Raw genomic sequence first — 115,343 nt, 5'->3', positions numbered from 1 at the left:
CGCAGAACGTTTATTCGGAATGCTGCCAAGCGAGCAAGGCAAAGAGCTATTGGCATTGTGGCATGAATTTGAAGCGGCACAAACTGACGATGCAAAGTACGCAAAAGCCCTCGACCGTTTAATACCAATGCTTCTAAATTATCATAATGACGGTCAAAGTTGGCAAGAACATGGCGTAACGCGTGAACAAGCGCTTACTATTAACAAAAGAATTGAACTTGGCTCTGTCACATTGTGGGACAAAGCGAAAGAAATAATTGAAGATGCCACCGATAAAGGTTGGCTGAAGTCGTAATAAAGGAGACTGAATGTCTTATTTGCCTTTGGACGAATACCAAAGAAAATGGATTTTTACTCACCAGTCGATGCCGGTACCAGAAGAAGACTTAGCGCAGATAAAGCCGATGAGTCAGGCTCGCTCCGCTCAGTTCTGGAAAGAGAACATCAGTGCGCAAAGCCCTGATATGGACCGTTTGAGCTCTCAAGATTGGCCGATGAAAGAGTCCAACTGGTCAGAAACTGTCGACTGGATGGCCGCTTGGGAATCAGACGAGCCAAACATGCCAACCGAAGTGGAAACACATATTGATTGGCAAGACGATGTGACCGTTTATTTCTGTTACGAGAAATACAACGTCATCGAAACCAAGTGGTCTATCTTCAAAAAGCATTGGAAGAACTTCCTGTTCTATGATGATGGCCCAATGTTGCTTGGCCGCCGTCGCGCTCAAGCTCTTTGGTTTGACTCAAAAGGCAATGTTAAACTGGGCGAACGCCATTAGTAATCTGTTGAAATTATTATATTAAGCCACCAATTTGGTGGCTTTTTCTTTTTAAAGGTTTGATAGAGGGCTTAGGACACCACTTGCTCCTCTTTCGATAACGTGAGTGTAGATTTGTGTGGTTTTTACATCTGAGTGCCCTAACTGCTCCTGAACTGTTCTGATATCGGCACCTGATTCGAGTAGATGCGTGGCAAAGCTATGTCTTAGCGTATGGCACGTTACCGATTTTTCGATTCCCGCGTCTTTCGCAGAGCGTTTGACGGCTCTTTGTAGAGCACTCTCGTTGATATGATGTCTTCTTAACTCTCCCATTTCCGGATCAACACTTAGTTTTGCTGATGGAAATAGAAAGTGCCAGTTAAAGTCCAACTGTGCGTTTGGGTATTTACGTTGTAGACCCTCTGAAATATAAACACCTGCGTAGCCAGGCATGTGACAATCTTTTTGATAATAACTTCGAGCGAGATCCACTTGTGCTTTTAGGGAAGAATGTAGCTCTTTTGCTAATGTCACCGTACGGTTCTTTCCGCCTTTACCTTGCCAGACACGGATTGCACCATAATCGTAATCAATGTCCTGAATTCTTAATCTCAGGCATTCCATTAAGCGAAGCCCGGAACCATAGAGTAGAAGTGTTTGAAGCTTGTATTTGGGATCGATATGTTGAATAAATCGACGAATCTCGTCTCGTGTTAATACGACAGGAAGTTTTCTCTCAGTTAGTGACTTTTGAAATCGCATTTCGAGTGAGAGCGGTGTCTGAAAGAAATCTCGGTAGAGAAATGCAATTGAACAAAGCGCTAACGCTTGAGTTTTTACTGCTACTTTATCTTTGACAGCAATGTGACTAAGGAACTGAACTACATGCTCTTCTGACAACTTAGATGGATGTGCAAACTGATGAAAAACGATATAACGCTTGATCCAAAATAGGTAACTTTCAATCGTTTTATTTGAGTAATGACGCATTAGCATATGCTCTTTTACACTAAGTAAAAATTGGGATTTCATAACGATATGTAACCTGTTTATTTATACAGGTTTGTTAATTTAGCATCACTCAGTTGACTAACCAGCTTTTTGCCGTCTAATTGCGCGTACCAGCACTCATATTCATACCTCGTTTCTATATTTTTCATAAAGATAAGTGCTAATATTCATAAATATGCTTAAGAGAAATAAGGCGTTGTTACGTCTGAAAGGCTGCAAAAAGCCGTATAGAAAGCGTTAGTACTGGATTGGCATCAACGGTAAATTTTTCGGGGTTTATCGGGTTCTTTTCCTAGCTTTACACCTGGTCAAATGTGCCTTTAACGTTCTTTCCGGTGGCACTATATAAGTTGTGTTTGTTTTGACTTCACCGTTTACGGTTTCTAACTTTTGGGCTATTTCTTTGGCGTGGTTTCTTTGATGCTGGGAAATGTTTGTCAAACACCGAGTTTCTTTGGCGCTGTCGTTTAGTTCTGAAGCCCGTATCCTTTGTTAATTTGAAAACGGTGAAAATAGGTCAGTTAAGCAAGTTTTTCTTCTAGCCAACTTGCGTTTTGAGGTTGAGTTCTAGTTTGGCAGTTGTCCCTTTAGCTTCAGCGTTTCAAGCCAGAAGTTTAGTGCTATATTTCAATATCTTGGCATGTGCCAAAGGTTAACGGGCAGCGTACTAACAAACAATTCAAGAGGGATTCGTAACGCGTGGCATTTTTACTATGCGTTAATTTTAGTGATTAAGGTGGTTTGCGGTGGCATCGGTGTTGCGTTACTCACCCCTTAATTGGGCGTTAGGTGCTTGAAGGAAAAGGTAAGTATGGAAATTGCTTTTCGGCAGATAAACATTGATGATTTCGAATTATGCGTTGCTGCGAGAAAAGATGCATACTTTTGTAGTTTTGGGCATTACGATGGTTTCGCCGACTTCATCAGCGGTTATCGTGAACGAGTCTTAGACCGGTTAGCAACATCAGAATGGTTTTATATCCATGTATTTGTGGATGGTCAGTTTGCAGGGCAGTTAGAGTTTCGCAGTTTTTCACCTGAGCCGGAAACTGGCTATGTGCATCTCATTTACTTAAAGCCGAATTTTCGTGGTTCAGGACTCGCTCCAAAAGTGCAGGATTATATTGTAAGCACTTTGAGTAAAGCGGGTTGTTTGCGTGCTGTACTTTCAGTAAGCCGAACTAACCATCGAGCTCTCACATTCTATAAGCGCCATGGTTGGGAGTTTGTGCGCAAGAATCCCAAGCACAATGAAACAGACTTTTACCAACTTTGGCTACGCACCTAACAAACTGTTCAAGAGGGATTCGCAACGCGTGGCATTTTTACTATGCGTTGATATTAGTGATTAAGGGGGTGTGCGGTGGCTTCGGTATTGCGTTGCTCACCCCTTAACAGGGCGTTATGTACTTTAAGGTAAAACGAAGATTATGGATGATCAGAAACATAGAGAAAATTGGCGGAAGTTTTACGAAAAGGCATTAAATCGACCACATTCCACAAGAACTGAACGAGCTGTAAATTTAGATGCTTCTTCAATTAAAGTAGCAATAGATTGTGGTTGCGGTACGGGTAGCGATATAAAGTATTTAATCTCGCACGGCTATAAAGTCTTCGGCTTTGACATCAATCCTGACTCAGTAGCAATATGCCGAGATAGGTTTGGTGGTGAGTCGAGTGTAAATGTAGCTCAATCATCATTTTGTGAGTTTGATTATGCTGATGCCAGCTTAATCGTCGCTAACGCGAGTTTATTTTTTGTGAACCCTGAGCAGTTTCAAGCAGTATGGACAAGCATAGATGCTAGTCTCGTAAAGGGTGGTGTTTTTGCTGGTGATTTCATGGGTAAAAACGACTCTTGGGCTAGTGACTTCCACACCCCCTTAACTGCACTCTCTAAAGATGAGTTGTTAAACTTATTCTCTAACTTTGAAATCATCGAGTTCAATGAAAGGGATGAAGATGGCACAACAATGGTAGGTAAATCAAAGCATTGGCACATTTATTCGGTGGTTGCCTTCAAACGTACATAACAATGCGTTTAAGGCAGATTCACCACGCTTGGCATTTTTGGTTTGTGTTTAGTCCAGTGTTTACGGCGTCCAAATTGAGTGTTGTGGTAGCGTGGTTCACACCTTAATTGGGCGTTAGTACTGGATTGGCATCAACGGTAAATTTTTCGGTGTTTATTGGTTTCTTTTCCTGGCTTTACACCTGGTCAAATGTGCCTTTCACGTTCTTTCCGGTGGCACTATATGAGTTGTGTTTGCTGTGACTTCACCGTTTACGGCGTCTAACTTTCGGGCTATTTCTCTGGCGCTGCTGTTTAGTTTTGCAACCTGTATCCTTTGCTAATTTGAAAACGGCGGCAATAGGGCAGTTAAGCATATTTTTCTTTTCGCCAACTTACGTTTTGAGAGTGAGTTCTAGTTTGGCTGTTGTCCCTTTAGCTTCAGCATTTCAAGCCAGAAGTTTCGTGCTATATTTCAATATCTTGGCGTATGCAAAAGGTTTACGGGCAGCGTACTAACAAGTTGCTTAAGAGTGATTCGTAACGCGTGGCATTTTTGGTATGCGGTGTCTTCAGTGATTAAGGCGTCGTGCGGTAGCTTTTGTATTGCGTTACTCACACCTTAGCAAAGCGTTATAGCGCAGCGGTATTTATCAGAAGAGGGACTATGCGCATTGATTTAACAATGATAGAGAATGAAAATCAACTTCATGAATTGATGGCTAATTGCTTTGGTTTTCCAGATTATTATGGAAAAAACTGGGATGCTTTTTGGGATTGCCTTTGTGATTCGGATTTGCCTAAAGTCAAAGTTGCCTCATTAAAAATCGCATTTGGTCGCAGAAAGTTTCTCGGGTGCAAAGTGTGGAAAGGGCAAGTTTACGAAAAGCCGGTGCTTGCTGAAGTCCTGGCTCGTTAAGTTTCTCGCAAGCAAAAGCTTATTCTTCGCTTTAATGTCGCGCTCCGCGCTTGTGGCGACCTTTTTACGAAATGTTGAACTCGTTGGTTCTTGAATCACAAAAAGTCATATGTGCGTTTGTAGTTTTTCGTGTTTAAGGTAATGTTTTCGTTAGCCAATTTAGCTTTGCCGAAAAATCGCATAACAAACAATTTAAGCAGATTCGCAACGCGTGGCAGTTTTGGTTTGCAGTGAATTTTGCGTTTATGGCGCAATGCGGTGGCTTTTGTATTGCGTTGCTCACTACTTAATTGGGCGTTAGGGCTTAGGAGGTTATATGTCAGATGAGACACTCGAAAAAAGATATTTAGCTATAAATGAAGCGCTTGAACAATGGGATTATAAACCTTGTGATTGTGCCGCTTTAGAGTTGAAAATAAGGGCGTTTGGCGGTGGAGAGCATTACGTTAAGCAATGCAATAATTGTGGGCGTCAAAAAGGAGGCTCAATTAAAAAAGCAGATGCTTTAATAGCTTTAAATGGAAAAACTCCACGTGTATTCGACCCCACCATAGAAGAAGTCTACGACAATCACTACAAAGTACGTGCAGAAACGAGGTCAAAGCTGTGGAAAGAAAAGATGGAGCTAGAATTAGAAATGTCTGGTCGGTCACCATCTTTATTTCCTAACTTTCATGAGATACAAGAAAAAAAGAATAAAGCGAAGGAAAAGCTGGAAACTGTGATTTCTGCTATTGCTGACGAATTTGGGGAAACATCAGCAAGGCAGATACTGATGCGCTCATTAGTCGAGATCAACAAGCAAAAATACCTAGAAAAAGTTAAAAACACAGAACGTTTTTCAGATGAAGGTGAACTGAAACGTTGGCTAGTTAATAATCTTAGCGTTGATTTTGATTTTTACGCGGAAGTTTGGGGGCGGCATTTAGCAGAAAATATAAATGTTAGGGTCGATTTTATAGCTGTACCTAAAGCTCATTTAGTTGCAAATGGCTTTGAACCTTCTCCCTTTGCGGTAGAGGTCAAGTATATAAGGCAAGAAGAGGGTTTTACCCGCAAGTCTAGTCGTGCTTTTTGGCAAACGATTTCATATAACGACAGCGAATTTAACCTCAATGGGCATATCTTTAAGCCTAAATTTAGTATCTTATTTACTAATCTAGCATTTCAACAAGAGATGGAACTTGTTAGAAATTATGGTTGGGATACAGAAAATGATGTTATGGAATGGCAAGGAATGCTCCACTTAGCCAATCATGCCAATGTAGGGCTGTTCCACATAACTGGTGATAAACACGAATTTCGTTCTTGGCGAATTAAGTTTGCTGGAGGAACGTATTTTTCTTATGGCATAGATAATAATGGCGAGCGAAGTGGGCAGATTTCAAATAGTGATGTCATAAATAAAGTAAGAGTGGGAAACTTTTGAACAGCCCTAACAAACAATTCAAGAGTGATTCGGCACGCTTGGCATTTTTAGTTTGCTTTGGCTTTAGTGGTTAAGGTGGTATGCGGCGGCATCGGTATTGCGTGCCTCACACCTTAATTGGGCGTTATGGCCTATCGTACATTTTTGGAGTTCAGCTATGAATAATTATTTTGTTTATCACAACGAAGATAAGATTCGTAAGTCCGTAAAAGAAATTGGTTTACTAGCAGCGTATACAAATAATGATGTAGAAGGATCTGAAGGTGGTGTCGCTTGGGTGATTAGCGCTGTTGGAAAAAGGAATAAGAAATATAAGGTTTCAATGTGCTTTGAAATAAGAAAAGCACATACGGGATACAGCCCTGTCGAAGCATTCAAAAACTCAGTTGCTGGCGAAGTTGGGGTTATTCTAGAGGAACCAATTGATGTCACTGACGAGGCATGGTTAAAAGAACTTCGAGCCTCCACGGCAAACTTTGTGAGAGGTTTCAGCCAATTAACCAATAAAACTATTGTTGAAAGTTTTGAACGTATCTTTGCCGACTTTGGATTTCGGTCATAACAAAGCGTTTAAGGCAGATTCGCAACGCGTGGCATTCTCAGTTCAAATTGAGTTTTGTGTTTAAGGCGTAATGCGGTGGCTTTCATATTGCGTTGCTCACTACTTATTTGGGCGTTAGAAATTACATGGAGAATTTATTATGGATGCAAGGTATGTGGATTATTTCCAAGCCTATGCAAGTACACTGTCTGAATTTCAACTTGCTGAGATTGGAGAGTTAGAAACTACTTACTTTTGTGACGATGAATACAATACAAATGAGTGCGCTCGTCTTGTCTCTATTGGTCAAAAACGTGCAACTTGCAGCGTCAAAGAAGCGTACCGTATTGAAGGTGAGGAGTTTCCTAAAGTAGGGCAGTACCAAATCGTGCTTGACTGGGAAAAGAACCCGGTTTGTATAGTAAAAATAACCAATGTGGACTTTTGTCCCTTTGGACAGGTTAGTCGAGAATTCGCTGAATCTGAGGGGGAAGGAGATGGCACCTATGAGTGGTGGTATAAAGCACATAACGACTTCTTCACTAGAGACTGTAAATCAGCTTATGGTTTAGAATTCAACGACTCAACAGAGTTGGTTCTTGTAACGTTTGAGTTAGTGCACAAGTAATTTCTAACAAAGCGTTTAAGACAGATTCGCAACGCTCGGCGGTTTTGGTTTGATTTGGCTTTTGTGTTTACGGTGTAATAATTTAGTTTTGTGGAAGCGTTGTTCACCACTTAAGCGGGCGTTAAGTGCAATCAACGAGAGTTACATCAAAAAGTAGGGAAGTATGAGTATTAATATAAAGTGGGATGGTGATTGTCGTTTTAAAGTGTCAACTGAAGTCGGCTTTACGTTTAATGTTGACGCTACAAGTGAGAAAGCCCCTTGTCCAACAGAAGTTCTATTGTCGGCTTTAGGTTCATGTAGTGCTACGGATGTCGTCTTGTTACTACAAGATCAAGGTTTTGAAGTTAAAGGCCTAGAAAATACGGTTACTTTTGCCCTAACGGAATCAGAACCTCGTTTATACAAATCGGCAAACTTACACTTTACAGTAAATGGCAGTGGTTTTAAGGAATCTGACATTTTGCGAGCAGCTCAAGATGCGGTGGAAAAGCATTGTCATGTTTGTCTTATGCTGAGCCCCACGATCGATATCACTTTTTCAGCGGAAGTGGGCAAAAATTGCACTTAACAAGCGTTTAAGAGGGATTCTCAACGCTTGGCATTTTCAGTTTGATTAAGCTTTAGTGTTTACGGCACAATGATTTAGGCTAGGTGGTGGCGTTGTTCCCTCCCTTTATGCGGCGTTATATTTAAGGAGTAAGTTTTGCCTCATTGTATTATTGAGCATTCATCATCTATCGAACCGGTAGACTTGAATCAGAAAGTGTTTCTGGGGGCTTTAGAGTCGAATTTGTTTGAGCCAGATGGTAGCGATATAAAGGTTAGAAGTATTGCATATGAAAACTATCAAACAGGCTCCGCTAAAGAAGACTTTATTCACGTAACTTTGCGTATTCTTTCTGGTCGTAATGAACAAGACAAGTTACTTTTGTCTAATAGTGTCATGTCCAGGCTGAAATCAATCCAGTTGGTTAGTGCTTCATTAACAGTAGAGGTTGTAGATATAGACCGAAACAGTTATGCCAAGCAGATAGTTTAAATATAACAAACTGTTTAAGAGGGATTCGCAACGCGTGGCATTTTTACTATGCGTTGCGTTTGGTGTTTTAGGTGGAATGCGGCGGCTTTGGTATTGCGTCGTTCACCCCTAAATAGAACGTTATATTTCACAAGTTATCCTAAAAGCCTCGAATCTGATCAGTCCCTTGCTTTTGTCCATTACTTTTGGGAGGGGTGAGTTTGTGCAAATCGGAGGCAATGCAACTTACCACAGAATATATTGGTGATCAGAAATGTATGATGCCCATTTTATCCGTAAATGGCACATTTCAAAAAAGAGGTTGTTACTCAACACGGCACCTTTTGTGATTAAAATCACTGCAGATGGCCAGGATGATTTGATCTGCTTCGCGTTATCTTCATCAGAACTAATACAAGTTAATAAAACATTTATTGTTTCACCACAAGAGAAACGTTGTTTCAGGTTTCCTTTGTTCTTTTGTCAGAATAAATGTGGAGTTGAAGTTGAAGAAGTTCAAATTATCGGTAATTACCGCATCGGTGCTAGCCATTACTGGATGTAATGGAATAATCAAAGAAGTCGAAAGTCAACATGCTTCCGAAGTTCAATCTCAGGCAGCCAATGAGTTCGAGCTGGTGCGCCAGAATATGCTGAGTGGTTTTGTTGAGCGCCAAACCGACATAGCCGCTAAACAACAGAAATCAGTGTCGGTACTAGCGAAAGAGTATGCTGACAGCATGGCCGCGAATGGCAGTTGGGAAGATATTGAATATGCCGACGAAGATCCAACTGGTTGGCAAGCCGGAGATCACCTAAGACGCCTGCGGATGATTGGCGCCGCTTTCGTGCAATCAAATAATGCCGATTTGGCGGATGCCGCTATCCGTGGATTGACCTATTGGCATCAACAAGATTTCAAAACCGGTTGGTGGTGGGCAGACATTGGTCAGCCTCAATTCCTGGGTGAAGTTGCTCTGATGTTGGGTGATCTGCTGCCGATGGAGCAGCGCTTTCAAACCGCGATGATCATGTCAGATACTCCTGGGGTCCGTAAGAGTGATAATGCTGAGACAACCGGTGGTAACCGCAGTGACATCAACCTGGTCGTAATCTACCGCGGCCTGCTGATTCATAGCAAATCTCTGGTTGGCGCCGCAGTAAAAGACATGGAAAATACCGTCAAACTCACCAATGGCGAAGGCATTCAGGCGGATTACTCTTTCCATCAGCACGGCGCTCAACTGTACAGCGCTGGCTATGGCGAAGTCTGGTTTGGCGCAACCTTGCGAGTCGCCTATATGGTCCGCGATACCGAATGGCGGTTTAGCCAAGAGAAGGCGGATATTCTCACCAACTTCTTCCTGGATGGCTGGCGCTGGATGAAGCGCGGCAGCCGTCTGGACTACAACACCTGGGGACGCGGTATCAGCCGTAGCAAACCAGAACTGACTCCTCTGGCTGAGTTACCGCCGTTAAAACCAAGCAATAATATCACCCAGATGGATATGGTGGCTGCATTAACTCCTGAACGTGCGGCTGAAGCGATGGCCTTTAAAGCGCACGTTACAGGTGCCAGACATGGCGTACCTTCCGGTTTGAATGGCTTTAAACACTTCTGGCGCAGTGACTATTCCACCAAAATGGCCGATGGTCACTTCTTCGGCATTCGCATGAACTCCCAGCGAACCTACCCTAATGAAAGTGGTAACGGTGAAAACCTGTTGGGCTATTGGCTGGGCTTCGGCAGCACATTTCTGGAACAGCGCGGCGACGAATACCACAACATTTTCCCGGTATGGAACTGGAAGTTGGTGCCGGGCGTAACCGCGCCTGAATATGAAGGCTTGCCGGATGACTGGGGTAAGGTTGAACAGCCAGAAGTTGCTTTCGTGGGTGGCGTGTCTAACGGCAATTATGGCGTAACAACCATGGATATGAACCTGGATACCAGTCCAGCCAAAGGCGATGCATTCAACACTAAAGCGAAGAAATCATGGTTCAGCTTTAAAAACGAGATAGTTGCGTTGGGCGCTGGCATCTCTTCAACATCGGCTGAAAATGTGAACACTACTCTCAACCAGACCCTACTCAATGGTAAGGTGACGGTTGATGGTGTGGAAGTTGAAAACGGTGTACGCGAGATCAGCTCTGCCAACTGGGTGCACCATGATGGCGTTGGCTATATATTCCCGCAAAACGGCGAACGCCACCTGTCCAACCAGACGCAGAAAGGTAACTGGAAACGGATCCGCAGTGGATCTTCCGCCAATGAAGTCTCTAAGGATGTCTTCACCCTGCATATCAGCCACGGTGTGAAGCCAAGTGACGCCGACTACCAGTACATTATTGTGCCTGAGCTGACCGCAGAGCAGACGGCGTCCTATCAGCAGATGATGCCAGTGACCGTACTGCAGAACAGCACCAGCGTGCAGGCCGTGCGTAATTCCGATCTTAAAATCGCTGGTGTCGTTTTCCATCAGGCCGGCAGCGTAGTGATCAGCGACGATCTTACGGTTTCTGTAGATAAACCGAGCGTATTGCTGGTAGATGAAAGTGGTGCTGAACCGATTATAACCTTATCCACTCCAGGTTTGTCTTACGCTGAAGTTAAGCTGACGCTGGACTCTAAAGCCAAGGGCGAAGCGGTAACTCGCATGGTGATGACACACGGCAAAACTGCGGAACAAGGTAACAGCGTAACCTTCCCGTTCTACCAAGGTGCGGAGAAGATAAACCAAGCTTTCAGGGATGAAATCAAGCAAGCAGAAGAAGAAGCAAGAGTCGCAGCTGAAGCCCAGGCCGCAGTTGTTGCCAAAGCGGAAGCTGCAGCCAAAGAGGCATCTGAAGCCCAAGCAAAAGCTGATGCAGAAGCCAGAGCTAAGGCTAAGCAAGATCTGGCAGCTGGCGGACTAGAGCTGAAAGTGACTCAAGACGCTTATGTGCGCGGTGGTAATCAGGCTGACAAATTCGACGGTATTGCTTGGGGGTTCATGGGGGTAGAAAATCACTACAATAACCCGGCACTGGATCATATAAGTATTCTTCGCTTTGATACAAACGGCCTGACGGGCTTAAAAGCGACTTCCGCCAAATTAAAGTTGCATATCCGAGGTGTTGACACCCGTCCAGACAAAACTGGCGGTAATATAGATACCCGCTTGCAGGCCTTTGCTGCAGACGCCGGCGACTGGGTTGAAAAAGAAAGCATCACTTGGAATACTCTACCTTCCACCGATGGCGCCACAGCATCTGGCATTGCCACAGCCAGCCATGGTCAAAGCCAAAAATGGATTGAGCTGGATGTAACTGATATCGTCAACAAATTGGACAGTAAGCGTTCACTGGATCTGCTGCTGGTTAATATCGACGAGAAAGGTCAAGGCGGTTATGTCGGTTTATCTACCAAAGAGCACAGTGGCGGTAAATATACCCCTCAGCTGCTAATCCAAGGTGAGTTGGAAGAGCCGGTGAAATAAGTTCTTAAGGAGGAACTGCCGAGGAGTGTAGTGAACAGAGCATCAGTCTGACAATTGATGCTCTGTCTTATGCAGCTGATGCGCTAGGGTCTTCGTATGATGGCCTGCGGTCAAAAACCTCAGCTGATATTACAAGCAGCTAAGTCGTAACAGAGCTGATGGCAGAGTCTACTGGAATGGACACAGCTGTGATGTTGATGTTTCAGGGTTACTCATTTGTGGGTTAAGTTTTGATAATGTAGCTATGCGGGGCTTTAACACAGTGGTAGCTTTTAAAGGTCAAATATGGATGTTTACCCGGAAATAGAATTATCGAGAGAGCAGCATTCTGCGATTCAGTCTTTGCGAAACCAGTCGTTTCCTGAAGATCAAGTGGCACGCTCATATTACAAGCAACTTCCTCACATGAGAGCCTTGAAATATAAAGGTAATCAACTTGTTGGTTACATGGGTTTAGACTATCGAGTGATAGCCGTGGGAGAAGAAACCTACAAAGTCTTAGGTGTGATCGATTTTTGTATCGACAGCGCTCATCAAGGTAAAGGTATTGGCTCTTCAATGTTATCTCAGCTTGCAGATTATGCTTCTACTAAAGATGTCGATTTCATAGTCTTAATATCTGATCTACATAGCTTTTATACACAAAATGGTTATCAGCGTGTTGATACGCTCAGTTCATGGTTGCGACTATCTGAACACAGAAATTATGGTGTCGCAGTAGAGCGGGTGAATGATTTGTATATAAAGTCAATGAGCGGCAAAACTTGGGCACTTGGACACATGGACTGGTTAGGTTATATGTACTAGTTGTATTTAAGGTGGCTGCAGCGGCTTCAGTATTGTTTTGGAATTTAGAAACTGCGTATCTTACAGGGAGTTTTATGTTTAGAGTTGTGTATGAGTGGCGTGTACCAATCGAGAAAATGGACGAGTTTCAAGATGCCTGGCGTTCGGCGACCGAATCCATCCACCATTCGGTAGAAGGTGCGCTCGGTAGCTTTATGCTTCGTTCCTATGATAAGCCTGAAAAGGTTCTCACTATTGCCAAATGGCAAACGCGCGAAAATTGGGAACGGTTCTGGGAAAATCGCAATCCAGAAAAAATGCAGAAGATGCGTGAAATTGCTGAACGTATCTCCGTTGAAGCATTCGACGAAATTGAAGATAGAACTAAATAGTGTCAGCGACACATCGCGCAGGGGCGTCTCTGGAGTCAATGGATGGATAAATCGTATGTATTAAGTGTGCTAAAGAAACTCTAGCTAATCATGGCAGGGCGTTTCAATAAGTTGTCTCAAGCACAGTAGAGGCGCAAAGGGGTTAACCTTTGAGCCTCTGCGTAATTAACCAATGCCCTATAACTCGATATTCGCTGTGTGTCACAATGATTAAATCCTGTGTCTATCTATACTATTGCCCCCGACCATCAAACATCACCACAATGGTTTTGGTAATGATGCTCATATCCATACTGAGCCAAGACTTCATCGAGCATAGAGAAAGCGCGTAACTGTGGTCATAGCCGACTTTTCTTCGCACGTCATCAATGCAGGTATCGTAACCCTGATTGACTTGCGCTAATCCGGTAATACCCGGCATCACACCATAGGTTCTATCAGCGAAATAAGGGATCGCACTCTCCAGTTTGCTATAGAAACTAGGGCGTTCAGGTCGTGGACCTATCAGTGACATGTCACCTTTAACTACGTTAAAAAGTTGTGGGATTTCATCCAAACGAGTCTTACGTAAAAATCGTCCAACTGGCGTGATTCTTGGGTCATTTTCCGTCGCCCAGACTGCCCCTGTATGTTGTTCTGCGTCTTGGTACATGGTGCGAAATTTAATGATTTCGAAAAACATCATTTTCTCTGGTGTAGATTTACCGACTCGAAGCTGTTTATAAAACACAGGGCCCGAAGAGGAGAGTTTGATTGCTATCGCGATAAAAGGCATTACTGGTGACAGAAGCAGTAAACCAAATAGCGCGCCGAACAAATCAAAGAGACGTTTTGCAAACCAAATTGAAATATGTGCGGATACGTTACTCATAGTGCATCTCCTTTTTGGCCCACACGAGACCACTTTCCTGATTCAAGACCAAATAGGTATCGCATACCACCGATGAAATTTGCGCAATGACCAGCAACGATGTAAAGCAGTAGCTTGCAGGCTTTGTGACAAAATATATGTGGTAGGTGATAAATTACAATCGCCAGTGAATAGATCGTGATTTGAGTGACCAGTGCAGCCATGAAAAGTGGGTTGTCCATCATGGCGATAGAACTAACAAAACAAAATAGAAGTAGGTAAGGGGTCATGAGCCGTAGCCCTTTGCCGGAAAAGAATGCAAATGCGACACCTCTGTACTTCGGTAAGAACATCTCACAAAGCTGGATTGCCTGCTGCATGTTGCCAGCAGAGATACGCAGTCTTCGGCTAAAGTCATCTTTCTCGTTGGTGGCTTCCATCTCCAGAGCAACCATATCAGGCTCATATTCAGCAATATAACCCTGACGTACGATCGACATAGGAATTATAAAGTCATCATTGATTGTATTGGCACTCATAGATTCAAACAGGTGCGTGCGGAATAGATAAAATGCGCCATGCGCCCCAAGCGTTGAGCCAAGTGAGGCTTCACGCATCTTAAGCTGACTTTGGTATTTCCAGTAACTGGCTTCCCCTGCATTACCCGGCTTAAACAATTGATAGTGACCATTGACGACGCCGACTTTACTGTCTTGAAAATGTGTATTTGCAATCCATAGCGCATCAATGGAAATAAGGGCGGACACGTCGCTCAATGCCGTAATATCACTGGTGATGGTTTTCATCTGTTCATTTATCAGGGCAACTTTGCCACGATTGGTTTTAAATGCCCGGATTTCAAAATGTGTATCGGAACAAATTGCTTCTTGAATGGTTTGTTCTGCAATACTCACTGTCTTATCGGTACAGCCATCACATGCGATGATGACTTTGTACTTATTTTTTGGGTAATCAAGCGCAGATAGGTTGCGAATTTTGTCCGCTATCCACTGCTCTTCGTTGTAGGCAGGTACCAAGATAGTGATGGTTGAACATCCCCGATCGCTTTTGATACTTCTGTATCCACGCGTTCTATGGCTGCGGGCTTTGTAAGGGTGATTTTTAGAATACCAAGACAGTAAAACAGGGTAGCCAACGTGGTGATAGATAACCAACACGCAACTGATAATAAACAGTGTGGTAAGTAGTAAATCAATCATGCGCTTTTCTCCTCAGCTAATATTTCGTATGCACGCATCATGTCCCTGATGTCGTTATGCTTTAAGACAAACTGTCTTGGGGATGCTTTTACTGGTTTGTTTAAGGCGGTTTTTACACTGGCGGCCAACTGCTGTGAGTTTTCACTTTCAAACAACACTCCGGTGCTTGGGCAAAGGGTTTCTTTTGTTGCACCTACGTCGCTTGCTAAAGTGACAATGTCACATGCTTGGGCCTCTAAAGTAGAGAGCGGGAAACCTTCACGACGTGAGGGCAAACAGAATAAGTCCAGCGTTTGATAAAATCGCGTCATGTCATCAACAAGACCAAGAAAGGTTACTCGACTTCTTAACCCAAGTTGCTGCACTTGCTGTTCTAATTTGATACGTTGGCTACCATCCCCAGCGATAACTAGCTGTATATGGTTCGGCAGTAATGCCATCGCGTTGATCAAAATGTCGTGACCTTTGACTTGTTCTAATCGACCTGCCGTACCAATAATGGTGCTTTGCACAGGCAGTCCAAAAAGCTGACGGGCAAGGTGCTTGGAGCCAGTGGTGAATTTCTCGCAGTCGATACCGTTTTTGATCACCCTGACATCCTGATAATCAAAATGTTGATGAATTCGTTGTTTTACCAGAAGTGCATCGGCAACAACGCAGGGTTTAGCGATTTTTAGTGCCAGGTTTTGTAAAGCGCGGTGCTTTTGGTCTGATAGATGCCATGCATCATGTTCGGTATGAATTCGAGCTTTTACCCCGGCCAAGCGAGCAGCAACGGAGCCGTATAGAATCGGACCAATATGATGGGTATGAACAACGCTTGGCTTTAACGTGAGAAACAGTTTAACAAGTTGTATCAGCGTCTTAACGCTATAGCCTGACGGCTTGTTAAGAAAGATTAATTGGTTTTCAACCGACTTCAGTTTTGACCATTTCAATACTGCTTCTTGTTTTTTACCTTCCAAACTAACAATGAGTACTTTCTGGTGTGGGGACGAAAACGCCAGCATGTTGAGTGCGAGCGCCTCTAATCCACCAGGGGAAAGGTGCTGAACCACGTGAATAATCGTTTTGGACTTTATGCTCATACTCGCTCCTAACGGATGTTTAGCTCTGAACTAGTATTAGCATTATGTGTGCCAGATTTATTATTTAATCAATACAATGGTTTACGAGCTTTTTGTCGTATTTCTCAACCTGAAAGTCAATTTGAAAATCGTTATGATTAATACGGCTTTATTCTTGGAATGTGCGTGAGTACAGGCGCATGTGTAATGGCTTCGATCTCTTCTTTGCGTCTTATCGATGAATCAAACAGCTCGATCAATAACGCAACACCAGCACCTAAACCAATTCCCGCCACCAATCCCGCAATGACAAATACAATCGCCGGAAGATTCGCCGGGCGACTAGGGGTATAGGGAAGGTCAATAATTTTGACGCGTTTGTTTTGCTCGAAAACCCCTAAAGAACCAGTGAGCTGAGCCATTTCGTAACGTTGAATTAATTCATCATAGAGTTGACGCTTAATTTCAGCATTGCGAACTAAACGATGCATGGTTTTCGCGTTGTCACCGAATCGATTGGCTTCTTGCTCCAGGCTGGAAATCATTTCTTTTAAACTCTTTGTTTCTTCTGTGAGGGATTCATAACGACCTCGCACGAGTTGCAAGCTTTGTAGCTGGGTGACGAGTAAAGGTTGAATCTCTCCAAGATCTTTTAATTTATTACTGCTGGCTATATCCCAAAGCTGATCGCTACTGATATTAGGTTGCTCCATTTTCAATAATAAGGCGCGTTCATTTTCTAAACGGCGTAACTCGCGTTCTTTGCCTTGAACAGCACTATGACTCTCTGTGTACTTCGCTTTGAGAAGAGTCAGTTCGCTACGAATCTCGATGATCTGATCTTCAATTTTTCCGACCACGGGGTTGGTTGTTGATAGTTGTTGATCGAGAGAACCCAGGCTCTTTTCAACCCCAGCGAGTTCGGCTTTTTTCTCTGCGTAGCTTTGTTTCAGAGAGGCAAGGCGACCTAGCGACTGACTTTGCATTTCCGGCGTTACCGATGCAAAGCGATTTTTAAAATCAGCCAGTTCGTTTTCCGCAATGTCGAGTTCCTGTCTGCGTTTCTCAATATGAATAGCGAGAAATTCTGACGAGTCCTGAATCGATGAACGCTCTGGTGCGAGAAGCTGTTCAATAAAATGCTCACTGATAGACTCTAATAACTCTTTCATACCGTCCGGACGGGGAGCGGTCAGTGAGATTTTAAGAAAGTCTTTGCCCGGTTGAGTGATCGTTAAACTGTTTGAAAGCTGATTGATGATGTAATCACGCTTGGCTGGTGGCATTGAGTCGTTAATCAGCTGATGCTCATTCGCCACCGCAGTGAGTACATGGCGACTTTTCAGTAGCGTACTCAAGGCATTTAGACGTTCTTTTAGCATGGTTGAGACCGCGATATCTTCCAGAAACGGATTCATCTTCGCGGTTTCCTGAATCAGCATTGACGTATGCGACACGTAGTTAGTCGGTGCAATTTTACCAATAAAGTATCCAACGAATGGAAGGATAAGAATCGGTACGACAATCACATACCGTTGTCGCCATGCTGAATTGAGTATGACGATAAATCTCCGTTTTAACTCGTTCATAGTGACTCCAACATACAGTTCAATTTAAGCGTACGTGCATCCCAACTTTCGTCGATAACTGACTTTTGTCGCTCATCGGTTGATTGACGATCTAACTGATTTAATGCCTCTGTGAATTGCTCGCAATCAGTGACGGTTGAAACCAAGGCTTTGTAAGGCGATAACGCGGGAAAAGGCGTAGTGATGACGGGACAGCCTGCCGCAAAGTATTCCAGTAATTTTAAAGGGCTGCATGAAGCAATTTGTCCATTGGATTTAAACGGAAGTAAACTCACATCCCAATGTTGACTGTAACCGGGTAAGTCGCGATGTGGCTTAGGGCCAAGGTAGTGCACATTTGCCAGTTTCGGTAGCGGATAGTTTGGGAGTTCAATTGGGCCGATAAACACAAATTGCCAGCTAGGGTTCGCGAGGCAAACTTGCTCGATGAGTTCGTAATCTAGCCAGTTAGACAGGCTGCCATAAAACCCAGCAATCTTGTGATTTGGAGAGGGTAAATCCGTGGCACGCTGGCTTGGCCGACTAAAAAGTGAGGTATCTACGCCATGAGGCAAGTAGTGAGTTTTGGACTGCGGAAATTTTGCTAGCAAGGGTGCACTGGCTGCGAGTATCAGGTCCGCGTGCTCCACGAGTTTGTCTTCGTGCTGTTTGACCACCTTATGATCGACACCGGCAAGCGATGAGAAATCGTCTCCGCAATAGTAAACCACCGATGACTCACCGAGAGTTCCACATAAATCGGCTGCAGTCGGAAGTGAAGTCCATAAAATTGGTTTGTGCAGCTGAAGCCTCTCGATAACGGGTTTCAGCTGCAGACGCATCAAGGTTTTGGCGATATAACGCGCGAATGCTGACTTAGGAGCAGGAAGTGTTTTAAGGTTGATCACCGTAATATTTACGTGATGCTCTCGCTGGTCGGTGTAACCACCTTTACTTTTACCCACAAGCTTACCGCAAGCACGTTTAACATCGTGCATATTTAACTTGGGTTGACGGAGTCCTATCGAGTTAACCCAAAGTACCTTGCGTTGTTTTGCTAACCGGGTAACCAGATGTTGTGTACTCGATGGTAAGCCACCAAAATCTTCACCAAAAACAATAAGATCTCGCATAGTGAACTCCTTAGTGATTAAGTGAACGTATCACTCTGGCAGGATTACCTGCAGCAACAACAAAAGCAGGCAGGTCTTTAGTGACCACACTACCAGCACCCACGATGGTCCCTTCGCCAATCGTGACATTGGGGCAAACCGTGACGTTTGTTCCTAGCCATACGTCCTTTGCAAGTACGATATCTCCAACATCGCAATCGAGATCGCCAAAGCCTTTCGCTCTTAAATCAGCGTCAAGTGAGTGACCAGAATACCCAAACAGAAAGGCGCGACCGGCAATTCGAACATTGTCACCAATTTCAATTCGGCTCCCAATCGCAAAAGTACTCTGCCAACCGATATCGACGTTACTGCCAACAATCAGTTGTGGATCACTGGATTGGGGTCTGGCGCTAAACGTTGTTTGACCAGAGATGCGGCAATCGTCTCCAAGAGTGATGGAAAGTGGCCCGGAAACAAAAGGCACACCACCAAAGAGATAAAGCCCTCGACCATACTGAGAAAGTCGACCTTTAAAGGCGGGGGTATGGATAAATACCCGAACCAAGTTGTTCCAAATGGAGGTACTCGCTGAATAAACAGTGCGAACCGTCTTGTTCATCCACATCGGTGTAGGAAGATCACATGCACGAATCGATTTCAAAATGAGAAACAATTTGCGATATGAAGGGTTTTCGTGGTGTTGTAACCACACTTTGAAGTCATTTAACTGCTGAGCCAACATGATACTGTCCCTTATATTGAGGTGATAAAGAGACTATTTCACGTTGCGTGCCAAAAAATTAATTGTTTAAAAACAGTAATATAAGAATTATTTGTTGAGTGTTTCTTTGGTTTTCTCAATTTGAGAACGGATTTGAGTAATGCGGGAGATAGCGATACAAAGCGCTGCGAGGATATAAATCGGCCACGTGAAGCCTTGGGTTAGGAAAGTACCGGAAACCACAGTGCCTATTACACCTGCATACACCGCAAGCGCTGTTGCTGTGAGATAAGGGGAAACCAAGCCTTTTCGCTGATTTAAGATAGAAAGCGTTTGTCGGCTCGTTTTGATAAGCGAAATGATCATACCAATAAACACAGCCAGGCCAAGAAACCCGGTCTCAGCCAACACGCCGAACCAAGTACTGTGAACCGCGTGGTTGAGCCCGTCCCAATGTGGGCTGTAATAGTAGTAATTCGAATAGAAATTGTTTAAACCCACGCCACTAAACGGGTTCACCACCGCCATCTTAAACGCCGCTTCCCATGCATATAAGCGTCCCATGGCTGATGCGTCGATGCCGTCTTCTGCTGCGCCGCCCGACTGACGGTCGGAAATTCCGGCTACGGCAAACAGTCCCAGCAACCCAATTACAGCGATGAAGATCAATAGTGATTTTGAGCGAATCAAGCGCAGACCAAAAATACCAAATACAGCAACTGATCCCAAAAGCCCACCACGGCTTTGTGTCGCGATAACGGCTGCCATTGCCAGTACTAGCCCGGTAATACCAAGAATACGTGAGAAGCCTATACCTTTTGTGGTGGCAAAGCTGATCGCAAACGCCAGAGGGAACATTAATACCAGCGACAAATCATTCGGATCACCAAGCACAGAGCCCAACTGACGACCGATGGTGACTCTCGTCCCCTCAACTAAACCAATCCCTGAAGCCGAGTTATACAAAGCAACTACGGCGATTAATCCACCCGCTAAGATAATCAAGGTTGCGATTTTTCGCACTGCATCTTCCGTATTCACCAACCAAGCGATGGCTAGAGTCATGATGATGATTTTCCAATAGATATTTTTAAAATAGGTTATCGCAACGCCCGGGTTAGAGGACAAGACAATGCCTATGACAACAAGCCCCCAAAATAGGACGAGCCACGTCATACTCGGGTGCCAGAAAGTTTGTAGCTGGCGACTGATCAAGGTGTGCCAAATCAAAGCGCCAAGTGCTCCTAAAGAGAGGAGTAAAGGGATTTTTAATGAATAAAGTGCGGGTAAGGCTTCGTGAATTCGAAAGAAGGAAAACAGTACAAATAGACTCACCAACCAGAATGTCTGATGGAGCACAAACAATGCCGCAAGCGGTAAAAAGCAGAGCACAACGACAATGGCTGGATGAGGTATAACATACCAAACCATGGCTAGCGTAAACGTAACCAGCGTCATTATCATTATTGGCCTGGCGTGTTTGACACTATTCATAGTGAGCGACCCACGTAACGAGTTAACGTAATTGAAAGACGTTTGAGTGAAGCACCTGAAATCAACTGGAACCGAATGGCAAAAGCGATAATGCCTAACGGTTGAAGCAGCAGCATTAACGCGGACACCTCGATACTTTGATGATACCGACTGGTTAATAGAAACAGCACCGTTAACGCTGTCAGCGCACAAATAGGGCTGGTTTGATAATCCAGATAATGCGCACGTTGGCTAAACCAGATTGTGAATATGAATCGACTTAATTGCCCCGCGATCAACCCGTAAAGCATTGCTTCAATGCCGAGGTCAGCAGAAAGGATACAAATCACCATCGCCAATGCGGTGGAGGCGAGGTTAATGTACAAAAGCTGAGAGGTGTGCTTTTGGTAGAGAATGCCGAAGTTGGTCAACTCGACCAGCTCTTTGAATAGCATCATTGTTATGGTCATTCCAACCAAATTGATAGCAGGCTGGTAAGAGTCCGGTAAAGAGAACGAAATAAAAAGTTGACTAAGCCATGCCACAGCGACAGAAATAACGCACAACAGCAGTATCCCTTGAGTCGTCACGCTAGCGACATGTTCTCCTCCATTTTTGTCCATGGTTTCGAAACGTTTTGGCATCCACCACATATGAAAAGGTTGGATAAGAATACCGACGCCAAGCGCGAATTTAGCCGCAATCGCATACATGCCTAAGGTTTCTAAATCGGTTGCTCCAGCGATCAGCCACCTTTCTGCACCACTTAAACCAAAAGCCACAACACCGGATAGCATAAGCGGCGCAGAGTAGCGGATATAACGAATAAAGCGTTGTTTGTTAGGTAGGGAAAATGGAAAGTTGATGAAAACGTGCAAAAACAAAAACTGTATGAAGGTACACACGATATTGAGGGCAAAAACGAGTGTCACGTCCGGTTTGTATGTCAGGACGACAACAAGTAAAGAAACCTGAGCTAATACGGTCACGACACATATCTTAAAGAACAAGCTTGCTTGATTATGCAATCTTAACCAGGCAAGGCTGATAGCAAGGGGCGCTTCGTAACACCAAACCAAAGCCATAAATAGGATTTGCTCACTGGTGAACGTCGAAAGCTTAAAAGGGACCAGGTAATAAATGAACAAGATAAACAAACTCAGACTGAAAGAAGCAACGAGCGATGCACTGTACAGTTGAGAAGCTTTTCTTTTTCGCACCGTGAAGCGACTGATTGTGCCTATAAATCGATAAAGATTTTCGTGCATTGCAATGCCCACAATCAGACTAAAGAATACCGTTGTGATACCGAGCAACTCGAGATGGCCGATTTCTTGCGGTGACAAGTATTGGGCCATAAGAGGTAAAGTGAATAGGGACACACCTTTAATGAGAAACAGGCTGACTGCATATAAACTGATGTTTTTCAGATGGCTAACATTCATTGCAATATTTCCTATTCAAACTGAATTAGTTGCATGCGTGAAGGGCGGATGTAACCACGTCACCATTAATGTGTTGTGCAAACTTTTGGTAGCAATGTTCAGCTTTATAGCGGGCCGCTATTTCTAACGCACGCTGGCTGCAACGATGAAATGCTTGCTGGTCGTTACTGGCGTAGAGCAGAGCATCACACAAAGAATCAGGGTTTCCCGGTTGATACTTAATGCAGTTTTCATTGTGGGTCAGTGTCTTGTCCCAATATGCGCCATCTCGAGGAATGACAACGCACATACCCGCAGCCAGAGCCTCTAGAATTGATAAACCGAATGGCTCATTACCGCTGGTTGAAACAAAGATGTTGGATTGACTCCGGATATCATCCAAGTTTTCAGGGTCTTCATACCATATGGTGTGGGAGAGCAAAACCGGAGCGTTGGAGATTGGTAAACACGTATCGACGGGGCGAATGTAGCAAACATTGAGTACGACAGACTGACTAATAGCGGCACGTTTGGATGCTTTTATTAACGTTTCCAGACCTTTCCATTTCAGCAGCGATGCAGCCCAAAAGTAAACTGGCGTGTTTTTTTGACATTCCTGTGGCCAACGAGATGCCGGAATGCCATTCACAAATGACTGATATTGAGATGAGTTTAAGTAACTTTCAGCCATTGCCGAGGCGTCTTTTATTTTGGTCACGGCTTTAAGGTAAGTTTCTAGTGCCGCTTTGAGGCTACAACGGGTAGAGGGTAAGTAAAACACGGCGTTCGCTCGGGTAAGACAGAAGCCAATAGAGCGTGACAGCCCGACGTTGCCGTGGATAAACTGAACGACTTCAATATTAAGAACCATCTGTAACAAATAGACTGGCATATCCATACCTGGCCCTGAAGCGCCGATGAACGTAGTAATGCCGCGATGCCCAATCAAAGTCTTTAGCAATACCAATAGAAGATACAGTTGGTTTAGCCAGTAGAGAATCCCATTGTGCTGACTCATTAACCAAGGAACTGGGGAAATGGAAATCAAAGTAACATTGTGTTTGGCGTAGAACTCTGTTTGCTTCCAGAATTCCGTGTCTACTGTTGCGACAATGAAATCATTGGACTCAACACGGCATACATTGAGCGCATCACTGGTGGCAATCTTAGAGCCGCCTTTAAATGCGATAGGGTCAAAAATAAGCGTTTTCTTGTTTTGACTAGTCATGCTGGCCTCCAAACGACAAACGATTTACCACATAGGTTTTGAGGGGGGATAAAGTGCTTATTAGAGACCGATTGGCTACAAATGGCTGTTCCAATAAGTCTCTATAAAGAAGTTCTATTTTTCGGCAACTGACAGATAGATCATGATTTTGGGTAATGTGAACAAAACCGCTCATTCCATACTGTTCACATAGTTCAGGATTATTGATTAGCACGCGCATCGCTTTTGCTATTGGGCCAATGCCCTGATTCGGATACAGAACTCCAGTTTCGCCATGGGTAATGAATTCAGGAATGCCACCTTCAAGCGGCGCGATAACCGGGATCTTAGCAAGAGCAGCTTCTGCAACAGCCAGCCCAAAGGCTTCACTGCGAGCACAACTGATAAAGGCATCACATCCCTTGAGCCATCCAACGACATTGGATTGTTCGCCAACAAAGTGAATATGATTGCTTAGGTGCAGACGACTGGCTTGCTGAACAAGCTTGCCCATTAAATCGCCATCGCCAATGACAACGAGACTGACGTTAGGATACTCAAAAGCCACGTGACGCATTGCGGTTATGATCCGGTCTACACCTTTACGGTGAATCAGAGAGCCAACCGTCGCAAAAACAAAATCCTGCTCCGGAATGGATAACGCTTGCCTAACATCGACTTTTTGCTGCGCGGAGAGGGAGACGGTATCAATACCATTGTGAATAACCGATATTTTTTCGTTAGGGTAACCATCTTTAGTCATGAATTCAGCGACGTACTGACTGACTGAAATAATGTGCGGAGAAAGGTGCAGGCCAAGCGTTAGGCGGTCGCGTGCTGGGTAAGGGCAGTGGAGCTGGGTAACGACGGGCACTTTCTTCATTTGTGCAGCGGCCAACATCCACTGGCAGGGCGCACCACTATTAATGTGTACAAGGTCTATTTTTTCGCGTTCGATGATCTCGCAACCATGCTTAATCAGACCAAGCCAACCTGATACGTTGTATTTAGGTGGTTTCCAGCCAAGCAGCAGTGGAAAATGATTAAGCTGAGTTGGAACATTCATCAGTTCTAACTGTTTTGAGAGTTCGCAATTATTGGTCCAAACGTAACAAGCGTAGTGATGATGTTCCATGTACTTAATGAGATCGAGCAAACATTTCTCACTTCCTCGGATCCAGTCATCGCCGTAATGTACAAATAGAATCTTTCTCTTCATGCCAACCCCTCACATCGCATTTGCATAAAACCGTTAATTGCACTTTTCGATAGGACTAACGCAAATGTGATGCCAAGAAGGCGGTGGTTCTATGTGATTGTTTTTAAGGTTCTTTATAGGAGGCTTGAGGTGGGGCTTTATTGTTTCTCAATTTGACAATCAGATTGAGAGCTATTGGGGAAGTAGAGTTTCATCATTTTTGGGATGACGGCAGATTGAGAATAGTGCTGTTCAACGCTATCAATCGCCTGCTTTTTTATCGCTAATTGCTGGTGGGGGGCGAGGGACAGATAGGTGTTTAAAGCCTCATTCAATTGATTGACGTTGTCGACTAAGTACCCGTTGGTTTCGTGTTGAATAAGCTTCGACATATTGCCAACATTAAGTGAGACAACAGGGATACCTCTCGCCATCGCTTCGAGCGCTGTCATGGGTAAGCCTTCATAACGAGAGCAAATGATTAAAATGCCAATATGTTGCCAAATGGAGTCCATGTTGTTTTGGTGACCATGAAACCTGACGTTTGCCGGAGCGCCTTGTGTTAGCTCCGATTGCATGGCCCCTGAGCCATAAAGATCAAACCGCTGTGTTTGATTTAGGCGCGCCAAGTCAATAAATCGGTCGGGACCTTTCTCATGGCTTAGCCTGCCAACAAACGCGATTTGGTTTCCTGTTGAGGTAGACAGCGTCTTGGTATCAATAAAATTATTGAAACTTTCTGATTTGGTTATCAGCTTTTGGGTGATTCTTTCACTCACGGCGATTGAGTGATTTGACACAAACGTGGTGAACCGGTCGGCACAGTCATATAACCACACCTTACCCGTTGGAGTTTCTCCTGCGTGATACGTAGATATTTGGCGAACTCCGGTCATTATTCTTGCTAGCTTGCAAACTAAGCTTGCTTTATAGCCATGAGCGTGGAGAAGAGCGGGTTTTTGCTTTCGTACCTGGCTAATTAAGTCGCTAAAGTAATTCGTGCCTGTAGAGCTCAAAAACTGGAAAGCAATGCCGCTTGATTCCAGCTTGTCTTTGAGCAATTGCGGTTTGGAATAAGAGCGCAGAAACATGACTTTGACAGGAATTTCAAAATGCTTGAGCCCATTTGCGAGCTCAAGCACATGTGTTTCAATGCCACCGAAAGTCAGGCTGTCGATGACTAGCCAGACTTCGTTACACGAGTTGTTGCTCATCTTCAGCTTCCCAGGCTTGCTTCTTACGGTATACCGTAGAAGGGCTAAGCTCTAAAAGTACCGCCGCGTTCAGCACGTTTCCGTCGCAGTAATCAATGGCTTGCTGTATTGCCTCACGTTCAATTTGCCACATTGGCCTTATCGCTACAGGTCTTTCAATTTGCGGCTCAGTAACCGCGTCGTGACTATTTTCAGGAGCCTCATTGATCACGACGGGTTGTGGAGTGATGACTGGTTCAGGTTTAGCTACGCTGTTTTGCTTTGGCGCACGGCTTGATGTGACCTGAGATGGCAAATGCTCAAGGCGCAAATGACTATCGTCATTAAGGACCACGATATTGCGAATAATGTTTTGAAGCTGACGGACGTTACCCGGCCACGCATAGCGTTTTAGCGTTGGCTCTGCATCTCGGTGGATTGCGTTAAACTTTTTGCCATCTTCTTTAGCGTACAGCTTAAGAAAGTGAGTCGCTAATGTCGTAATATCATTGCCGCGCTCGCGTAATGGTGGCATATCAATAGGCACTACATGCACGCGGTAGTAGAGATCTTCTCTGAAACGGCCTTCTTCTACTTCAACAAGAGGATCTCGGTTCGTCGCGCAGATGATACGAATATCGACTTTCATTTCTTTATTTGCGCCTAGTGGGGTAAAGGTACCTGTCTGCAAAAATCTGAGTAATTTCTTTTGCATCTCAAGTTCCATCTCACACAGCTCATCAAGAAAAAGCGTACCACCGTTGGCCATTGAGGCCGCACCTTTGCGATCGGCAGTAGCGCCTGTAAATGCGCCCCTGACGTGACCAAAGATTTCACTCTCCATGAGATCTTTTGGAATCGCACCACAGTTAATGGCGATAAACGGTTTATCTTTACGCTTACTCTCACGGTGGATGGCTTCGGCGCACACTTCCTTACCTGTGCCACTTTCACCGACAATAAAAACACTTGCTGTCGTTGGTGCCACTGAATCGATGATCTTGTACACACCTTGCATTGGAAGGCTAGATCCGATGAAGCCGTGGAATCGGTTTCGATCGAATTTGTTTTCTATGTCTTCGACAAGGTTCTCCAGTTTAACTTGTTGCAAGTGCAGAGCGATGGAGGTTTTAAGACGATCAGCATTAATTGGTTTTTCCAGAAAGTCTTTCGCTCCTTTTTGCACAAGGCTAACCGCCAAATCTACTGAGCCATGCGCCGTGGCAATGACGACGGATGTCGGGACTTGGTTCTCGTTAATCCAATCCAGAATTTGCTCACCATCCATGTCGGGCAGTCTAAAGTCCAGAATAACTAATTGGGGAACATTTCTTTCAATAAAGGCGATGGCTTCTTTACCTGTCTCTACATGAAACAGGTCATAGGGCTCGTGCTGTACATACTGTTTGTACAAAATAGCAAGAGAAGTTGAGTCTTCGATAAGTAGTACTTTTGGTTTCATTGGAGCTTTCCTCTCTTAAGCCTTTATAGTTGTGTTGGTTCAATAAACCCTTGCTGTTTCCTTTCCTCTAATGCTTTTAGTGACTCTGAGGCAACAACTTCAAGTTTTTGTTTGTAGCTGAAAGCCTGCTCTTGTTTGCCGTCTAAGCAAAGATGCTCGATTTTTCGCGCGAAATTGGACAAAGTTCTATTACCGAGTGCCAGAGCTGAACTACCTAGGGTATGCGCTTCAAACTCTAATGTTTCTTTGTCTTGAGACTCCATAGCCAGATATATTTTTGCTAAACGCTGCTGAGATTCTTCAAGATAATGCTCTATGAGCAATGGAATGACATCGGCACTCGTGTCTGCGATCATTTGCTGCAAAATCTGTTCGTCGACTAAATCCAAATTTACTGCTTCCTCACGTTGGTTCGATTGACCTACGCTTGTATTTGTATATGAATTCTGATGCTTAATCAAATGACAGGGGCCTGATTTTAGATCTTGGTTTTCCTCTTGGTCATCATTTAAGAATAGGTTAATTTTTTCAATTAGTTGTGACAGCCTTAGGGGTTTTGACAAGTAGTCGTTCATGCCCGATGCAAGAAACTTTTCTTTATCACCAGCCAGTGAGTGTGCAGTTAGGGCGATAATTGGGATATCACACGCCTTACTGTCATCAAGGCTCCGAATCGCTTTGCAGGCTTGCATGCCATCCATTTCAGGCATGGAGATATCCATAAAAATCAGGTCATATTGATATTCCTGAACCATGGAAACCGCTTGTTTGCCATTTTCGGCAATATCGATAGATAGACCAACCCGCTTGAACATTTCTCGTATGACGAGCTGATTTGCTTTGTTATCTTCTGCAACAAGAATACGAGCGTTCGAACGAATCAATTCCTGACGGAGTGAATCAATATTTGGAGAGGTCAATAACTCATCGGCTACCGAGAGCGTGATGTCAAATGTGAATGTACTGCCTACGCCGGGTGTGCTCTCGACCGTGACGTCACCATCCATAAGGGTACAGAGTCGGCGACAGATAGCGAGGCCAAGCCCCGAACCTTCTTTGCTGCGTGAATAGGTTTGGTCCGCCATCGTAAACTCATCAAACAAGTAATCAATCGAGCTATTTTTGATGCCAATTCCTGTGTCTTGAATTTGGCAGGTGATTTTTACTCGCCCTTGTTCCAATGCCTCCGACCCAACTTTAACCGTGACGCTGCCTTCATGAGTAAACTTGATGGCATTGCCTATCAGGTTGAGCAGTATCTGTTTGACGCGGTTTTTGTCTCCGCTGACTTTGCTTGGAACAGTGCCCTCAATGTAGCAATGTAAAATCAGGTTTTGACTCTTGGCTGCGGGCAAAAATGAATTCACCACGCTTTCGACACACTGTCTGAAGTCGAAAGGTTTATCTTCCAGAATGAGCGTATTGGACTCCATACGAGTGAAATCAAGAATGTCATTAATGACGGAAAGTAGGAAGTTGCCCGATTCAGTAGCGGTTGCGACCAGCTTTCTTTGCTCGTTGGTGAGTTTGGTCTCTTCGAGGATATTTAATATGCCCAATACGCCATTCATTGGAGTGCGTATCTCATGAGACATGGAGGCGAGAAAGCGGCTTTTAGAGTCGTTTGCCAGTTCGGCACCTTCCCGTGCCGCAGTGAGGTTTTGATAGTCTTGTTCTAACTTAGCCGACATCTCATCGAATGCTTTGGTGACTTCACCAAGCTCATCTTTGGAATAGTGGTTAAGTTGGAACCCCGGGCCTTTTTCCCGAAGTGTTTGGGCGGCAGAGGCTAAACGGGTGAGATTCTTAGTCAGATAGGTTCCAAGGATAAAGGAGAAAAACGCCACCAATACGACTTCGATGGTTGCGATACTGATGATAGCTTGCTGCGCGTCAATGAGCATATTGCTGATAGGGTGCGTTTCGAACCCCATATCTACATACCCATAGATATTACCGTTACTTTCAATGGGTGTACGCAGATCAAAGATACCGTCTTTCACGTCTTTTAAAGTTTCGTCACTGACCATTGAGCGTGCGAGTAGCGCTGGGTCTCCTGCAGTGGCCATTTGGTTGCCACCGCGTAACACACGAACGTAAGCGACATCTTCTAACTTGATGAACTCTTGAGCTAAGTCGTCCAACGTCGCTAAATCAGTAGAAAGTAGCGCGTCTTTCGCAGCATGAGTAAACATAACTGCACTTGAATGAGCTCTTTGGAGTAACTGCTTCTCGTTGGAATCTGAGAGAAAACTCATCGCATTAGCCACGAGAATGATGAGTGCCGTAATTTCGATGAGAGCTATGCCAAGAATTGTTTTAGAACGCAACGTCATTAAAGCCTCCGGTTAGTCCAGTACTTTGATATTGAGTGCTCTTACATCGTCCCAATCGGTGTCGATAGCTGATTCAAATCCGTTGATATTTAATAATTTTAGGGACGTTCTCCCTTCGAGTGTTTGATCTATAGACTTGAGCGCTTGTTGGATCGATTTGACTTGTTCGTGAGTCATTCTCGGGTGATGGGCTATGGCATGCGGTGTGTACGGTTTTGTTGTCCAAATCGGTTCTAGCTGAGATTTAACCTCGTCAGGTAATGAGTTAAAGGTTCTCATCACACCGCCGCCTGCTGGGTAAAAACCTCTCGCCACAGACAAATACACCGAGTCATGTGATGTAACGTAGTCAGACTCAAACTCGACGTTAGCCTCTCTCAAGTCACTTTGCGTTAATACCGTTGCAGCAAAGGCAGCAGGAGAAGGGAAGGCGAGCCGTTGTCCTTGTAGCGCTTGTAAAGACTCAATATTGTTGGTTTTCCTTGCTACCAGAATTCCGCTTATTTTTTTATCCTTGGCTTTGGCGAAGGCCCGATAGCCCGGCTGTTTGCTGTAGACGGTGTAATGATATGGGTTCATGTAAGCGATATCGTATTCGCCCGCCGACAAACGCTTTTCATACTCCGGAATGTTAGGAGCCGTGCTAAAGGCAATGTCGTAACCGGTTTCTCTGCTTATTTCAGCAACGAGAGGCTCCCACTGCTCGGCAAGTCGGCTGGCAGATTGCTGAGGGACAACGCCAAATGTAAGAGTTTCAGCAACGGTTACTGCCGAAAGTAACAGAGTCGAAAGCGCGATAAAGGTTTTTCTCATGGCAACTCCTAAGCAGACTGAGCAAGGAACTCGTTGGTAAGAATATTCTGCGACCACTTTTCTCGCCAACTTTTGGGGATAAAGCGAAGCCGATTCAGCTCGCGCACCATCTCCTGAGCCAGTGATGCCTGGTCTTTTAAATTGAGTATCGAGCCTAACAAGGTGATTGAAGGCGAATCAATCAATTGCATGGCTTTTTCAAGTTGGCTGGAAGACGTTTTACCACCCATCACCACGAGTGCTGTCTGGTCACAAGCGCTCGCAACGACTTGTGCAGGAATATTTCCTCTATTGACTTGAAGCAGCGGTGACGTGTCGCAAATAACGCGGTCGTATTGGCAAAGCCATTGTTTGACCGCGGCTCTCAGATGTGTGGGATCTTTGTACGCCAGAACTGCTGATTGGTTGTTCGGCACGGTTAACCCGGTAAACATTTGTCGCGTTGAAGCGTGCGCGACCAAAGAACCAATCTGATTGTCGATATCTGGTGTGATATCAATGCATTCGAAAGCTGGGTGGAAGGTATTAAGATCCACCACCAAGGTTCGGTGACCCGCGAGCAGATAACGCTCAGCCAGTGCAGCGACAACGGAAGTCACGCCATCGCCAGATTGACATGCGGTAATGCATAGTGAGCGACTGTCACGCATTTCTGCTGCAAGATAGATTTGCTCTATTTCTGTATGAGTTGCAGGAATAATCATTACAGAGCTCCTATTAACACGATGGTTGTCGTTAGGCGCAGAATGTCTTCAAGACCCACGCGTGCTTTTTCGATGATACTTTCGTTTCGATCGGGCACATAGATGGTATCGCCAGCTCGTAGTACCGGAAGTTTGTAAATGTTGGCAGTTTTACTAAAGTCTACCAGGTCAAAGGTTCTTGCTTGTCCTTGGCAACAAGACATATTGACGATCGAGATCTTCTCTAAGTAGGCTCGATCAGACGGACCGCCCGCTTCGGCAAGTAAGTCCAGCAAGGTCATGTTGTCGTCAAATACATATCGACCTGGATTATTGACTGCTCCTAGTACGCGTACTGTTGACTCCTTAGAACGATCCAACCAAATCTTATCTTTTTCAGGGATGTAAATGGTGTCGCCCATGGTGACATTTGGAAGTAAGCTTTCATCCCCAGTCTCAAAGTATAACGATAGGTTAAGCTTACTTACTTTGGAATAGCTTTTGTCGCGATGTGTGATACGAATGTTGTGGATATCCGCGTCTTTTGTTGGGCCATCAGCCGCAGACAAAATATCGAGGAAATGCATATCCTTAGTGAAACGGTAGCGGCCAGGGGCATTGACTTGTCCAAAGACATAAATGGATGCATCTGAGCTTTGGCGAACCCATTGCGATTTGTTGTCGGAAGGATCTTGCGGTAGATCGTGTACACGTACAATCGCACCAGCACTGATGTTAGGTAATTCGCTGTTCGGCGCGCCTTTTAGAATGAAATCATCGAGATCGAATATGTGTAGCTGATTATCAGCGGCGACCACTTCAATTTTCGAGGTGTCCGCGCGAAGGGTTGGGCCGCCAACATGAGATAGCAAGTCCATAAGATCCATTTCATCTGACCACTCAACACGTCCGGGGCGAACTACTTCTCCAATCACACTGACGGCGCGATTGGGCGCAATTTTCAGCCAAGACTTTTCATTCATGTCTGTCTTCTCAGGAACGAAGATCGCATCTCCCGGGCCAATCTTAGGCGGGCTTTTACGGGTCAGGCCTTCAGTGAACGCGGTTAAATCAAATTTGATCACCTGACCGTTGGATTTAATGACTCGAATCTGGCGTGATTCTGCGTAACGAGTAGGACCGCCTGCATTAGCCAGAATATCCATAAACGACGCATTCTTCTTACCTTCATAGGCACCTGGGCTTGCCACTTCACCCATAATGTAAACCACGTTCGCGCCTGCCTTGATCTCTTCTTCTTGTTTAGGAACGAAGATGGTGGTTCCCGGTGTTAGTGGCGGTAGCAATGAGATATCACCGCTATCGAGATAGGTTTTAAGGTTAAACAGCTTAGGGGTATTGTCTGAAATGACACGTATTTGTTCGACAGAGGCATAGCGAGTAACGCCGCCAGCTCGCATAATGATGTCAACCAGATCGCTATTGGCTTTAAAGCTGAATGAACCCGGCGCGTTTACTTCTCCAAACACTTTAATTGCTGTTCGGCCGTCGGCGCTGTCACCTGCGTTAGCGAGTTTGTTCGCATCGAACTCTTGCTCGATGTTACCGACCAGTGGAGAAGCAGGAACAAATATCGTATCAAGTGAAACCAGCTCAGGTAGCAGTGATTCATCACCTGTATCGAGAAACGTTTTGTAGTTAAAGGTGATCTTATCTTTGCCACGTTTGATAAACAGACTGTTGAGCTGCGCGCCGGAGCGTAATCCGCCCGCTGCGTGAATGGCCATTTGGACATCAGAAGACTTAGATAAAGTGTATTCGCCCGGAGAGGTCACATACCCTTGTACCGAGACTAAAATTTGTTGCTCAGCGATATAGACAGATGCAGAGGATAGGTCTCGATACACTTTCTCCAGAGATTCTTTAACGACTTGTTCAAGCTGAGCTTCACTGTAACCCGCGACGTATAGCGCGCCAACTTCAGGCAGAGTGATGCGGCCACGCTTGTCGACTTGAAAGCCTTTATTTAACGATGACTCACCGGGTAAGTTGACCTGAATGAGATCGCCAATTTGTACTCGTTCTTCATTCGCGTGCGCCACAGAGAAAATTGAAGTAAGAAGAAATAGGGCAATTAGGTTAATCCATTTCATTGTAAGCCTCCCTGCAAACGCTGCTTGGTTTGTTCTTGAGTATCCACCACTTCGATGCTTACGCGGCGGTTGGTAAGACGAACACCTTCCGATTCACCCTCATAGAGAGGAAGCGTGTCGCCGACCGATTGTGTTTCTATACGTTTTGGATTGAGACCAAAAATGGTCAGGTAGCGCTTGACTTGATTCGCACGTCCCATGGCAAGTTCCTGGTTGTACTGACCATCACCTACAGAATCAGCGTGACCAGTAACTTTGAGGTTTAAACTTTGGTGCTCATTTAAGATGTTCGCGGATTGGGCTAGATGGCCCATGTACTTTGGATTTACTTCTGTGGAATTAAATGCAAACTGATTATCGACGTTAAGCAAGCTATAAAGTTGATCAATCATAGCTAAGCGCTTCTGAAATGCGTTTTCATCCATAGGAGGTACACACTTGGTCTGTGAGGTCGCATAGTCCAGTTGAAGTTCTAGCTCATTAAGACGCTTGCGCTGAATAACAATGTCGTTGGCAGCATCAAGCAGTAAACCACCTTCAAGCTCTCTAGCGATTCGGTTTTGTTTCTCCAACGCTTGTACAACTGCAGCTGGGAAACACCAACGCGCGCCTTCTCTGATCAAAGAGTCTAATTGCAGCTTAGTCAGTTGCCAGTCAAAACGAAGTCCGTGCTCAGGGCCGAGGGGCTCATCTGGCATTACGGGTGTAAAGTTTGATTGGATGTAGTTTTCCCCAAGACCACCACGGCCTTCCTCTGGGTAACTACTGCATCCAACCACGGCAGTCATAGATACAGCTAGGGCTATGTGTTTGAAAGAAAAGTTCATGCCAACGTCCTTTGTCAGTGATCGTTATTTAGTAAGTTCGAGAGTTAACTGGTATCGCTTGGTTAATGCGCAGTAGATTCATTATTTCGAGAGGTTGGCCTGACGCGTTTTCAATACGCATGCTTCTCTGGTTCTCGATAAGCCGTTTATACAGGTACACGATCGCACCTACGCCTGATGAATCAAGAAACTGGACTCGGCTGAAGTCAATTTCTATTTCTCGAGTTGAGGGCTCAGCCAAAATTTCATCAATGTGTGGCTGTGCCTGGCGGCTACCGTCTGCGTCAAGGTTCCCGTTGATCACCCATGTCACGATAGTGTCGTTTGTTTCAATTTTACGAAGTTCCATAATCGTATCTCCTGCTAGTGTTTACAGCAGGATTGCAGGGAGTGTGCCAAAGTTTATATATCTAAATATCAATGGTTTAGGTTGTGGCTGGAAGGGGTTCTCAAAATGAGAAAATGGAAGTTTCAAAATGACAATCAGAAAACGACGCTTATTTATGGCATCAATCTTTGTGTAATAACGTAAGTATCAACTAACCATCTATTGACCAAGTGCGAAGTTCCAAGCTCGCAGATCTGTTCATGTTTGGTTCTTTCTCGCTTTCATCGCAGAAAATCATTTATATTGACTGATATTTCATTTTTAATTTAAAATGGAATAAAATTTCCATGAGAACTATGAATTGATATAGCCTGATCATCTTTTGTGTAAATCCCGAACTTCTCGACAACACGTTTTTATGGCTGGGATGGTATTTGTTGTGATGGTTGATGATTGCCTTGTCCATAAAGTACAGCTTATTCCAAGGAGGGAATATGATTGCAGCAACAAGCGTGAAAGAACTGCAAAGGGACATATACGCAAAGTATGAAGATTTGAGTCAACGCTTACAACAAGTTGCTAAGTATGTCGTTGAAAAACCAGAAAGTATCGCGTTCGATTCGGTGTCCGAAATAGCACGTAATGCGGAGGTTCCGCCATCGACGCTGACTCGGTTTGCGCACGCTTTTCACTATCGTGGATTCAATGACATCAAGAAAGTGTTTCGTATTAATTTAGCTGAACAGACGGAGAGTTACACCGGCTATGCCCGGATTGGTGCGGGCTTAGATGATGATCAGAATATCGAGACTCCAGCGAATATTCTTGCTCAGTTAGCTAAGGCGAACATCAACTCCCTTGAAGATTTAAACGTGCAAATTGAGCAAGACACACTCCAAGTAGCGGTTACGTTGCTTAATGAGGCGAATAATATATATGTGGTTGGCTTCGGGCAGAGCTTTGGCATGGCATCATACCTTGTTTACGCACTGAGACGTATTGACCGCCGCGTGTTTCTTGTTGATGGTTTGGGGGCAATTTATCTGCAGCAAATGCAGACGATACACAGAGGTGATGTGGTCGTCATCATCAGCAGTGAACCTTACTCTGACGAATCGGTAATGGTTAGTGAAGTCGTTGAAGAAAAAGGCGTAAAGAAGATAGCGATTACTGACAGCCAGGTAAGCCCTATCGCCACCAATAGCGATGCCTGTTTTGTGATTAAAGAGTCGCAGTTAGAAAAGTATCGGACTTTATCCGCAACCCAATGTTTGATTCAGTCGCTTGTGGTTGCACTGATTTACAACACAAATGAAGAGACGCAGGTCGACGCTCTGGATATTTAATAGGGTGTAGCTGGTTTTCCATAAACGTAGAGGCGGTAATGACTTCAAATAAAAAAGCGGAACTGTATCTGTTTTCTGCCACCATATTAGCGGGTCTGGGGTGGTTGTTTTCTAAGCAGGCTGTTGCGGAGCTACCACCACTCGCGTTTATTGGATTTCGGTTTGTTTGCGCCGCTGTGATTATCGCGCCATTCGGCATGAAGCAGCTGGTTCGTGGAGATCGCCAGCAGTTTGTCACAGCGGGATGGATAGGGCTACTGCAAGGTTTGTCTTTATCTTTGTGGATTTATGCCGTCTCAGTCAGTGATGAACTGGGTGTGGGCGCATTTATCATGAGCCTTTCTATGCTGTTTGTACCTATCTGGGGGTGGATGCTGTTTAAACAGCGGCCAACATGCCCTTTTTGGGCTTCTCTTCCATTCGTCAGCGCGGGACTCTATTTTCTATCCCTCTCGGGTAGTTTCTCAATGTCGACGGGTGAGTTGTTCTTTTTTATTTCGGCGGCTTTTGTGGCGTTACATTTCATTTGTAATAGTCATCACTCTCAAACTATTCCCGTGCTATACCTCACTTGTGTTCAGTTCTTTACTGGCGGCCTATTGGCAATTCTTTTTTCTGCCTGTATAGAGTCTTGGCCAACTTCAATCAGTATGAGTACGTTGGGTTGGTTTGCCGCTAGTGTCATTCCGGCGACATGTCTGCGCTTTTTCATTCAAATCAAAGGTCAGAGCGGGACAAATGCAACCAATGCTGCTTTATTGATGACATTAGAGCCTCTATGGACCGTATTGATCAGCGTCGTTTGGTTAAATGAAGTGATGTCGACCAATAAAATTCTGGGTATCGTACTTATTTTAACCGCGTTGATGGTTTATCGATGCTGGGACTTAGTACGAGTGAAGGTGAAGAGGCTGCGTGCTTTTTAAAACAATGTGCTTTTTAAAAACAATCAGCGCCCGTGTGATTGGGCGCTAAGTTAGTTATACCGCTACGTGGTCATAAAGCGGAATGTTGGTTAACGCCGTCACTTCATCAATATAGAGACGAACGTTTGGTGGGAACTCCACGCCTTTGATTACGGTAAGGTTTCTCAGAGTAGGGTAGAAATTAATGTCATCGTAACTGAGAACATTATCGCGACTTGAAGGTAGCGTCAGCCATTCCAGATTACGCAGAGCGTGGTTCAGTTGAATGAGAAACTCATTACTTTGCGCCATCGCCTGCTCAAATGACATTCCGATCATTTTCGATTTATTGGTGGTAAACCAAGCTTTGGCCTCTGCACTACCAAACTCGGGCAAAGTGATTTCCATCCAGCGTGGATGTACAAGTGGACCTTCAACACCTTTGACTGCCTGATTAAAACGATCAATATCAGCTTGATGTACAGCCTCTGATAATACAGGCTTGCCATCCCATTCATCTAAATATTTCACAATATCAAGGCTTTCTGCCATGTAGGTACCATCTTCATTTTCAAGTATGGGAACCATATTCGCGCCCACTTTTTCGATCCGTGCATCCACATCGTGGTTTTGTAAATACACAAACTCGACAGGCATGTTCTTTAAGTTCGCGAGCATCATTGCCTTGATGCAAAATGGACAATGTTCAAAAACAAATAACTTCATCTTTCTCCTACCTATTGAAAATATTTAAGGGGAATTAATATTCAATTATAGATTAAAATGAAATTATTTTTTCATTTGTTTTATGTGTTTGTGTTGGAGCTCAACAACAAATAGCGAAACAAAGCGGGAGTAAAAAGGGGAGAGGTGAATGCAGGGCGTAGCTCAATACGCCCTGCATTTGCGAGTGGACTATGCTGCCGAATTGTTTTCGCTTTCCTGAAAGGCCAGTGAAACCGCTAACGTTTGGGCCAGGCATAGTGACGCCACCTGAGAACGGAATGCATCTACTTTGCCTTCTTTGACGACAAAGCAGACATCACTAAAGGCTGCAAGTGGGCTGATCTGGCTGTCGGTAAGAATGATCTGCTTTGTGCCTGTGTTTGCTAACGCATCACTCACATCAGTCGTATCTTGTGCATATGGATAGAAACTGATCGCTACGACTACGTCGTTCTCGCGAATCATGTTGATTTGCTCTTTGAACATGCCACCAAGCCCATCAATAAGAAACGCACGTTTGTTCAGGTGACGGAATGCGTACGTTAAGTATGAAGAGATACTGAATGAGCGTCCAAGACCGATGACGTAGATATTGTCTGCTTCAGAGAGCAGTTTTACCGCTTTGTTGAGGCTGTCTTCGTCGATTTGAGTCGACAGTTGTTGTATTGCACTGGTATTGGCGCGTGCAAAAGCTTGCAGAATATCAATAGGGCGCTCTGGTGGCTCTTCGTCGGCATCCATGCTTTTTGAAAGTTTCACTCGATCAGTGTAGCTAGACGTCTCTTCAAGTAAGTTTGTACGAAATAGTTGTTTCATTTCGTTAAAGCCACTGTAGCCGAAAGCGCTGGCAAAACGAATCAATGTCGATGGCGGAACATCAGCTTGTTCAGCAATAACAGAAACAGTTTCAAACGCGACACTGCTTTTATTATCAAGTACATAAGCTGCAACTTGTTGAAGACGTTTACTTAAATCACCGTAGCGATTCCTGATTTGGTCTTGCAATTCACTTAGTGTGGTTGGTGCTGACATTATGTTCTCCATAGATTCATTCTGTGACTTGCTTTAAGTGTTTCATTTTAGCTTAAAAATGAAATCGTTCATATAGCTGTCATATCTGACAAATTCGATCTATTTCTCATTTACTTCTAATGAATCAATTCAAATCATCTTCGGTGCTCGTTGATAGTTTTTAGATAAGTTTCTTGATGACACAAACCTTGTTGGCATCCATTTACTTTCAGATGATTTATCGAGGTTTTTCGATAGTGGGCGTGAGTTAATCGTCTTGATTTCTCGCCGATACGATAAAAGGGAACCACAAGGCTCCCATTGTCATTTCGTTTTGTAATAAGAATTTTCGGGTGAAAGAAAGGTTTTAGCTTATCCCTTCAAGGAGCAATTTGGTTCCGGATAAGAGTAAGAAGCCGTAACACAGTTGGTAGATAGTTTGCTGAGGGACTTTATCCAGTAACCACACCCCCATTTTTACGCCTATTGGTGCCAATGGCATGAGAACCAAAGAAGTCAGTAAGTTGGTGCTGTCGAAGGTGCCAAGTAAAGTAAATGGTACCAGTTTAAAAAGATTGATAATGGCAAACAGGACGGCCATCGTTGCAATTAATGTGGTTTTTTCGAGCCGTAGCGGGAGCAGGTAAAGACTGGCAGGGCCACCTCCGGCATGAATGGCGGTACTGGAAAAGCCACATAACGTACTCCAGAACCAGGCTGAAAACGTTCCTCCGGGTTTTGGTTGTTTGCGCTGAAACAGGTGCATAAAGAAGAATAGTACTGATAACAGCCCAACAATCAGCTTTACGCTAGACTCAGTCATACTTCCTAAATACAACGCTGCCAGAGCTACTCCGAGGGCCGATGCTGGCAACATGCGTGTTATCACCCGCATATCTGCAAAATGGCGGTGGTGTTTAACGGCAAAGAAATCCATAACACATAAGATCGGCAGCAGTATCGCAGCGGCTTGGGTTGGTGAGATAGTCCAAGCCATCAGTGGTACTGAAATGACACCTAAAGCGCCGCCGAGTCCCCCTTTACCGATTCCGTAAATGAGGACTGCGGGTATGGATACGATATAAAACCATGGGTCTGTGATGATCATTTCTTCGCTCCATGTAAAAAGCGCCCAGACGGGCGCTTTGGGGTTGCTAAGAGCAGGTACTTAAGCCCAACAGAAAAAGCTCTCATACCTATCTAGCGTTTTTATTGGGAATTAACCACGCTGACGCCAAAGTGCAATCAGGTTGTGGTAGTTTTGCTTGATATTTTCGATCAGCGTTTCATCGTTAATGCTATTCGCCAGCCATTGACGTGATGGCTCACCAAATAGCGTACGACCAACCGCGAACCCTTTAACGATCTCTTTACCCGCAGTTGCATCAAAGCCTTTTTGTAGCTCTTCTTGAGGTGCATCTAGGCCCAGGATGACTACGCCACGGCAGAATGCATCGCGCTCTGTTACTACTGCGCTGACCGTGTCCCAGCTATCGGCTTCAAGAGCAGGCAGTTTCCACCAGTCTGGCTTGATACCCAGGTCGTAGAAACGCTCCAGAGCCTGAATGTAAAGTCTGTCTTCTTTCTTCACGCCAGCAGGCAGGATGACTTCCAGTAGCAACTCATGACCAGATTTACAACATGCCTGGTAGACTTCTTGTACCAGTTCTTCTTGCTCTGTACGGATATCTAGCTCGTCTTCTGGGCTGTAGAACACTAGGCACTTCACCACGTGCTCAAGAGGCCAGTCGATTAATTGTGAACCGATGTTACCGTGCTCTAAGCGCAGTGGACGTGAACCCGGTAACTCGATAGGGCGGCCAATCCACCAACCTTGTCCTGTCACTTCATTCAGTACATCTTGGCCGAATGTGCTATCACACAGTAAGCCTGCTTTACCCGCTAAGTTCGCTTCTTGTGCGACTTGTTGGCTTGCTTTAAAGATAAGTTTTTTCAGCGTCTTGATACGTGCCGTGTCTGTACCTGCTTCACGAGCCATGTCTTCAAGTTGGCTTCGGTGGTCAAATGCCATTACACATAACTCATCCCACTGAGGAGCTTTACGTGTCGTAACGCGGTGTAGGTGGTTGAGCTCTACATCCAGGTCAGGACGTTTCACATCAGCAGCGCGAGTGATGTAATTATCAAGTTCTAACTTAGTTGGCATTGCCGGAGCACAGCCGTGACGAGAAACCACCAACGCACCACAGGCGTTAGCGTATGCACATGCTTTTTCCCAACCTTCATCGTTTAGGTAGCCGCGTAGCAAACCAGACATGAATGCATCGCCAGCGCCAAGAACGTTAAGCACGTCAACGCGAACGCCGTGAATTGTCAGACCGTCATCAAGATCGTTTGGCACTTCTTCGCTGTATACAGAGCAGCCCAGTGCACCGCGTTTGCACACTAGTTCAGCATCAGAAACTTTACGTACGGCTTTTAGTGCATCGATAGTGTTATCTGTACCACCACAAATATGGAACTCTTCTTCTGTGCCGACAATAACATCGAACAGGCCAAGTACTTCTTGCAGTTCTTGAGTCACTTTGTCTGAAGCGATGTAACGAGTTTCGCCATCACCCAGTGAAGTTAGACCCCAAAGTACTGGGCGGTAGTCGATGTCTAGCGCCGTTTTTACACCATTGCGACGAGCGTATTTCAATGCGGTAAGTACGGCTTCGCGCGTTTTTGGATTGGATAGGTGAGTACCAGTGATTGTCAGGCAGCGAGCAGACGCGATGTACTCTTCAGTAAAGTCATCTTTGCTGATTGCCATGTCAGCACAGTTTTCGCGGCAGAAGATCAGAGGGAAAGTATCTTCGTCTTTGATGCCCAGAATAACCAGACCTGTCAAACGCTCTTTGTCAGTGATCAAGTGACTAGTATCACAGCCAACACGCTCGAGTTCTTCACGTAGGAAACGGCCCATGTGCTCGTCACCAACGCGCGCAAGCATTGATGATTTCAATCCTTGTACTGCTGTGCCGTAAGCCACATTACCTGATGAGCCACCAAGGTACTTATTAAAAGATCCCATGTCTTCTAAACGAGCGCCGATCTGTTGACCGTAAAGATCAACCGCAATGCGGCCCATACAAATGACATCTAGCTTTTTCTCAATACTCACATTCTTCTCCTCAGAGCTTAAACTCTTACCGTCATCACTAGGATGGTTCCAATGCTAAAGTTTTTGTGTCTGCGTTAAGGCAATGCCCATATGCGTTTCACGTTTCAATAAAACCTTTATACGGAATATTTGTTTCATTTTCAATTTAAAGTGGGATATTTGATTCGTTTTGTGATCAAGTCGGAAAATAAATTTCAAATGTTATTGGAAGTTGAAAAAATGGATTCGTGCAGATGAAAGATAGGGTTTAAGTGCTGGTGGCTCGTTCTAGCCAAGGCGATATTTCGAACTACGACAAATAAAAAAGCCCGTCTCAGGAGTCACGCTGGACGGGCAAACCGCTCGATTAAACTTATTGTTAGTATTTATCCTGAGCTCAGGGTGAGGAAGTGAGTGAGACTTTATTTACCCCGAGCTCTGGATCGTTTAGTACTGACGCGCTTTTTTCAATTTCTCTACGTTTTCCTGAGCTTTAGCTTCAATCTCTGGTTTCGCAGCGACTTGAGCCGTACCACAGCGCCACCATGACTCGTAGTCGTTTGTCATGGTTTTCGGTAGCACTTTTATATCAATCAGGGTTGATACCGTTTGCTGTTTAGCATCAGCCAATGCGGCGATGAGCTCTTCTTCTGTATGCACTCGGTAGGCTTTACAGCCGTAACTCTCAGCGTTTTTTGCAAAATCAACAGGCACTAATCCACCGCTCATCTTGCCTGTTTTCGGGTCTTTGAAACGGTTTTCGGTGCCGAAGCTGCCCATTTTATGGTTCATCTGCAAGTTATTGATACAGCCAAATGCCGCGTTATCAAACAAGAGTACGTTGATTTTCACGCCTTCCTGAATCGATGTTTGTAGCTCTGAATGCAGCATCATGTAGGAACCGTCACCGACCATGGTGTAAACCGGTTGCTCTGGATTCGCAATTTTTGCACCAATCGAGGCGGCCACTTCGTAGCCCATGCATGAATAGCCATACTCCATGTGGTAAGTGTCCGGACGTTTTGGTCGCCAAACACGCTGCAGATCGCCAGGAAGAGAGCCCGCTGCACCGACAATAATGGCATCAGGTTCAAGATGTTCATCTAGCAAGCCTAGTACGCAAGTTTGGGCTAAGTCGGTATTAAGTGCTTCACGGTACTCCGCCAACTCATCATCGAAGTGACCACCGATTTCCGGAACGAAACCTTCGCCTATTTGAACATTGAATAAGCGGGTTAGTTCTTTGTCCCAAGCTTGCTTAGCAGCTTTAATTTCGTCGCTGTAGCCACTCACATAGCCAAGTTGAGCTAACTTTTCACCGATTGCTTCGAGAGCGATATGGGCGTCAGCGACAACCGACGTTGCATCTAATTTGCTTGCATCAAACTCAGAGACGTTGATGGTTAAGAAATCCACATCTGGGTTCTGGAATAGTGATTTAGAGCATGTGGTGAAATCGGTAAAGCGAGTACCCACACCAATGACTAAGTCTGTGTCACGCGCAATTCGGTTAGCAGCAAGACAACCAGTGGTACCTACGCCACCTAAGTTGAGTTCGTGGTCGTGGACAATCGCACTCTTACCCGCTTGAGTTTCACCGAAAGGAATATTGTGTCGCTCAGCAAACTGACGGAATGCATCGTGTGCTTCTGAATAACGTACGCCACCACCACAAATAAGCATCGGCTTCTTCTTGCTCTTAATTAGGGCTACCGAGTCATCAATCATTGGGTTTGTTGCCGGACGACGTTCAATGCGGTGTACGCGTTTTTTGAAGAAGTACTCTGGGAAGTCGTAGGCCTCGCCCTGTACATCTTGTGGTAAACAAATCGTGACTGCGCCAGTGTCGGCAGGATCCGTCAATACACGCATCGCGTTAACCATTGCAGACATCAATTGCTCTGGGCGAGTAATGCGATCCCAGTAACGTGAAACGGGTTTGAAGCAGTCGTTGGTGCTGATTGATGCATCGTGATATTGCTCAACCTGTTGTAGAACTGGATCTGGCTGACGAGTCGCGTATGTATCTCCCGGTAGGAAAAGCACTGGGATGCGGTTCGCTGTTGCTGTCGCTGCTGCTGTTACCATGTTTGCTGCGCCAGGGCCGACAGAAGAGGTGACGGCATAGATCTTTTTGCGCTTGTTTTGTTTCGCGTAACCCATCGCGATATGAGCCATACCTTGTTCGTTACAGCCCTGGTATACCTCAAGTGAGCCTGCGTCTTCTTCTAGTGCTTGTCCCAGACCGACAACATTGCCATGACCAAAGATGGTAAAGATGCCATGAATAAACTTGTGTTCTATTCCATCGAACTCAACATACTGTTGATTCATAAACTTAACCAGCGCTTGTGCGGTTGTCATTTTAATCGTGTTCATAACCACTTTACTCCAGATAATTTAGTCGACAGCAGGTGAGACGAAACTTGTGACCTGATGCCTTGCTAGCATATTAAATCTAATGATTTAGATATTATGGAACATTTATTTCATTGCAATGTTTTTCTGAAATGTTGTTAGCTTTTGTGATCCTGATTAGATTGTGGCGTGTTGATTCACTAAAAACAAAATAATGGTGTGATGGATGATACTTTTTGCAAAATTGCGAAATTTTCATTTCATGAGATAAAAGAGGGTGAAAATTTACATTTGCCAACTTCTTGACGTTAGAGCGTGTGAAAAATCGATTTCCTAAGGCATTAATAAAGTCGATTGAAGCCGTTAAAAAGTTACATTAAAAGCGACGACAATAGTGTCATGTATCAAGGCATCGATTTTTAATGAGATAGGTAACGTATAGGCGTGGTGGACATTGAGAAGCAAGCGATGATGTACATTGATAAGAATGTTTGGTGGAGCTGTGACTTATCAGAGAGACCGCTTTGATGGAAAGTATGTAGCGTAAGATTAACGCCCCCTCAGACGTAGAGGAGGCGTGTTTTAGTGGTTATGCCAACGCAGCTTTGCTGGTTGCTTTTACGTTACGCTTTGCGGGTTTCTTTTCGGCCTCTTTATCGGTCACGCCGTTTTCTGTCTCTGACTCGGTATAAGCGCGTCCGTAGAAAGAGTCTTTGAGAATGTCTCTTAACTCACCAATGAGTGGGTAGCGAGGGTTGGCACCAGTACATTGGTCATCAAACGCCTCTATCGCTAGCTGTTCGACCTTATTCAGGAAGTCGGCTTCATTAATCCCAGCCGCCTGAATAGACATTGGGATGTCTAGGTTAGCTTTTAGCTCATCCATCCATGCTAGTAGACGTTCAATCTTCTGAGCAGTGCGGTCACCTGCTTGGCTTAGGCCTAGGTGGTCTGCAACTTCAGCGTAACGACGACGTGCTTGTGGACGGTCGTATTGAGAGAACGCAGTTTGCTTAGTTGGGTTATCGTTCGCGTTGTAACGTACAACGTTAGAGATAAGCAGTGCGTTAGCCAAACCGTGTGGTACGTGGAACTCAGCACCTAATTTGTGCGCCATTGAGTGACAAACACCTAGGAATGCGTTCGCAAACGCCACACCAGCGATAGTTGCTGCGTTGTGTACTTTCTCACGAGCGATTGGGTCGTTTGCACCGTTCGCGTAGCTAGATGGTAGGTACTCTTTTAGCATCTTAAGTGCTTGAAGAGCTTGGCCATCTGAGTATTCGTTCGCTAGAACAGATACGTAAGCTTCCAGAGCGTGAGTTACTGCATCGTAACCACCGAATGCGGTTAGCGACTTAGGCATGTTCATAACAAGGTTCGCATCAACGATAGCCATGTTAGGAGTTAGCTCGTAGTCCGCTAGTGGGTATTTAGCGCCAGTCTTGTCGTCAGTAACAACCGCAAATGGAGTAACTTCTGAACCCGTACCTGAAGTAGTTGTGATACAAACAAGCTCAGCTTTTTGACCCATTTTAGGGAACTTGTAGATACGTTTACGGATGTCCATAAAGCGCATTGCAAGCTCTTCGAAGTGCGTTTCTGGGTGCTCGTACATTACCCACATGATTTTCGCAGCATCCATTGGTGAACCACCGCCTAGAGCTAGGATCACGTCTGGTTGGTAGCTCGCCATTTGAGCGGCACCTTTTTCTACTACAGATAGCGTTGGGTCAGCTTCAACGTCGAAGAACGTTTGAACTTCCATGCCTTGTGCTTTCAGTAGTTTCACTACGTCATCTGCGTAACCGTTGTTGAATAGGAAACGGTCAGTTACCAGGAATGCGCGTTTCTTACCTTCTAGGTCGCCAAGTGCGATTGGAAGGCTACCGCGACGGAAGTAGATTGACTTAGGTAGTTTATGCCACAACATGTTTTCAGCTCGCTTCGCAACAGTTTTCTTGTTGATTAGGTGTTTAGGACCTACGTTCTCAGAGATAGAGTTACCACCCCATGAACCACAACCTAGCGTTAGAGAAGGAGCAACGTTGAAGTTGTACAAGTCACCGATACCACCGTGAGTAGTCGGGATGTTGATTAGGATACGAGCCGTCTTCATCTTGTCACCGAAGTAACGGATACGGTCTGCGTTAACGTCTTGGTTAGTGTACAGACCAGAAGTGTGGCCGATACCGCCGATTTCAACCATTGTTACCGCTTGAGCCACGGCGTCTTCGAAGTTGTCAGCACGGAACAGACCTAGTGTCGGAGACAGTTTTTCGTGAGCGAATGCGTCGTCGTAAGATACTTTACCTAGACCTTCACCAACAAGCACTTTAGTGTCCGCAGGCACTTTAACGCCAGCCATTTCAGCGATTGCTGCCGCTGGTTGACCAACGATTTTCGCGTTTAGTGCGCCGTCGATAAGCAGAACTTTACGAACTTTCTCTGCTTCTGCTTTGCTTAGTACGTAAGCTTTGTGCGTTGCGAAACGCTCTTTCACTTCGTCGTATACTTCGTCAACCACGATTGCAGCCTGCTCAGAAGCACACACTACGCCGTTATCGAATGTTTTAGACATTAGGATAGAAGCCACTGCACGTTTGATGTCAGCAGTTTCATCGATAACAACTGGAACGTTACCTGCACCTACACCGATTGCTGGCTTACCAGAAGAGTATGCTGCTTTAACCATGCCTGGACCACCAGTTGCAAGGATAAGTGCGATGTCATCGTGTTTCATTAGAGCGTTTGAAAGCTCAACTGAAGGTTGGTCAATCCAACCGATGATGTCTTTTGGTGCACCCGCTGCTACTGCTGCATCCAGAACAAGTTTCGCTGCATCGTTAGTAGAGTTTTTCGCACGTGGGTGTGGTGAGAAGATGATACCGTTACGAGTCTTCAGAGAGATAAGAGATTTGAAGATCGCAGTCGAAGTTGGGTTAGTGGTTGGTACGATACCGCAGATGATGCCTACAGGCTCAGCGATAGTCATCGTACCCAGGTTGTCATCCTCTTCCAGGATGCCACAAGTCTGTTCGTCTTTGTATTTGTTGTAGATAAACTCAGAAGCGAAGTGGTTCTTGATTACTTTATCTTCAACAATACCCATACCAGATTCTTCAACCGCTTGCTGCGCTAGAGGGATACGAGCTTGGTTAGCTGCAAGAGAAGCGGCACGGAAGATTTTGTCTACTTGCTCTTGAGAGTAAGTAGAGAACTCTTCTTGCGCTTTCTTAACGCGAGTGACGAGGGCATCTAGTTCTTTAATATTAGTGACTGGCATAGATTACTCCAATAATTTAAGGTTTCATTTCTAAAAATCATGTTACTGGCCCGAACTTAAACATTCAGACCTCGTTAATTCATTGTTTAATTCAGAAAATTAAATAATTAAAATAAGAAAGTTTCTGTTTGTTTAATTATTTTACCCATACGGAATTTGCCTTGTTTTCACAGAGGTTATGGGGTGATCAATATTCACGGTTTATAGGAAAACGAATGTCCAATTTTACTAAGCTTATGACGCCTTATCCTTTAAATGTGCTGAAGGGTAGGGTTTGCAGATTAAATATCATAATAACAATGGCTTAAGCTTGTAAAAGTTCAGGCGCGCCTCGTTCTGAGTAGTCTGAGTTTCACACCTGTTTTCCCATTTACTTGTTCAATTCTTTTTCGCTCTAGCTGTTTGGATAAGATGATGTGCAATATTAGGGCACATCATCTTCAGGAATATTATCCTCTATTCTTCCAAAGGTGGATTATTTCTAGGTAATTTGATTTTATTTTGTTTATAAACGCTTGGTCATTAATATTCCCAGACAACCATTCTTTAGATGGCTCGCCAAATATAGTTCGGCCAACCATAAAACCTTTAACTAAGTCGTGGCCAGTTGTTTGGTCAAAGCCTTTTTTAAGCTCTTCTACAGGCGCATCCAGACCGAGAATCACAACACCACGACAATATGGATCTTGTTCGATGATTAAGCTGTTCATCGTGTTCCATGAATCGCTTTCAAGCGCTGGTAATTTCCACCAATCTGGCTTAATGCCCAAAGAGTAGAAGCGGCTTACAGCTTCAATGTATAAGCGATCTTCTTTCACTACACCCTCAGGCAGGATGACTTCGAGTAGCAGTTCATGCCCAGACTTAAGACAGGCGTGGTACGCTTCCGCTATTTTATTCTCTTGCAGAGTGCGCATGCTTTCATCGTCTTCCGGGCTGTAGAACACCAGGCATTTCACCACATGCTCTAAAGGCCAGTCGATCAGTTGCGATCCAATGTTGCCGTGTTCGAACTCTATAGGGCGAGAGCCAGGCATTTCGATTGGACGACCGATCCACCAATTGTCACCCGTTACGTCATTAAGCACATCCTGACCGAAGGTGCTATCACAAAGGAGTCCTGATTGACCTTTTAAACCGGCTTCTCTACTTACCTGACGACTCGCTTCGAGAATGAGCTTTTTCAGCGCTGGAATTTTTCCAACATCTGCACCGACTTCTTTCGCCATATCGACCAATTGGCTGCGATGATCGAACGCTAATATACATAATTCGTCCCATGCCCCTGTTTTACGTGTCGTTACTCGGTGCAAGTGGTTAAGCTGAGGATCTAAATCAGGGCGCTTAACATCGTTAGCGCGAGTTAAATAGTTGTCTAACTCGACTTTGGTTGGCATTGCGGGAGCACAGCCATGACGAGATACCACCAGTGCGCCACAAGCGTTGGCATAAGTGCACGCTTTTTCCCATCCTTCACCGTTGAGGTAGCCGCGAAGAAGACCAGACATGAATGCGTCACCAGCGCCAAGCACGTTCAACACATCCACACGCACACCGTGTACAGTAATGCCTTCATCCAGAGTTTCTGGGATTGAATCCGTGTAGACAGAACAACCAAGAGCACCGCGTTTACAAACCAATTCTGCGCCAGAAACCTTACGTACGGCTTTGAGTGCTTCAACGGTATCTGTGGAGCCGCCACAAATATGGAACTCTTCTTCTGTTCCGACAATTACATCGAATAACCCCAAAACGTCTTGCAGTTCTTCGGTCACTTTATCTGATGCGATAAAACGGGTTTCGCCGTCGCCCAGTGAAGTTAGGCCCCACAGCACAGGACGATAATCAATATCAAGCGCGGTTTTAACTCCGTTACGGCGGGCATATTCAAGGGCAGTTAAAACAGCGTCGCGCGTTTTTGGGTTTGATAAGTGCGTACCAGTGATAGCGAGACAGCGCGCTGATGCGATGTACTCTTCTGTAAAGTCCTCTTTGCTGATTGCCATGTCAGCGCAGTTTTCACGGTAAAAGATCAGTGGAAATGTGTCTTCGTCTTTGATGCCTAAAATGACTAGGCCAGTAAGACGTTCTTTATCGGTAATAAGGTGGCTGGTGTCGCAACCCACTTTTTCCAGTTCTTCACGTAAGAAACGTCCCATATGTTCATCGCCAACGCGGGCAAGCATTGAAGATTTAAGGCCTTGAACGGCAGTTCCATAAGCAACGTTACCGGAAGACCCACCGAGATACTTGGCGAACGTGCCCATATCTTCTAAGCGAGAGCCGACTTGTTGGCCGTAAAGGTCAACAGCGATTCGTCCCATACAAATCAGGTCTAATTTCTTTTCAGTTTTCACTTTGAGCCTCTCACGGTATCGCGTTAACAAGCGAACTGCTTTAAATTTGTGGAATTTTTATTTCATTACTAATTTTAAGTGAAATTAAACTCCTATTGTGTGATGGGTGTTGAATTCACAAATTATATGATGAAATTTTTATTCCATATCGTACAAATTAGGTTGGAGTAGAGATTGGTTCACTACTTTCTGCCAGCTAGGGAAGGGGACCAAATGAGTGCTCGAAACCCTCTTACGCAAAAATGGAGCAACTCGTATGAGCTACTCCATTCGATGTAATTTCATTCAGCTTGTTTCTTGGGCTTCAAAGATAGATTAGCACCTAAACAAGAATAGCGATTACTGGCTGATTGTTGCTTTCAAAGCGTCGATAGAGGTTTCAACACCTGCATCCACTGTCATGGTCAGGTCTTCCATCTCTAGTGACACATCACCGTTGTAGCCCATCATATGACATACAGAGAAAAACTCTTTCCACCACTGAAGATCTTGACCACAACCTACTGCAACGTAGTTCCAGGTACGGTCTGCACTGTCTTCAACTGGACGTGGCTCTAGCAGGCCATCAATGTCAGCTAGACCACGTTCGATACGAGCATCTTTGCCGTGTACGTGGTAGATACAGCCTTTTAATGAGCGAGCAGCGGCAATCGGGTCCGCACCAAGAATGATCATGTGAGATGGGTCAAGGTTGATACCGATCATTGGATCAACGGCGTTACGCAGTTTAAGCAGCGTTGACGCACTCCAAACCATAGTGCCAGGAAACTCTTCGATCGCGATTTGTTCTACGCCGCACTGCTTGCAGTGATCGACATATTCAGACCAAAACTTGATGGTAACTTCCCATTGGTACTCGTAAGCTGGTGCCATGAAATCAGGCCAAGATACTGTCGATGTGATCCAGTTTGGTGTTCTGTCTTCAGGAGAACCAGCAGGCAAACCAGCCATAGCAACAATTTTCTTCACGCCAAGTTTACCAGCTAATGTTGCACACTCGTACATGCTCTTCGCGTATTGCTCGCCCGTTTCTGATGGCCAGAGCGGGTTACAAGATGTATTCAAAGCAGAAATACGCATACCACGTTTTTCTAGCTCAGCTTGGAACTCCTGAAGTTTGGTTTCATCGCCCAGAAGCTCTTGAGTGTTCACATGCTTACGCGCACCCCAGCCACCGGCTGTCATTTCTACAGCGTCAATACCCATTGACTTTACTTTATCTAACATGTCTGTAAATGAAAGATCTGCGTATACATCAGTACAAATTGCTAGTTGCATAGTATTAACCTCGATATTCTAAATTGTTCACTTTTGATTCAAAAACTGGATAAATCTCTTAGCACCTTTTTGCAACCGGGTGCAAAGTTGGTTAGTTTCGCATTTGTTGACCAAAAAGATTGATCAACGGTGCGATTAATGACACTTTGTATTATTTCGTGATTTTATATAGTCACAGAGTCATGATTATTTTAAAATCAATTTAAATCCTATAAAAATAAACTGTCAATATAATTGTTGAGCCAATGAAAGAAAATAAAGACAAAGTCACAAAAAATATCACTGCTCGTGATGTGGCAAAACTTGCAGGTGTATCAAAATGGACTGTTTCCCGAGCATTTACTCAGGGTTCTTCAATTTCTGAGTCTAGTTTAAATAAAGTGCTAAAAGCCGCTGAAGAACTTGGCTATAAGCCTAACTTACTTGCAAGAAGCCTAGCAAAAAATAAAACTAACATGGTCGCTATACTTATTTCAGAGTTAGGATCTCCAGTTGTATTGACTGTTTTTGATGAACTTACATCAAAACTACAAAATAAAGGGTTAATTCCAATAGTTCTCAATATTCATTCTAAAAAAGACTATAAGAATGCCCTTACGTTAGCAGGTCAGTTGCAAGTCGACGGCATCATATTTCTTGGTACTGACTTACCTCAAGAAATCGTTGAAAAAAACATTGAGCATATTCCTCTCATTTCTCTGTATCGTCATTGTGATACGCCAAACGTTCACTCTGTCAGTACTGATGGCATAACGGCGGGTCAGCAAGTTGCCAATCTTTTCATCCAATTAGGTTATAAAAGAATGGCTTACATGTCAGGCCCGGAACAAAAGTCAACAGGGCTGCTACGCTTTCAAGGTTTTAACAGTCGACTTTCTGAGTGTGATATACCACTCGAGCACAGATTTAATATCAAACACTATGCCAGAGACCTCGCATTTAATTGCCTTTCTGACTACATAAAAACAACCGATGTTAATCAGAGAGTTGACGCTATTTTTTGTGAGAATGATATTTTAGCCATAGGTGCTTTGGATGCATTACATCACCACAAAATTGATAACACTATTGCTATTGTAGGATTTGACGATATAGATCTAGCGTCATCCCCTAAATATAGCCTCACGACATTCAGGCAGGAACTTATACCTTTGGTTAGTAAATCTGTTGAACTACTTAATTCTGATATTAATAGTAACAACAAAATACTTATGCCTGGAACGCTAATAACACGTCAATCACATTTAATAAATCGACAATAATAATGTTTTAATGGTACGGGACAGATAATATTGCCCCGTACCTGGATAATAGTTATAACTATTATATTATCGAAGTAAGAATTCTCTTTCTAAACGCTCTCTTGCCGCTGGTGCTTGCACGTCCATCTTTTCTGGGAATCCAAAATAAGAGACACAAGCAATTGAATCACCACCGACTGCGAATTTCTTATTCGCAAAATCCATATCTCTTAGTGTTGAGAACATAGTATCGAAATCTACATCGCCTTCACCCATCGCTAAGTGCTGGTGGATTGCCACATCACTGCGACCTTGATTGTTCAACCAAGGTGGGTTGGCGATATAACGACAATCCAATGTTTGGTTGAAGGTATCAGCGAACAATACATGAGAAAGATCGTCACCTGCATACTCTAGCATTGAGCGAACGTCACCTTTGCCTTGATCATAGAAGAAACCGTGAGGCGCAGAGTATACGTACTTTAGATTGTCTGAACGGTAGGACTTAACCAGGTCACACGTTTCATTATTCAGTTCACAGAAATCCCATGGATGCGATTGCACTTCGACACGAATGCCTTCTCTTTCAAATAGAGGTAGTAATTCATCCATAGAGCGGAACCACATTCCGTTACAGATTTCTTGTTGGTTTGGATCGCCCGAAAGTTCTGTGTTGATTACTTCTACACCCATGTTAACGGCGATTTCTACGATTTTTTTCCAGTTTGCTACTGCATGTTTACGTTGTTCTTCAGTTGGGCCTGACCAACGATAAACAACGATAAAAGAAGAGAGTTCAACGCCAGCCTGACGTAGGGCAGTTTTGTATTCTCTTTCACACTCACGAGAAAATAGTGGGTGCTTGTAGAACGGGTTGATACGTGGATGAGGCGATTGCTCGATATACTTGTAACCCCAATCTGCAACTTTGTGCACCATATCCGGGATACTCATTTGTTTTGCTAGTACATCAACGTCGAATGCGATTTTCATAAAAACCTCCAAATAAAGTGTATATCAATCAACCTATTATTGATTTCACGTGTAATTATTAAGTCGTTATTAGTTAGACTGGCAATTTGTCTCTCATCGATACATTCCTAAGTATGAGCGACAAATTGCCAGTGGGTTTATTGGACCTATTAAGCAGGTACGTCTACTTTTTTGGTCTGTTGGCCGTTCCAGTTAGTCATAACATGCTCTTCCATTCTTTCTAGTGCTACACCATTGGTTTCTGGTAGGTAGCGATTTACGAAGAAATAAGAAACAATCATGAAGAACGCAAATACCCACATAGGGAATGCGCCACGGAACATCTCATTGAGAAGCGGGCTGTCATTCATTACCGGGAATATTAGACCGATCAGGAAGTTAGTTACCCAAAGGCCACCGATAGCAAATGACATACCTAAACCACGGTAGCGGTTAGGGAAGATTTCAGATACGACAATCCATGCACCTAAGCTCCATGAGAACGCAAAGCAAATCATGAATACCATCATGCCAAACAGTGTCCAGTAACCCATTTGGATAGCGGCTTCACCTTGCAAACCTGCAGATTGGTAAATGAAGTAAGACGTCAACAGAAGGCCGAACGTGGCACCCAATGAACCAATTTTTAGCAGTGGTTTGCGACCAACTTTGTCCATGAGCAGAGAACCGATTAAGGTACCCACTAGCTGAATCACACCGACCCAAATAGTCAAGAAGAGCGCGACCTGGCTGTTACCTGTTACTTTTTCAAGTACAACTGGTGCGAAGTACATCATTACGTTTACACCACTTGCCTGTTGGAAGATAACAATCATGGTTGCGATGAAAACGAAAACCCAAAAGCGGCGTTGTTTGTGAACTTGAAGCTTTTCAACTTGCGCTTTGTTTTCTGCTTCTTCGTGGATAGAGTTATGAATCGCGTTAATAACCGTAGGCGCATAAGCAGGGTTGAAGATTTTACCAGTGACTTCAAGCGCTTCTTTTTCGCGTCCTACCAGCACTAACCAACGAGGCGACTCAGGGATGAAGAATGATGCAAGAACAAACAACGCACATGGGATAGCTTCAGAACCAATCATGATACGCCAGCCTACATCAACCAGCCATTCGTGAGTCATACCTTGAGCAATTAAGAAGTTAACAACGAAGATAACCACTTGACCGAATACGATGGCAAAGTTTTGCGAACTTAACGCACGACCACGGATTTTCTTCGGTGAGACTTCTGACATGTACATCGGTGATACCGAAGACGCAATACCAACCGCTAATCCGCCAATCATGCGATAAACGATAAACCAGAAGAACGTGTCAACAAGGGCTGCACCAATCGCTGAAATAGTAAATAAAATGGCGGATAAAATGAGGGCCTTTTTACGGCCGTATTTATCAGCGACCTTACCGGATAAGAACGCACCGATAATACAACCAATGGCAACGTTTGATACAGCCCAACCGACGCCGATAGAACTTAGTTCAAAGTAGGTCGCAATTGGGGTAATTGCTCCTGAGATTACTGCGGTGTCATAACCTAGTAGCAGGCCACCAAGCGCTGCAACAGCACAGATGACGAGGATATAACGTAAATTATAACTTGTATCTACAGTTTGATTATTAGTGGACATGAATCCTCCTAAATGAATTTTATTTTTCTGTGTAGGGCAACAGAACTGCTTTGTTGCAACCGGGTGCAAATCCCTGCACCCGTATACACTGTAGGTATTACTCGATATAAATTGTTTAGATTTTGAATTTGTAACCTAATGATTTATAAATCATTGATTAGTTGTAGAATTCAGGTTTTTCTGGAAGTTCGATTTTCTCAATGCCACCAGAGTATTTTGCTTTCACACAAGCATCGATCGTTACTGATACGCAGTAGCCGTCCCATGACGTTGGGCCTGTTAATTGGCCAGCACGAGCGCCATCAATCCATTCTTGGAATTCAACGTCGAAGGCGTCAAAGAAGCGGTCTTTCCAATCTACAAAAATTTCTTGTTGTAGTGACGCGTTGGTACGAATCACAGTTGTCGCAGGATCAGGAAGGGCAGCAACACCTTTCTCACCGGTAATCTGACATTGAATATCGTAGCCATACTGACAGAATACGAAGCTCTGAACCGAGATATGAACACCAGATTTAGTACTTAGAATCATGATGTGTGGATCTTGTAACTCTGGCTCAGAAGAGATTTGAGTTTTACGAGGAAGAATAACCTGTGCTGTCGCGTAGTCTTCATCCAATAGCCAGCGAAGAACGTCTGCTTCATGAACGAATGAGTCAGTAATCGCCATGTCACCGCTAAACCCTGGTGCTTCTGGTGCATGGTGCCAGGCATTTAGCGTTAATGGCTCACCAATGATCTTTTGATCAAGTACGGATTTGAGCTGGCGGTATGATTTGTCGTAACGACGCATGAAGCCAACCTGAACAAGGCGCTTACCGCAAGCCATTTCAGCATCAATGATACGGCGACAGCCTTCTTCCGTTACTGCTAATGGCTTTTCACACATTACGTATTTACCAGCTTCGATTGCTGCTAGTACGAACTCTTCGTGCGTTGGGCCCCAAGATGCGACAACGATTGCATCGACCATATCGGAATTGATTAGGTCAACACCATTATCAAAAACTTCCGCTTCAATATTTTCTTGAGTCAGCCATGAGCGTACTTGGTCATTATTCACGTCAAATACCGCGGTCACATGAGCACCCGTGAGATAGTTCACACGTTTGATGTGCTCTTTACCGATAGCACCAACACCAATTACACCTACTTTTAGATCAGTAATGTTTAAAGACATGATATTCATCCTTAATTATGTTTTTGTGCGGATAGTGATTTTTTTGTTTCACCATTCAGACTTTGATTATTGAATTAGTAAGTAACTTACTCATTTACCGATAATCTGGAGGCTAATATAGCATTCGCGTTGCCAAGCAAATGTGAAGTAGAACTTAAAATGGAATATTTGTTTTGTTTTTTATTTAAAGTGAATGTTCTATTTCATTAAATCGCTGACTTAAAAGTAGAGCGTATAGCTAGATATAACGGTGTCTTCCGCACCTAAACAGAGTAATGGGGTAAGGGTATTCTCTTCAATAAACCGCTTGTTCAAAATGTGATCTTAAGCTGAAAGGAGAGTAAGAAAATTCTGATTGTGTGGCCTCGCAAATAGTCACTCAGTTGCGCAATAAGGCTTGTTTTCTGGACATGACGGGTTTTCACAGTGAATTGATAGCAGCGAGAATATTGCTATTGATTCTAAATACAGCGTATATGGGACGCTATTTATCTATACCTACCCATGGTTGGCCTACATTATACAGGTACGATGGTTCAGACGACGACCAGAAGCTAAGTGTTATCAGTCACCTGGTTGCCTTCAAGTTATCTTTCGATGTGAAAATTTCATTTCATAAAATGTGTTAATAGAGGCTGGGCATCATTTTGTGATCTATGTTCAGTTGTGAAGGGAAAAATCTTAAAGAAGACTCTACATAAGGGTATTAGCCGATCTTTATCATTGTTTTTGAAATCTTCATTTCATATTATGGGTAAAATTGAAATGTAAAGCCCATTTGGGAAGTGCACATTAATACGCATAAGGAACAGTTGAATGTCTAATCTACTATCGAAATATCAAGCGTCTCCATCTGACGGTTGTACTCAAAACATTACCCCAGAAAATGCTGATTGGGGATATGTTGGATTTAAAGCTTATGAGTTAAAAGCAGGTGAAAGCCTTTCTCTGCCAGCTTCAGAAGTAGAGACTTGCCTGGTATTGGTTGCTGGTAAGGCAACTGTGGTGACGGATTCGGCAACATACGAGAATATTGGTGATCGCATGTGTCCATTCGAGCGCAAAAAACCTTATGCAGTTTATGTGACACCAAGTGATAACTGTGAAGTGAAGGCATTGACAGATATTGAGCTGGCAGTATGTACCTCGCCAAGTAAAGGCACTTATCCTACTCGATTGATTGCACCAGAAAATATCGATGCTGAAGCGAGAGGCGTTGGTAACAACAAACGCTATGTTCACAACATTCTTCCTGACTATGCCGAAGCAGACACATTGCTGGTTGTGGAGGTTTACACTGATGAAGGCTGCACAAGTTCCTTCCCGAGCCACAAACACGACACGGCAAACGAGCCAAATGAGACTTATCTTGAAGAGACGTATTATCACCGACTAAACCCAGAGCAAGGGTTTGTTCTACAACGTGTTTATACCGATGACCGCTCATTAGACGAGTGTATGGCTGCTTATAACAAAGATGTAGTGAAGGCACCGAAAGGGTATCACCCTGTTGCGACGATTGCGGGATACGATAGCTATTACCTCAATGTTATGGCCGGCCCTTCACGTAAGTGGTTATTTACTTGGGAAGAAGACCATAACTGGGTTAATGGCCCAGAGTATGCGGCAAAACATGATTAATCTGCGATAGAGCAGGGCGATTTTGTCTCGGCTCCAACTGAATCACGCAGAATAAGTTCGCTCCAGAAGCCATGATTTTCATGGCTTCTTTGCTCTTATCAATAATGAAAATACCCACCAACGATGGCTGAGTGAACACCTGCTCAGTACTCCCTTTTACTTTTAGAAGAAGACTGTTATGAATACGACAACTCGAATCATACCTGCGAGTAAACATATCGCGTTAGTTGCGCATGATAACTGTAAGGCTCAACTCCTGAAGTGGGTTGGCGCAAAACAAGAGCAACTGAAACCTCACACACTTTATGCCACTGGTACTACGGGGCATATGATCCAGAAGAATACCGACTTAACCGTTATTAGCATGATTAGCGGTCCAATGGGTGGCGATCAGCAAATTGGAAGCCTCATATCTCAAGGGAGTCTGGATATGCTGATCTTCTTTTGGGACCCGCTAAACTCGGTGCCACATGACCCTGATGTTAAGGCGTTACTTCGTATTGCCAGTGTGTGGAATATTCCTGTTGCCACAAATCAAGCGACGGCGGATTTTTTGTTTGCATCTGAGTGTATGTCGGGAGAGGTGGAAATCGAAATTCCTGATTATGAAAAATATTTGAGTAACCGGACCTAGCCTTTTCCTCAGATTCTGAATAAGAACATCGTTTATAGGAAATGAATGAAATGGAAACAAAAAAGCAGAGTAAGAATACTCTGCTTTTAGGTATATGAAGGACTCAAGAATTCTATCGATACTGATAGTTAGAGTCGATTTACACCACGCCCATGGACGCGAAAATTAAAACAACACCAGTCGCAACGACAGGAATCGCCAGCGTACAGACAAAAATATCTTTGTACGAATCGCGGTGAGTCATGCCACAAATCCCAAGCAGTGTAATCACCGCGCCATTATGAGGGAGTGAATCTAATCCGCCGCAAGCTATCGCTGCAATACGGTGTAAAGACTCAAGACTAATCCCTAACTCCAGAGCTTTTTGAATATAAACCTGGCCAAGTGCATCCAACGCTATACTCAGGCCTCCTGAGGCTGACCCTGTAATACCTGCAAGTAAACTGGTCGACATCGCAAAGGATAAAAGTGGGGTTCCTGGTATCGAAAGTATCCCTTCTTTGACTAATTCAAAGGAGGAGAGCGATTTGATCACGTTACCAAACCCGACAGCGGCGGCGGTATTCATGATCGGCATGATGGAGCTTTCACCGCCTTCGTTAAGAGAAAAGCGTATGTCCTTCATGTATTTCTTAAACAATAAGAGTGCGACGATAATGGCGGTGGTTAGCGCGATGATAAGGCTCCACATGCCATTGACTTTTTGCAGCGTAGTATCGTAGTTGGCTAGGTAACTGGTATCGACACTTGGGAAATAGAAAGTCACGATCAGAAAGTTTAAAACCAGCACGATAACGATCGGGATAAAGGCAATGGTCGCTGAAGGAATGTTGTTATTCTCTTCGCTATCGTCACTTTCCGACTCATCGTGAATGCCATAACCTTCTCCGTTTGTTCGAGCAATAGCTTCACGGCGTTTAAGCCAAAGCATGCCCAAGCCAAACATGGCACCGGCACCAACTAATCCAAGCGCTGGCGCTGCGTATGCCGTGGTACCGAAAAAAGGCATCGCGATGGTATTTTGGATTTGTGGTGACCCTGGTAAAGCGGTCATGGTAAATGTGAAGGAGCCTAGCGCAATCGTCCCTGGAATCAGACGTTTAGGCACATTGCTGTCTTTAAATATTTGAGCGGCAATAGGGTAGACTGCAAATACCACCACAAACATCGATACACCGCCGTAGGTCAACACCGATACGGCGAGCACCACGGCTAAGATCGCATTATTGCTCCCAACCTTATTCACAATGACTTTAGCGATTGACTTTGCTGCGCCAGAATCATCCATCACTTTGCCAAAAATCGCACCAAGCAAGAAGGCGGGAAAATAGAGTTTTACATAGTTTGCCGCGCTTAACATGAAGACTTCTGTATAACTGGCCATCATGTACGTTCCGGCAGAAAACAGAGCAGCAACTAATGCTAAAATAGGTGCTAACCAAATGACTGACATGCCTCGGTACGCGAGGTACATCAACAAAACTAACGACAGCAATATGCCCAATATTCCAACGTCCACGGTAATCTCCAATATGTAATCAAATGTTATTTCCAAAATATGTATAAATTGAAACATTCATTTTATTTTAAATAAAGTGAAAGATTGAGTTCATGTAGGTAAATCATCCGATATATTGATCAAAGACAGTAAAACACTAGATAAGGCGTATTTGGACTGTTCATTCTTCACATAAAATGAAAAATTCATTTCAATAAGTTTGTTTCGAATGGTACGTTTAAGAGCAAGTATTTCATCTACTCTTAGAATTCACGACCAATGTAATGATTAAGGAAATAGAATGAGCGCAAGAATCGTATTACCAAGGATTATGCATGTAGGCAAAGGGGCATCACTTCAGGCTGCGGATGTAATGGCAAGCGTAGGTGCATCTCGACCGTTAATTGTCACCGATAAGATGATGGTTCAACTAGGTTATGTAGCAAAAGTTCAAGAGGCGCTAATTGCCCAGGGCATCGAGGCTTCCGTATTTTCTGATACGATTCCAGAGCCGACAGTAAGCTCAATCGAGGCAGGTGTACAAATGGTGCGTGAAGGAGGATTTGACTCCATTATTGCTATTGGTGGAGGAAGTCCAATCGACAGTGCCAAAGCCATCTCAATTGTTGGTAAATTTGGTGGGCAAGTAAGAGATTACAAATTCCCTCGCGATGTTAGCGAAGCAGGGCTTCCGATCATTGCTATTCCTACTACTGCCGGAACCGGCTCTGAGGTCACGCGCTTCACGGTGATTACAGACGATCTACATGACGAAAAAATGTTGTGCTCTGGCCTTGGATTTATGCCTATTGCTGCGCTGGTGGACTACGAACTAACTATGTCACTTCCTCCACGCGTCACTGCTGACTGTGGCCTGGATGCGCTGACTCATGCTATTGAAGCGTATGTTAGTCAAAAAGCGAACCAATTCTCAGATACTCAAGCTCTGATCGCGATGGAAAAAATTGGTAAGAGTATTCGTCAGGCTTATCACAATCCAAAAGATGAGGCCGCTCGCTCTGATATGATGTTTGGTGCGACGTTGGCTGGAGTGGCATTCTCTAATGCATCAGTGGCATTAGTGCATGGCATGAGCCGACCGATTGGAGCGTTTTTCCATGTTCCTCATGGCTTATCAAACGCAATGTTGCTACCTGCTATCACCGAGTTTTCCATTCCAAGCGCTGAACAACGTTACGCAGAGTGCGCTCGCGCTATTGGTGTTGCTTCTATGTCTGACACCAATGCAATTGCATGTAAGAAGTTAGTCAATGAACTGCGTGCACTAAATACAGAGCTATCCGTTCCTACGCCGTCTCAATATGGTATTGATAAAGAGCGTTTCTTTGAGCTTCTATCAACCATGGCGCAACAAGCACTGGATTCTGGGTCACCAGGTAATAACCCTCGCGTTCCTTCTTTAGAAGAAACCATCGAGCTTTACAAAACGGTTTGGAATGAAGGCGAATAGAATAGTCCGAAGTCGACAATCGATTACCGACTAAGCCATACTATTTCAAATCATGTAGCGCGCTCTTCCAAATTGCTTTCCAGCAGCTGAAGAGCGCGTCTATCACCCTAAGCCTGCTTACTCTTGCCTAACTTACACTCACTGCTTTGCCACTCAGTATTACTTCTCTTTACTCGTTGATAGATGGTGCTTTCCTGCAATTTTGCCCACTGATAAACAAACTTTTCATTTCAAGCTCGCCCAATTACGTAATGTATTTTTCTTACAAGAAGGCATTCCGGCTTAATTTTTGGCTGTGCGCTTACACGGCCTGGCATTCTTTAGCTGAAAAAGTGCTTTGTTTTCGTTGTCCTGAACGCCATGAAACATAGCTTCGGCAGGCTTTAAATTGAATTGTGCAATAAATTCAATTGATTATGCTCTGGCATGGAAATGTTTATTTTATTTGCCTGTAAATTTAAAATATCTATTGCATTTTGTGTGAGCTGGATCTATATTTACTCCCGTTGATGTAGGAAACTTACAAACATTTGGAGAATAAATTATGTACGCAGCTATCGCATATAACACTTACCACATGGTTAAAGACGCTCGCGAGAATCAAGTCGCTTCAGAAGTCGAAGCCGTGAAGAAAGAGAAAAAGCGTTTTTCATTTAAAGCACTTTTCAGCAAAGCAGTACTAGAACCACAAACAACTCAAACTGTATAAGGAATAACGATATGTACGGAGCAATCGCATACAACACTTACTACATGGTTAAAGACGCGCGCGAAAATCAAGCTGTCTCAGAAGTCGAAGCGGTGAAGACAGAGAAAAAGCGTTTTTCATTTATGGCTTTTTTCAAAAAAGCAGTACCTGAACCACAAGCAACCCAAATTTTATGAGGAGAATGATATGTACGGAGCAGTCGCTTACAACGCGTACTACATGGTAAAAGACGCGGAAGAAAACCCAGAAACCAATAACATTAAGATGAAAGCGGACCAAAAGTCTTTAGCGTTTCTTTTTAATGAATTTGTACAAAACAACATGCCGATGTTGACCAAGAGTAACGGTAGTGAGTTGTATTTTCTGCTAATTTTGGTGACATCATTTACAGTGTTACATGGATAAAAGTTAATAAAAACAGCTGATTAAATGATTTTTTAATTTAGAGGTATATAAAAAGCTTACCTCGTATGCTGTCAGTAGTTTAATAGATAAATAGGCAGTAATACTTCGCGGGAATAGTGGAAAGTTGAGTAGTCTACCCGACTAGGGTGTTAAGGCGAGTCTCAAAGCTGGTGGCACTATGACCAAAGGACAGCACAACAGTCAGGTGAACTAAAACGCCAATGTTAGTGTTGATGATGAACTTAAATTACCACCAGATAGAAGCAGCAGGGCAGAATAGTGGCACAGTCCACTATGAAATACTGGATGTACTTCGAGAAGAATCATAACGTATCTCTCCCAAAACACGACTCGCCAGAGTCTGTTCATTTCCAATTTAATCAAGGACGTTCCTGCTGTCAGTCATTGTAGCGAACACCAACCACTCACATTTAATTAAACGCTCTGACTTCAGTGTACAGATTCGACGAGTACAGCGTTTCAGTCGTTTGCGAACCCACACTTAAAAAGTGTCCCTATTTCAAAATACTTTCCGTGATCCCTAAATATTACCCTTCACTCCCTTAGAGAAACCAACCTAGTTGTAAAGGACTTACTCTGTTTCTAGCTGACGTATGTTTCTTTTTGTGATCTGGCGTTTCAAAAGTGTAAATTAAATTTTTCATATATATTGAAAATGAAAAATTAATTTCATAGAATGGTTTCGTTCGATAAGGAAAAGCAAACCTGACATCAATAAACGAAGCTCAATTTGACGTTAGAAACCGCTTTTTAAAACAGAAATAGCCATAAGTACAACGCGAAACAAGTCGCTCAGTCAGTCTAAAATAGGAGTTGGTCATGGAGACTATTCATAACTATATCGGTGGAAGCATTCAGGAAAGCCAAAGCGGCAAATTTGCTCCAGTTTTTAACCCAGCTACTGGTGAACAAATTCGCCAAGTCGTTCTTAGCTCAAAGAGTGAAACGGAACTGGCAATTGAATCTGCTGCTAAGGCATTTCCTGCATGGTCGAAAATGTCGCCATTAAAACGTGCTCGAATCCTATTTAAGTTCAAAGAGTTAATGGAAGCTAATATGGACAAGCTTGCCAAAACGATTTCTACTGAGCACGGAAAGGTTTACTCAGATGCAATGGGCGAGCTAACTCGAGGCCTGGAAGTGGTTGAGTTTGCTTGCGGCATTCCTCATCTTCAAAAAGGTGAGCATTCAGCTAACGTGGGTACTGGTGTTGATAGCCATTCACTGATGCAACCACTAGGCGTTTGTGCGGGCATTACTCCGTTTAACTTTCCTGCGATGGTTTCAATGTGGATGTTCCCTATTGCACTTGCGACTGGTAACACATTCGTTCTAAAACCGTCAGAAAAGGATCCAACAACTTCTTTGATTTTGGCTGAGCTACTTTCTGAAGCGGGTCTTCCTGACGGCGTGTTTAATGTAGTGAATGGCGATAAAGAGTCGGTAGATGTACTACTAACGGATCCACGTGTTCAAGCGGTTAGCTTTGTTGGCTCAACACCAATTGCTGAGTACATCTACTCAACGGCATCAGCACATGGTAAACGTTGTCAGGCTTTGGGTGGCGCTAAAAACCACTGTATCTTAATGCCAGATGCAGATTTGGATATGGCAACGAACGCGATTATCGGTGCAGCATTTGGTGCGGCTGGCGAGCGTTGTATGGCTCTTTCTGTGGCAGTAGTCGTTGGTGACGAAACAGCGGATCACCTTATCGATAAACTGCGTACCGGCGTTGATGAAATGACCATTGGCCCTGGCATTGTCGAAGGTAAAGAAAATGATATGGGGCCGGTGATTTCTCAAATTCACAAAGAGAAAATCATTGGTTACATCGACTCAGGTGTAGAGCAGGGGGCTGATCTGCTTATCGATGGTCGCTCTTTGAGTGTTGATGGTTTTGAAAATGGATACTTTGTGGGTCCAACATTGTTCGACAATGTGTCACCAGAGATGACTATCTATAAAGAAGAGATCTTTGGCCCTGTGCTTGCGATTGTTCGTGTTCCGGACTTTGAAACGGCTATCCAACTGGTTAACCGTCATGAATATGGCAATGGTACGGCTATCTTCACTCGTGATGGTGAAACGGCTCGTCAGTTTAGTGAAAATGTCCAAGCTGGCATGGTAGGTATCAATATCCCAATCCCAGTACCAATGGCATTCCACAGCTTTGGTGGTTGGAAACGTTCTGTTTTTGGTCCATTAAATGTGCACGGTAATGACGGTGTTCGTTTCTACACAAGAATGAAAACAGTATCTAGCCGCTGGCCTGCAAGTGATGTTCGCCTAGAGCAACACTCAAGCTCATTTAATATGCCAACATTAGGCTAATCAAACCTTTTATCCGTTTTGGTAGGGCATGGTAGGGGCCCGGATGGGTTAGCGCGTGGCAGAGCGCGCTACCTTTTTTTCTTTTTGCTGGCGAATAGCCAGCTTTTTTATGCCATTAAGAATATTTCCAGGGTTTATAGATTCACTATAAAGGCTGGTTAATCTCCCGTTGCCCAAACCCAAACCTATGCCTGTTGTTGAACTAAGCAATTTTGCATCTCATCCCGCTATGACCGCATACTCTATTGTCCAACCTTGGAATGAGCAAGGTATCGACGCAGCTTGATTTTATTTGCTTATATGGCCGCTTGGGCTTCCCAATACATGATAAGTTCTGCTATTAATGTTAAAAGTAACAATACTTTGACATAGGATGGGTTCACACAGGGTGTCAGTTGTCTATTCTATCCGATGTGCCAGATTCAATTGATTATAATAACGTGATTTGCGGATATTTTGCTGCTGCAAATCCTTTCTTAATGTGGGGTTAAGCTTTGGCTGGGGATATGAAAGTGGCAAGAATTGTTATTGTAATCACCTTGCTGATGCATGGTGTGTTTTTCATTGCGCTAAAGAATGTATGGCTCCAAGGTAGCGATCGTCACATCATAATGTTCACTGCAGTATGGTTTTGTGGTTCCGTGATATCTTTAATCAGGCTGCGTAAGGCGATTAAAGTTCAGAGTCTTACTTCACATTTTGATAAAATCGGAAGTGCTGTTTTGTGCGTAATTACGCTTATTCCACTCGGTGTGGGAGCTTATTTATTCTCCTCGCTATGAATAGCGTAGATTTGAGGTGGTTTCTGGCAGCGTTCATTTTTAGATACATCAGAGGCATTTTCTCAAGAGTAGATAATGGAACTTCAGCAGATAAATAAAAAACAACTTCATCAATTGATCGCGGATGCATCGGGTATAGACATTGAGTTTTGTAACGGTTCTATCCCGCCAAAGCATGTTCTCAATCGTTCAGTTCAACACGCTCAAAACGCGATGGCTGATATATGGTCATTACCTTACATGATGTTATCCCAAGATCATGTCGTTGGTTTTTGCGGCTTTAAAGATGCTCCCAACGCTGGTGAGGTGGAAATTGGATACAATGTTGCGCCACAACAACAAGGTCGTGGGTTGGCAAAGTCTGCCGTTAACCAACTTTGCAATTTAGCGTTCGGCTCTGGTGCCGTTGAAAACGTAGTTGCTTTGATTTCGTCCACGAATCTGGCTTCACGGAATGTTGTCAATGCTAATAATTTCGTGTTTACAGGTATGGTGGTTGATGATGATAACGAAGAACTCGAAAAATGGGTGCTAAACAAATCGCTTTGGATATAACACGCGTGTGAAAGTGGCGCCCAAGGCATGGGTTTAAAATAGCATTCCTATCTACGGTTTAATGGGTTAGGTGACATGTCTACTTCACCACTATCAAAAATAGATGAGCCAGCTAAACCTATTGTTGTGACACCGATAGAAAGCCAACCAATCGGCTTTTTCGCATATGGCATTGATAATATCGATGCCGTGGCCATAGCCAGAGTGGCAGTCGGGGTCGATGTCATTCGAAACTACCAGTCGATCGTACTTTAATTCTATTGCCACACTATTGGCGCTATAACTAAAGGCATTTCTTAACACATTTTGTATCACGACATGGGCCAGTATTTTATTCACCGATTTTGAATTGAGACTGTATTGAACCGACAGTATGTCAGCCTTGTCTGTTCTTAACGGTTGTAAGCAGTAGTCCAGACTTTCTTGTAACGACAATAATTCTACCTGCTCGGTTTTGGACTCTCGGCTAATAGAAAGAAAAGTGTGAATTAAGGCCTGCATATCTTTATTTGCACTTTCAATTCTACTCAACGCTGGCTGCGCTTTAGCAAGATCCGGTGAGTAGGCGATGACTTCCAATGCCCCCTGTATAATAGTGACTGGCGTTCTGAGCTCATGGCTGGCAAACCGGGTAAAGTTGTGTTCTCGCTCGACGAATGCTCGTATTCGCTGAAATGCGTTAGTAAAACTCCGACTCAACTGACCTAGCTCATCTTGTCTGTCCAATACAGCAGGAGGTGAGTCAGGGCTGGCACATTCAATATTTTTCTGCAGAGTGGTGATGGGCTTAACAATAATCCGGGTGATGTAAAGACTGGCAATGAGTCCTATGCCCATTAACGCCATTACACCGATAACAACATAGTATTTGAGCCTATTCTGATAAAGGCTTCTCTCTAGATCTTTCTCAGGGAAATAGAGCAGATAAAGCAAGCCATCGGAAAATGGAGAACTGACTACTTGCACGTGCACTTTCGGGTGTTCAATTTCGAATACCCCTTGTTCTGTTAAGCCTGACAAATAAAGTGGTAAGCCTTTATCCGACCCCACAAAGCTGGAAAACATCGGCGAATTGACTTTGACCAGGCGACCTTTTTTGATGGAATCATCTAGTAAGAAGCGCATTTGCTGATTCAACTTTTGATTGACCAGGCTGTCTGTGTGCAGTTGCGCGTTTATCCAAGCCATTAGTAAAAGGCTAAGGGTTAATAATAAGACCAGCCCCATAATCAAAGCGAAAACTCGGTTATAAAGCCGCTTTTGAAAATATTGACTAGTTAATCTCATTGAGGCGATAACCCTTTCCTCGTACGGTTTCTAGTAATCCTTCAGGCAGTACCTTTCTCAGCCGATAAATATGTGTTCTCAGAACACTACTATCGATGGTCTCTCCATGCCAAAGTTCGTATTCAAGATCTTGTTTATGTACGATACGGGGAGCGGACAGCAGTAAGGTTTTTAATAGCTTGAACAACAATGGGTCCAGCTTTAATCGGTTGTTTTGAAAGAAAGCTTGTTCTGTTTCGGTGGAAAGGGTTAAACCGGAAAAAGTGATCTCGTGACTTCTGCCACCTTTGGATCTTAATGTGAGCGCCTCGAGCCTTGCCAGTAACTCCTGCATAGCAAATGGTTTGACTAAGTAATCATCGCCACCTGCGGCGAAACCAGCCAGTTTATCTTCCAACGTATCGCAAGCGGTGAGAAACAAAATAGGCAGGTGTTCACGACCTTGTTCCCGTATTTTCCTGCACGTAGATAACCCATCTAAGCCAGGCATCATAACATCCAAGATCATTACATCGAATTGGTTCTCGGATAATAACTCGAGAGCTGCTTGTCCTGTGTAAGAAAAATCTACCGAGTGACCCATTATTTCAAGGTATTCACCAATATTCGCCGCGATTTGAATACTGTCTTCGACGATCAATACACGCATCCATCTCCTCCGAAAATCAAATGATGTGCATGGAAAAAGGCTACCTGAGGGGTTACCATCAGGTAGCCTACTAAAGGTTAGTTAACGACAATCTCCCGACCTGCACGACCTGTGCTGGCTATCGAGCGTATCTTCACGCCAGCTTTCACTGATGGTTTGTTTGAATGATCGTAGTTTTGCCAGTTTGTGCCATTGACTGAGTATTGAACGGTAACACCAGGGAATGCACTATTAATTGACAGCTTTCCGCTTTTGTCGATTTTCGCCCCGGGAACTGGAAGGCGGTAGGCCACACCTGCGGCATCCAACTTCGCAAACTCTTTATAACCCAGAGTATTGGCAAATTCGGTCCAGTCGTTATCACGGTTTACTATTCGTTTACCCATATGGTCAGTGCCTTTATATCCTGAGGTATTGGTTCGATACGCTTTTTCAGCATCGTACTCTAGTTCCCAGTCCGCTTTTGACCATGCTCGCTCTGCAATGCCTAAAATGCGAGGGAAAACACGGTGATCCAACTGTTCATCAGTACGAACCATTTCTGTCCATACGTGGCCTTGCATACCTTTAAAGCGCTTACCATCCTGAAGGGCTACTGTGCTGGCAGGGATTTCGAATGGGTTATTGTCTCTATCCGTCATGGTCTCAGCATTGGCTGGTAAGTTCTCCGGCATAAAATTAAAGACTTTTTGCGTATCGGTATAGCGTCCTGCCCAATAGTTCCCCGGTTCTCTTGGATCGGCTTCGTATGGGTGGTCAAAGTAGGTGACCTCAGGCAATGACAAAATAACGTTATAACCTGCATTGGCTAGGGAGTGGGCTTCATTCGCACCACCCCAGAATAGGGCTGACCAGGTATAGGCTGAAGCGTCACCAGCAAGCTTGGTTGGGTCCATATAACTGCCATGTTTTAATCCGTCATTCCATGCGGCGAGGTTTAGTTGTTTGGCTTCCAGGATATGGCTGATTCGTTCAATGAAATATCCACCAAGGTCGGCCACGTTATCGATATTATTGGTCGGATCGACAAACAGTGCTCGACACACCGGGGAATCAACCCAAGCTCCGTGGGTTTCATCAGCGCCGATATGATAGTCCACCAGAGGTTGCCCCGCGTTTTTATGTTGTTTAGCAATCTCTGAAATGACTTTGTCCATGAAGACAAAGCTCGATTCCATACAAGGGTTAATCGTGTTGTCAGTGTAGTTTTGAACCGAGAAATATTCCGAGCCGTCATGCCTGTCAGTAAGTAGGTACATTTCAGCCGCAGCCATATCTCCAAGTTCCGCATATTTGTGATAGCGCGCTTCCATTGATTTTACGGCTGCTCGCGCATGGCCGGGCATATCCATAGACGGGATAACCTGAATATTACGTGCTGAAGCGAAGGCTAAGATCTCCGCATAATCGTCAACACTGTAGTAGCCAGAGCCAGATGTGGTGTCATCCGGACCTGAGCCAACTTGTGGTAACAGGCACTGACGTTCGCTCAAATCATGACAACGTTGTGCGCCAACCTCGGTGAGCTCTGGCAAGCCGGGAATCTCCAAACGCCAACCTTCATCGTCTGCGAGATGGAAGTGAAACTTATTCATTTTGTATGCGGCCATTTGATCAAGTACTTTCTTGATCTCAGCCTTTGATTTGAAATTGCGAGCTACGTCCAAATGCATACCTCGATGTTCAAATCGTGGTGCATCGTAATCAATAGTGATTTCAGGAATAGTCGGGCTGCCGACTGTGACGAGCGCCGCTAATGACTGTACACCATAAAATGCACCTGATGAGTCAGCCCCAACGACTCGGACTTCTTTTGGTGTCACCTTCAGGGTATAGGCTTCCTGCTTAGTCTTTCCTTTAAATGCCTTGTGTTTAGGGTCGACAGAAATTACAACGGGGATCCCTTTATTCGGGGTGACGCCAAGCTGGTTGAAGCGGTGTTCGAGCGCATCTAGCTGGTCTGCCGTCAGGCTATCTTCTTCTATTTTCAAATTTAGCCCGGAGCTGATGTTAACACTGCTGTTATGCACCTTTATATCGATAGGGGAAGGGATGATTTTGGCAGAGACAGATGATAAGCCGAGATCTTTTACCGCAAGATTTCTTTCATATCGTGTTCCAGCGGTTGCCATGATGCTGCTGTCTTCTGGGTAACGTTGCCACATATTGGCGTCTTCCGGTGCGTTACTGATCAAATCCAGGTAACCGGACAAGTCGGCTAAGCCATCTCCTTCCTGTGGAATGGTGTTTGGAATAACTCGAGCTTTAGCTCCTTGTGCTGCCACGTAGTAGCGAGGCATGTAGTCAGAATCGACGATTTTCCAGTGCTCGGCGTCAAACTGAATTGCGACGGAATCACCTGGTTTCAGGCCTTTAAATTTGCTGGTTGGTACGATTCGATGAAGATCGCCATTCACGTGCGTAATTTCGAATAAATCTGATTTTGTATCCAAAATACGGCGAAGGTTGGAGAAGTAGATTTCCCAGTCTCCACCAATCTCTTTTTTGCCTTTATTTGTCAGGGTGATCTCAGCGCGATAGCAATATCCTCCGGGACATTTCGCCTTGGTATCAGCTGGCTGATGTTCAATTGATGCGATGTGAACTTCAAGCGAAGAGGCGACAGTATCGACTACCGATTGTATTACTTCTGTCTTTTGTTGATTTTGTTCTGAAGAATAAGCATTACCTGCCAAAAGAGACAGTGAAATTGCAGTCGCAACGGCACTAATATTTACATTCATGTGGAATACCTTAAACGTCGTATAACCTTATTATTTAAAAACCACCAAATCGGAGTCACTATTCGCGCGTTCAAAAACCATCCGCTTGCTCAATACCATTCTTTAGATATTGATAAACAATATGCCTGTATGGTCATATAAAAAGTAAGGGCAAACAAGAGCATAGTTTCTTAGCAACCCATAACCTGATCGCATCCTTTTAAATTCCATCGCCTGATCAAACAAATGTTCAGTCGATGCTGTCAGCGCATACGTGCTCACCGGCAAATAAGACTAAGGTGATCAAGGTGGTGGGAATGTCAAAAAGTCCGTCCTTTATGGATGATTTATCACAGGCTGTGGGGAATGCGACGGACTTCAAATGTTTTCAATTACTGAATGATTATGTAATTAAAAATAAACATTTGGTTTTATGATTTAAATCATCTGTTGTTATTCGGAGCTATCACTTTTTTAATCCGGTCGAAAATTTGGAATTTTGTAGTAGTGATTTTCTAACAACTTACTAGCATGTCTTTGATTTCAGGTTGCTAAAGATGGTTAGAAATGAATAAATCACAGTTTGAGCATTGGTCAAAAACGCGGACCAAAGGTTTTCTCCAATATGTATTATTTAATAGCATCTCTATCTTATTCGTCGTCTTCGCTATTCGTTTTATCGTGCATTCAATAAATAGCGATGAAGTGTCAATGATAGACTTTATTTTCGAACAATTACTCGAGATGGTAGTCATTCTTTTAGTTTTACCCTTTTCATTTTGGTGCTCATGGGTCATTCAAGAAGCTCGATATGAAAAAGAAAAAGACAAAAAGTGAGTCGTAGTTGATGTTAACTCAAGTCGAGGTTTTTAATGGGTTTATTAAATTATTTCCTGGAGAGTTATGAAGTACTTTCTGTTTTATGATGAGAAGTTGATGAAAATTTACGACTTCTCCAATGCTAAGTTTATCTTTATTGTTTACGCGCTAATGTGTACTTGGTCTAGTTTGACGCATAATACGCTGCTATCTGTTTCTACTGCAATCGACCATTATTTTGATATCGATTTAAGTTCTATTTATTCATACGCTGAAGTGTGGGCTGGCAATGATTATTTTTCATTGGTTGTATTAGCTCCTGTTATTGAGACAATTATTTTCCAAGTCATTATTCAAAATATTTCTCGTAAAATTACAAGTAGTCTGTTTTTATCTATACTCATTGCGAGCTTTTTATTTTCTCTAACTCACCTGACTAATAATATTGCAAACGCGGTAAATGCGTTAGGTCTGGGAGTGGCGTTTGCAGTGACTTACGAATACTTCCGAGTTAAATATGGGCATTGTTGGGCCACATTTGTCACTATTTTACTTCATGCTTTTTGGAACGCATCTTTGTCTTATTCATTTTATCCAGAAAAACTGATGGGTTCAGGCATGTAAGTTTTGAATATGTATTAATACGCTATCTTTACATGGTCAGACGAAGTGTAAATTTAAGATACCGACATAGTGTGTGATTGCTTATGGGGCGTATTTACCCAATGGAAAATACGGTATCCTTAACAAAGCATCAATAGACATAAGAAAGTTGATATAGCAGAGTAGGTTAGTTCAACAACACTCTAAAAAGGACAAATAAATGTTTAGTCACGTTATGGTTGGCTCGAATGATATCGATAAATCCAAGCAATTTTATGACGCCATCTTAGCCGTTCTGGGCTACCAAGAAGGTGTCTTAGACCCACATGGACGCTGTTTCTATTTTCATCCTGAGGGGACTTTTGCTATCACCGCGCCGATAAATGGTGAAGCTGCAACTTCAGGAAATGGTATGACTATTGGCTTTAAAGTGGAAAGCCCGGAATTAGTCGAGTTGTGGCATAAAGCCGGCTTGGAAAGTGGTGGTGTTGACTGTGAAGATCCACCAGGTGTAAGAGCGGTTGGTCCTCGCGAAATGTACCTTGCCTATTTACGTGATCCTGCGGGTAATAAGCTTTGCGCTACCCATATCATGGCTTAGGTAATATCACGTAAAAGTTAGTACTTAAATTGATTTCGCAACGTGTAGCTTTTAGGTGTGCGTTGCGTTTTTATTTTGTCTGGCGAAGATATCAGACAGGGAACAAGGTTAAAACTGGTGAAGTTAAGCAAAGGAACCTGTATAACGCGTGGTTAACCAGGCTCCGAAGGCTGCTTAGTTTTGAGCGAATTTAACTCGGATTTTGCTCTTGGCTACGCTAGTGTGATGAAGGTTTTCAAGTGCATTTTTCGCTTCATCTTTATCTGGCATCTCAACGAATGCGAAGCCTTTAGATTGCCCAGTTTCTTGGTCTAATACTAGGTTGCACTCAGTGACGGTGCCGTAGGCTGAAAAAAGAACACGAATTTCATGTTCGGTCGTGGTTCGCGCAAGATTGCGGACTAAAAGTTTCATATTGTTTCGCCTGTAGTAAGTTGTGACCATTGTCTCAGGTAAGTTCTGACAAACCAAGTAAAGAATTGTTGTCACTAAGGTAGAGCGAGCCTAAAAGCGTGTTTGCTGTGCAGTTTATTTATAAATTAGCCATCCTTAATCAATGCTAGCGTAAATATTTCTTATAAAGTTCCGAAAGTCATATTAGATTTAAGGTATCATGCACAATTGACGAAATTGTAGTTACCCATGAATATACCGATTAAAAATACCTCTCCAGAAGCACCGTCTTGCTCAAACTGCAAAGCGTGTTGCTGCCGCCTCGAAGTCATGATCATTTCAGATACAGGTGTTCCAGAACAATTCATTTCCCGCGACCAGTATGGTGGTGAAACCATGATGAGACTGGATGATGGTTGGTGTGCGGCTTTAGACAGAGAAACGTACATGTGCTCCATATATGAAAACCGGCCCTGGATATGTCGCGAGTTCGAAATGGGGTCTTATGAGTGTATTGATGAGAGAGTAAAGTTTCTATAGGTTAGTTACTCCTTGATGATGCCGTGTTTTTGCGATGGGGCATCGTTCGAATCGTCATAACTCAATAAGCTCGCGAACTTTATTTACTCTCTCCAACTGCTGTTAATCGTCAATCATTTTGTTCAGAATTTGAATACATTGATGGGTAACATCTTGGCTATTTCCACTTACATGCGCAGTGACAATCGCGCCTTCTTTTAAAATGCAAATGGCATTTAGCAACGTACTCTCCGTACTTTTTAGATGGCTGGCGATGATTTGTCGGACTTCTTCTTTGTGATGTCCACAGAAACGTGCGATCTCACTATTCAAATCACTGAATTCTGCCGAAGTGTTGATAAAAAAGCAGCCTCTGAAATTCCCTAAATCTTGTTCCTGATTGTTGAACCAGCTTACTAATGCTGAAAATAGTCTATTTATCAACTCCTTATCTGACTTCGAGCCTGCTAGTTTTTGATCTAGCCAGTTAGAAAACGTGTCGTGCCTTTGCTGCAAAGCGGCCAGCACCAGCGCTTCTTTACTTGAGAAGTGAGTGTAAAGTGTGCGCTTAGCCACGCCAGAGACACTCAAAATTTCATTGATGCCAATAGTGTTAATTCCGTTGGCATAAAAAAGCGATAACGCGGTATCAACTAATAACTGACGTTTTTTACTCATAAGGCTCCTCCTGTAAAAGTAGTTTGACAAAAGTAGACCGATTTGTCTATTTTAGTTTGGTAGACAAATCGGTCTACTTTCATTCGGAGAATAGTATGAAGAATTTTGGTTTATCTGTTATCGCAGGCATTGGGGCATTTCTGGCAATAGGGTTGCTTTCATTTTTTGATTCCACAATGAGCGATGTCGCGCTGCTCATGGCGCCTTTTGGAGCGACGGCTGTACTGGTTTTTGGCGTACCCGAGAGTCCGTTGGCGCAGCCTAAAAATGTCATCTTTGGGCATTTAATTACTGCATTTGTAGGGGTGTTTTTTACTCAATATATTGGTGTTTCACCTCTGACTCTGGCACTGGCTACTGGGATTGCAGTGAGTCTGATGTTAGTGACGAAAACCACGCATCCGCCAGCAGGGGCAAATCCGTTGTTGATTATGCTGTCAGGGCAGGGATGGGCTTTCCTTATTACTCCTGTTTTACTTGGAGCCGTTCTTATTGTGTTAGTCGGAAAGAGTATGCAAGGGTTGCTCAGGCAATGGGTAAAAAGCTAAAGTGCTAACAATAGCTTATGTGCATGGAGGCACTATGAATATAGGAATATACATCTATGACGGGGCAGAGGTGCTGGATTTCTCCGGGCCTTTCGAAGTGTTTAGTACCGCAAAGCGATTAGAGACAAGTGATTGGAATGTGTTTCTCGTCGCAGAAACTAAAAACACCGTTGTCGCAAGAGGTGGCTTCAACGTCTTACCTGACTATTCTATTCATGATCATCCCGATATTGATTTGTTGGTTGTTGTGGGCGGTGTACACACTGAGGAAATGACGAAGTTACCGGTATTGAACTGGATCAAATCGGTTGATCAAGGTGCAAGTCGGGTGGTATCGGTTTGTACCGGTGCATTTTTATTAGCCAGTGCCGGACTTCTCTCGGGCTTAACGGTCACAACCCACTGGGAAGACATACCTGATTTATCGCGTCGCTTTCCTGACCTAATGGTGATTGACGATCAACGCTGGGTCACATCAGGAAAATACACCACTTCTGGAGGCATCTCTGCTGGTATCGATATGAGCTTATATCTGGTTTCACAGCTACATAGTCGTGAGCTGGCCGATTTGGTCGCGCGTCAAATGGAGTATACGTGGCAGGAACGATCATAATTGAGCGATTGATGGTTCAAGTAAGGGAAGAAAAATGAAGACAGTAGGCATGGTAGGTGGAATGAGCTGGGAATCCACCGCCAGTTATTACAAAGCACTGAATGAAGGCGTGAAGTCAAGGTTAGGTGGCTTGCACTCAGCAAAAATCTGCTTATACAGTGTCGACTTTGACGAAATTGAAAAACTCCAGCATCCAGGGAAATGGTCAGAAACCGCTTTGATCCTTGCCGAAGCAGCCAAGTCAGTAGAACGTGGTGGCGCAGATTTTTAAATGATATGCACGAACACAATGCATAAAGTTGTACCAGAAATTGAGTCGCAGATATCTATTCCAATTTTACATATTGCTGATGCGACCGCAGAGAGCTTGGTTCAAGACGGTGTCACCAAAGTTGGTCTGTTAGGAACGCGTTTTACAATGGAGCAAGATTTCTACAAGGGCAGAATCTCAGAGAAATTTGGCATAGACGTGGTTGTTCCTACTGCCGATGAGCAAACCGTCGTTCACGATATTATTTATCAAGAGCTTTGCCTGGGGGAAATAAAAAGCGAGTCCCGAGACCGTTACTTGAAAATCATTGCCAATTTACACGCTCAGGGCGCCCAAGCGGTGATTCTGGGATGTACTGAAATTGCATTATTAGTGAAGCAAAGTGACACGACGGTCCCTTTGTATGACACCACGGAAATTCATGCAGCGCATGGCGTTGAATGGGCATTAGGTAATTAAAAAATAAGGATAATTTATGGCTCTACCAAGTAATGAAGATATCTCACGTTTACACCGATACTTTGCTATTGAGAGTAACAATGAATTTTGGTCTCTGTCTGAGAGTTCAGCAAATGCAGAAGAGAAACAGAGACTATTAACCGTTGCGTTTTCATCACTATATCATTGGTCAGAAGTAGGCACCGATGAGAATAAACACCTCGCTCATTTAGCCGTTGCGCGAGCACTGTGCGTGAATGAATCGAAGTTAAGCCTTCAGTTCGCAAAAATTGCTTTTGACTATTTTGATGGAACAGGTGCTGATTGGATTCAGGCGTTTACCAATGCCGTCTTAAGTCATGCATTTCAGATTGCGGGTGAACAAACCAATGCGCTGGAATGCTATGAACGAGCGCTTGCATTTCAAGGGCTGCTATCTGAAGAGGATAAAGCAATCTTTGATGCTACATTCAATTTGATACCTGTCCCTGAAGCGTAAAAAGTAAACATCCAGAAGCGGGCTAAGAATCCGTTAGCGTGTTAGCCTGTTTCTCTAAATACCTCGTTATATGCTTAAAGGAAGTTGGCATGGAAATCATTACTGGGAACAGCTCAGAGATCATTCAAAAAGCACAAGCTATTCGTTATCAGGTGTTTACTGTTGAGCAGCAGATACCGAGAGAGTTAGACCTAGATGGATTAGATGAAGGTTCCATTCACGCTTTGGTAGAGGACAAGGACGCTCTAGTTGCAACGGCACGATTAACGATAAAAGAGGGCGGCTCTTCCGTTATGGCCAGAGTTGCGGTTACAGAGCCTTATCGAGGAATGGGAATCGCGTCTAAAGTTGTCCAAGCGCTAATGGATTACGCTCGAAATGATGGAGTAAGCTCTATCGAAATTCACGCTCATGGTTATTTACGCAATTACTATGAGAAATTTGGTTTTGAGTTTATTCGAGAAGTTGAAATTGTTGGTGAACATCAGCTCATCGAAATGCAGTATCACATCAAAACGAAAGCATAACGATTGAAGATTGAATCGCTACGTGCGGCGCCGTTTTGTGTCTGAGCTTCTGTTTAAGGAGCTCTCATTTAAAAGGATTTTTTCATGGAGTTAGTTGTACCATCAGTAGAATTTGAGTCTTCCTTTGCGCATTTTTACGATGACTTTTCTCAACATGATGTTGAAAACTCGGAGTACTACCAAGAGGGTAAATTCAATTTCGTTCATTACGTTCAACGACTGACTGATGAAGCGAATGGGGTTAACCTGAGAGAAGGATATGTACCCTGTAGTCATTTTTGGCTCGTCAATTCAGACAAAGCCATTATTGGTGCGATTCGTGTCCGTCATAATATCAACAACGATTTTCTGACATTAGAAGCAGGCCATATTGGCTACGACATTGCGCCTTCCTATCGGTCTCAAGGTCATGGAAAGTACATGTTAAGGCTGGCTTTGCGTAAAGCCAAAGAGCTAGGCATTGAGCAAGCGTTAATCACTGCAGATGACGACAATTTCGCGTCACGAAAAGTTATCGAAGCCAACGGTGGTCAACTTGAGAATGTAGTAATGGGTAAGGTGTTTCCCAATCTTTTGGCCAGATATTGGGTGGCTTGTAAGTGACGGTGTCACTAGCTTTGGTGCATCGAAGCGTAAAGTCCATTAAGAGAAAAATAAATGAAGATGGAAACCAGCAGATTGATTCTGCGTCAGTGGAAAAGTGAAGATTTCCAGCCTTATGCTGAACTATGTTCAGACCCCCATGTGATGAGGTATTTTCTCTCAACACTTTCCCAGCAGGAAAGCTTTGAACAAGCGGAAAAAATTCAAAACCTTATTGCTGACAATGGCTGGGGATTTTGGGCGGTTGAACTCAAATCAACAGGCCAGTTTATAGGCTTTGTTGGGCTGCATCAGCAAGATGAGAACAGTGGTTTTCCCAATGCGCCGTTTATTGAAATCGGTTGGCGGTTGTCATCTGAGTTTTGGGGACAAGGCTACGCGCCTGAAGCCGCGAATAAAGCTTTAGAATTTGCTTTTAAAGAACTGGATGCGCCATCTGTTTATGCGTTTGCGGCTTTACAAAATGAGCCTTCGCAGCGCGTTATGCTGAAGATTGGTATGGTCGATACAAAGCAAAACTTCAATCATCCTAAGGTTGAAAAAGGGCATCCACTGGAAAGACATTGCTTATACAAAATCTCGAAAGATACCTGATGTGGAATCGAACAGTGAGTGATGTGTCGTTAAATACTTTTAATGGAACGGTTATTAGTCGTGAGCTCAATGTCACTTAAAAACGGATTTAACGCTAGGAGAAAGGGTTGCTTGATTTAATTAAAAAGGTACTGCTCATTAACATGGTTGCCGCATTAACTGTGTTTGTTCTGTCAAAGTTTGTGCCATTCTTTGCAGCAACACAGCTCGTCGATTTTTTATTTTTTGTGGTCATCGTGATTTGGATCTTGGCGAAGCTTATGTGGGAGCCGGGTGTAGACAGTAAAGCATCCAGACTCGCCAATCCCAGAACTGATAAAGTCTACAAAATGGTCAAAGGCCATGATTTTGACAAAGAACTGCAGGAACAACGTCGACTTAATTATCAAACAGGGCTAGTGTTGTTTATCGCGGGCTTACCAGCATTTGTGACTTGTTTGGTGCTGCAGTTTTTTTGAGTAAGAGTTGTACGTCTCGCATTGCTCTAATTATTAGATGCTCACATGAAGAATACATTTTTGTTCATTCGGTCTGCGGCAGCTAGACGGTAAGCATTCAATAAACTATCACTTGGTGTGGTAACGAATCAGACCATTAGGAATCGAAATGAAGCAAAATATTGTCCATATAGCGTTAGTAGTGAAAGACTACGACGAAGCCATCGATTTTTACGTAAACAAGCTTCAATTCGAGCTTCTCGAAGACACATACCAGCCGGAAGAAGATAAACGCTGGGTCGTCGTAGCTCCACCTAATTCTCATGGCGTGGCATTGCTACTGGCAAGAGCTTCAAAACCAGAACAGCTCGATTTTATTGGCAATCAAGCGGGTGGGCGAGTGTTCCTTTTCTTAAATACTGACGACTTTTGGCGTGACTACGAACGAATGAAATCCATAGGAATCAACTTTGTCCGTGAACCTAAAGAACAAGATTATGGCACCGTTGCCGTATTTGAAGATTTGTACGGAAACCTCTGGGATCTTCTTCAGTTGAACCCTGACCATCCAATGGCCAAGAGATAAATTTTGCCAGATTATTGATGGAGATTCGTCACTCGTGGCACTTCCGTTTTTATAGTGGTGCTTATTTCGTTTTGAAGAGCGTTACATCGTGTATCCTCTTCTGAAATAGACAGTAAGAGAGGAGTACAAAATGGAATCGAACACTATTAAAAATGTCGTTTTTGACATCGGAAATGTGGTTGTTCGCTGGGCGCCGCTAGAAATCGTTAGGTTAACGTTTGGAAGCATCGACTCCGCAGAAGAAAAGGTGAAAAGTATCTTTCAGTCAGACACTTGGTTAGATCTGAACAAAGGCATTATTTCTGAAAGTGAAGCAAAACTTCAATATCAACAACTTCTTGGTTTCTCCGAACTTGATTGCGAGCGATTGTTTTATTACGTGAAGCAAACCCAGATTCTAATTTATGGCTCGGTCGAGCTGATCAGGCGAGTTAAAGCGGCTGGCTATTGCGTGTTTGCACTCACGGATAATGTGCATGAAATTGTCTCGTACTTGAAAGAGACTTATGCGTTTTGGAATCTCTTTGAAGGGGCCGCAGTCTCGGCTGAGCTAGGGTTATTAAAACCGCAACCAGAAATTTATCAGTCTTTGCTAACTCAGTACGCATTGAAGGCGTCAGAAACCGTGTTTATTGATGATATGCCATATAATGTCGAAGGCGCTGAAACGGTTGGCATGGCGGCGATTCAGTTTGAAAACGCCGGGCAGTGTGAGGCAGACTTGAAATCACTTGGGTTAAAGTTTTAATTTACAGAGAGTTAATGCCTAATAGAATTCACAAGGAAACGTAAAAACCACATCACAAGGAATTAAAGTGATCGATCATTTTGAAATTAAAGTCGTTGATTTTGAAAATTGCCGCGACTTCTACCAACATGTACTGTCTCCACTTGGTATTGAGTTAAAGTGGGCAGATGACTTTGCTGCAGGCTTTGGCTTAACCACAGAACCAAACGTCAGGTTTCTAATTGAAAAGGGTGATAACAACGCGAAAAGCCACATCGCTTTTTCTGCTCTTAATAAAGAACAAGTCATCGAGTTTCATCAAGCAGGCTTAACTCATGGAGCAAGTTGTAATGGGAAACCAGGGTTGAGAAAAAAGTACGCGCCTAACTATTACGCCGCCTTTTTGTTAGATCCTGATGGCAACAATGTCGAAGCTGTGGTTTACCTTTAGTGTTTCGCTGGAGAAAGGAGAATTATGAACATTTCATTTCGGCCAACGGCTGATTTTTCTGAGTCAGCTGAGATCACTTTTAATAATATGCGTTCTTATTATGAGCATTATTCGGTTGACTGGGGTCAACAGCAGATATTGGAACACATCGTCAAACTGGAAAGTTGGGATATCTTGTTTGATGGTGAGGTTGTTGGCGCAATCCGTCTGGAATATGATGATGGGCACTGCTACTTACGTGACCTTCAAGTCCGATCTTCATTTCAAAATAAGGGAATTGGCGCGGCAGCATTGGCTGAAACAGCAAGATTGGCGAACGAAGCAAAACTAGCTCTTGTTAGGCTCAAAGTTTTCAAAATTAGTCCGGCTTACCACTTGTACCAGAGGAGCGGTTTTAAAGTGGAAAAAGAAGATGACAGGTTCTACTACATGTCCCGGGCAAACTCTTGATACTCTATAGTTAATGCGTTTAATGATGATTTTGGTGACGAAATTGTCTTTAAACCACTAATCGGAGTAGTAAACGGGTAGTGCTCAAAATGGCGGTGTTTAATAAGGCGTTATTCAAATCGGTCAGAATATAAGGAGATATCATGGCTGGAGAAATTATCAAATCAGCGGCTGCTACGATACAGGTTGGTGTAGCAAGAGCAGATGGAAAGTTGTCTTTGACAGACACAGAGGTCATTTTTAAACCCTATAGTCAGAAACTTGCATTTGGCCCCTACATTTTAAAGCGTGATGAAATTGTTTCGGTAGAAAAGTGCATTGGAAAAGGGGCAGGTATCATGCCCGTTACCAGTGAAGCAATTCGCATTACGTTATCTGATCAACGTGCCTTTGAGTTTATCATTGCAGAACCTAATCAGTGGTTGGCGGCATTGGGTGAACTAAACGTTGATTCTTAAAAAGAAGTGAGCGCTAACACGAAGGAAACATTGTGCCTGTAGAGTTTATTTTAGGGTTCATTGCGATGGTAACCTCGGCGATTGCCGGGTTTATTGGGTTTGGTGGAGGGATGCTATTGATTGCCGTTCTTCCCAGTTTTCTCAGCCCGAGCTTAATCATACCAATCCATGGTGTGACACAGCTAGCCAGCAATTCATCGCGCATGTTCTTCTCGCTCGCTCATGTAAAGTGGTCGTTACTCCCCAAGTTTTTGGTTGGCTCTTTAATCGGTATGCTGGTATTTGGTTTTTTTCTATCGAAACTCTCTTTCGAGTATGTCCCTGTCGCAATCGGTTCGTATATCTTATTGAATCTTTGGAGTAAGCGATTTGCGCACTTTATACGTCGGTACGAAAGCTACTATCTGATTGGTTTTCTACAAACGGGATTGGGGCTTATTGTTGGTGCTGTGGGCCCTTTGTCACTCGCCGTACTGACCAAACAGTTGAAATCGAATGACGCTGTTATCGCAACAAGCTCTATGTTTTTAACCATCAGTCATTTGGCTAAGATCCCTGTATACGCTGCGGTTACAAGTGATCTCGTGTCTAACTTAAATGTTATTGTTTATATGGTGCTAGGGTCGATTCTCGGCTCGTTTATTGGTACAAAGGCGAGATTTAGCGCGGGCAATAAGAAAGTCATTCTGATAATCAAAACGTTACTCACCTTATTGGCGATTAGGATGTTACTAGCAGTTTTCCTATAAGATTAGCTACGCTGACTAATATCAGTGCTGGTTTAGCATGGCTAGCGAATAAGTCTACTTAATACGCAAAGGAAGGCAAATGACAGAAAAGGTGTTTTGGAACAATCCATATCAACCCGAGATTATTTCCGTCGTTACGCAAATTACAGGTAATAACGTTGAACTCTCTCATACCATTTTTTACGCAGAGTCGGGCGGGCAGGAAAGCGATGAAGGAACCATCGCTGGTATTCGTGTGGTTAAGGCTGAAAAATCAGGCTCGCGTATTATTTATACTCTTGAAACCACACCAACTTTTGCCGTTGGCGATGAGGTTGTGACTGAGATTGATTGGCCTCGACGCTATGCGCTTATGAAGTTACATTTTGCGGCAGAGGTTGTGCTTGAGCTGTTTACGCAAAACTTTAACTCGATAACTAAGATTGGCGCGCATATTTCAGAAGACAAAAGTCGCATCGATTTTGAATGGCCGGAAAACATCGCTCCGCTTTTGCCCGCACTTCAGTACAAAGCCCAAGCTTTAATTGATTCTGACTCGATCATTACAAGTGAATTTTCTGACCAAACAAAAGAAAGGCGTTATTGGAAGGTAGAAGGTTTCGCTCAAGTCCCTTGTGGTGGTACGCATCTGAAACGAACGTCGGAAGTGGGTAAAATCGCTTTAAAGCGTAAAAACGTTGGCAAAGGAAAAGAGCGGGTAGAGATAACGTTAGTGAGGGAAGACACCTAGGTATTGCGTGCATTTTTAGCGTGACGTATTAACATAGCATCCAGATTTTAATAGAAAAGAGATAACTATGGCTTTCCCTCCTTGTCCAAATTGTCAATCCGAATACGTTTACCAAGACCAAAACCATCTCATTTGCCCTGAGTGTGCTTATGAATGGAATCCGTCTGAAGTTGAAGAAGCTTTTAGTGTCAATGATGCGAATGGCACATTGCTAGCAGAAGGGGACAAAGTCACGTTGGCGAAAGATCTCAAGGTTAAAGGCAGTTCTCTTGTTTTAAAGATTGGCACTAAAGCCGTGATTAGACGCATCGTCGAAGGTAAAGATCATCAACTGGATTGCAAAGTAGATGGCGCTGGTGAAATGATGGTCACCGCGAAATTTGTCAAGAAAGCTTGAGTTTCATCATTTATTAAGCGTTATGGAGAATATCTGAATGGCAGGGATAACCGAATTAGATGATTTGCTTAAATCACTACGCCCTAAGCTCATCGACTCTGAGTTTGTGTTTTGTACCGTTTCAGGTGAGCTTAAAAACTATTTGTCACTTAATCCTGTTGCGACCTTTACCGAAGCTGAAGGGCTCACTTTGGTGATCGAAAAATCGGCTGCGCTAGAAGCTGGTTTATCGTTTGAAGGCTCGTTTAAGCAAATTACACTGACGGTTCATTCAAGCCTCGAAGCCGTCGGACTAACCGCTGCGGTGGCCACAAAACTTGCTTCAAAAGGCATCAGTGCTAATGTCATCGCGGCCTATTACCACGATCATATCTTTGTACAATCTTCAAAAGCTGATGCTGCAATTGAAGCGTTGTGCGAGTTTAATACAGAAGGGGCACGGTCTGTATAGTTCGAGTTGTTTAAGCTTTACGGGATTACTCCCGACATTTCCTGATAAATTACTTTTGCGGTATCAAAAAACTGGTTTATGTAAGGATGAGGGTTTTTCGATTCGAGCAAACGAATGAGCACGATTTCGAGTGGCTGACTATACTCTTGCCAGATATGGATCAGGCGATGATCTTCAATGTATTCCTTGGCTACTGAATAAGGGATACAGGTGACACCGTTTCCCTGGATTGCCATTGGCAGTAGAGACTCTGAAATTGTCGACTGGAATATTACCGAAAGCTTCTTTGCTTGTGGGGTCGCGTTTAGCAAAGGGAGAGACAGTTCTAATAATTGTGATGATGGTGCATAGGTGAGGTGAGGAATAAGGTTGTCTTCCAATCGCTCCAACGGAAATGTGGTCCCACAAACCCAGATAAGCGCATCATCAGCTAACTTTACGACTTCAAATTCTTCAGATTCAAAATATTTGGTACCTTCAGAACCACGGTAAAATAACAAACAATCCGCTCTTTGAGACTGAAGGGCAGCTTGATAGCCTGTAACAGACCGCACACCAGAGTCTATGCTGGTCACCATAGGGTTCTCCATATGTTTTAAGATTTGCGTGAACCACTGTGGGAAAAAGTTACAGGCAAGAGTATGCAAAGATGCAATTGTCATTGGGTTCGGTTTGTTCGCCACCATTTCCTCACATCTGTCCGCCATTTGTACCATTTCTGATGCTACTGGGTATAGACGTTTACCTTCTGGAGTGAGCTTCACAGGGGTTTGGCTTCGGTCAAATAATTCAACATTAAGGTGTTGTTCTAATTGTTGAATGCGTCTACTAAATGCCGCTTGAGATGAGGCATTTATTTGTGCTGCTAACGAGAATTTTTGGCAATCAGCCAGTGTGATGAAATCCTTCAGCCATCTAATATTCATTCCAATACTCCATTTGAATGCATTATCGAATTTTTGCATAACCCATGCAAAATACAAGACATTAAATCCTTCCAATTACCCCCAATAAACGCATATGTTGTATGTCAGTAAACATGGGAATTTAATTAAATCTTCATCGGAAGCTACGTAATAAAAGGACTTATCATGAAATTGAAAACAGTAGGGTTAATCGTTTCGGGGTTGTTGGCTAGTAGTGTAGCTACACAAAGTTATGCAAATCTTAAAGATGACGTTATTCAGCGCGGTACCCTTAAATGCGGTATTTCGAGCGATAAAATGGGCTTCTCATACATCAATGACCAGGGTAAGTGGACAGGCATGGACGTTGATTATTGTCGCGCCGTTGCTGCTGCTGTTTTAGGTTCACCAGAGAAAGTCGAGTACATCACCACAACATCTAAAAACCGTTTTACGTCTCTTGCATCCGGTGAAATTGATATCCTTTCTCGCTCTACAACCTGGACCGTTTCTCGCGACGCTAAACTCGGTGCGGATTTCACCACAATCTGGTTTTACGATGGACAGGGCTTTATGACGCGTAAATCTTTGGGCGTTACATCGGCGACGGAACTTGATGGTGCAACATTCTGCTTATCGCCTGGCACGACATCAGAACACAATCTGGCCGATTACTTTGCTTCTAAGGGGCTAACCTACCGTTCAGTTGTCTTTGAAAAAACAGAAGAGCTGTATGCCGCTTACCAGAAAGGTCGCTGTGATGCATTAACCAATGATGTGACGGGATTGGCAGCTCGCCGTACTTTGTTCAAAAAACCTGACGAGCATGTGATTCTTCCGGAAGTAATTTCTAAAGAACCATTAGGTGCGTACGTTAAGCAAGGTGACAACGAATGGCGTGACATCGTTACTATGGTTGGTAACGCACTGATTGAGGCTGAAGAGCTTAACGTAACTCAAGCCAACGCCGCCGAATTAGCGAAAAGCGCTCATAAGCCTGGAATCAAACGTCTATTGGGTACCGAGGGTAGCCTAGGTTCCGATCTAGGGCTTAGTCAGGATTGGGCACTAAAAGCGATTGAAGCAACGGGCAACTACGGCGAAATTTTTGCTCACCATGTTGGTAAAAACTCACCACTTAAATTCGAACGTGGTGCAAACGCCTTATACACAGAAGGTGGTTTAATGTATGCCCCTCCTTTCCGTTAATTATTAATGCATGTCGGCCTACATCAACCGTAGGCTGACCATCCACGGATAGGAAGGAATTGAAAAATGAAATTGACTAAAGGGACCTTAATTAACTGGGGGCAACAAGCCTTACTCTTAATCACGGTCACTCTATTATTCTGGTACCTTGGTACAAACGCATCCGAGAACATTGCCAAACTTGGCATTACAACCGGTTTTGATTTTCTAGGTGATCGTGCCGGGTACGATATCACCTTCAGTCTTCTCGATTATGACCAAAATGATACTTACCTCAAAGCGTATTATGTGGGTGTGGCCAATACACTACTCGTTTCATTTTTGAGTATCGTCTTAGCGACCGTTTTAGGTTTCGTTATTGGTGTTGGTCGAGTATCGAACAACTGGGTAATTAACAGATTAAGCCGAGCTTACGTAGAGTTCATACGAAATGTCCCACTGGTCGTGCAACTTGTGTGGTGGTATGCACTGTTTCTGAGTTTGCCGGCGGTGCGAAACAGCATCCAAATTGCAGACAACGTTTATCTTTCTAACCGTGGGTTAGCGATTCCTCATTTGTCACTTGAAGGATGGGGCGGATACGTGTTCTTGGTATTGCTGGCTTCTTGTTTTACGGCGTTTATGCATCGTCGTTCAATAATCAACAAGGTTCAGTGGACTGGTTTCCACCCGGTGTTGTGGCCGCGATTACTCGCTATCGTTGTCGTTCCACCGTTTTTGGTCGTTCTAGCCGCGTTGGTTAGTGGGCACCTCGAGTTCAGTACACCTAAACTAACTGGTTTTAACTTCCAGGGTGGCATGATTGTTATTCCAGAGCTAGTTGCTCTTTGGGTTGCACTCTCGGTGTACAGCGCGAGTTATATTGCTGAAATTGTGCGAGGCTGCATCCAATCTATTTCGAAAGGTCAGCACGAAGCAGGCAAAGCTCTTGGGTTTAGTGAACCTTCTATTATGTGGAAGCTTATCGTTCCTCAAGCGGTTTACCCAATGATTCCGCAAATAACGAGTGTGTATCTCAACATCATTAAGAACTCTTCGTTGGGTGTGGTGATCGGCTTTATGGAGCTCGTTTCTTCAACGGGAGGAACCACGCTCAACAATACAGGTCAGGCAATTGAGTGCATCCTTATTGTAATGGGAACTTACTGCGTATTTAGTTTGGTCACGAGTTTACTGATGAACTGGTACAACTCGCACGTTGCGATAGGGAAATGATCATGCAAAGTGAAAATATCATGGAATATATCGAACCAAAGCCAGCCATCACTATCAAATCAAGCTGGAATACTTGGTGCCGTCAAAATTTATTTTCTTCCGCACTAAATACTGTGCTGACGGTGGTTGGGTTGTTGTTTGTACTTTGGCTAGTACCGACTTTACTGAACTGGTTTATCTTTAATGCAACGTTTGTTGGTTCGTCTCAAGCTGACTGTACATCGTCTGGCGCTTGCTGGTTACCAGTGGTGAACCGCATTGAATTATTTACTTATGGCATGTATCCGGACGATCAGCAGTGGCGAGTTGATGTTGCTTTCGGCTTGGCAGCTATTGCTATTCCCATGCTATATATCAAGCGTTTTAACAAGTTGGTGATGCTTTGCTATATCGCTGTTCTGCCGTTTGCAATGTGGATGTTACTCAAAGGCGGAACTTTCGGTTTAGAAGCTATTTCTACCACTAAATTTGCCGGAATTATGCTGACTTTGTTTTTGGCAATTTTCGGTATGGTGTTTGCGTTACCATTAGGCATTCTTTTAGCTCTGGGTAGACGTTCTAAGCGTCCGGTTATCCACTGGTTGAGTGTCGCATACATTGAATTAGTCCGCTCTGTGCCGGTCATCACTTTGCTATTTATGGCATCTCTGATGATTCAGCTTTTCTTACCGCCAGGGCAAGAGTTCGATGTACTGCTACGTGTGGTTGCGGTTCTGGTGTTATTCACTGCCGCTTATATGGCTGAAACCATCCGTGGTGGATTGCAATCCATCCCTCAGGGGCAATTTGAAGCCGCAGAAGCTTTAGGCTTTGGCTACTGGAAAATGATGGGGAAAATCATTCTTCCTCAAGTGTTGAAGAACTCAATACCATCTCTGCTCAATCATTTTGTTGGCATCTTAAAAGAGACTACGCTAGTGATGATTGTTGGTGTGTTGGATATCGTTGGTGTCGCTTCAAGCACGTTATCAAACGCGAAATGGGTAGGGTTAGAGAATGAAATGTACGCTTTTCTGGCTGTCTTTTTCTTTATCTGCTGTTTTTCACTTTCTCAATACGCTGCTCACTTAGAACGCCGCTTGAAATAAAGATTATTAGGAGAATGTAATTACATGGAAGTCATCAACACAAAAAACCTCAATAAGTGGTACGACTCATACCATGCTTTACGAGACATCAACCTTAGCGTTAAGAAGGGGGAGCGCATCGTGATTTGCGGTCCTTCAGGCTCTGGAAAGTCGACGTTGATCCGTTGTATCAATCAACTGGAAAAGCACCAGTCTGGCTCACTTAATGTTTTTGGACAAGAAGTGAGCGATACACCTAAGGATCTGATTGAGTTGCGTAAACAGGTAGGCATGTGTTTCCAGTCTTTCAACTTGTTTCCTCACCTTACGGTATTAGAAAACTGTGTTTTACCACAGACTTCTAACTTAGGTACTAACGAAGAAGTCGCCATTGAGAAAGCGTTAGAACTGCTTAATAAGGTTAAGATCAAAGAGCAAGCGAACAAATATCCAAGCCAGCTCTCTGGCGGCCAGCAACAACGCGTTGCGATCGCTCGTGCGTTATGTATGAACCCGGAAGTGATGCTGTTTGATGAGCCGACTTCAGCACTTGACCCAGAGATGATCTCTGAAGTGTTGGATGTCATGACCGACTTGGCCAGTGAAGGTATGACCATGCTTTGCGTGACTCATGAAATGGGTTTCGCTCGTAAAGTCGCAGACCGCGTTATCTTTATGGATCAAGGACAGATCGTAGAAGAAAATAATCCAGAAGAATTTTTCTCAGCACCAAAATCTCCACGCACTCGCGAATTTTTAAATCAGCTGATTCACCACTAAGGAAGTATATGTTTAATGAGTATTCCATCGCCATTCATGGTGGTGCTGGTGCTATGTCTAAAGGGAAACTAACCCCTGAGCAAGAGCAAGAAATCGAAGACATTTTAAAAGGAATTATTGAAGCTGGCTTAGCTAGTCTCCAAGATGGCGCAAATGCATTAGATGTGGTGCAGGCAGCGGTAAATCAACTTGAAGATTGTACCTGGTTCAATGCTGGCAAAGGCGCGGTATTCAATCATGAAGGAAAACATGAGCTAGATGCGTCGATAATGTGCGGTAAATCTCTTGATGCAGGCGCTGTATCGGGCATACGCTTTAGTCCAAATCCAATCGATGTCGCGCGTGCGGTAATGGATAAATCGCCACATGTTTATTTAGGTGGTGAAGGAGCTGAGCAGTTTGTAAGAGATCTAGGTTTAGCACAGGTTGAAAATACGTATTTCTCTACGGAGATGCGTTATCAGCAACTCCAGTCTGCGTTAAAAGCCCAAGAAGTTATCCTGGAGCCAACCGATAACGACTACAAATACGGTACCGTTGGTGCTGTGGTAAAAGACAAACATGGTAATCTCGCGGCTGCTACATCAACAGGCGGCATAACTAATAAACAGTATGGCCGAATCGGAGACTCTCCTGTAATTGGGTCGGGCACGTACGCAAACAACCAGACCTGTGCAGTATCTGCGACTGGGCACGGTGAGCACTTTTTGAGACATGTCGTTGGTCACAATATTTCATCTCGCATGTCATTAGCCAGTGAGAGCTTAGTACAGGCGGCTAAACATGTGGTATTTGACGATTTGCCAAGTACGGGTGGAAGTGGCGGGGTTATTGCTGTCGATAGCCAGGGTAATTTGACCCTTCCATTTAACACCGAAGGTATGTATCGCGGTTGGGGCGGCTCAAACGAGCCTGCTCAGTCAAAAATCTATGAATAACGCTCTGATTATTTATTGTTATTAACCTTAAGAGTAATCGTTTCAAATGAGAATGTGCCCTACAACCGAAGTACACCGTAGGGCACATGTTGTGGAGCTGGTAAGGGTTTAGTAAATATATCGTCGAAGTTCGTGCGGGTAGACGCGCATTCCATTTGAGGTGTTTTCGTAAACGGATTGTTCTTCGATATAAGACCAGACATAAGGCTCTGTACTTGTTTGAGCGGCGAGTTGTGAGATCACCGTATTTACATCGTGACCAGAGTAATCTTTGGGATGAACCAACATTTCCTTGATAGCTGACAACATAATAATTCCTTTTAATGTAATTAAATTACCATTTGGTATGATTAAAACGTAGTTTGGTTTTTTAATGTGATCAAGTTTGGATTTTGTTTTAATTTAAAATTCATTTTTGTAAGTTAGGAACGTAGTTTGAGGCGCGACCTCACTCACGTTGCTTAAGGCACTCAATTTTTCATTGACTAGTCATCCAGTGATGCGTGGTGAGTTCTGTATTTGTGGTGTGATAAAAGAAAACGGCGCAGGTATCTTGCGCCGTTTTGGTAATTAGCTCTTTGAGCTTTTAGGTCTAATCATTATTGAGTGTAGACGAGTTGACCTTCTTTGTAGGTCTTTAACACTTCTATGGTGTTCATTTTTTCAGGTTCGATGGTTAGAGGGTTGGCTGAAAGGACCACAAGATCGGCTAGTTTTCCAACTTCAATTGTCCCCTTTTGGTCTTCTTCAAGATATTGATATGCGGCGTTTTTAGTGACTGATGCCAAGGCTTCATACGCGGTTGCTTTTTGGTCTTCTCCTAGTGTCTGACCAGAGCGTGTAACTCGGTTTACCGTGTTGTAGATGAGTCGAATAATATCTGGGTCAACAACGGGAGCATCGTTATGAGTGGTATAGTTAATGCCTAAGTTACTTGCAGAGCGGGTTGGACTGATTCGAATTGCTCGCTCTTCACCAAACACTTCGTCGCGATGCCAATCTCCCCAGAAAAAGGTATGTGCGCTAAAGAATGATGGGATCATTTGATATTTGACCATCGCTTCTAGTTGATCATCTCGAGTGGTTTGAGAATGAATGGAAACCGGACGAATTTTGCTAAAGTCATCGCTTTCCGTTGAAATTGCGTCGAGCGCGGCCAAATACACATCGACAGACGCATCACCATTAGTGTGAACGATGAACTGAGTGCCTTCGTCTAGGTAACTTCTCAGCTTAGTTTCGAGGAACTCGCTGGTCAGGGTGGGATAACCTACATAGCTGGCCGCTTCTCCAACTGGTGGATTTAAATATGGCTGAGTCATAAACGCAGTTTTGCCTTGTGGTGAACCATCAAGGACAATTTTAGCACCGCCAATTCTAAAGTTATTTGTATACGTCTTGCTTGGTGCGTAGCCATCCAGTTTCATCATGCTGTACGCATCCCAAGTCGGGTAGGCGACGATATCTAAGAACAAATCACCTGACGCTCCTAAATCTTCATAGAGTAAAACTGATTCATGACTCGCTGCACCTTCTTGTATGGTGGTGATACCAAAACTAGCGTAGTACTCTTGCGCGGCTTTAAAAGTTGTTTTTACTGCATCGGCTGACTGAGGTGCGGATGACAGTCCGCCCATAGCTAAGTACATTGCGGTTTCTTCTAGAACCCCATTCGGCTCATTGCTTCCAGAGACTCGAACAATTTTACCGCCATCTGGATTAGCCGTGGTGGCATCAATACCTAGCAACTCGAGTGCTTTACTATTCACAACCGCTAGATGAAAGGATACGTGAACGATAACAATCGGTACCTCAGTACTAATTTGGTCTAGATCGTATCTTGTTGGATGTCGCTTCTCTGCCAGTAAGGAGTCATCGTAACTCATCCCGACCATCCATTGTCCTTCAGCTAAAGTTTTACCGTCCCAAAACTGCTGCATTTCGTTGACCAACAGGGCAATAGTGTCACTGTTTCCAATCGGAGATGGGGCAAGGTTCGCGAAGTTAACCGTTTGTGCAACCATCGACAAATGGCCATGTGCGTCAATGAAACCAGGAACGATGGTTTGATTGTTGAGGTCGATAAGTCGGGTATCTTCGGATGAGTAGTCGTCACTTTCGACATTCAATCCAACAATTTTGCCATCTTTGATCGCCAAAGAACTCGCTACGCTCTGATCCCCATCCATGGTCACGATCGTACCGTTGTAAAATACGGTATCAGCCTCGATTTCTGGGGTTGCATCATCATTGTTGCATCCGGATAAAAGTGCCAATGCTAGCGCTGTTAAGGTGAACCTTCCTTGGTTTGTCATATCAATCTCCTTTTGATTCCAAGATGTTAGGTAAGTACCTGTCGACTAACGATAGAAAACCTAAGCTGTTGCTGGGTAGTGCCAGTTACTTTCATTTACGGTGACAAAAAGCGACGTTATTGGTGCAATCCGTGGAAAAGAAGAGGTGACTCTGCTTTTTACGTATTGTCCATGTGAGCCAGAGATTTATGTCGTTTTGTTTGAAAAAGACAATGACTCTGTTTACTGGGCGGAGGAAAAAGCTTTACTTACTTGTGTTGAGGAAATGATTTGTGCCTTTTAAAGAAAGGGAGTGTTAGATAAGCTCGTTTGAAATAGGGTGAATTGTTCTATAGAGATGAAGTCACCAACTTAATGCATAGTGACGTAACAACTCACTCGAGGAGGAAGACATTTTTGTTCGTAATGTGATGACTAATCGATGGCTTCCCTGCTCAGCACTTAGTTAATGTAACCACTACCAATAGCACGAAACGGCATGTCTAAATCAAGCTCGGGAACTTGCTGACCGACCCACGCAGGAAAAGTATTACTGTTTGGACCCGGAAATAGCGTGTATTCGTTCGCGTAAGGGTAGTGCTCTACAACGCGCTGAATTTTAGGAATGAGATTACGGGCCTTTTCACCTTGAATAGAGAGCACTTTTTCGGGACGAGCGCCATACCAGTAACGGTCAGGTGTAGCTGTTTGATAGGTATAAAGTGCGGGTTGTCCGCGGCCGACACGCCACCCAACCACTTCATAGACGGTATATTCATTCGCATTCTCTGGCTTAATCGCTAGCCAGGTGTGTACGGCAAACCAGCCACGCCATCCAAAAGCATCCGCAGCATAGAATTCGATCACCGCTTGTTTAACATCAGTAGGGTTAGGAGCAATGCCTGCAGGCTCGCGGCTGGCAGTTCGCCAGTCACCCTGAGTGCAGGCGCTAAGTAACATGCAAGCAATTAACACAATAGGTTTAATTAAAGAACTCACTTTAAGTTTATATTGCATGATGCACTCCTATTACGTCCCTGTGCTACTGATTTAGTAAGACATCTCGATTTCGATTTGTTACCCTGCGGCGAGCTATTGTCCAACTCGTAACACTAATACGATTCTTCCTAAACATAAAACTACAACGATTTGACCCATTTTGTCACTGCTTGCGCAAAAACTAAATTCTCTTCCTACGTTAGGCAGAGGCATGCAAGTTTAAGTCTATGCGTTAGGAACTCGTGCTCAAATTGTCAAAAATTGAAGAGGGTAACACTCTGTCAGGAGCATAAGGGCGGTGGCTGAACTCAATACTGTTTAGCCGTTGTGTGATGGGCTAGTGGGGTGGGGAGAAAAAACAAAGCCCCGCTATTTGTCAGCGGGGCTTTTGGTATTAAAGGTCAGTGATTATCCAATAACAAGGAAGAAAATTGCTGTTGCTATAATACCGATCAATGCATAAGGGAACTGGGTTGTTGCGTGTTGCATTGAAGTACAGCCAGAACCTTGTGCAGAAAGTACGGTTGAGTCACTGAAGAAACAAGAATGGCTACCCGCAGCAGATGCAGAAAGCAGAGCCGCAACTGTTAGATGCAGTGGTACGCCAAGTTGCTCACCCAATGGCAGAACGATAGGCATTGCTACTGCGAATGTGCCCCAAGAAGATGCTGTCGCGAATACCAGACCACCAGTAATCAGGAAGATGATTGCAGGGAAGTAAGAAGCGCTCAGGTATGGGCTAACTGTCTCGATCACGTATTGTGTTACACCCAACGAGTCGTTGACATTTTTCAGCATAAAGCCGCCGATTACTGTCGCAAGCGGTAGTAACATGACTTTAATGCCGTCATAAACAGCTTCAAACATGTCGTTCATCGAGATGAGTCGTTGTAGACCGTAGAAGCATACAGTGAAGATAATTGCTACGAATACACCAGCCAATAGGTCAATACCGAAGTACCAGCTTGCTGCAACCAGAACAACCATAGGCAGTAGGAAGTTAATCAGACCCATTGTTGGATTAGTATGAGCCGCAATATCAGAGCCAAAATCTACATCGGTCGCGCCGTCAGGACGAACTTGACCATTCTTCGCTCGTTGTTCTGCTGCTTTCATCGCACCTAGATCTGGAATCTTTTCCATCGCAACCAACAGAACGATGGCTAACGTTACCCAGCCATAAGCCATGTATGGGATCGCTTCGATATAGGTTTGAATACCTTTACCTGTCTCAGCAACGCCATTTGACTCAAGAAGAGAGCTAAAGAAGATAGCCCAAGTCGAGATTGGTACAAGAATACAGATTGGTGCCGCCGTTGAGTCAACAAGGTACGATAGTTTTTCTCGAGAGATTTGGTAGCCATCGGTTACCTTCTTCATTGATGAAGAGATAGCAATCGCGTTTAAGTAATCGTCGATAAAGATGACAATACCGAGCAAAAACGTCATTACCATCGACTGTTTACGGCTCTTAACTTTCGTTACCAGCATATCTGAGAAGCTTAGGATACTGCCGCCTTTCTCAAGGATAGCTATCAGGCCGCCCATCAAGCCACATACCAGGATGATCCAAGCAATGGTTTCGTCCATCATCACCGTCATTGAGATATCAACGATTTGTTCTACTGCTTCAGTTGGGTTAAGTAATAGAACCCCGGCAATTGCGCCGCTAAACAGTGCTTCTACAGTTCGATGCGTCGTTAACGCGAAGACTAAAACCAATGCGGTTGGAAGAAGGCTCATCCATCCGTAGGTTTGCCCCTCTTCGTGATTTAATCCGATCGTCGTAAATAGTACGAATGTCGCAACACAAATTAACGAGATAATCATATGTTGCATGTTGAATTTTAACGGCGCATCCATCGCCTTTGTTTGCGTAGTCATAAATTACATTTCCTTTGTTTATGCCGAGTGCAACATCCAGTCAATTTCCAGTGGCGTGATAGCGCGCTCAAATTCAGCGAGTTCACTGCGTTTGCAAGCTAAATACATATCGATAAAGTCCCTTGAAATGTACTGAGCCAGCTCACTGTGTTCCAACTGCTCTAGAGCTTCTGACATACGCACAGGTAAGTCAATCGCGTCGTCGCTTAAGGTTGATGGACATTGGTCTTTGGTATAGTTTTCGCTCGCTAATACCGCGGAAAGTACTACTGCAGCGAGGATGTAAGGGTTAACGTCAGCTCCCGCGATACGATGTTCGATGCGACGGTTTTTACTATCGCTGATAGGAACACGTAATGCGACACCACGATGGTTTTCGCCCCAGTCCGCTTTTGTAGGAACGTAAGCACCAGGAACAAAACGGCGGAAAGAGTTAACATTAGGACAAATTAATCCCATGGCATCTGATGTTTGTTCAAGCATCGCCGCCATAGTTTGATAAAAGAGGGGACTCGCTTCGCCATCTTGTTGGCTAAAGTGGTTGTTGCCAGCGCTATCCATCAAACTTAAGTGGATGTGCATACCATTACCAGCTTGTTCGCCGAAAGGCTTAGCCATAAAGGTTGCATCGAACCCGTGCTGGTGGGCCACCTGACGGATCAGGCGCTTAGCGATGATGATTTCGTCACACGCACGAAGGACATCTTTTGAATGGTTAAAGTTGATTTCAAACTGGCCTGGAGCCGATTCCGAAAGAGCGCCTGAGGTATTTAAGCCCTGTTCCAATGCGATTTTGTTGAGATCCGATAAGAAGTCAGCATAGTCATCAAGCCCATCTAAGTCGTACACCTCGGTATCTTTCTCACGTGTTTTCTTAGTAGGGTTGATGGCGGTTAAAGGTGTGCCATTCTCACCGCGCTGTTTATCAATTAAGTAAAATTCCAGTTCCAGAGCAACACAAGGGTACTGATCTTTAGCTTTTAACTTCTCAAGTATCGAAGCGAGGATATTGCGAATGAACAAAGGATTTGGTCGTTTTCCTGAATCATCCATCATGCTCAGTAGCAATTGGCCAACTTGTTCTTTCGCGGTTGGCATCAATGTACCGCTGATCGGGAAACAAAGATTGTCCGGTTCGCCCAAGTCTTCGCCTAACCCTGCCGTTTCTACCACATTACCTTTCGTATCGAGCGTAATGGTTGAAAGAGGTAATGCGACACCTTTGTTAAGCTTTTCCAGAGCCTCTACCGGGATACGTTTGCCTCTTGGTGTTGCATTGATGTCGGTAAAGATGAGGTCGACGAACTCGATGTTGGGCCACTGTTGTTTAAAATTTTGAACTTCCTGTAGATACGATTCCATTTTTTTCTCCAATAGCCAGATGAGTAGAAATTAGAGATAGCTAAATTAACAATTAAATTACAAAGCGTTAATTAATGTGCGTGTTAATTCAGTTATATTTAATTTAAACAACCACTTATCTTGTGTTCTGACTTTTTAATGGGTTATTTTTGTGCTTTGTTGTTAACTATTTTGTAACAGTCGTTTTTGTTTTGTTCAATATAATGAGCATAAATATTCAATTTAATGGCCTAAAAAGTGCTCTGTGTCACATTGTGGCGATAATATCGAACGTCGATGTTGATAATTTTGTACACGATTTGTAGTGTTGATGTTAAATAAATTGAACACGGATATGTTATGACAACGACACGCAAACCCATCATTGGCGTTGTTAGCTGCACCAAGGAGTTAGGTGGTTACCAAATTCAGGCGGTCAATGATTTTTACCTACGCGCAGTGAAAGACTTTGGTGGTCTGCCTGTTATGTTAGCGCCGGATATGTCGAGTGATGAAGTCGACTCAATCCTGGAGCTTTGTGACGGTTTCTTGTTCCCGGGCAGCCACTCAAATGTTGCGCCACATCGCTACAACGCTAGCCATACTGAGAATAAGAAAGATGAAGCACGCGATGAATTGGCACTGAACCTGATTCGACACGCGGTAGATAAAGACATTCCTTGTCTTGGTATTTGTCGCGGTTTCCAGGAGATGAACGTTGCATTAGGTGGCACTCTTAACCCTGCGGTTCACGATTCTGGTTTTAATGATCACCGCGAAGCACCTGTTGATGATTTCGAACAGAAATACGCGCCTGCTCATGCAGTATTAGTTCAAAAGGAGAGCTTATTTGAACAATGGTTAGTTGAAAATCATTGGGAAAATACGACCTTCTTTGAAGTCAATACGCTGCACAATCAAGGTGTTGATCAGCTAGCGCCGCAGCTTAAAGTTGAAGCGAAAGCACCCGATGGTTTGATAGAAGCTTTTAGCCTGGCTGGGCAAAAATATTTCGTTGGCGTGCAGTGGCACCCAGAATGGAAAGCAAAAACCAATCATTTCTCACAAATTTTATTCAAAGAATTTATTATGGCGGCTTCTCTTTAATTTTTGGAGCCACATGAATGGACAATCAAGAGATTGGTAGAAATATTGTTCAGTTAAGAAAAAAACATGGATTGTCACAACGAGAATTAGCCGAGCGAGCGGGCATTACTCACAGTGCTATTTCATCGATTGAAAATGGCAAAGTGAGCCCTTCGGTTAGCTCGTTGCAAAAAATAGTGAACGTATTTTCTTTATCTCTGTCGGAGTTTTTCATTTTTGAACAAACTCAGAATGATGAAGTGAAAGTTGTCGTTACGCCAGAAGAGCTGGTCGAAATGGGCAGCGAAACCGTTTCGATGAAACTGGTGACCAACGGCACGAAAGAGCAGGTGATTGGATTCCTGATCGAAGAATATGCACCACACGGAACAACAGGTTCAGCTGAAATAAAACACGAAGGCGAAGAAATTGGCACGGTACTAGAGGGAGAAATCACTCTCGAATACAAAGGCCGTTCGTTCGTCATCAAAGAAGGCGAGTCGTACGTTATTGATACGACTCAGCCACACAGATTTACGAATCACACAGACAAGGCTTGTCGAATGATAAGCGCGCATACGCCAACCACATTCTAAGTGGTGCTTGCCTTGTGTGATAACAAGGAGAGCGTATGAAAACTCAAGAACAATGGATTGAACTTAAAAACAATCTAAACATCGAAAACAGGGCGTACATCAACGGTGAATACAGCGCAGCATTAAGTGGAAAAACGATCCCTGTCGTTAATCCAGCAACAGACGAAATATTTACCGAAATTGCTCGTTGTGAAAGTGAAGATGTCGATCTTGCGGTGTCATACGCTCGTAAAGCATTTCAATCAGGTCAGTGGAGTGAAAGCAGCCCTGCACATCGTAAAGCGATTCTAAAACAGTTCGCTGATCTGATAGACCAAAACCGTGAAGAGTTGGCTCTGCTTGAAACTCTGGATACCGGTAAACCTATTTCTCACAGCTTCTCTACAGATATCCCTGGCGCGGCTTCATCATTACGCTGGTACGCAGAAGCGATCGATAAAGTCTATGGCGAAGTCGCACCAACAGAAAAAGATGTTCACGCGTTTATTTCTCACCAAGCGATTGGTGTTGTCTCGGCGGTTGTTCCATGGAACTTCCCACTCTGGCTAGCTTGCTGGAAGCTTGGTCCAGCGCTTGCGGCAGGCAACAGCGTGATCCTGAAGCCGTCAGAAAAGTCCTCACTCACTGCTATCTTCTTAGGTCAACTTGCAGAACAAGCTGGTTTGCCAAAGGGTGTGTTCCAGGTCATCACAGGTTTTGGTCATGAAGCGGGTGACGCGCTGGCAACACACCAAGATGTGGATTGTATCGCTTTCACTGGTTCTACGCGCATCGCTGGCCAGCTGATGGTTCGTTCTGGCGAAAGTAACCTGAAACGTGTCTTCGCAGAAGCTGGTGGTAAGAATGCCAACATCGTATTCGAAGACTGTGATGATTTAGACCGCGCGGCGGCTGAAACGGCAGCGGGTTGTTTCTATAACCAGGGTGAAGTGTGTGTGGCAGCAACGCGTCTGCTGATTCATGAAAGCATTAAAGAGCAGTTCATCGAAAAAGTGATCGAAGCGGCTAAAGCTTTTGCACCAAAAGATCCAATGGATCCTAGTTCTTCTATGGGTGCGCTTATCGACCAAGAACACAAATCAAAAGTGTTGGAATACATTACATTAGGCCAGTCTGAAGGCGCCATTTTGCGCTGTGGTGGCAATGTTGAAGGTCAAGGTGCGTTCGTCGAGCCAACTATTTTGGATAACGTGGATAATCAATACCGCGTTGCTCAAGAGGAAATCTTCGGACCAGTACTCTGTGTGATTCCATTCAAGGATGAAGCACAAGCTATCGAAATTGCCAACGACTCTAAGTACGGCCTGGGCGCGGCACTTTGGAGCAGCAACATCAACCGTGTTCACCGAGTCGCTAAACGACTACAAGCCGGCTCGGTATGGGTGAACAACTACAACGAAGGTGACATGACGGTTCCATTCGGTGGATTCAAAATGAGCGGAAATGGGCGAGATAAATCGCTGCACGCCATTGAGAAATTCACAGAAACCAAGACCACTTGGATTCGCCTTCACGCCTAAAAAGGCACACGTTCTAACCCAGCTGACGATTAATAAAGGAATATCAATATGAACAAGCATACGGATTCGTTCTACGCGCACTCTGTGCCAAACATGCCGGACTACCCACAACTTCAAGACAACATCGAGTGTGATGTGTGTGTGGTTGGCGCAGGCTTCTCTGGTCTTTCTTCTGCACTGCATCTCGCAGAAAAAGGTTTCAAAGTAGTTGTGCTGGAAAGTGCAAAAGTAGGTTTTGGAGCAACTGGTCGTAACGGTGGCCAGATCGTCAACAGTTACAGCCGAGATGTTGATGTTATTGAAAGCCGTTACGACCAACGCCAGGCAAAAGCACTGTGCGACATGATCTTTGAAGGTGGCGACATCATCCGTGGTCTGGTTGATAAATACGACATTGAATGTGATTTAAAACAAGGTGGCTTGTTCACGGCGCTGACTAAGAAACAGCTTAAAGGTCTTGAAGAGCATAAGAAAAACTGGGAACGCTACGGCAACGATCAGCTCACTCTGCTGGACGCAGGTGAAGTTGAAAAGGCCGTAGGTACGAAAGTTTATACTGGCGGTCTGCTGGACATGCGTGGTGGCCACATCCACCCGCTTAAACTGGCGTTAGGCGAAGCGGCGGCTTTTGTTTCTCTGGGTGGCCAAATTTTTGAACAGTCTGCTGTGCTATCGATTGATAAAGGTATTAATCCAGTAGTGAAAACGGCGCAAGGCAGCGTTAAGAGCAAATACGTTGTGCTGGCAGGTAACGCGTACCTAGGTGGCCTGGCACCGAATATCAGTAATAAAGCGATTCCTTGTGGTACACAGGTTATTGCTACGGAACCACTGAATGAAGAGCAGCTAAAGCAAGTACTGACCAGTGACTACTGTGTTGAAGACTGTAACTACCTGCTGGATTACTTCCGCTTAACGGCAGACAAGCGAATGCTTTTCGGAGGCGGCGTAGTTTACGGTGCTCGTGATCCAGAAAACGTAGAATCGTTGATTCGTCCAAAACTAGAAAAAGTTTTCCCTCAATTGAAGGGTATTAAGATTGATTATGCGTGGACAGGTAACTTCTTGCTGACCTATTCACGTATGCCTCAGTTCGGCTCATTTGCAGACAACATTTACTACCTACAAGGCTACAGTGGCCACGGCGTTACGTGTACACACCTTGCAGGTAAGCTTCTAGCTGAAGCTTTAACCGGACACGCGGAACGCTTTGATGCGTTTGCAGCACTAAAACACTACTCCTTCCCGGGTGGCCGTCACTTCCAAATTCCATTTACAGCAATGGGTGCGGCTTACTACAACTTACGTGACAAACTAGCGATTTAAGAGATAAGGAATATCCAATGAGCAAAGTAGTTAAATTTGCAGCTCTTCAACTAACTAAGAGCTGGGATCTGGAAGATAACCTAGAAAAAGCAAAAAAGGCGATTCGTGAAGCGGCACAAAATGGTGCGAATGTGATTCTTCCTCAGGAACTATTCGCAGCGCCTTACTTCTGCAAAAAACAAGAAGCGAAATACTTTGAATTAGCGGAAGAAACAGAGAATTGTCGCCTTATCAAAGAGATGAGTGCTTTGGCTAAAGAGCTGGGTGTGGTTATTCCTGTTAGCTATTTTGAAAAAGCGGGTAATACCTTTTTTAACTCGCTAGTGATGATCGATGCTGACGGCACGGTACTGGAAAACTACCGTAAATCTCACATCCCTGACGGCCCTGGCTACAGCGAAAAGTACTACTTTAGCCCTGGTGACACTGGCTTCAAAGTATGGCAAACCAAGTTTGGTAAATTTGGTGCGGGCATTTGCTGGGATCAATGGTTCCCAGAGCTAGCACGTAGTCTGGCTTTGCATGGTGCAGAAGCGATTTTCTACCCAACGGCAATCGGCTCTGAACCACAAGATCCAACATTGGACTCTCGTGACCACTGGCAGCGTACGATGCAAGGTCACTCTGCGGCAAACTTAGTGCCGGTAATCGCTTCAAACCGAGTCGGTACAGAAGTGGATGACGGCATTGAAACGACGTTCTACGGATCTTCTTTCATTACTGACCACACGGGTGCAAAAATTGCGGAAGCGCCACGTGAAGGCGAGACGATAATTTACGCAGAGATCGATCTAGAAGCAACAGCAAAAGCTCGTCACGCTTGGGGTCTGTTCCGCGACCGTCGTCCTGAGCTATACACAAGCGTTGGAAAGTTGGCTGTTTAAAGAGGCGTTACTATGAAGTTATCTACAACACCAGCACAAGATGGCTTCTATTTTCCGGCTGAATTTCAGCCGGTAAGTGAAGTCTGGCTAGCTTGGCCCGAAAGACGTGATAACTGGCGTGACGGTGCGGTTCCTGCACAGGAGACGTTTGCCAGAATCGCCAACGCAATTGTCGACGTGACAAAAGTCAGTGTTGCAGTGTGTTCTCACAACTTTGACCGTGCGCGAAAGTTGCTTCATCCCGACGTTCGTTTGGTAGAAATTCCATTTAACGATGCATGGATGCGAGATATTGGCCCAACGGTTGTTGTGAATCAAACGGGTGATCGCCGTGGTATTAGCTGGAAGTTCAATGCTTGGGGCGGAGAATACAACGGCTTGTATGAAAACTGGCAGCAAGATGATTTAGTTGCAGGTTCCGTGTGCGACATCATCGGTATTGATTACTACCGCGCCCCGTTTGTACTTGAAGGTGGCTCGATTCATACCGATGGAGAAGGGACGCTTTACACGACAGAAGAGTGCCTGCTTAGTCCGGGTCGTAACCCTCACTTGAGCAAAACGGAAATTGAAGAGCAGTTAAAAGTTTATCTAGGCATCGAAAAAGTCATTTGGGTTCCAAATGGTTTATTCAATGACGAAACTGATGGTCACGTGGATAACCTGCTGCATGTGATTGCACCGGGTAAAGTCGTGTTGAGTTGGACTGACGATCCTAGCGATCCGCAGTACGAGCTTTCCAGACAAGCTGAAAAAGCGCTGAAGTCACAGCAAGACGCAAAGGGACGCGATATCGAGATTGTCCGTCTACCAATACCAGGGCCACTGCACTACAGTGAAGCTGAAGCCAATGGCATTGATGCGAGTGCAGGAATGAGCAGACAAGCCGGTGAGCGCCTCAGTGCGTCATACGCGAACTTCCTCATTGTGAACGACCATGTATTTTTGCCGATGCTCGACGAAGAAACGGATGCGATCGCAATCGAAATTTTGCAAAACGCGATGCCAGAGCATCAAATCATTGCTATACCGTCAAGAGAAGTGCTGCTTGGCGGTGGAAATATTCACTGCATTACACAGCAGATCCCAGCTTAAAAAGCGAAATACATCGCCACGAGTTGCTTCGTTAGTGTGGCGCTGTTGAAAAGCGGTTAAAAGGAATAACCATGGAACAGATTAAAAACAAAAGCCTTCTTTCGTTCATGGTGGCGAGTGAAGTGCAAGGTACAGCGGTAACCAACCCAGCCACGGGCGAAGTGCTTGGCTACGCGCCAGTGACGACTGAAACCGACATTCTGGACGGTATTGAACGCGCTAGCGTTGCACAAAAAGAATGGGCGGCGCTGCCAGCGAAAACTCGCTCTGGCTTACTTAATCGTTGGTACCAACTTCTGCTAGAAAATAAAGAAGATCTTGGCCGACTGATGACACTAGAGCAAGGCAAGCCGTTGGCAGAGGCTCAAGGCGAAGTCCTTTACGGTGCAAGCTTTATCGAATGGTTTGCAGAAGAAGCGAAACGTACTTACGGTGAAACCATTCCATCGCCAAGTGCAGACAAGCGTTTGGTGACCATTAAACAGCCAATTGGTGTAGCGTGTGCCATCACGCCGTGGAACTTCCCGATTGCAATGATCACCCGTAAAGCGGGTCCGGCATTAGCGGCAGGTTGTACTTTTATCGTGAAACCGTCAGAAGCCACGCCATTTTCTGCATTTGCAGTGGCTGAACTCGCTTATCAAGCGGGTATTCCAAGAGACGTACTTCAAGTTGTTCTTGGGGAAAGCTCTCGTCAGATTGGCGCGATTTTCACGTCACACCCACTGATCCGCAAGCTTTCGTTTACCGGCTCCACTCAAGTCGGCAGTGTGCTGATGCAGCAATGTGCGGGTGACGTAAAACGCACATCTATGGAGCTGGGTGGCAATGCACCATTCATCGTATTTGATGATGCAGATATCGATGCCGCAGTAACTGGTGCGATGGCGTCTAAATTCCGCAATGCTGGCCAAACATGTGTTTGTGCGAACCGTTTCTACGTACACAGCAAAGTGTATGACGAGTTTGTCACTAAGTTTGATGCCGCCGTTCAGCAGCTTAAAGTTGGCAATGGCCTGGAAGAGGGCGTGAATATCGGCCCGGTGATCAGCGAGTCAGCGAAGCAGGGCATCCAGGCGTTAATTGATGGTGCTATCGAGCAAGGTGCGAAGCCAGTCACTGAGCTTAAAGAGCTTGATGGCTTGTTCATGCAGCCAGTGGTGCTAAAAGACGTGACTCACGACATGAAGATTGTCTCTGAAGAAATCTTCGGCCCTGTCGCGCCAGTGATTCGCTTTGATACTGATGAACAGCTTATCGAAATGGCGAACGATACGATTTACGGCTTAGCATCGTACTTCTACAGCCAGAACATTCACCGTGTTTGGAAGATCGCAGAAGCGCTTGAATACGGCATGGTGGGTATTAACGAAGGCATGATCTCTACTGAAGTGGCTCCTTTCGGTGGCGTTAAACAGTCCGGCATCGGACGTGAAGGAGCAAAACAGGGTATCGATGAATACATGGACGTGAAATATCTCTGCTTTGGCGGTAACTAAGGATAAAAACAATGACTAACCAACAACTACACGAAAGAAGAAACCAGGTAATTGCTCAAGGTATGGGTGCGCTATACCCGCTTTACGTAGAGAAAGCAGAAAACGCGCATGTTTGGGATATTGAAGGTAACAAGTACATCGATTTCGCGGCGGGCATTGCGGTGACTAATACTGGTCATTCTCATAAGCGCATCAGCGAAGCGGTAAAAGCTCAGCTCGATAACTTCTCACACACTTGTGCAATGGTGACGCCTTACGCATCATTCGTCGAGCTGGCGGAAAAATTAACTGAACTTGCTCCGGGTGAGACTAAGAAGAAAGCCATCTTCCTGACAACAGGTGCAGAAGCGGTTGAAAACGCCGTGAAAGTAGCACGTGCTCACACTGGCCGTAGCGGCGTGATTGCGTTTAAAGGTGGCTTCCATGGTCGTACTAACATGACAATGGGTCTAACGGGTAAAGTCGCGCCATACAAAGCAGGCTTTGGTCCTTTCCCAAATGAAATCTACCACGCACCATACCCAAATGCGTTCCACGGCATCAGCGTTGAGCAAAGCCTACAAGCGATCGATGATCTGTTTGCTTGTGATATCGAGCCTTCACGCGTTGCAGCGATCATTTTTGAACCTGTACAAGGCGAGGGTGGTTTCTACAAAGCGCCTGAAGCGTTTGCACAAGGCTTGCGTGAGTTGTGTGACAAGCACGGTATCATGCTGATTGCCGATGAAATCCAGACAGGCTTCGCCCGTACGGGTAAGATGTTTGCGACCGAATACCTGGGTATTGAACCAGACCTAATGACGATGGCGAAAGGCATTGCGGGTGGTTTCCCAATCTCAGCTGTGGTTGGTAAAGCAGATGTCATGGACTCTGCACTTCCAGGTGGCTTAGGCGGCACGTATGCTGGTTCTCCACTAGGTTGTGTTGCTGGTCTGGAAGTCTTGAAAATCATCGAAGAAGAAGACTTGTGTGCGAAAGCGATGGGCATTGGCGAAGTGGTTAATGCACGTATGACTGAGCTGCAAAAATCAGTACCTGCGATTGGTGAAATCCGTACCACTGGTGCAATGATGGCGATTGAATTTACTGATCCAGAAACGGGTAAGCCTCTGCAAGATATGACTAAAGCGGTCATTGCTAAAGCGCAAGAGAACGGTCTCATTCTGCTTTCTTGTGGGGTAAAAGCGAACGTTATTCGTCTGCTTCCACCGCTAACTATCGAGTCAGAAGTACTGAAAGAAGGTTTAGACAAACTGGAAAAAATCATTCTTGAGCTGGCGTAGTACCCAGTAAACAAATCGAGCCTTAATTCAAAGAGGAAGTCAGCTGACTTCCTCTTTTTGATCAATCTGTACCGTCCTAAATAAGGTTGGTCATGCCTACTTGAAAAATTTCATCACAAGTTGCGGTAGTAGCGATACCAGAATCATACCCAACATCAAGCTATATTGAACAGGCGTGAAGCTTTCTCCAAGCAGTAACAAGCCAGATAAAATACCAGCAATCGGATTAATGATGTTGCCAAAGGTAAAGTCAACCACAGACATTCTTTGCAGAAGCCAGACATACATGGTGTAGCTTAATGCGGTATTAAGAATGATCACCCAGAGCAGCCCCAGGATGTTAGTAAGCGATGTATTTCGTACCGCACTGAGATATGGCTCAGGATCAAGGCTAGCCATCACAGTGGAAACAATCGTCAGAATCACTCCACCAATGATCAACTGCCAAGTCAGGACCGTCCACCAATGCATTCTTGTACCGAGTGCTTTAGTAACGCTGCTGCCGATCACAATACACATAATTGCGGAAATCATGGCAATCAAACCAACCGGATTCAGTGTGATGGTTGCCGGATTAAATAGCAGCCACGCGAGGGCAACCAAAGCAAGGCCTCGGCATACCTGTAACGCGTTAGGTGGGCGTTTATAGACCACCCAACTGTACAGCATCGCAAATACGGGTAATGAAACCATACCCACGCCTGAAATCGCCGCAGGCAGTGTGAGTGCCATGACAAAGACAAGGCAGAAGAACAGCGCGATGTTGATCGTGCCTAATACAAGCAGGGCTCTCCACTCGTGCTTTTTCGGCAATGTCGGCTTTATCGCGAGCAGCAGTAAGCCCGCAGGCAGCGAGCGCAGGACACCCAGCAGAATAGGAGGCCAATCTGGCACCGTATACTGCGTAACCGCATAAGTCGTGCCCCAGAAAAACGCCGGGATCATGGCGAGTAAAATGTTCATGTCAAATATCTTTACGTTAAGATAATTAAGTGCAAAGATACGCCTTAGGTTACTTTTTGTAAAGTATCTTCATGTTAAAGTAATTAGACAAGCCGCGTTGCTTTGGAGAGAAGTAAGAAATGGACGCAATTGATAGACTGGTAGAGCAGTGGTTTAAAGAAAAGCCAGGGCTCGACACACAGCCGATGGCCATCATGGGGCGATTAATGAGAATTGCCAAACACATGGAGACTCGAGTCGCAGAGCTTCATAAGCAGTATGACCTTAAAATGGGTGAATTTGATGTACTGGCGACGTTGCGTCGAGCAGGAGCACCATACTGTTTGACGCCTTCTGCCTTGATCGAGTCAATGATGCTTACTTCCGGCGCGATGACTAACCGATTAGATAAGTTGGAAACGAAAGGTTTAATTGTCAGAGAACATAGTAAGGAAGATAGACGCAGTGTTACGGTTGAATTGACGGCTAAGGGTTTGATGCTTATCGATAAGTTGATTGTTGAACATGTTGAGGTTCAACGAGGCTTTATGCATGGCTTGTCTGATGAAGAAAAGTTAAAGCTTAATGAGGCATTAAAGAGCTTGTTGCCACAGTTTGAATAAAATCAATTGCGGGGTGTGGGATGCAAATCAAAGCGTTAGAAACGTACCTTAATACGTTTATGTGCGCGGAAAGCGACTTTCCGTTTGGACCTGAAGCTTTAGTCTTTAAGATCAAAGGGAAAATGTTCGCAATACTTGCCCAAAGAGAGGGTCGAGACTACGTCAGTGTAAAAGTAAAACCCGAGGATGGTGAAGTGCTGACTTCTCAGTTCACTGATATCACCCCCGGTTACCATTTGAATAAAAGACACTGGGTCACGGTGTATTTCAATGGAGATGTCGAGGATGGACTTATCCAGGATTTATGTGAACGTTCATACGAGCTTGTCATTGCTAAGTTGACGAAAGCTCAGCGTGCTTCGTTAGGTTTCGCGTAGTTAGAGCACAGATAAATCAGAGTATTGGCAGGAGAAAGTGACGGATATCTCGCTCTTATCACCATGACCGAATTGAATTATTAGCTCGTGTTTCAGAAAAACTCGCGCCTTTATTAAGTACAGGCTATATAAAAAGTATAAGGGCAAAGAGGGAAATGCTATGCGAGCACTATCTGACTGGCTTAAAGCCTACGGGGAAAGTCATCAAAACCCAATCAATCGAAAAATTCACGCGATAGCCGTGCCCGGCATTTATCTTTCTGTCGTTGGGTTAATTTGGTCGATTCCTCAATTGTCTATCCTCGGTTATCAAATAAATTGGGTATGGTTAGCCGTCATTCCTGTTTGGATATTTTATTACCGGTTGTCTCTCAGTGTCTTCATGATGATGCTGGGCTATACATTGGCGTGTATTGGCTTAATCTGGTCATTGGAAGTGCTCCAACTTCCGGTTCTGTATATCTCTTTACTTATTTTTGGTGTTCTCTGGATGTTGCAATTCATCGGGCACAAAATAGAAGGAACCAAGCCTTCATTTTACGAAGACTTACAATTTCTTCTTATTGGCCCTGTCTGGGTGTTTAGAAAGCAATAACCACAACGCATCTGGTTAACCCTGCATGAGCAAAGGCTTGGGTTATATCTTGTTTTGCCACTAGCCTGCATCGCTTCATGCTCTCCATAACGCTGTCCAAAATATTTAGGCTGATCGGCTGGTTTGGACAGCAATGCCTTGTTATTCACACTATGCTTAAAGTGATGTGGCGCACTGAAACCAAGTGGTTATGTGCTGAGTGACAATGTCACGTATGGAGGGGAGATGTATAACCGCGAGCACAAATATAGTTACTGGAAAGAGGAACGTAAAAAAGGCAAATGGCACTACATCTTAAAGTCGTTTTTTATGATTTGTTGTGCGTTGCTGGTCGGTAAAGTAATTGGTTTATTCATTTTTGGCGACTTGCACTCCTTTATGGATATCATTGAACAGTTGCCAGCGGATTTGTTTATCATGATGCTGGTGGGATTCCCTATTAGCGTATTAGGTTGGTATCACGAAGAGTCGAAATTTTTTAGAGCGTTAAGGCGAAAAGATAAGCAACTCAAAATGAAGCAGAAAAGTGCCAATCAACAGAAGCAAAACTAGAAAACAAAGTTGAGCATTAACGTATACATGTTGGCATTATCGTCTTCCGGCATTGATGAGAAGGTACCTAACCCATCACCAAACGCCTTAAAATATTGCCATTCTGCATTAAGAGATACGTTGTATGTAATGTCATATCTTAATCCCAACAGGTAGCTATCTCCGGTTTTATTTTCATGTTCATCGAAGATTTGCCCGTAGACAGTGTACGGTGTGAATTTGTTCCTATTATAACTGGCGGTGGCGTACCAAGTGGTTGAGATATCACTGGTTTGGGCTTCTGCCGCTAGAGTGAATCGATCTATTTCATACTTAGCCCCCAACGAATACAGGTCTATCTTTGAGTCATTTTCTGTAAGCGTTAAACGGTCGACCACAATAGTGCCAAGGCCTGGAACGTCTTGTTCGGTGTTCGAAAGAATGGTGGTTTGGTCATAGTCTCCATTTAAATAAACAAAGTTCCAGCGATAGCGGTCACCACTTAGCGTCACATTGATGCCAACGACATCATTCACATCCACTTTAAGTTTTGTATTGTCATTGATGGTGATATTGCTATCGTCTTTGAAGCCTACAAATGGCATGGCAGTAATCATCGCTTTGTCATTGAGGTCATAAAGCCAACGAACTGAAACTCCATTATAGGCCGTGATACCGAGTAAACTATCATATACTTCTGTGGGAGCACGAGCGGGCGTGAGCGCATGCCCGACGTAATAATACTCGGACGCTAAAAATAAGGGCAGCCTTAATCGGCCTGCGTAAATATCGTAGTTTTTGTACGTATAGGCAAGATACGCCCATTCGAGCTGCGGGTCACTCCAGTGATCTTGTGGCCTTTTTACCACTTGTACTGACGACCGCAATGCACCGGAGAAATAATCTAGCTGCACACCAAACGTTGTATCACAATCAAAGCAGCTTTCGTCTTTGATGAATCGGTTGATCAGTAATGGCGTGTGGTTATCTGATCTCGCCCAAGAGGCTGAACCAAACCCACTCAATGAGAGGTTATCTGTTATTTCAATGGTTGCTAAGCTCGGAAAAGCGATGCTGGTAAGTAGTATTGTGGTCAGATATTTTTTCATATCAATTCTCCGAGCTTACAACATATAGAATGTGGACGTTAGATGGCAGACTGTTTACAGGTGCGTAGCCAATTCGATTGGGTTGTTCTTGCATCCATGCCAATAGAGCATCGATACTTGGCTGTTCGATGACTTTGGGCGGGCGGGCTTTACCTGAGAACGACAAACTCGCCCAATGTGCGTTCATTTGGGCAAGGTTTTTATTAAGAAGGTAGCGGTAAAACTCTGTCCGTTCGGTTGACGTTTCTGGCCAGTCAGAAAGCTCAACTCGCTCTCCTTGTAACAGGCTTGTTTTACCTCTGTAGAGTTTTCTTGCCTTGTTTATTGTTAGCGCATCAAACTTTGAGTTAAATGAAAAAATGGCGTAGTTATCAGCGGCGTACAAGGGCTCACTCAGGATCAGAAGATAAACCAGTATCAACGTGCTTGTCGCAAGCGACCAAGAGGAAGGGCGATAACGAGGACCGAGACTCACCATAAGCCGTTAACCTAAATCATCGTTTCGATTTGATGCAGTAGCTTTTCTTTTCTCACTGGTTTTGGCACATAGGCATCCATCCCTGAGTCAAAGCAACGCTGGATATCATCATCTACGACACTGGCGGTTAACGCGATGATGGGCGTTTTTTTAAGCCCGTTTTCCTTTTCAAAAGCACGAATTTGCCTTGTTGCTTCGAAACCGTCCATCACTGGCATCATACAGTCCATCAATATGACGGCGAAGTTGGAATCTTGCTGGAATTTTTCCACCGCTACCTGGCCATTTTCTGCAATTTCATATTGATAGCCTGCCTTATCCAACAGTAACGACGCTACTTTTTGATTGACCCGGTTGTCTTCTACCAGCAAAACTCGTTCTGTTTTCAGTGACAAAGCATTAATCGTTGGTTCACCCACACGTTGAGCAGGCAAAGGTGAGGCTTCGGTTACGTCTTTTACTTCTGGTATATTCTCGGCGCTCAAAGGTTTTTTAAAGCGAAGACCAAATGCTTTATCCAACTTCTCCTTTAACATGTCGGCTTTAAAGGGTTTTGGAATGTAGTCGTCCATTCCAACAGCTAAGCATTTTTGAATATCATCATCGACCACACTCGCGGTGAGCGCGATGATCGGGATGCGAAAAGGTCGTTGTTCACTGGCTTCAATTTGACGAATGTGTTCGGTGGCTTCAAAACCATCCATTATTGGCATCATACAATCCATCAGTATCAAGCTGTATTGGTGCTTTCTGAACATATCGACGGCTTCCACACCATTCTCGGCAATATCAAAGTTAAACCCCGCTTTAGTCAGGTGCAGGCCTGCTATCTTTTGATTAACGGTGTTGTCGTCCACAATCAAGACGTTCGGCAGTGTGGGAACGTGAAGGGGAGCAGAATGAAGTGAGTTAGGTTCTGAGAAACTTGCTTCACATCTTTCAAGTGCTGCGAGAAGGCGTTGGCCGAGTAGTGGCTGAGTGATAATGACGCTGACCACTTTGCCAAAATCAAATTGGTCACTATGCAAATGTTTAATTAAACAGATGCGAATGTTTTGGTTTTCAAGCCTACGCATATAATCTGATGTTGTGATCGCCACATTGGGTGCGCCCTCAGCGTAAACAATGATGATATTTTCGTTATCGTTAATCCAGGTTGGTAAGGCGCTGAGTTTATTGACCGACTGATGAATGTCGATCTGATAGACGCTCATCTCATCACGGAGTTTCATTTCCATTTCGGCGTCATCACACACAAGCCAAATCTGACTTTGGTTTAACGTATGGTGAGGAGTAAAATGTTGCTGAGCAACCGAGGCGGTCACTTCAAAGAAAAAGCGGCTTCCGCGTCCCTTCGCTGATTCCAGTTGTATCGTTCCTCCCATTAAATCGACAAGTTGAGTACTGATGGCGAGTCCCAGACCTGTGCCTCCAAATTGTCGTGTTGTGGAGTTATCTTCTTGAGCGAAGGGAGCAAAAATAATTTGTTGCTGTTGCTCATCAATCCCAATGCCAGAGTCTTCAACGGCAAACTCAATGGTGGCGCAAGAGTCGGTGAGCGCTTTAGTGGTAACAGAAAGCCGTACATAACCTTGTTCCGTAAACTTTACTGCGTTGGACAGAAAATTCATGATGACTTGGCGCAAGCGGTGATCGTCAACCATGACATGGTAGGGCGTATTTCGGCTGATATTGACTTTTACATCAATGCCTTTCTCTTTCGCTTTAGGGCATATGATGGAGGCGATGTCGTAAATTGACTCGCGAATGCACGTTGAATGTGGACTAATTAAAAGCATACCGGATTCAATTTTAGAAAAATCCAGTACGTCATTGATAAGGCCCAGCAACAGTTGTGATGAGGTTTCTATCGTATCGACGTAGTCGCGTTGTACCGCTGTCAGAGGTGTATCTGACAAGACTTCAGAGATGCCAATGACACCATTTAACGGCGTTCGTATTTCGTGTGACATGTTAGCCAGAAAACTGCTTTTGGCTTTACTCGCTTCGATCGCCTCATCTTTTGCTTTTTCTGCGTCTTCTTTCGCTTGAGTTAATTTCAGTTTGGTTTGCTCGCGCTCAAAGCTGAGCTTATCGACTTCACGGGCAAATCTGCTGAGCTCATCTTTGCCTTTTATCAATTCGGATAGCGGTGAGTCTGAGTTATAACTCTCGCGAGCAAGGAATTCGAGGACGACATTTAAATTTCCGGTCACTTTACGAATAAGTCGGATCGTCAGGCTAATCACCAAGATAGTAACGAGCGAGATGGCAGCGATAAAGACTAAACGATGCTGAGTTGTTCTAGTGATCGACTGACTGATACTCGCTTGCAACTGCTGCTCAATTTTGTTGTCGATTTCGTGGATGAGAGAGAGCCGTTTGTTTAGCGCTTCCAAACCGTCAGAAATTTGTTGAGGGCTAAGCATCTGGAGTTCTTGTTCTTGAAGTAAACTGGTTCGAAACTCTTGGCTTATTCGAAACACATCGTCGGTAAAGGTATCAATGAGCAAGTTGACCTGCTTTTGGTTGGCGTTCAGTGTCACGAAGCGCTCTATCAATAGCTGCTGGTTCTGAACCAGTGACTTAATTTCGTCACGAATATCCGAGTCGTAGTGCTGATCTTTTTCAACTGACTGGATGAGAAAATGACTGAGTTGATGCTCTTTGGTTGACCAAAACATAAGCCATTCCAGCTGGAGAATAGAAGACAGATCGTTACTGGTTTCATGGCTGATATTATTAAAGTAGATTTGATCTAAGCTCAGAAGGATCTGCTCATAAAGATCCGTTCGCCATTCTATAGCGTCCAGTCGATCATCATTTTCTTTGGCAGACAGTAATGAGGCATTCGCTTCTTCAAAGCTCGTTAACAGACTAGAAATCTCGGCATTTGATCCGAAAATCGCAGGCGTCCACTTTTTAAGCTCAAGAGTGAGTCGCTGCGCTTCCTCGGATTTATCGCTAACTTGCGGATTATTAGGTAAGTCGTAAAGGTAGGAGACGATATCGATATAGTCAGTAAATCGTTGTGCTCTATGTAATTCTTGGGCTTGGGTTGAAAGGCGGTGTACGTGCTGGCCTGCCAGTATAAGCAAAAGCACAATTGGCAAAAGAACTAAGCCAAATAGTTTTTGCTTTACAGACAAGTTATCCCAGGAAAAAATTCCGCTCACAGTACACTTCCATACTCATAAAGTTGATATGAAAAGTGTAGTTTATCTAACTAAATAGTTAGCCTGGTAAACAGAACTCTGACTAAATAGAGAATAGAAGTGTGACAAGACTTCAAATAGACTCCCTATTAAAAACAGGGACTTTCAAACTGATTCATCTGATTTGTTACATTTGGTCGAGTTGTGTTCTGTACCTTTTTTCCAGAGCCTCGTTTCCAGCAACACGTTCTAGCTCAACCATAAGTTGTAATGAGGGCTTTTTTACCCCATACATTTGATTGAATCGCATTAAGCGAATTCTGGCATCGGTAAAGTCACCCGACTCAATTTCCAGCTTCGCGAGTTGCAGTATTGATTTTGGTCTGTGAGGATCGTGCTCAATAGCGCGAGTAAAGTAATATCTTGCTTTATCGTTGTCTTTGGATTTAAGAGAGCAGAACGCGGCGTTTTCATAGCTCGCGGGGATCAAATAGTAGTAGGGTTGCTCAATGGCTCGTGTAAACATCAGATCTGCTTTTTTATATTCTCCACGTTTACACAAAAACGTGCCGTAGTTGTTGAGCACGTTACCGTTTTTGGCATGTTGGTTGAGTGACCGTTTATACATTTCCTCGGCTTTTGACTCTTCGCCGACGGACTCGTAATAGTGCGCCATAGAAAGTTGTGCACGGTAGTAGTTAGGTGCGTGAGTAAGCGCTTGTCGCAAATTGTCATGAGCACGGATAGTGCTGCCACCTTCCAGATAACCCAAGCCGAGAGCGATACGGGACTCTGCCATAGCGATAGGGTCGGGCTTAACGATCGGAGAGCCGTCTTCTTTTACGGTAACGCATCCCAGCAGTGAAAATTGAGTCATCAGCAAAAGTGTGCCCAGCTTAATCGTTTTCATTTCTCGTCCCTGTATCCCTAAATCTCACAGCATGATAAGAATTGCGAGATAAAAACCTATTGACGAAAAATTACTATGCGAGCGGGTTTGCAAACTGATATGAAAAAGCCGCCATATGGCGGCTCGGTTCACAAAGTTAACGCATTGGATTAGTCATCTTTAGTGAAAGCAGACTCACTGAAATGGTCAAGATCGTACGGTGTTTGTTGGTAAACACAGTAGTTTAGCCAGTTTGCGAACAGCAAGTGACCATGGCTTCTCCAGCTTGCACTCGGAACATTGTCTGGATTATTGTTCGGGTAGTAATTCACCGGAATTGCCGGCTCCATTCCTTCGCCCAAATCACGAATGTACTCATTGTGGAGAGTATGAGAGTCATACTCAGGGTGGCCCGTCACAAATACGTTTCGTTTGTCTTTGGTTGTTGCTAGGTAAACGCCAGCCACATCAGAAGTCGCTAAGATATCCAGGTCCGTATGTTCCTCAAGGAAGTGAGGTGAAAAGTCTGCATAGCGAGAATGCGGAGCCAAAAACGTATCATCAAAGCCGCGTAATATTGGATGATACTGGTTATGAATTTGATGGTGGTAAACACCTGAAAGCTTCTCTTTACGCGTCTTTTTCGGCAGGTCATAAAGTAACTTTAACCCAGCTTGAGCTGCCCAACATACGTAAAGGGTAGAGGTGACATGATCTTTAGCCCACTCCATGATTGTTTTTAAATGGTCCCAATAAAGCACATCTTCAAACTGTACTAGGCCAAGTGGCGCGCCTGTGATAATTAAGCCATCAAAGTTCTTATTTTTAACCATCTCAAATTGACGATAAAAATTGTCCAGATGCTCGGTAGGCGTATTTT

The 115,343-nt window shown here is 44.2% G+C and carries 108 protein-coding genes and 1 pseudogene (2 of these 109 cut by a window edge); 61 read left to right on the top strand and 48 right to left on the bottom strand.

The window, feature by feature from the left end:
• Both VER99_RS08645 and VER99_RS08640 read left to right on the top strand, forming a co-directional pair.
• On the top strand, nucleotides 1-295 hold the 3' portion of the coding sequence (locus VER99_RS08645; protein ID WP_020335515.1) for an HD domain-containing protein. Its footprint begins 293 nt before the window's first position; the window shows 295 of its 588 coding nt (coding positions 294-588); its start codon lies beyond the left edge, outside the window; the stop codon is at nucleotides 293-295.
• 13 nt (nucleotides 296-308) lie between these two features.
• Nucleotides 309-782, top strand: coding sequence for a DUF2947 domain-containing protein (locus VER99_RS08640; RefSeq protein WP_020335514.1), 474 nt, complete (start codon nucleotides 309-311; stop codon nucleotides 780-782).
• A 51-nt stretch (nucleotides 783-833) separates the two neighbouring features.
• Here the strand turns inward: VER99_RS08640 and VER99_RS08635 are convergent, their stop codons facing one another.
• The gene (locus VER99_RS08635) at nucleotides 834-1,796 is read right to left on the bottom strand and encodes an integron integrase (RefSeq protein ID WP_324703953.1); all 963 of its coding nucleotides are present in this window, start codon (nucleotides 1,794-1,796) and stop codon (nucleotides 834-836) included.
• 790 nt (nucleotides 1,797-2,586) lie between these two features.
• On the opposite strand from VER99_RS08635, the gene VER99_RS08630 reads away from it, so the two are divergent.
• The 11 genes from VER99_RS08630 (at nucleotide 2,587) to VER99_RS08575 (ending at nucleotide 12,981) form a co-directional block, all read left to right on the top strand.
• Nucleotides 2,587-3,063: a GNAT family N-acetyltransferase gene (locus VER99_RS08630; protein ID WP_020334683.1), complete on the top strand. Its 477-nt coding sequence runs from the start codon at nucleotides 2,587-2,589 to the stop codon at nucleotides 3,061-3,063.
• Between the two features lie 142 nt (nucleotides 3,064-3,205).
• Nucleotides 3,206-3,808 carry a class I SAM-dependent methyltransferase gene (locus tag VER99_RS08625; RefSeq protein WP_020334682.1) on the top strand — a complete coding sequence of 201 codons (603 nt, stop codon included), beginning with the start codon at nucleotides 3,206-3,208 and terminating at the stop codon, nucleotides 3,806-3,808.
• A 645-nt stretch (nucleotides 3,809-4,453) separates the two neighbouring features.
• Complete coding sequence (locus VER99_RS08620; protein ID WP_020334680.1) at nucleotides 4,454-4,705, top strand: barstar family protein; 252 nt, start codon at nucleotides 4,454-4,456, stop codon at nucleotides 4,703-4,705.
• Between the two features lie 316 nt (nucleotides 4,706-5,021).
• On the top strand, nucleotides 5,022-6,134 hold the full coding sequence (locus VER99_RS08615; protein WP_020334679.1) for a hypothetical protein: 1,113 nt from the start codon (nucleotides 5,022-5,024) through the stop codon (nucleotides 6,132-6,134).
• 157 nt (nucleotides 6,135-6,291) lie between these two features.
• Nucleotides 6,292-6,696, top strand: a complete 405-nt coding sequence (locus tag VER99_RS08605; protein ID WP_020334678.1) for a hypothetical protein — start codon at nucleotides 6,292-6,294, stop codon at nucleotides 6,694-6,696.
• Between the two features lie 139 nt (nucleotides 6,697-6,835).
• Complete coding sequence (locus VER99_RS08600; protein WP_020334677.1) at nucleotides 6,836-7,303, top strand: ASCH domain-containing protein; 468 nt, start codon at nucleotides 6,836-6,838, stop codon at nucleotides 7,301-7,303.
• Nucleotides 7,304-7,466: 163 nt separating this feature from the next.
• Nucleotides 7,467-7,874 (top strand): OsmC family protein, encoded by a 408-nt coding sequence (locus VER99_RS08595; RefSeq protein ID WP_020334676.1) that lies wholly within the window; start codon nucleotides 7,467-7,469, stop codon nucleotides 7,872-7,874.
• Between the two features lie 135 nt (nucleotides 7,875-8,009).
• On the top strand, nucleotides 8,010-8,345 hold the full coding sequence (locus VER99_RS08590; protein WP_020334675.1) for a 5-carboxymethyl-2-hydroxymuconate Delta-isomerase: 336 nt from the start codon (nucleotides 8,010-8,012) through the stop codon (nucleotides 8,343-8,345).
• Between the two features lie 485 nt (nucleotides 8,346-8,830).
• Nucleotides 8,831-11,803, top strand: a complete 2,973-nt coding sequence (locus tag VER99_RS08585) for a polysaccharide lyase family 8 super-sandwich domain-containing protein (protein ID WP_236614658.1) — start codon at nucleotides 8,831-8,833, stop codon at nucleotides 11,801-11,803.
• 285 nt (nucleotides 11,804-12,088) lie between these two features.
• Nucleotides 12,089-12,610 carry a GNAT family N-acetyltransferase gene (locus tag VER99_RS08580; RefSeq protein ID WP_020334672.1) on the top strand — a complete coding sequence of 174 codons (522 nt, stop codon included), beginning with the start codon at nucleotides 12,089-12,091 and terminating at the stop codon, nucleotides 12,608-12,610.
• Between the two features lie 74 nt (nucleotides 12,611-12,684).
• Nucleotides 12,685-12,981: an antibiotic biosynthesis monooxygenase family protein gene (locus tag VER99_RS08575; RefSeq protein ID WP_020334671.1), complete on the top strand. Its 297-nt coding sequence runs from the start codon at nucleotides 12,685-12,687 to the stop codon at nucleotides 12,979-12,981.
• A 232-nt stretch (nucleotides 12,982-13,213) separates the two neighbouring features.
• Here VER99_RS08575 and VER99_RS08570 read toward each other — a convergent pair whose 3' ends face one another.
• The 18 genes from VER99_RS08570 to VER99_RS08485 form a co-directional block, all read right to left on the bottom strand.
• Nucleotides 13,214-13,852 (bottom strand): sugar transferase, encoded by a 639-nt coding sequence (locus VER99_RS08570; RefSeq protein WP_014232122.1) that lies wholly within the window; start codon nucleotides 13,850-13,852, stop codon nucleotides 13,214-13,216.
• Nucleotides 13,849-15,051, bottom strand: a complete 1,203-nt coding sequence (locus tag VER99_RS08565) for a glycosyltransferase family 2 protein (protein ID WP_020334670.1) — start codon at nucleotides 15,049-15,051, stop codon at nucleotides 13,849-13,851. The genes VER99_RS08570 and VER99_RS08565 overlap by 4 nt, the downstream gene beginning before the upstream one ends.
• A complete protein-coding gene (locus tag VER99_RS08560; protein ID WP_020334669.1) occupies nucleotides 15,048-16,139 on the bottom strand; it encodes a glycosyltransferase in 1,092 nt (363 codons plus the stop codon). Before VER99_RS08560 ends, VER99_RS08565 begins: the two co-directional genes overlap by 4 nt.
• Before the next feature lie 137 nt (nucleotides 16,140-16,276).
• Nucleotides 16,277-17,707 (bottom strand): GumC family protein, encoded by a 1,431-nt coding sequence (locus VER99_RS08555; RefSeq protein WP_020334666.1) that lies wholly within the window; start codon nucleotides 17,705-17,707, stop codon nucleotides 16,277-16,279.
• Nucleotides 17,704-18,819, bottom strand: a complete 1,116-nt coding sequence (locus VER99_RS08550; protein WP_020334665.1) for a glycosyltransferase — start codon at nucleotides 18,817-18,819, stop codon at nucleotides 17,704-17,706. Before VER99_RS08550 ends, VER99_RS08555 begins: the two co-directional genes overlap by 4 nt.
• A 10-nt stretch (nucleotides 18,820-18,829) precedes the next feature.
• A complete protein-coding gene (locus VER99_RS08545; RefSeq protein ID WP_020334664.1) occupies nucleotides 18,830-19,543 on the bottom strand; it encodes an acyltransferase in 714 nt (237 codons plus the stop codon).
• A gap of 87 nt (nucleotides 19,544-19,630) precedes the next feature.
• Complete coding sequence (locus tag VER99_RS08540) at nucleotides 19,631-21,016, bottom strand: O-antigen ligase family protein (protein ID WP_031334703.1); 1,386 nt, start codon at nucleotides 21,014-21,016, stop codon at nucleotides 19,631-19,633.
• Nucleotides 21,013-22,440, bottom strand: a complete 1,428-nt coding sequence (locus VER99_RS08535) for a lipopolysaccharide biosynthesis protein (protein WP_020334662.1) — start codon at nucleotides 22,438-22,440, stop codon at nucleotides 21,013-21,015. The genes VER99_RS08540 and VER99_RS08535 overlap by 4 nt, the downstream gene beginning before the upstream one ends.
• Nucleotides 22,441-22,465: 25 nt before the next feature.
• A complete protein-coding gene (locus VER99_RS08530) occupies nucleotides 22,466-23,647 on the bottom strand; it encodes a glycosyltransferase family 4 protein (protein WP_020334661.1) in 1,182 nt (393 codons plus the stop codon).
• Nucleotides 23,640-24,845 carry a glycosyltransferase family 4 protein gene (locus VER99_RS08525; protein ID WP_024373083.1) on the bottom strand — a complete coding sequence of 402 codons (1,206 nt, stop codon included), beginning with the start codon at nucleotides 24,843-24,845 and terminating at the stop codon, nucleotides 23,640-23,642. The genes VER99_RS08530 and VER99_RS08525 overlap by 8 nt, the downstream gene beginning before the upstream one ends.
• A gap of 137 nt (nucleotides 24,846-24,982) precedes the next feature.
• Complete coding sequence (locus VER99_RS08520) at nucleotides 24,983-26,038, bottom strand: glycosyltransferase family 4 protein (RefSeq protein WP_020334659.1); 1,056 nt, start codon at nucleotides 26,036-26,038, stop codon at nucleotides 24,983-24,985.
• Nucleotides 26,019-27,479 (bottom strand): sigma-54-dependent transcriptional regulator, encoded by a 1,461-nt coding sequence (locus VER99_RS08515; protein WP_014232111.1) that lies wholly within the window; start codon nucleotides 27,477-27,479, stop codon nucleotides 26,019-26,021. Before VER99_RS08515 ends, VER99_RS08520 begins: the two co-directional genes overlap by 20 nt.
• A 23-nt stretch (nucleotides 27,480-27,502) precedes the next feature.
• Nucleotides 27,503-29,815, bottom strand: a complete 2,313-nt coding sequence (locus VER99_RS08510; RefSeq protein ID WP_020334657.1) for a HAMP domain-containing hybrid sensor histidine kinase/response regulator — start codon at nucleotides 29,813-29,815, stop codon at nucleotides 27,503-27,505.
• A 12-nt stretch (nucleotides 29,816-29,827) separates the two neighbouring features.
• Nucleotides 29,828-30,628: a phosphate/phosphite/phosphonate ABC transporter substrate-binding protein gene (locus tag VER99_RS08505; RefSeq protein ID WP_024373082.1), complete on the bottom strand. Its 801-nt coding sequence runs from the start codon at nucleotides 30,626-30,628 to the stop codon at nucleotides 29,828-29,830.
• 8 nt (nucleotides 30,629-30,636) lie between these two features.
• On the bottom strand, nucleotides 30,637-31,332 hold the full coding sequence (locus VER99_RS08500) for a P-loop NTPase family protein (RefSeq protein WP_020334295.1): 696 nt from the start codon (nucleotides 31,330-31,332) through the stop codon (nucleotides 30,637-30,639).
• Nucleotides 31,332-33,425 carry an SLBB domain-containing protein gene (locus VER99_RS08495; protein ID WP_020334294.1) on the bottom strand — a complete coding sequence of 698 codons (2,094 nt, stop codon included), beginning with the start codon at nucleotides 33,423-33,425 and terminating at the stop codon, nucleotides 31,332-31,334. Before VER99_RS08495 ends, VER99_RS08500 begins: the two co-directional genes overlap by 1 nt.
• Entirely contained in the window at nucleotides 33,422-34,252 is an 831-nt protein-coding gene (locus VER99_RS08490) for an OmpA family protein (protein ID WP_020334293.1), read from the bottom strand. Before VER99_RS08490 ends, VER99_RS08495 begins: the two co-directional genes overlap by 4 nt.
• Nucleotides 34,253-34,280: 28 nt before the next feature.
• Nucleotides 34,281-34,601: an STAS domain-containing protein gene (locus VER99_RS08485; RefSeq protein WP_014232105.1), complete on the bottom strand. Its 321-nt coding sequence runs from the start codon at nucleotides 34,599-34,601 to the stop codon at nucleotides 34,281-34,283.
• 473 nt (nucleotides 34,602-35,074) lie between these two features.
• On the opposite strand from VER99_RS08485, the gene VER99_RS08480 reads away from it, so the two are divergent.
• Both VER99_RS08480 and VER99_RS08475 read left to right on the top strand, forming a co-directional pair.
• A complete protein-coding gene (locus VER99_RS08480; RefSeq protein ID WP_020334292.1) occupies nucleotides 35,075-35,926 on the top strand; it encodes a MurR/RpiR family transcriptional regulator in 852 nt (283 codons plus the stop codon).
• Between the two features lie 38 nt (nucleotides 35,927-35,964).
• On the top strand, nucleotides 35,965-36,852 hold the full coding sequence (locus tag VER99_RS08475; protein WP_020334290.1) for a DMT family transporter: 888 nt from the start codon (nucleotides 35,965-35,967) through the stop codon (nucleotides 36,850-36,852).
• Nucleotides 36,853-36,906: 54 nt separating this feature from the next.
• On the opposite strand, the gene grxB is transcribed toward VER99_RS08475, so the two are convergent.
• The 8 genes from grxB to VER99_RS08435 all read right to left on the bottom strand — a co-directional run bounded on the left by grxB (nucleotide 36,907) and on the right by VER99_RS08435 (nucleotide 50,953).
• Nucleotides 36,907-37,557, bottom strand: coding sequence for a glutaredoxin 2 (gene grxB / locus VER99_RS08470; protein ID WP_020334288.1), 651 nt, complete (start codon nucleotides 37,555-37,557; stop codon nucleotides 36,907-36,909).
• A gap of 189 nt (nucleotides 37,558-37,746) precedes the next feature.
• Nucleotides 37,747-38,589 carry a MurR/RpiR family transcriptional regulator gene (locus VER99_RS08465; RefSeq protein WP_014232094.1) on the bottom strand — a complete coding sequence of 281 codons (843 nt, stop codon included), beginning with the start codon at nucleotides 38,587-38,589 and terminating at the stop codon, nucleotides 37,747-37,749.
• A gap of 346 nt (nucleotides 38,590-38,935) precedes the next feature.
• Nucleotides 38,936-39,676 (bottom strand): sulfite exporter TauE/SafE family protein, encoded by a 741-nt coding sequence (locus VER99_RS08460; RefSeq protein ID WP_020334287.1) that lies wholly within the window; start codon nucleotides 39,674-39,676, stop codon nucleotides 38,936-38,938.
• Between the two features lie 111 nt (nucleotides 39,677-39,787).
• Nucleotides 39,788-41,695 (bottom strand): bifunctional 5-dehydro-2-deoxygluconokinase/5-dehydro-2-deoxyphosphogluconate aldolase, encoded by a 1,908-nt coding sequence (locus VER99_RS08455; protein ID WP_020334286.1) that lies wholly within the window; start codon nucleotides 41,693-41,695, stop codon nucleotides 39,788-39,790.
• 426 nt (nucleotides 41,696-42,121) lie between these two features.
• Nucleotides 42,122-44,053, bottom strand: a complete 1,932-nt coding sequence (iolD, locus tag VER99_RS08450; RefSeq protein ID WP_020334285.1) for a 3D-(3,5/4)-trihydroxycyclohexane-1,2-dione acylhydrolase (decyclizing) — start codon at nucleotides 44,051-44,053, stop codon at nucleotides 42,122-42,124.
• Nucleotides 44,054-44,621: 568 nt separating this feature from the next.
• Nucleotides 44,622-47,318 carry a bifunctional acetaldehyde-CoA/alcohol dehydrogenase gene (gene adhE / locus VER99_RS08445; RefSeq protein ID WP_014232090.1) on the bottom strand — a complete coding sequence of 899 codons (2,697 nt, stop codon included), beginning with the start codon at nucleotides 47,316-47,318 and terminating at the stop codon, nucleotides 44,622-44,624.
• Between the two features lie 449 nt (nucleotides 47,319-47,767).
• Nucleotides 47,768-49,675 (bottom strand): bifunctional 5-dehydro-2-deoxygluconokinase/5-dehydro-2-deoxyphosphogluconate aldolase, encoded by a 1,908-nt coding sequence (locus tag VER99_RS08440; protein WP_020336449.1) that lies wholly within the window; start codon nucleotides 49,673-49,675, stop codon nucleotides 47,768-47,770.
• A gap of 339 nt (nucleotides 49,676-50,014) precedes the next feature.
• Nucleotides 50,015-50,953 (bottom strand): sugar phosphate isomerase/epimerase family protein, encoded by a 939-nt coding sequence (locus VER99_RS08435; protein WP_020336448.1) that lies wholly within the window; start codon nucleotides 50,951-50,953, stop codon nucleotides 50,015-50,017.
• A 245-nt stretch (nucleotides 50,954-51,198) separates the two neighbouring features.
• Here VER99_RS08435 and VER99_RS08430 point away from each other — a divergent pair, with 245 nt between their 5' ends.
• Nucleotides 51,199-52,215: a LacI family DNA-binding transcriptional regulator gene (locus tag VER99_RS08430; protein WP_020336447.1), complete on the top strand. Its 1,017-nt coding sequence runs from the start codon at nucleotides 51,199-51,201 to the stop codon at nucleotides 52,213-52,215.
• Between the two features lie 66 nt (nucleotides 52,216-52,281).
• Here the strand turns inward: VER99_RS08430 and VER99_RS08425 are convergent, their stop codons facing one another.
• From VER99_RS08425 to VER99_RS08415, 3 genes are all read right to left on the bottom strand, one after another.
• A complete protein-coding gene (locus tag VER99_RS08425) occupies nucleotides 52,282-53,187 on the bottom strand; it encodes a sugar phosphate isomerase/epimerase family protein (RefSeq protein WP_020336446.1) in 906 nt (301 codons plus the stop codon).
• A 149-nt stretch (nucleotides 53,188-53,336) separates the two neighbouring features.
• Complete coding sequence (locus VER99_RS08420; RefSeq protein WP_020336445.1) at nucleotides 53,337-54,812, bottom strand: sugar porter family MFS transporter; 1,476 nt, start codon at nucleotides 54,810-54,812, stop codon at nucleotides 53,337-53,339.
• A 157-nt stretch (nucleotides 54,813-54,969) separates the two neighbouring features.
• Nucleotides 54,970-55,992 carry a Gfo/Idh/MocA family protein gene (locus VER99_RS08415; RefSeq protein WP_020336444.1) on the bottom strand — a complete coding sequence of 341 codons (1,023 nt, stop codon included), beginning with the start codon at nucleotides 55,990-55,992 and terminating at the stop codon, nucleotides 54,970-54,972.
• A gap of 816 nt (nucleotides 55,993-56,808) precedes the next feature.
• On the opposite strand from VER99_RS08415, the gene iolB reads away from it, so the two are divergent.
• Nucleotides 56,809-57,633 (top strand): 5-deoxy-glucuronate isomerase, encoded by an 825-nt coding sequence (gene iolB, locus VER99_RS08410; RefSeq protein WP_014232083.1) that lies wholly within the window; start codon nucleotides 56,809-56,811, stop codon nucleotides 57,631-57,633.
• Nucleotides 57,634-57,811: 178 nt separating this feature from the next.
• Nucleotides 57,812-58,267 (top strand): methylglyoxal synthase, encoded by a 456-nt coding sequence (locus tag VER99_RS08405; RefSeq protein ID WP_020336443.1) that lies wholly within the window; start codon nucleotides 57,812-57,814, stop codon nucleotides 58,265-58,267.
• A gap of 139 nt (nucleotides 58,268-58,406) precedes the next feature.
• On the opposite strand, the gene VER99_RS08400 is transcribed toward VER99_RS08405, so the two are convergent.
• Nucleotides 58,407-59,786 carry a GntP family permease gene (locus VER99_RS08400; protein ID WP_024373073.1) on the bottom strand — a complete coding sequence of 460 codons (1,380 nt, stop codon included), beginning with the start codon at nucleotides 59,784-59,786 and terminating at the stop codon, nucleotides 58,407-58,409.
• A gap of 280 nt (nucleotides 59,787-60,066) precedes the next feature.
• On the opposite strand from VER99_RS08400, the gene VER99_RS08395 reads away from it, so the two are divergent.
• The 6 genes from VER99_RS08395 to VER99_RS08370 all read left to right on the top strand — a co-directional run bounded on the left by VER99_RS08395 (nucleotide 60,067) and on the right by VER99_RS08370 (nucleotide 66,042).
• Nucleotides 60,067-61,236 carry an iron-containing alcohol dehydrogenase gene (locus tag VER99_RS08395; RefSeq protein ID WP_014232080.1) on the top strand — a complete coding sequence of 390 codons (1,170 nt, stop codon included), beginning with the start codon at nucleotides 60,067-60,069 and terminating at the stop codon, nucleotides 61,234-61,236.
• Between the two features lie 544 nt (nucleotides 61,237-61,780).
• Nucleotides 61,781-61,945, top strand: a complete 165-nt coding sequence (locus VER99_RS08390) for a hypothetical protein (protein ID WP_020336441.1) — start codon at nucleotides 61,781-61,783, stop codon at nucleotides 61,943-61,945.
• 11 nt (nucleotides 61,946-61,956) lie between these two features.
• Nucleotides 61,957-62,121 (top strand): hypothetical protein, encoded by a 165-nt coding sequence (locus VER99_RS08385; RefSeq protein ID WP_020336440.1) that lies wholly within the window; start codon nucleotides 61,957-61,959, stop codon nucleotides 62,119-62,121.
• A 10-nt stretch (nucleotides 62,122-62,131) separates the two neighbouring features.
• Nucleotides 62,132-62,350: a hypothetical protein gene (locus VER99_RS08380; RefSeq protein WP_020336439.1), complete on the top strand. Its 219-nt coding sequence runs from the start codon at nucleotides 62,132-62,134 to the stop codon at nucleotides 62,348-62,350.
• Between the two features lie 840 nt (nucleotides 62,351-63,190).
• The gene (locus VER99_RS08375) at nucleotides 63,191-64,705 is read left to right on the top strand and encodes a CoA-acylating methylmalonate-semialdehyde dehydrogenase (protein WP_020336438.1); all 1,515 of its coding nucleotides are present in this window, start codon (nucleotides 63,191-63,193) and stop codon (nucleotides 64,703-64,705) included.
• 857 nt (nucleotides 64,706-65,562) lie between these two features.
• Nucleotides 65,563-66,042 (top strand): GNAT family N-acetyltransferase, encoded by a 480-nt coding sequence (locus tag VER99_RS08370; protein ID WP_020336436.1) that lies wholly within the window; start codon nucleotides 65,563-65,565, stop codon nucleotides 66,040-66,042.
• A 93-nt stretch (nucleotides 66,043-66,135) separates the two neighbouring features.
• Here VER99_RS08370 and VER99_RS08365 read toward each other — a convergent pair whose 3' ends face one another.
• From VER99_RS08365 to VER99_RS08355, 3 genes are all read right to left on the bottom strand, one after another.
• Complete coding sequence (locus VER99_RS08365) at nucleotides 66,136-67,329, bottom strand: sensor histidine kinase (protein WP_020336434.1); 1,194 nt, start codon at nucleotides 67,327-67,329, stop codon at nucleotides 66,136-66,138.
• On the bottom strand, nucleotides 67,316-67,978 hold the full coding sequence (locus tag VER99_RS08360) for a response regulator transcription factor (protein WP_014232074.1): 663 nt from the start codon (nucleotides 67,976-67,978) through the stop codon (nucleotides 67,316-67,318). The genes VER99_RS08365 and VER99_RS08360 overlap by 14 nt, the downstream gene beginning before the upstream one ends.
• 77 nt (nucleotides 67,979-68,055) lie before the next feature.
• Nucleotides 68,056-70,722, bottom strand: coding sequence for a beta-N-acetylhexosaminidase (locus VER99_RS08355; RefSeq protein WP_020336433.1), 2,667 nt, complete (start codon nucleotides 70,720-70,722; stop codon nucleotides 68,056-68,058).
• 882 nt (nucleotides 70,723-71,604) lie between these two features.
• Here VER99_RS08355 and VER99_RS08350 point away from each other — a divergent pair.
• Together VER99_RS08350 and VER99_RS08345 are read left to right on the top strand one after the other, a co-directional pair.
• Nucleotides 71,605-72,144 (top strand): CPBP family intramembrane glutamic endopeptidase, encoded by a 540-nt coding sequence (locus VER99_RS08350; protein WP_020336430.1) that lies wholly within the window; start codon nucleotides 71,605-71,607, stop codon nucleotides 72,142-72,144.
• Nucleotides 72,145-72,343: 199 nt separating this feature from the next.
• Complete coding sequence (locus tag VER99_RS08345; RefSeq protein WP_014232050.1) at nucleotides 72,344-72,724, top strand: VOC family protein; 381 nt, start codon at nucleotides 72,344-72,346, stop codon at nucleotides 72,722-72,724.
• Nucleotides 72,725-72,898: 174 nt separating this feature from the next.
• Here the strand turns inward: VER99_RS08345 and VER99_RS08340 are convergent, their stop codons facing one another.
• On the bottom strand, nucleotides 72,899-73,138 hold the full coding sequence (locus VER99_RS08340) for an RNA recognition motif domain-containing protein (protein WP_014232049.1): 240 nt from the start codon (nucleotides 73,136-73,138) through the stop codon (nucleotides 72,899-72,901).
• A gap of 228 nt (nucleotides 73,139-73,366) precedes the next feature.
• Here VER99_RS08340 and VER99_RS08335 point away from each other — a divergent pair, with 228 nt between their 5' ends.
• Nucleotides 73,367-73,657: a YkgJ family cysteine cluster protein gene (locus VER99_RS08335; RefSeq protein WP_014232048.1), complete on the top strand. Its 291-nt coding sequence runs from the start codon at nucleotides 73,367-73,369 to the stop codon at nucleotides 73,655-73,657.
• A gap of 102 nt (nucleotides 73,658-73,759) precedes the next feature.
• Here the strand turns inward: VER99_RS08335 and VER99_RS08330 are convergent, their stop codons facing one another.
• Nucleotides 73,760-74,314 carry a TetR/AcrR family transcriptional regulator gene (locus tag VER99_RS08330; protein WP_020336428.1) on the bottom strand — a complete coding sequence of 185 codons (555 nt, stop codon included), beginning with the start codon at nucleotides 74,312-74,314 and terminating at the stop codon, nucleotides 73,760-73,762.
• Between the two features lie 95 nt (nucleotides 74,315-74,409).
• Between VER99_RS08330 and VER99_RS08325 the strand changes: the two genes are divergently transcribed.
• The 17 genes and pseudogenes from VER99_RS08325 (at nucleotide 74,410) to VER99_RS08245 (ending at nucleotide 83,843) form a co-directional block, all read left to right on the top strand.
• Complete coding sequence (locus VER99_RS08325; protein WP_020336427.1) at nucleotides 74,410-74,862, top strand: HPP family protein; 453 nt, start codon at nucleotides 74,410-74,412, stop codon at nucleotides 74,860-74,862.
• A gap of 34 nt (nucleotides 74,863-74,896) precedes the next feature.
• Nucleotides 74,897-75,475, top strand: coding sequence for a DJ-1/PfpI family protein (locus VER99_RS08320; RefSeq protein WP_020336426.1), 579 nt, complete (start codon nucleotides 74,897-74,899; stop codon nucleotides 75,473-75,475).
• A 34-nt stretch (nucleotides 75,476-75,509) separates the two neighbouring features.
• Nucleotides 75,510-76,205: pseudogene (locus VER99_RS08315) on the top strand (aspartate/glutamate racemase family protein).
• A gap of 16 nt (nucleotides 76,206-76,221) precedes the next feature.
• Nucleotides 76,222-76,683, top strand: a complete 462-nt coding sequence (locus VER99_RS08310) for a hypothetical protein (protein ID WP_020336423.1) — start codon at nucleotides 76,222-76,224, stop codon at nucleotides 76,681-76,683.
• A gap of 89 nt (nucleotides 76,684-76,772) precedes the next feature.
• Entirely contained in the window at nucleotides 76,773-77,210 is a 438-nt protein-coding gene (locus VER99_RS08305) for a GNAT family N-acetyltransferase (protein ID WP_020336422.1), read from the top strand.
• An 84-nt stretch (nucleotides 77,211-77,294) separates the two neighbouring features.
• The gene (locus VER99_RS08300) at nucleotides 77,295-77,813 is read left to right on the top strand and encodes a GNAT family N-acetyltransferase (RefSeq protein ID WP_020336420.1); all 519 of its coding nucleotides are present in this window, start codon (nucleotides 77,295-77,297) and stop codon (nucleotides 77,811-77,813) included.
• A gap of 54 nt (nucleotides 77,814-77,867) precedes the next feature.
• Nucleotides 77,868-78,407: a GNAT family N-acetyltransferase gene (locus VER99_RS08295; protein WP_020336419.1), complete on the top strand. Its 540-nt coding sequence runs from the start codon at nucleotides 77,868-77,870 to the stop codon at nucleotides 78,405-78,407.
• Between the two features lie 107 nt (nucleotides 78,408-78,514).
• Entirely contained in the window at nucleotides 78,515-78,865 is a 351-nt protein-coding gene (locus VER99_RS08290) for a hypothetical protein (protein ID WP_020336418.1), read from the top strand.
• 148 nt (nucleotides 78,866-79,013) lie between these two features.
• The gene (locus tag VER99_RS08285) at nucleotides 79,014-79,430 is read left to right on the top strand and encodes a VOC family protein (RefSeq protein ID WP_014232038.1); all 417 of its coding nucleotides are present in this window, start codon (nucleotides 79,014-79,016) and stop codon (nucleotides 79,428-79,430) included.
• Nucleotides 79,431-79,560: 130 nt separating this feature from the next.
• Entirely contained in the window at nucleotides 79,561-80,178 is a 618-nt protein-coding gene (locus VER99_RS08280) for an HAD family hydrolase (protein WP_020336417.1), read from the top strand.
• Between the two features lie 67 nt (nucleotides 80,179-80,245).
• A complete protein-coding gene (locus VER99_RS08275) occupies nucleotides 80,246-80,608 on the top strand; it encodes a VOC family protein (protein WP_020336416.1) in 363 nt (120 codons plus the stop codon).
• Between the two features lie 24 nt (nucleotides 80,609-80,632).
• Nucleotides 80,633-81,058 carry a GNAT family N-acetyltransferase gene (locus VER99_RS08270; RefSeq protein ID WP_020336415.1) on the top strand — a complete coding sequence of 142 codons (426 nt, stop codon included), beginning with the start codon at nucleotides 80,633-80,635 and terminating at the stop codon, nucleotides 81,056-81,058.
• Between the two features lie 143 nt (nucleotides 81,059-81,201).
• The gene (locus VER99_RS08265) at nucleotides 81,202-81,516 is read left to right on the top strand and encodes a hypothetical protein (protein WP_020336414.1); all 315 of its coding nucleotides are present in this window, start codon (nucleotides 81,202-81,204) and stop codon (nucleotides 81,514-81,516) included.
• 32 nt (nucleotides 81,517-81,548) lie between these two features.
• Nucleotides 81,549-82,265: a TSUP family transporter gene (locus VER99_RS08260; protein WP_020336413.1), complete on the top strand. Its 717-nt coding sequence runs from the start codon at nucleotides 81,549-81,551 to the stop codon at nucleotides 82,263-82,265.
• Nucleotides 82,266-82,344: 79 nt separating this feature from the next.
• The gene (locus tag VER99_RS08255) at nucleotides 82,345-82,995 is read left to right on the top strand and encodes an alanine--tRNA ligase-related protein (RefSeq protein ID WP_020336412.1); all 651 of its coding nucleotides are present in this window, start codon (nucleotides 82,345-82,347) and stop codon (nucleotides 82,993-82,995) included.
• Between the two features lie 67 nt (nucleotides 82,996-83,062).
• Nucleotides 83,063-83,392, top strand: coding sequence for a zinc ribbon domain-containing protein YjdM (locus VER99_RS08250; protein WP_020336411.1), 330 nt, complete (start codon nucleotides 83,063-83,065; stop codon nucleotides 83,390-83,392).
• 37 nt (nucleotides 83,393-83,429) lie between these two features.
• Nucleotides 83,430-83,843 (top strand): ACT domain-containing protein, encoded by a 414-nt coding sequence (locus tag VER99_RS08245; RefSeq protein ID WP_020336410.1) that lies wholly within the window; start codon nucleotides 83,430-83,432, stop codon nucleotides 83,841-83,843.
• Nucleotides 83,844-83,860: 17 nt separating this feature from the next.
• Here VER99_RS08245 and VER99_RS08240 read toward each other — a convergent pair whose 3' ends face one another.
• A complete protein-coding gene (locus tag VER99_RS08240; RefSeq protein ID WP_020336409.1) occupies nucleotides 83,861-84,769 on the bottom strand; it encodes a LysR family transcriptional regulator in 909 nt (302 codons plus the stop codon).
• Between the two features lie 165 nt (nucleotides 84,770-84,934).
• On the opposite strand from VER99_RS08240, the gene VER99_RS08235 reads away from it, so the two are divergent.
• The 5 genes from VER99_RS08235 (at nucleotide 84,935) to VER99_RS08215 (ending at nucleotide 89,957) form a co-directional block, all read left to right on the top strand.
• Nucleotides 84,935-85,957 carry an amino acid ABC transporter substrate-binding protein gene (locus VER99_RS08235; protein ID WP_020336408.1) on the top strand — a complete coding sequence of 341 codons (1,023 nt, stop codon included), beginning with the start codon at nucleotides 84,935-84,937 and terminating at the stop codon, nucleotides 85,955-85,957.
• A gap of 66 nt (nucleotides 85,958-86,023) precedes the next feature.
• Nucleotides 86,024-87,172 carry an amino acid ABC transporter permease gene (locus VER99_RS08230; RefSeq protein WP_020336407.1) on the top strand — a complete coding sequence of 383 codons (1,149 nt, stop codon included), beginning with the start codon at nucleotides 86,024-86,026 and terminating at the stop codon, nucleotides 87,170-87,172.
• A gap of 2 nt (nucleotides 87,173-87,174) precedes the next feature.
• The gene (locus tag VER99_RS08225; RefSeq protein ID WP_020336406.1) at nucleotides 87,175-88,260 is read left to right on the top strand and encodes an amino acid ABC transporter permease; all 1,086 of its coding nucleotides are present in this window, start codon (nucleotides 87,175-87,177) and stop codon (nucleotides 88,258-88,260) included.
• A 24-nt stretch (nucleotides 88,261-88,284) separates the two neighbouring features.
• Complete coding sequence (locus VER99_RS08220) at nucleotides 88,285-89,019, top strand: amino acid ABC transporter ATP-binding protein (RefSeq protein WP_020336404.1); 735 nt, start codon at nucleotides 88,285-88,287, stop codon at nucleotides 89,017-89,019.
• Between the two features lie 8 nt (nucleotides 89,020-89,027).
• Complete coding sequence (locus tag VER99_RS08215; protein WP_024373075.1) at nucleotides 89,028-89,957, top strand: isoaspartyl peptidase/L-asparaginase family protein; 930 nt, start codon at nucleotides 89,028-89,030, stop codon at nucleotides 89,955-89,957.
• A 108-nt stretch (nucleotides 89,958-90,065) separates the two neighbouring features.
• Here the strand turns inward: VER99_RS08215 and VER99_RS08210 are convergent, their stop codons facing one another.
• The 5 genes from VER99_RS08210 to VER99_RS08190 all read right to left on the bottom strand — a co-directional run bounded on the left by VER99_RS08210 (nucleotide 90,066) and on the right by VER99_RS08190 (nucleotide 96,496).
• Nucleotides 90,066-90,266 (bottom strand): hypothetical protein, encoded by a 201-nt coding sequence (locus tag VER99_RS08210; RefSeq protein WP_020336401.1) that lies wholly within the window; start codon nucleotides 90,264-90,266, stop codon nucleotides 90,066-90,068.
• Nucleotides 90,267-90,556: 290 nt separating this feature from the next.
• The gene (locus VER99_RS08205) at nucleotides 90,557-92,272 is read right to left on the bottom strand and encodes an amidohydrolase (protein WP_020336400.1); all 1,716 of its coding nucleotides are present in this window, start codon (nucleotides 92,270-92,272) and stop codon (nucleotides 90,557-90,559) included.
• Between the two features lie 441 nt (nucleotides 92,273-92,713).
• Nucleotides 92,714-93,268, bottom strand: coding sequence for a DUF3750 domain-containing protein (locus VER99_RS08200; protein WP_014232028.1), 555 nt, complete (start codon nucleotides 93,266-93,268; stop codon nucleotides 92,714-92,716).
• A gap of 390 nt (nucleotides 93,269-93,658) precedes the next feature.
• Nucleotides 93,659-95,134: a Na+/H+ antiporter NhaC family protein gene (locus VER99_RS08195; RefSeq protein ID WP_014232027.1), complete on the bottom strand. Its 1,476-nt coding sequence runs from the start codon at nucleotides 95,132-95,134 to the stop codon at nucleotides 93,659-93,661.
• Between the two features lie 18 nt (nucleotides 95,135-95,152).
• Entirely contained in the window at nucleotides 95,153-96,496 is a 1,344-nt protein-coding gene (locus VER99_RS08190) for a glutamine synthetase family protein (RefSeq protein WP_020336398.1), read from the bottom strand.
• Nucleotides 96,497-96,835: 339 nt separating this feature from the next.
• On the opposite strand from VER99_RS08190, the gene VER99_RS08185 reads away from it, so the two are divergent.
• The 8 genes from VER99_RS08185 (at nucleotide 96,836) to gabT (ending at nucleotide 105,764) form a co-directional block, all read left to right on the top strand.
• On the top strand, nucleotides 96,836-97,582 hold the full coding sequence (locus VER99_RS08185) for a gamma-glutamyl-gamma-aminobutyrate hydrolase family protein (protein WP_014232025.1): 747 nt from the start codon (nucleotides 96,836-96,838) through the stop codon (nucleotides 97,580-97,582).
• A 17-nt stretch (nucleotides 97,583-97,599) separates the two neighbouring features.
• A complete protein-coding gene (gene puuR / locus VER99_RS08180) occupies nucleotides 97,600-98,157 on the top strand; it encodes an HTH-type transcriptional regulator PuuR (protein ID WP_014232024.1) in 558 nt (185 codons plus the stop codon).
• Between the two features lie 35 nt (nucleotides 98,158-98,192).
• Nucleotides 98,193-99,677 carry an aldehyde dehydrogenase gene (locus tag VER99_RS08175; protein ID WP_020336397.1) on the top strand — a complete coding sequence of 495 codons (1,485 nt, stop codon included), beginning with the start codon at nucleotides 98,193-98,195 and terminating at the stop codon, nucleotides 99,675-99,677.
• Nucleotides 99,678-99,725: 48 nt separating this feature from the next.
• Nucleotides 99,726-101,003 carry an NAD(P)/FAD-dependent oxidoreductase gene (locus tag VER99_RS08170; RefSeq protein WP_020336396.1) on the top strand — a complete coding sequence of 426 codons (1,278 nt, stop codon included), beginning with the start codon at nucleotides 99,726-99,728 and terminating at the stop codon, nucleotides 101,001-101,003.
• Between the two features lie 17 nt (nucleotides 101,004-101,020).
• Complete coding sequence (aguB, locus tag VER99_RS08165; RefSeq protein ID WP_014232021.1) at nucleotides 101,021-101,887, top strand: N-carbamoylputrescine amidase; 867 nt, start codon at nucleotides 101,021-101,023, stop codon at nucleotides 101,885-101,887.
• Nucleotides 101,888-101,899: 12 nt separating this feature from the next.
• Nucleotides 101,900-102,982, top strand: a complete 1,083-nt coding sequence (aguA, locus tag VER99_RS08160; protein ID WP_014232020.1) for an agmatine deiminase — start codon at nucleotides 101,900-101,902, stop codon at nucleotides 102,980-102,982.
• 71 nt (nucleotides 102,983-103,053) lie between these two features.
• Nucleotides 103,054-104,481, top strand: coding sequence for an NAD-dependent succinate-semialdehyde dehydrogenase (locus VER99_RS08155; RefSeq protein WP_020336395.1), 1,428 nt, complete (start codon nucleotides 103,054-103,056; stop codon nucleotides 104,479-104,481).
• 11 nt (nucleotides 104,482-104,492) lie between these two features.
• On the top strand, nucleotides 104,493-105,764 hold the full coding sequence (gabT, locus tag VER99_RS08150; protein ID WP_020336394.1) for a 4-aminobutyrate--2-oxoglutarate transaminase: 1,272 nt from the start codon (nucleotides 104,493-104,495) through the stop codon (nucleotides 105,762-105,764).
• 96 nt (nucleotides 105,765-105,860) lie between these two features.
• Here gabT and VER99_RS08145 read toward each other — a convergent pair whose 3' ends face one another.
• Nucleotides 105,861-106,727: a DMT family transporter gene (locus tag VER99_RS08145; protein ID WP_020336393.1), complete on the bottom strand. Its 867-nt coding sequence runs from the start codon at nucleotides 106,725-106,727 to the stop codon at nucleotides 105,861-105,863.
• Nucleotides 106,728-106,846: 119 nt separating this feature from the next.
• On the opposite strand from VER99_RS08145, the gene VER99_RS08140 reads away from it, so the two are divergent.
• From VER99_RS08140 to VER99_RS08125, 4 genes are all read left to right on the top strand, one after another.
• Complete coding sequence (locus tag VER99_RS08140; protein WP_020336392.1) at nucleotides 106,847-107,329, top strand: MarR family winged helix-turn-helix transcriptional regulator; 483 nt, start codon at nucleotides 106,847-106,849, stop codon at nucleotides 107,327-107,329.
• A gap of 20 nt (nucleotides 107,330-107,349) precedes the next feature.
• On the top strand, nucleotides 107,350-107,706 hold the full coding sequence (locus tag VER99_RS08135; protein WP_020336391.1) for an MmcQ/YjbR family DNA-binding protein: 357 nt from the start codon (nucleotides 107,350-107,352) through the stop codon (nucleotides 107,704-107,706).
• Nucleotides 107,707-107,866: 160 nt separating this feature from the next.
• Nucleotides 107,867-108,301 carry an Mpo1 family 2-hydroxy fatty acid dioxygenase gene (locus tag VER99_RS08130; RefSeq protein WP_020336390.1) on the top strand — a complete coding sequence of 145 codons (435 nt, stop codon included), beginning with the start codon at nucleotides 107,867-107,869 and terminating at the stop codon, nucleotides 108,299-108,301.
• Nucleotides 108,302-108,526: 225 nt separating this feature from the next.
• Nucleotides 108,527-108,853: a hypothetical protein gene (locus tag VER99_RS08125; protein ID WP_020336389.1), complete on the top strand. Its 327-nt coding sequence runs from the start codon at nucleotides 108,527-108,529 to the stop codon at nucleotides 108,851-108,853.
• Here the strand turns inward: VER99_RS08125 and VER99_RS08120 are convergent.
• The 5 genes from VER99_RS08120 to metA form a co-directional block, all read right to left on the bottom strand.
• Nucleotides 108,850-109,941, bottom strand: a complete 1,092-nt coding sequence (locus VER99_RS08120; protein ID WP_020336388.1) for an ABC sulfate transporter permease — start codon at nucleotides 109,939-109,941, stop codon at nucleotides 108,850-108,852. The genes VER99_RS08125 and VER99_RS08120 overlap by 4 nt on opposite strands.
• A 1-nt stretch (nucleotide 109,942) precedes the next feature.
• A complete protein-coding gene (locus VER99_RS08115) occupies nucleotides 109,943-110,419 on the bottom strand; it encodes a hypothetical protein (protein WP_020336387.1) in 477 nt (158 codons plus the stop codon).
• Nucleotides 110,420-110,430: 11 nt separating this feature from the next.
• Nucleotides 110,431-113,595, bottom strand: a complete 3,165-nt coding sequence (locus tag VER99_RS08110; protein ID WP_020336386.1) for a response regulator — start codon at nucleotides 113,593-113,595, stop codon at nucleotides 110,431-110,433.
• A 166-nt stretch (nucleotides 113,596-113,761) separates the two neighbouring features.
• Nucleotides 113,762-114,484 (bottom strand): type IV pilus biogenesis/stability protein PilW, encoded by a 723-nt coding sequence (gene pilW, locus VER99_RS08105; protein ID WP_020336385.1) that lies wholly within the window; start codon nucleotides 114,482-114,484, stop codon nucleotides 113,762-113,764.
• 149 nt (nucleotides 114,485-114,633) lie between these two features.
• Nucleotides 114,634-115,343: the 3' portion of a homoserine O-acetyltransferase MetA gene (metA, locus tag VER99_RS08100; RefSeq protein ID WP_014232008.1), read on the bottom strand. The gene runs 232 nt beyond the window's last position; the window shows 710 of its 942 coding nt (coding positions 233-942); the start codon falls outside the window, past its right edge — the gene reads right to left on this strand; its stop codon occupies nucleotides 114,634-114,636.

Origin of the sequence: Vibrio natriegens NBRC 15636 = ATCC 14048 = DSM 759, assembly GCF_035621455.1 — a bacterium.
Lineage (GTDB): Bacteria > Pseudomonadota > Gammaproteobacteria > Enterobacterales > Vibrionaceae > Vibrio > Vibrio natriegens.
The sequence above is the reverse complement of the archived record's forward strand: the minus strand, read 5'-3'. Positions and strand labels throughout refer to the sequence as shown.

What these genes read in the sequence shown, in the direction of transcription:
- VER99_RS08360 (WP_014232074.1), bottom strand. Translation starts at nt 67,978, where the DNA reads ATGCGTGTATTGATCGTCGAAGACAGTATTCAAATCGCGGCGAATATT.
- VER99_RS08570 (WP_014232122.1), bottom strand. Translation starts at nt 13,852, where the DNA reads ATGAGTAACGTATCCGCACATATTTCAATTTGGTTTGCAAAACGTCTC.
- VER99_RS08270 (WP_020336415.1), top strand. Translation starts at nt 80,633, where the DNA reads ATGAACATTTCATTTCGGCCAACGGCTGATTTTTCTGAGTCAGCTGAG.
- VER99_RS08205 (WP_020336400.1), bottom strand. Translation starts at nt 92,272, where the DNA reads ATGACAAACCAAGGAAGGTTCACCTTAACAGCGCTAGCATTGGCACTT.
- VER99_RS08325 (WP_020336427.1), top strand. Translation starts at nt 74,410, where the DNA reads ATGAAGAATTTTGGTTTATCTGTTATCGCAGGCATTGGGGCATTTCTG.
- VER99_RS08425 (WP_020336446.1), bottom strand. Translation starts at nt 53,187, where the DNA reads ATGAAAATCGCATTCGACGTTGATGTACTAGCAAAACAAATGAGTATC.
- VER99_RS08555 (WP_020334666.1), bottom strand. Translation starts at nt 17,707, where the DNA reads ATGAACGAGTTAAAACGGAGATTTATCGTCATACTCAATTCAGCATGG.
- VER99_RS08350 (WP_020336430.1), top strand. Translation starts at nt 71,605, where the DNA reads ATGAAGTACTTTCTGTTTTATGATGAGAAGTTGATGAAAATTTACGAC.
- VER99_RS08620 (WP_020334680.1), top strand. Translation starts at nt 4,454, where the DNA reads ATGCGCATTGATTTAACAATGATAGAGAATGAAAATCAACTTCATGAA.
- VER99_RS08195 (WP_014232027.1), bottom strand. Translation starts at nt 95,134, where the DNA reads ATGACTACGCAAACAAAGGCGATGGATGCGCCGTTAAAATTCAACATG.
- VER99_RS08505 (WP_024373082.1), bottom strand. Translation starts at nt 30,628, where the DNA reads ATGAGAAAAACCTTTATCGCGCTTTCGACTCTGTTACTTTCGGCAGTA.
- VER99_RS08490 (WP_020334293.1), bottom strand. Translation starts at nt 34,252, where the DNA reads ATGAACTTTTCTTTCAAACACATAGCCCTAGCTGTATCTATGACTGCC.
- VER99_RS08395 (WP_014232080.1), top strand. Translation starts at nt 60,067, where the DNA reads ATGAGCGCAAGAATCGTATTACCAAGGATTATGCATGTAGGCAAAGGG.
- VER99_RS08460 (WP_020334287.1), bottom strand. Translation starts at nt 39,676, where the DNA reads ATGATCATCACAGACCCATGGTTTTATATCGTATCCATACCCGCAGTC.
- VER99_RS08415 (WP_020336444.1), bottom strand. Translation starts at nt 55,992, where the DNA reads ATGTCTTTAAACATTACTGATCTAAAAGTAGGTGTAATTGGTGTTGGT.
- VER99_RS08630 (WP_020334683.1), top strand. Translation starts at nt 2,587, where the DNA reads ATGGAAATTGCTTTTCGGCAGATAAACATTGATGATTTCGAATTATGC.
- iolD (WP_020334285.1), bottom strand. Translation starts at nt 44,053, where the DNA reads ATGAACACGATTAAAATGACAACCGCACAAGCGCTGGTTAAGTTTATG.
- VER99_RS08175 (WP_020336397.1), top strand. Translation starts at nt 98,193, where the DNA reads ATGAAAACTCAAGAACAATGGATTGAACTTAAAAACAATCTAAACATC.
- VER99_RS08170 (WP_020336396.1), top strand. Translation starts at nt 99,726, where the DNA reads ATGAACAAGCATACGGATTCGTTCTACGCGCACTCTGTGCCAAACATG.
- VER99_RS08495 (WP_020334294.1), bottom strand. Translation starts at nt 33,425, where the DNA reads ATGAAATGGATTAACCTAATTGCCCTATTTCTTCTTACTTCAATTTTC.
- grxB (WP_020334288.1), bottom strand. Translation starts at nt 37,557, where the DNA reads ATGAAGTTATTTGTTTTTGAACATTGTCCATTTTGCATCAAGGCAATG.
- VER99_RS08135 (WP_020336391.1), top strand. Translation starts at nt 107,350, where the DNA reads ATGCAAATCAAAGCGTTAGAAACGTACCTTAATACGTTTATGTGCGCG.
- VER99_RS08530 (WP_020334661.1), bottom strand. Translation starts at nt 23,647, where the DNA reads ATGACTAGTCAAAACAAGAAAACGCTTATTTTTGACCCTATCGCATTT.
- puuR (WP_014232024.1), top strand. Translation starts at nt 97,600, where the DNA reads ATGGACAATCAAGAGATTGGTAGAAATATTGTTCAGTTAAGAAAAAAA.
- VER99_RS08485 (WP_014232105.1), bottom strand. Translation starts at nt 34,601, where the DNA reads ATGGAACTTCGTAAAATTGAAACAAACGACACTATCGTGACATGGGTG.
- VER99_RS08500 (WP_020334295.1), bottom strand. Translation starts at nt 31,332, where the DNA reads ATGATTATTCCTGCAACTCATACAGAAATAGAGCAAATCTATCTTGCA.
- VER99_RS08215 (WP_024373075.1), top strand. Translation starts at nt 89,028, where the DNA reads ATGTTTAATGAGTATTCCATCGCCATTCATGGTGGTGCTGGTGCTATG.
- VER99_RS08435 (WP_020336448.1), bottom strand. Translation starts at nt 50,953, where the DNA reads ATGCAACTAGCAATTTGTACTGATGTATACGCAGATCTTTCATTTACA.
- VER99_RS08125 (WP_020336389.1), top strand. Translation starts at nt 108,527, where the DNA reads ATGTATAACCGCGAGCACAAATATAGTTACTGGAAAGAGGAACGTAAA.
- VER99_RS08560 (WP_020334669.1), bottom strand. Translation starts at nt 16,139, where the DNA reads ATGAGCATAAAGTCCAAAACGATTATTCACGTGGTTCAGCACCTTTCC.
- VER99_RS08375 (WP_020336438.1), top strand. Translation starts at nt 63,191, where the DNA reads ATGGAGACTATTCATAACTATATCGGTGGAAGCATTCAGGAAAGCCAA.
- VER99_RS08140 (WP_020336392.1), top strand. Translation starts at nt 106,847, where the DNA reads ATGGACGCAATTGATAGACTGGTAGAGCAGTGGTTTAAAGAAAAGCCA.
- VER99_RS08230 (WP_020336407.1), top strand. Translation starts at nt 86,024, where the DNA reads ATGAAATTGACTAAAGGGACCTTAATTAACTGGGGGCAACAAGCCTTA.
- VER99_RS08595 (WP_020334676.1), top strand. Translation starts at nt 7,467, where the DNA reads ATGAGTATTAATATAAAGTGGGATGGTGATTGTCGTTTTAAAGTGTCA.
- VER99_RS08580 (WP_020334672.1), top strand. Translation starts at nt 12,089, where the DNA reads ATGGATGTTTACCCGGAAATAGAATTATCGAGAGAGCAGCATTCTGCG.
- VER99_RS08305 (WP_020336422.1), top strand. Translation starts at nt 76,773, where the DNA reads ATGGAAATCATTACTGGGAACAGCTCAGAGATCATTCAAAAAGCACAA.
- aguA (WP_014232020.1), top strand. Translation starts at nt 101,900, where the DNA reads ATGAAGTTATCTACAACACCAGCACAAGATGGCTTCTATTTTCCGGCT.
- VER99_RS08615 (WP_020334679.1), top strand. Translation starts at nt 5,022, where the DNA reads ATGTCAGATGAGACACTCGAAAAAAGATATTTAGCTATAAATGAAGCG.
- VER99_RS08515 (WP_014232111.1), bottom strand. Translation starts at nt 27,479, where the DNA reads ATGAAACCAAAAGTACTACTTATCGAAGACTCAACTTCTCTTGCTATT.
- VER99_RS08355 (WP_020336433.1), bottom strand. Translation starts at nt 70,722, where the DNA reads ATGAATGTAAATATTAGTGCCGTTGCGACTGCAATTTCACTGTCTCTT.
- VER99_RS08185 (WP_014232025.1), top strand. Translation starts at nt 96,836, where the DNA reads ATGACAACGACACGCAAACCCATCATTGGCGTTGTTAGCTGCACCAAG.
- VER99_RS08535 (WP_020334662.1), bottom strand. Translation starts at nt 22,440, where the DNA reads ATGAATGTTAGCCATCTGAAAAACATCAGTTTATATGCAGTCAGCCTG.
- VER99_RS08565 (WP_020334670.1), bottom strand. Translation starts at nt 15,051, where the DNA reads ATGATTGATTTACTACTTACCACACTGTTTATTATCAGTTGCGTGTTG.
- VER99_RS08390 (WP_020336441.1), top strand. Translation starts at nt 61,781, where the DNA reads ATGTACGCAGCTATCGCATATAACACTTACCACATGGTTAAAGACGCT.
- VER99_RS08370 (WP_020336436.1), top strand. Translation starts at nt 65,563, where the DNA reads ATGGAACTTCAGCAGATAAATAAAAAACAACTTCATCAATTGATCGCG.
- VER99_RS08525 (WP_024373083.1), bottom strand. Translation starts at nt 24,845, where the DNA reads ATGAAGAGAAAGATTCTATTTGTACATTACGGCGATGACTGGATCCGA.
- VER99_RS08285 (WP_014232038.1), top strand. Translation starts at nt 79,014, where the DNA reads ATGAAGCAAAATATTGTCCATATAGCGTTAGTAGTGAAAGACTACGAC.
- VER99_RS08340 (WP_014232049.1), bottom strand. Translation starts at nt 73,138, where the DNA reads ATGAAACTTTTAGTCCGCAATCTTGCGCGAACCACGACCGAACATGAA.
- VER99_RS08300 (WP_020336420.1), top strand. Translation starts at nt 77,295, where the DNA reads ATGGAGTTAGTTGTACCATCAGTAGAATTTGAGTCTTCCTTTGCGCAT.
- VER99_RS08265 (WP_020336414.1), top strand. Translation starts at nt 81,202, where the DNA reads ATGGCTGGAGAAATTATCAAATCAGCGGCTGCTACGATACAGGTTGGT.
- VER99_RS08220 (WP_020336404.1), top strand. Translation starts at nt 88,285, where the DNA reads ATGGAAGTCATCAACACAAAAAACCTCAATAAGTGGTACGACTCATAC.
- VER99_RS08365 (WP_020336434.1), bottom strand. Translation starts at nt 67,329, where the DNA reads ATGAGATTAACTAGTCAATATTTTCAAAAGCGGCTTTATAACCGAGTT.
- VER99_RS08385 (WP_020336440.1), top strand. Translation starts at nt 61,957, where the DNA reads ATGTACGGAGCAATCGCATACAACACTTACTACATGGTTAAAGACGCG.
- VER99_RS08475 (WP_020334290.1), top strand. Translation starts at nt 35,965, where the DNA reads ATGACTTCAAATAAAAAAGCGGAACTGTATCTGTTTTCTGCCACCATA.
- VER99_RS08240 (WP_020336409.1), bottom strand. Translation starts at nt 84,769, where the DNA reads ATGAATATTAGATGGCTGAAGGATTTCATCACACTGGCTGATTGCCAA.
- VER99_RS08545 (WP_020334664.1), bottom strand. Translation starts at nt 19,543, where the DNA reads ATGTTGGCTCAGCAGTTAAATGACTTCAAAGTGTGGTTACAACACCAC.
- VER99_RS08245 (WP_020336410.1), top strand. Translation starts at nt 83,430, where the DNA reads ATGGCAGGGATAACCGAATTAGATGATTTGCTTAAATCACTACGCCCT.
- VER99_RS08575 (WP_020334671.1), top strand. Translation starts at nt 12,685, where the DNA reads ATGTTTAGAGTTGTGTATGAGTGGCGTGTACCAATCGAGAAAATGGAC.
- VER99_RS08320 (WP_020336426.1), top strand. Translation starts at nt 74,897, where the DNA reads ATGAATATAGGAATATACATCTATGACGGGGCAGAGGTGCTGGATTTC.
- iolB (WP_014232083.1), top strand. Translation starts at nt 56,809, where the DNA reads ATGTCTAATCTACTATCGAAATATCAAGCGTCTCCATCTGACGGTTGT.
- VER99_RS08430 (WP_020336447.1), top strand. Translation starts at nt 51,199, where the DNA reads ATGAAAGAAAATAAAGACAAAGTCACAAAAAATATCACTGCTCGTGAT.
- VER99_RS08145 (WP_020336393.1), bottom strand. Translation starts at nt 106,727, where the DNA reads ATGAACATTTTACTCGCCATGATCCCGGCGTTTTTCTGGGGCACGACT.
- VER99_RS08330 (WP_020336428.1), bottom strand. Translation starts at nt 74,314, where the DNA reads ATGAGTAAAAAACGTCAGTTATTAGTTGATACCGCGTTATCGCTTTTT.
- VER99_RS08235 (WP_020336408.1), top strand. Translation starts at nt 84,935, where the DNA reads ATGAAATTGAAAACAGTAGGGTTAATCGTTTCGGGGTTGTTGGCTAGT.
- adhE (WP_014232090.1), bottom strand. Translation starts at nt 47,318, where the DNA reads ATGCCAGTCACTAATATTAAAGAACTAGATGCCCTCGTCACTCGCGTT.
- VER99_RS08130 (WP_020336390.1), top strand. Translation starts at nt 107,867, where the DNA reads ATGCGAGCACTATCTGACTGGCTTAAAGCCTACGGGGAAAGTCATCAA.
- VER99_RS08335 (WP_014232048.1), top strand. Translation starts at nt 73,367, where the DNA reads ATGAATATACCGATTAAAAATACCTCTCCAGAAGCACCGTCTTGCTCA.
- VER99_RS08520 (WP_020334659.1), bottom strand. Translation starts at nt 26,038, where the DNA reads ATGAGCAACAACTCGTGTAACGAAGTCTGGCTAGTCATCGACAGCCTG.
- VER99_RS08380 (WP_020336439.1), top strand. Translation starts at nt 62,132, where the DNA reads ATGTACGGAGCAGTCGCTTACAACGCGTACTACATGGTAAAAGACGCG.
- VER99_RS08190 (WP_020336398.1), bottom strand. Translation starts at nt 96,496, where the DNA reads ATGGAATCGTATCTACAGGAAGTTCAAAATTTTAAACAACAGTGGCCC.
- VER99_RS08420 (WP_020336445.1), bottom strand. Translation starts at nt 54,812, where the DNA reads ATGTCCACTAATAATCAAACTGTAGATACAAGTTATAATTTACGTTAT.
- VER99_RS08200 (WP_014232028.1), bottom strand. Translation starts at nt 93,268, where the DNA reads ATGCAATATAAACTTAAAGTGAGTTCTTTAATTAAACCTATTGTGTTA.
- VER99_RS08480 (WP_020334292.1), top strand. Translation starts at nt 35,075, where the DNA reads ATGATTGCAGCAACAAGCGTGAAAGAACTGCAAAGGGACATATACGCA.
- aguB (WP_014232021.1), top strand. Translation starts at nt 101,021, where the DNA reads ATGAGCAAAGTAGTTAAATTTGCAGCTCTTCAACTAACTAAGAGCTGG.
- VER99_RS08155 (WP_020336395.1), top strand. Translation starts at nt 103,054, where the DNA reads ATGGAACAGATTAAAAACAAAAGCCTTCTTTCGTTCATGGTGGCGAGT.
- VER99_RS08310 (WP_020336423.1), top strand. Translation starts at nt 76,222, where the DNA reads ATGGCTCTACCAAGTAATGAAGATATCTCACGTTTACACCGATACTTT.
- VER99_RS08510 (WP_020334657.1), bottom strand. Translation starts at nt 29,815, where the DNA reads ATGACGTTGCGTTCTAAAACAATTCTTGGCATAGCTCTCATCGAAATT.
- VER99_RS08225 (WP_020336406.1), top strand. Translation starts at nt 87,175, where the DNA reads ATGCAAAGTGAAAATATCATGGAATATATCGAACCAAAGCCAGCCATC.
- pilW (WP_020336385.1), bottom strand. Translation starts at nt 114,484, where the DNA reads ATGAAAACGATTAAGCTGGGCACACTTTTGCTGATGACTCAATTTTCA.
- gabT (WP_020336394.1), top strand. Translation starts at nt 104,493, where the DNA reads ATGACTAACCAACAACTACACGAAAGAAGAAACCAGGTAATTGCTCAA.
- VER99_RS08635 (WP_324703953.1), bottom strand. Translation starts at nt 1,796, where the DNA reads ATGAAATCCCAATTTTTACTTAGTGTAAAAGAGCATATGCTAATGCGT.
- VER99_RS08405 (WP_020336443.1), top strand. Translation starts at nt 57,812, where the DNA reads ATGAATACGACAACTCGAATCATACCTGCGAGTAAACATATCGCGTTA.
- VER99_RS08540 (WP_031334703.1), bottom strand. Translation starts at nt 21,016, where the DNA reads ATGAATAGTGTCAAACACGCCAGGCCAATAATGATAATGACGCTGGTT.
- VER99_RS08345 (WP_014232050.1), top strand. Translation starts at nt 72,344, where the DNA reads ATGTTTAGTCACGTTATGGTTGGCTCGAATGATATCGATAAATCCAAG.
- VER99_RS08605 (WP_020334678.1), top strand. Translation starts at nt 6,292, where the DNA reads ATGAATAATTATTTTGTTTATCACAACGAAGATAAGATTCGTAAGTCC.
- VER99_RS08250 (WP_020336411.1), top strand. Translation starts at nt 83,063, where the DNA reads ATGGCTTTCCCTCCTTGTCCAAATTGTCAATCCGAATACGTTTACCAA.
- VER99_RS08255 (WP_020336412.1), top strand. Translation starts at nt 82,345, where the DNA reads ATGACAGAAAAGGTGTTTTGGAACAATCCATATCAACCCGAGATTATT.
- VER99_RS08625 (WP_020334682.1), top strand. Translation starts at nt 3,206, where the DNA reads ATGGATGATCAGAAACATAGAGAAAATTGGCGGAAGTTTTACGAAAAG.
- VER99_RS08600 (WP_020334677.1), top strand. Translation starts at nt 6,836, where the DNA reads ATGGATGCAAGGTATGTGGATTATTTCCAAGCCTATGCAAGTACACTG.
- VER99_RS08295 (WP_020336419.1), top strand. Translation starts at nt 77,868, where the DNA reads ATGAAGATGGAAACCAGCAGATTGATTCTGCGTCAGTGGAAAAGTGAA.
- VER99_RS08210 (WP_020336401.1), bottom strand. Translation starts at nt 90,266, where the DNA reads ATGTTGTCAGCTATCAAGGAAATGTTGGTTCATCCCAAAGATTACTCT.
- VER99_RS08280 (WP_020336417.1), top strand. Translation starts at nt 79,561, where the DNA reads ATGGAATCGAACACTATTAAAAATGTCGTTTTTGACATCGGAAATGTG.
- VER99_RS08550 (WP_020334665.1), bottom strand. Translation starts at nt 18,819, where the DNA reads ATGCGAGATCTTATTGTTTTTGGTGAAGATTTTGGTGGCTTACCATCG.
- VER99_RS08640 (WP_020335514.1), top strand. Translation starts at nt 309, where the DNA reads ATGTCTTATTTGCCTTTGGACGAATACCAAAGAAAATGGATTTTTACT.
- VER99_RS08120 (WP_020336388.1), bottom strand. Translation starts at nt 109,941, where the DNA reads ATGAAAAAATATCTGACCACAATACTACTTACCAGCATCGCTTTTCCG.
- VER99_RS08115 (WP_020336387.1), bottom strand. Translation starts at nt 110,419, where the DNA reads ATGGTGAGTCTCGGTCCTCGTTATCGCCCTTCCTCTTGGTCGCTTGCG.
- VER99_RS08465 (WP_014232094.1), bottom strand. Translation starts at nt 38,589, where the DNA reads ATGTCAGCACCAACCACACTAAGTGAATTGCAAGACCAAATCAGGAAT.